Source organism: Leclercia sp. Colony189, from assembly GCF_009740165.1.
Classification (GTDB): domain Bacteria; phylum Pseudomonadota; class Gammaproteobacteria; order Enterobacterales; family Enterobacteriaceae; genus Enterobacter.
The window spans coordinates 2,576,746-2,692,088 of the sequence record NZ_CP046557.1 but is presented as its reverse complement, the minus strand read 5'-3'; the positions used below and the strand labels follow the sequence as shown (position 1 = coordinate 2,692,088).

The window sequence follows — 115,343 nt, the reverse complement described above, 5'->3', positions numbered from 1 at the left end:
GTAAACTGCACCGGCTCCTGTAGCTGGAAGATTTTCGTCAAAAATGGTCTGGTGACTTGGGAAATGCAGCAGACCGACTACCCGCGCACCCGCCCGGATATGCCAAACCACGAACCGCGCGGCTGTCCCCGTGGTGCCAGCTACTCCTGGTATCTCTACAGCGCTAACCGCCTGAAATACCCGCTGATGCGTAAACGCCTGATGAAAATGTGGCGTGAAGCGAAAGCGCAGCACAGCGATCCGGTTCTGGCCTGGGCCTCTATTATCGAAGATGCCGACAAAGCGAAGAGCTTCAAACAGGCTCGCGGTCGCGGCGGCTTTGTACGCTCCTCCTGGCAGGAAGTGAATGAGCTGATTGCCGCTTCCAACGTCTATACCGTGAAAACCTACGGCCCGGACCGCGTGGCAGGCTTCTCGCCAATCCCGGCGATGTCGATGGTCTCCTACGCCTCTGGCGCGCGTTATCTGTCGCTGATCGGCGGCACCTGCCTGAGCTTCTACGACTGGTACTGCGACCTGCCGCCTGCCTCTCCGCAGACCTGGGGTGAGCAGACCGACGTTCCGGAATCCGCCGACTGGTACAACTCCAGCTACATCATCGCCTGGGGCTCTAACGTTCCGCAGACCCGTACCCCGGATGCCCACTTCTTTACCGAAGTGCGTTACAAAGGCACCAAAACCGTAGCCGTGACGCCGGACTACGCCGAAATCGCCAAGCTGTGCGACCTGTGGCTGGCACCGAAGCAGGGTACCGATGCGGCCATGGCGCTGGCGATGGGCCACGTCATGCTGCGTGAGTTCCACGTCGACAAGCCAAGCCAGTACTTTACCGACTACGTGCGTCGTTACACCGACATGCCAATGCTGGTCATGCTCGAAGAGCGTGACGGCTACTATGCCGCAGGCCGCATGCTGCGTGCCGCCGATCTGGTGGATGCGCTGGGCCAGGAAAACAATCCGGAGTGGAAAACCGTTGCCTGTAACAGCAATGGCGAGCTGGTTGCACCGAACGGCTCTATCGGTTTCCGCTGGGGCGAGAAAGGTAAATGGAACCTTGAGCAGCGTAACGGCACGACGGGTGAAGAGACCGAACTGCGCCTCAGCATGCTGGGCAGCCAGGACGAGATCGCCGATGTTGGCTTCCCGTATTTCGGCGGCGAAGGCTCCGAGCACTTCAACAAGGTGGAGCTGCAGAACGTCCTGATGCACAAACTGCCGGTGAAACGCCTGCAGCTCGCCGACGGCTCTAGCGCCCTGGTGACCACCGTGTATGACCTGACCCTGGCCAACTACGGCCTGGAGCGCGGTCTCGGTGATGAAAACTGCGCCACCAGCTATGACGACGTAAAAGCGTACACCCCGGCCTGGGCGGAGCAGATCACCGGCGTTCCACGGGCGCAGATTATCCGTACCGCACGTGAGTTTGCCGATAACGCCGATAAGACCCACGGTCGTTCAATGATCATCGTCGGTGCCGGTCTGAACCACTGGTATCACCTCGATATGAACTATCGCGGTTTGATCAACATGCTGATCTTCTGCGGCTGCGTGGGTCAGAGCGGCGGCGGCTGGGCACACTACGTGGGCCAGGAAAAACTGCGTCCGCAGACCGGCTGGCAGCCGCTGGCGTTTGCCCTTGACTGGCAGCGTCCGGCGCGTCACATGAACAGCACCTCTTATTTCTATAACCACTCCAGCCAGTGGCGCTACGAGACGGTTACCGCGCAGGAGCTGCTGTCGCCGATGGCGGATAAATCCCGCTACAGCGGTCACCTGATCGACTTCAACGTCCGCGCTGAACGCATGGGCTGGCTGCCCTCCGCGCCTCAGTTGGGTACTAACCCGCTGCGCATTGCGGAAGCGGCGAAGAAAGCGGGCATGACCCCGGTGGATTACACCGTCAAATCCCTGAAAGAGGGTTCCATCCGTTTCGCGGCAGAACAGCCGGAAAACGGTAAAAACCATCCGCGTAATCTGTTCATCTGGCGCTCCAACCTGTTGGGCTCGTCCGGTAAAGGTCACGAGTACATGCTGAAATACCTGCTCGGTACCGAAAACGGCATCCAGGGCAAAGATCTCGGCAAGCAGGGCGGCGTGAAGCCGGAAGAGGTGGAGTGGAAAGACAACGGTCTCGACGGCAAGCTGGATCTGGTGGTGACCCTCGACTTCCGTCTCTCCAGTACCTGCCTGTACTCCGATATCGTGCTGCCTACCGCTACCTGGTACGAAAAAGACGACATGAATACCTCGGATATGCATCCGTTTATTCATCCGCTCTCTGCGGCCGTTGACCCGGCGTGGGAATCGAAAAGCGACTGGGATATCTACAAAGAGATCGCGAAGAAATTCTCTGAAGTCTGCGTAGGGCACCTTGGCAAAGAGACCGACGTGGTGACGCTGCCCATCCAGCACGACTCCGCCGCCGAACTGGCGCAGCCGCTGGACGTGAAGGACTGGAAAAAAGGCGAATGCGACCTGATCCCGGGCGTAACTGCACCGCACATTATTCCGGTTGAACGTGACTACCCGGCCACTTACGAACGCTTTACCTCTATCGGCCCGCTGATGGAGAAAATCGGTAACGGCGGGAAGGGGATCGCCTGGAATACCCAGAGCGAGATGGATCTGCTGCGTAAGCTCAATTACACCAAGGCAGACGGCCCGGCGAAAGGCCAGCCGATGCTGAATACGGCGATTGATGCGGCAGAGATGATCCTCACCCTGGCACCGGAAACCAACGGTCAGGTGTCGGTGAAAGCCTGGGCGGCGCTGAGCGAGTTTACCGGTCGCGACCATACCCATCTGGCGCTGAACAAAGAAGACGAGAAGATCCGCTTCCGTGATATTCAGGCCCAGCCGCGCAAAATTATCTCCAGCCCGACCTGGTCTGGCCTGGAAGATGAGCATGTCTCTTACAACGCGGGTTACACCAACGTTCACGAGCTGATCCCATGGCGTACCCTCTCCGGGCGTCAGTCCCTGTATCAGGATCACCAGTGGATGCGTGACTTCGGTGAAAGCCTGCTGGTGTACCGTCCGCCAATCGACACCCGCTCGGTGAAAGCGGTGATGGGCGCGAAATCGAACGGCAACCCGGAGAAGGCACTGAACTTCCTGACGCCGCACCAGAAGTGGGGTATCCACTCCACCTACAGCGACAACCTGCTGATGCTGACCCTGTCCCGTGGTGGTCCGATTGTCTGGATGAGTGAAGCGGACGCCAAAGATCTGGGGATCGAAGATAACGACTGGATCGAAGTCTTCAACAGTAACGGCGCCCTGACGGCGCGTGCGGTGGTAAGCCAGCGCGTACCGGCCGGGATGACCATGATGTACCACGCGCAGGAACGCATCGTGAACCTGCCGGGGTCTGAGATCACCGAGCAGCGCGGCGGGATCCACAACTCTGTGACCCGTATTACGCCGAAACCAACCCATATGATCGGCGGTTATGCCCAGCTGGCCTACGGCTTTAACTACTACGGCACCGTAGGATCGAACCGCGATGAGTTCGTGGTGGTACGTAAGATGAAGAACATTAACTGGTTAGACGGCGAAGGGTGTGACCAGGTACAGGAGAGCGTAAAATGAAAATTCGTTCACAAGTCGGCATGGTGCTGAATCTGGATAAATGCATCGGCTGTCACACCTGCTCAGTCACCTGTAAAAATGTCTGGACCAGCCGGGAAGGGATGGAGTACGCCTGGTTCAACAACGTGGAAAGCAAGCCGGGCACCGGCTTCCCGACCGACTGGGAAAACCAGGAGAAGTGGAAGGGCGGCTGGATCCGTAAAATCAACGGCAAGCTGCAGCCGCGCATGGGTAACCGCGCGCTGCTGCTGGGTAAAATCTTTGCTAACCCGCATCTGCCGGGCATCGATGATTACTACGAGCCGTTTGATTTTGACTACCAGAACCTGCACAACGCGCCGGAGAGCAAACACCAGCCGATCGCCCGTCCACGCTCGCTGATCACCGGTCAGCGCATGGACAAGATCACCAGCGGGCCAAACTGGGAAGAGATTCTGGGCGGCGAGTTCGAAAAACGCGCCAAAGACCAGAACTTCGAGAACATGCAGAAGGCGATGTACGGCCAGTTCGAAAACACCTTCATGATGTACCTGCCGCGCCTGTGCGAACACTGCCTCAACCCGGCGTGTGTCGCCACCTGTCCGAGCGGCGCCATCTACAAGCGTGAAGAAGATGGCATCGTGCTGATCGACCAGGACAAGTGCCGCGGCTGGCGTATGTGCATCACCGGCTGCCCGTACAAAAAGATCTACTTTAACTGGAAGAGCGGTAAGTCTGAGAAGTGCATCTTCTGCTACCCGCGTATCGAAGCCGGGATGCCAACCGTCTGCTCCGAGAGCTGTGTAGGCCGTATTCGCTACCTCGGCGTACTGCTCTATGACGCTGACGCGATTGAGAACGCGGCGAGCACCGAGAACGAGAAAGATCTCTATCAGCGTCAGCTGGATGTGTTCCTCGATCCGAACGATCCGAAGGTGATCGCCCAGGCGCTGAAGGACGGTATTCCGCAGAGCGTGATCGACGCCGCGCAGCAGTCGCCGGTCTACAAAATGGCGATGGACTGGAAGCTGGCCCTGCCGCTGCATCCGGAATACCGCACATTGCCGATGGTCTGGTACGTGCCGCCTCTGTCGCCAATCCAGTCTGCGGCGGATGCCGGTGAGCTCGGCAGCAACGGAATCCTGCCGGACGTCGAAAGCCTGCGTATCCCGGTTCAGTACCTGGCGAACCTGCTCACCGCAGGGGATACCCAGCCGGTGCTGCTGGCCCTGAAACGTATGCTGGCGATGCGCCACTTCAAACGCGCGGAAACCGTTGACGGCGTCATCGATACCCGCGCCCTGGAAGAGGTGGGCTTAAGCGAAGCCCAGGCCCAGGAGATGTACCGCTACCTGGCGATTGCCAACTACGAAGACCGTTTCGTGGTGCCGAGCAGCCACCGTGAGCTGGCGCGTGAAGCCTTCCCGGAGAAAAGCGGGTGTGGCTTTACCTTCGGCGACGGTTGCCACGGTTCAGACAACAAATTCAACCTGTTCAACAGCCGCCGCATCGACGCGATGGATGTGACCAGCAAAACGGAGCCGCACCAATGATTGAACTCGTCATTGTTTCGCGTCTGCTCGAGTACCCGGATGCTGCGCTGGCGCAGCATCAACAGGAACTCTTCGATGCACTCGCGTCATCGGAAAACCTGGATAAAGAGGATGCCCAGAAACTGGGCGTTTTCCTCCGCGATCTGTTAGCGCGCGATCTGCTGGATGCGCAGTCTGACTACAGCCAGCTGTTCGACCGGGGCCGCGCCACCTCGCTGCTCCTGTTTGAACATGTTCACGGCGAGTCCCGCGATCGCGGTCAGGCGATGGTGGATTTAATGGCCCAGTATGAGCAGCACGGCCTGCATCTCGACAGCCGCGAGCTGCCGGATCATCTGCCGCTCTACCTGGAGTATCTGGCACAGCTGCCAAAAGAAGAGGCGCTGGGCGGCCTGCAGGATATCGCCCCGATCCTGGCGTTACTGAGCGCGCGTCTGCAACAGCGTGAAAGCCGCTATGCGGTGCTGTTCGAACTGCTGGTGAAGCTGGCTAACGCCTCGGTCGACAGTGAAAAAGTGGCGGAGAAAATCGCCGATGAAGCGCGCGACGACACCCCACAGGCGCTGGATGCGGTCTGGGAAGAGGAGCAGGTGAAGTTCTTTGCTGACCAGAGCTGCGGTGAATCGGAAATCTCTGCTCACCAGCGTCGTTTTGCCGGTGCCGTTGCCCCGCAATATTTGAATATCTCTAACGGAGGACAGCAATAATGCACTTCCTGAATATGTTCTTCTTCGATATCTATCCGTACATTGCGGGTTCGGTATTTCTGATTGGTAGCTGGCTGCGTTACGACTACGGCCAGTACACCTGGCGCGCCGCCTCCAGCCAGATGCTGGATCGCAAAGGGATGAACATGGCATCCAACCTGTTCCACTTCGGGATTCTGGGGATTTTTGCCGGTCACTTCCTCGGAATGCTCACCCCGCACTGGATGTATGAATCCTTCCTGCCGATGGACGTGAAGCAGAAGATGGCGATGATTGCCGGCGGCGCCTGCGGCCTGATGACCCTGGTGGGCGGCCTGATGCTGCTGAAGCGTCGTCTGTTCAGCCCGCGCGTTCGCGCCACCACCACCGGGGCGGATATCCTGATCCTCACCTTGCTGATGGTGCAGTGCGCGCTGGGTCTGCTGACCATTCCGTTCTCGGCTCAGCACATGGACGGCAGCGAAATGCTGAAGCTGGTGGGTTGGGCACAGTCGGTGGTGACCTTCCATGGCGGTGCGTCTGAGCATCTGGACGGCGTGGCGTTTATCTTCCGCGTGCACCTGGTGCTGGGCATGACGCTGTTCCTGCTGTTCCCGTTCTCCCGTCTGGTGCATATCTGGAGCGCGCCGGTGGAGTACATGACGCGCAAATACCAGATTGTGCGCGCCCGTCGCTAATCCGCCGTTTTCATCTCAACCCCGCTCTGGCGGGGTTTTTTTTCGCCCCAGCCGAGGTTGTTACCCGCAGCGGCAAACAGGATCAGCGCTCCGCCAGCCAGTTGGGTAAGGCTGAGCGCATGCCCAAACAGCAGGTTATCGACAACGAGCGCGACGACCGGATAGATAAATGACAGCGAGCCGATGATGGGAGTAGGGAGCTTCTGAATGGCGCTGTATAACAGTTGATACATCACCCCCGTGTGCACGATGCCCAGCGTCAGCAGAATCGCCCACGGGAAATCGCGGGAGAAGGTCGGCATATGCGCCAGCGGCAGCAGCATCACCACACCGGTTAACACCTGGATAAAGGCGATGTGCTGCGGTGTAATGGTCTGTAATTTGCGCGTGATAATGGCAGTGAGGGCGTAAAAGAAAGCGGCACCCAGCGCGAGGCCGATCCCCGAAAGCCATTGTGCGCTGTGTCCGCCGGTCAGCTCGCTGGAGAGCAAAATCACCACCCCGCCAAAGGCGAGGAACAGCCAGCCCCATTTCACCAGACTCACCCGCTCGCCCATCAGCATACCCATTAACACCAGCATAAAGGGCTGGGTGTTATAGACCACCGTCGAAAGTCCGATGGAGATACGTTCGAACGCGGCAAACAGCAGCAGCCAGTTAACGACCAGCGCAATGCCGCCAAGAATGGCCAGACCCAGGGTTACTTTGGTTAACGGGCTAAAAGGGCGTTTACTGAAACGAATAAAAAGAAACAGCGCCATGGCGCCGATCAGACAGCGCCAGAACACTACGTCAGTGACCGGCAAGCCGGAAAGCAGCACAAAAGCCCCGATAGAGCCGGATATCAGCATCGCCAGGCTCATCTGCCAGACGCCTTGTTGAATGTCGCGCATCGTACACCTCCTGATTATTGCCTCTATTGTTAAAAAACGGTGTCCGATTTAACAGCGCTGAATTAAGGTAAAAGGAGAGGTTTGCTTTTATAAATTAGGTGAATGTTATGGATTACCTTATCGATGAGATCGACCGCCATATTCTGCGTTGTCTGGTAGAGGATGCGCGTATGTCGCTGAAAGTCTTAAGCGCCCGGGTTGGGCTCACATCACCCAGTACGGCAGAACGCTTAAAAAGGCTGGAAGAGCGGGGCATCATTCAGGGGTATGGTGCGCGGGTAAACCTGGCCGCGCTGGGTTACACGCTGCAGGCGCTGGTGCGCGTGCGACCGTTACCGGGGTTATTGCATAAAGTGGATAAATACATCCAGCAGATGCCCGAGTGTATTGAAAGCGACAAAGTGACCGGCGAGGACTGTTTCGTTATCCGCCTGGTGGTGCGCTCCATTGAACAACTGGATACGTTGCTGGATGGACTGGCAGAACATGCGCAGTGCAACACCTCGATTGTGAAGAGTTCACCGGTGACCCGTCGGTTGCCCCCGTTGTAAGGGATTTCGCCGGGTGGCGGCTGCGCCTTACCCGGCCTACGAGTATGGTACGGTTTTGTAGCCCCGGTAAGCGCAGCGCCACCGGGGAAAAGGTGCGCGGAACAGCAAGACTATTTATTTTTTAACTGAGAAGTTTAAAGCGATTTAGAAGTGATGGTGGTGGGGGAAGGATTCGAACCTTCGAAGTCTGTGACGGCAGATTTACAGTCTGCTCCCTTTGGCCGCTCGGGAACCCCACCAGGGGTAATTCAGATTTTGAGGTGAAACTTGAAGATGGTGGTGGGGGAAGGATTATTCGTCGCTTCGCTCCTCACCCTCCGGGCCGTTGCCTCTGGCAACGTTGTCTCGCTTGCGCTCGACTCGAACCTTAATCGAAGGTTCTCACCCTTCCCGACAAGTGCAAACATCGCTATATCTCATCGGTATTACCACATCGCTGTGGTGAATAATGGTGGTGGGGGAAGGATTCGAACCTTCGAAGTCGATGACGGCAGATTTACAGTCTGCTCCCTTTGGCCGCTCGGGAACCCCACCACGGGGTAATGCTTTTACTGGCCTGCTTCCTTGTGGGAAGCGGGGCGCATCATATCAAATGACGCGCCCCTGTAAAGACTTCCTTTGCATAAATGAATCGTTTGCCTGATTTTTACGCATAAAGACGCAAAGCAATCAATTCATTTTATAAAGGATTAAAGAATAATCGTTCGGTTACCGTAGACAAAGACGCGTTGCGCCAGCACCTGATAGAGCGCGCGGCTTAAGACATTTTTTTCAACGTCGCGGCCGGCACGCATCATATCTTCCGCCGTGTAGGTGTGATCGACATGAATCACGTCCTGCATGATGATTGGACCTTCATCCAGATTGTCATTCACGTAGTGTGCCGTTGCGCCGATGATTTTCACGCCGCGTTCGTACGCCTGGTGATAAGGACGCGCGCCGATAAAAGCCGGCAGGAACGAGTGGTGAATGTTGATAATCTTATTCGGGAAGCGGGCAACGAATGACGGCGTCAGGACGCGCATATATTTCGCCAGCACCACGTAATCCGGGTTATGCGCTTCGATGGCCTGCGCCATTAAATTGTCATGCTCTTCGCGGGTATGGCCTTCATGGCTGACCAGCTCAAACGGAATATCAAAACGCTCAACCAGCGTACGCAGCGTCTCGTGGTTACCAATGACCGCGGCGATCTCAACATCCAACCCGCCATAGTTGGCTTTCATCAGCAGGTCGCCAAGGCAGTGTGCCTCTTTGGTAACCAGGATCACCACCCGGCGGCGACCGGCGGGGTTCAGTTCACGCACGGAACCTTCCGGCAGCGCGCCGTCCAGATCGGCCAGCAACGTCGCGTCATTGAAGATCCCTTCCAGCTCGGTACGCATAAAGAAGCGGCCGGTACGGTGATCAACAAACTCGTTGTTCTGCACGATATTCAGTTCATGTTTGTAGCAAATATTGGTGATACGGGCGATCAGCCCTTTCTGGTCGGGACAAATGGTGCGCAGCACTTTACGTTGTGTTGATTGCATTGCCGGAAAATCCTTACGTGTTTGCTTGAATCGTGTTGTCAGGCCTTATTGCCCGCAACACTTTTTAAATTTTTTGCCTGAACCACAAGGGCAGGGGTCATTACGACCAAACTGTGGACGCGTGCCGTCAATATAGTACCACTCTCCGCCCTCCTTTAAGAAACGCGAGCGTTCGATGATCGCGCCCGCTCTTCCTTGCTCGGTAAAGCGCGCAACAAAACTGACGAACCCCTCGTTTTCATCCCGGCCTGCTGCCGTTTCGTACTGAGTGAGGCCGAGCCACTGCGTATTTGCAAATCCGGCCTCGATCTCCTGACGAAAATCAGTAGCATGGCAGGATGGATGCCAGGTCTTAATCAGGTAGTCTGCGTCCCGCGTCACAAAAGCGGCATATCGGGAGCGCATAAGTGATGCCGGGTCCGGTGCAACCTGCTCACCGGTAAGATATCGTTGGCAACATAGGCTATACTCGAGAGCGCTACCGCAGGGACAGAGTTGAGACACGATTCTCTTCCTGAAATTAAAAAATGAATGACGTATAACGCCAGGGTGGCACTATGTTAACTGAGCGGTTGCAATGACGCTATGCAGGAATCCAGGGGACGCTAAACAGGGCTAATGAGAAAAGTAAAAATTGGACTGGCATTGGGCTCAGGTGCAGCCCGGGGCTGGTCGCATATTGGTGTGATCAACGCCTTACAACGTTTGGGTATCGAAATTGATATTGTTGCAGGCTGTTCAATAGGTTCACTGGTGGGGGCCGCCTATTCGTGTGGCAAGCTTCCCGAGCTGGAAACCTGGGTACGATCGTTTAGCTACTGGGACGTCCTGCGCCTGATGGATCTCTCCTGGCAACGTGGCGGGTTATTACGCGGAGAGCGCGTCTTTAACCGTTTTCGCCAGGTGATGCCCCTGACCGAATTCTCCAGCTGTCAGATGCCTTTCGGTGCGGTTGCGACCAACCTCAGCACCGGCAGGGAGATCTGGTTTACCGAAGGCGATATTCATCTTGCCGTCCGCGCCTCCTGCAGTATGCCGGGCCTGATGGCGCCGGTTCCGCACAATGGTTACTGGCTGGTTGACGGTGGCGTTGTTAATCCTGTCCCTATTTCACTGACCCGTGCGATGGGGGCTGATATCGTAATTGCCGTCGATCTCCAGCACGATGCTCACCTGATGCAACAGGATCTGATGCCGGTTAACACCCAGTCGGATGAGTCCGCTCTGGACGATCTCGCATGGCATAAACGCCTGCGAGGACGCTTCACGCGAACCACCCGTAAACTGGTTGCTGCGCCAACCGCCATGGAAATCATGACGACGTCGATTCAGGTGCTGGAAAATCGCCTGAAGCGCAACCGAATGGCGGGTGATCCGCCGGATATATTGATTCAACCTTTTTGTCCACAAATTTCAACGCTCGATTTCCATCGTGCTGAAGCGGCCATTACCGCAGGCGCGCAGGCAGTCGAAAAGAAAATGGACGAATTATTACCTTTAGTGCGGGCAACAGCCTGAGCACCCTTTTTTTGATTACTTCAGCAAAATCTGACAGGCGATAGTGCCGATAGCATGCCACTATTTATCTATTGTCAGCGCCGGGAGAGACCATGACACAGCCATTAGCCGGGAAACAAATTCTGATAGTTGAAGACGAGCCTGTTTTCCGCTCCTTACTGGATTCATGGCTATCATCGCTGGGGGCGACGACTGCACTTGCAGGTGATGGGATCGACGCCCTGGAAAAAATGGTGGGCATTAAGCCCGATTTGATGATTTGCGACATCGCCATGCCGCGGATGAATGGCCTGAAGCTGGTGGAGCATTTACGTAATGCCGGCGACCAGATCCCCATTCTGGTCATCTCTGCGACCGAAAATATGGCCGATATCGCAAAAGCGTTACGCCTGGGTGTCCAGGACGTATTGCTTAAGCCAGTTAAAGATCTGAATCGTTTGCGTGAAACCGTTCTCGCCTGCCTCTATCCCAATATGTTTAATTCGCGTGTTGAAGAGGAAGAGCGGCTTTTTCAGGACTGGGATGCGCTGGTGAATAACCCCTCTGCGGCGGCAAAACTGTTACAGGAGCTTCAGCCGCCGGTTCAGCAGACATTTTCCGGGTGCAAAGTTAATTACCGCCAGCTGATGGCTGCCGATCAACCGGGTCTGGTGCTGGATATCGCACCATTATCTGAAAACGATCTGGCGTTTTATTGTCTGGATGTTACCCGGGCGGGCGATAATGGTGTGCTGGCGGCATTATTATTGCGGGCATTATTTAATGGATTGCTTCAGGAACAACTTTCTCATCAGGGTCAGCGTCTGCCTGAGTTAGGCAGCCTGTTGAAACAGGTCAACCAGCTGTTGCGCCAGGCCAGTTTACCAGGACAATTCCCATTACTGGTCGGTTATTACCATAGCGGCCTGAAAAATTTGATTTTGGTCTCTGCCGGACTTAATGCCACGCTAAATACCGGGGAGCATCATATTCAGGTCAGTAACGGCGTCCCGTTAGGAACCTTAGGAAATACTTACCTGAATCAAATAAGCCACCGCTGTACCTCATGGCAATGCCAAATTTGGGGGACGGGGGGGCGGTTGCGCTTAATGTTGTCCACAGAATAGTCAGTTGGAATTTAAACGGTAGATAGCTTTACCGTCGTTTTACGGGCAATGCTACTATCGGTGCCTGTTTTTATTCGTATTTATCCTAATTAAGCGGTAGCGCGTCCTTTTCAGACCCGGACACCATCCACAGGCTGATATACTGAACGCGTTATTAATGCAGACTAAAGTTCAAAACATGAACAGTTCAGGAGAGTTTCAATGGCTGCCGTAAATTCGAAAGTGAGAAAGGCCGTTATCCCGGTTGCCGGGTTGGGAACCAGGATGCTGCCAGCAACGAAGGCAATTCCAAAAGAGATGCTGCCACTCGTTGATAAGCCATTAATCCAGTATGTGGTCAACGAATGTATTGCTGCAGGCATCACTGAAATTGTGCTGGTAACACATTCATCCAAAAACTCTATCGAAAACCATTTCGATACCAGTTTTGAACTTGAAGCCATGCTGGAAAAACGCGTGAAGCGTCAGCTTCTTCAGGAAGTGCAGTCTATTTGCCCGCCGCATGTCACTATTATGCAGGTCCGTCAGGGGCTGGCAAAAGGTCTGGGTCACGCCGTGTTGTGTGCCCACCCGGTAGTCGGTAACGAGCCGGTAGCGGTTATTTTACCCGACGTTATTCTGGACGAGTTTGAATCCGATCTTTCCCAGGATAACCTGGCTGAAATGATTAAACGCTTCGACGAAACGGGCAGCAGCCAGATCATGGTTGAGCCAGTTGAAGACGTTACCGCTTATGGCGTTGTGGACTGCAAAGGCGTCGATATGAAGCCAGGCGACAGCGTGCCAATGGTTGGCGTGGTTGAGAAGCCAAAAGCCGACGTAGCGCCATCTAACCTCGCTGTAGTAGGGCGTTATGTACTGAGCGCAGAGATTTGGCCGCTGCTGGCGAAAACGCCTCCAGGCGCCGGCGATGAGATCCAGCTGACCGATGCCATCGACATGCTGATCGAAAAAGAGACCGTCGAGGCTTACCATATGAAAGGTAAGAGCCATGACTGCGGTAATAAACTCGGTTACATGCAGGCCTTCGTTGAATATGGTGTTCGTCACCAGTCCTTGGGCGAAGAATTTAAGGGCTGGCTGAAAGAGACGCTGGACATTAAAAACTAATACGGCGTTAACGCCCTAAGCAAAACCGGTGATAGCTATGCTACGCCGGTTTTTTTATAACCTTTTTAGGGTGTCGCTCATGTAGGGCAGGGTAATAGTGTGATGTAATCGTTATATGTGCACGTGTAACAGAATGTCACACGAGATAAAATAAAGGCATAAAAAATCCCGCATTAAGCGGGATTTTTCGGATATTTACTGGCTTATTCCTGGATCAGGAAGTCGTCCAGTTGTTTACCTTGCTCATCCATTGCTTTTTTGATAACAGCTGGAGTACGGCCCTGGCCGGTCCAGGTTTTAGATTCGCCGTTCTCATCGATGTAGCTATATTTAGCCGGACGCGCAGCACGTTTAGCTTTAGTACCGGTTTTAGCGGCAGCCATGCTGTTCAGCAATTCGTTAGGATCAATACCATCAGCGATCAGCATTTCACGATATTGCTGCAGTTTACGTGTACGTTCTTCGATTTCAGCAGCAGCGGCGTTTTCTTCTTCACGACGCTCATTAACAACGACTTCTAATTTCTCCAGCATTTCTTCAAGCGTTTCCAGAGTACATTCTCTCGCCTGGGCACGGAGAGTGCGGATGTTGTTCAGAATTTTAAGTGCTTCGCTCATTGTAGTAATCTCAAACTTATAATGTGGGGGTTTGTTGAGGTAATAATAGAGGCATAAATTGATATGTGCAATAGGCCAGAATGTAAGGAATTCAAAAATACCTAATATTCGGCACTATTATTAATTACCGGAACTTAAATTTGGCGGGGAGAAAGGGGGCGGCGTTATCAAAAGATGCGTTGTAAACCTGACGGTGAACTCTTTTTTTACAGGCAATTTTCATGGGGATTATTGTTTCTCCGGATAAATATCAACCTTTCGTATTAGTACTGAAAACACGGTTACCCGATGAAACCGTTAATTACGCCTGAATCATTTTCAGCCTGGTGGCGACATTAAAATAACAGGTTTTTCCGGAACTTAGCGTTTATAAAACCATGGGTTTTTATGTTCTTTTCGTATGCTCCTTCATGATGTGTCCTATATCCCGGTGGTGGATAAAATCTCTCGTAACGCGGGTCTTCCGCGCTGCAGCACGGAAGACCCGACAAAATATGGTACAATCGCCTATCGGTAATAATACACATTGATTAGGGTTTAACGGCCAATGGCACAACTGTATTTCTACTATTCAGCAATGAACGCAGGTAAGTCGACCGCGTTACTGCAATCCTCCTACAATTACCAGGAGCGTGGGATGCGTACGGTGGTTTACACCGCCGAAATCGATGACCGTTTTGGTGCCGGAAAAGTGAGTTCGCGAATTGGCCTCTCTTCTCCAGCCAGGTTATTTAACCCACAAACTAATCTGCTGGACGAAATTCGTGCACAGGCGGCTGACCAGGCAGTCCATTGCGTGCTGGTGGATGAGAGCCAGTTTTTAACGCGTCAGCAGGTTCATGAGCTTTCTGAAGTCGTTGATGAACTGGATATTCCAGTACTTTGCTATGGGCTGCGAACGGATTTTCGCGGCGAACTGTTTGTCGGCAGCCAGTATTTGCTGGCATGGTCAGATAAGCTGGTGGAATTAAAAACCATCTGCTTCTGCGGGCGTAAAGCGAGTATGGTGCTGCGTCTTGATCAGGCAGGAAAACCCTATGCGGAAGGCGAACAGGTGGTGATTGGCGGTAATGAGCGCTATGTATCCGTATGTCGTAAGCATTATAAAGAGGCGCTGGTAACAGGCTCTCTGACGGCGATTCAGGAAGCCAGTCGTCGTTAACGGTCCAGTTCGTCTGTCGCTATTTGCGCTGGAAAAGAGACATAAAAAAACCCGCCGGAGCGGGTTTTTTATTGAGCGATTAATTAAGCGCTTTTCTTCGCTTTCTTATCCGCTTTTACCAGCGTTTCTACAGCTGCCGGTGCAGCAACCACACCTTCAGTGTATTCGCGGCCATAGAAGGTATCCAGCAGGATCTGTTTCAGCTCTGCGATCAGTGGGTAGCGCGGGTTCGCACCGGTACACTGGTCATCAAAGGCATCTTCAGACAGCTTGTCTACGTGTGCCAGGAAGTCAGCTTCCTGAACGCCAGCTTCACGGATAGACTTAGGAATACCCAGTTCCGCTTTCAGGCTTTCCAGCCATGCCAGCAGTTTCTCGATCTTCGCAGCAGTACGATCGCCAGGAGCGCTCAGGCCCAGGTGGTCAGCAATTTCTGCGTAGCGACGACGAGCCTGCGGACGGTCGTACTGGCTGAATGCCGTCTGCTTGGTCGGGTTATCGTTAGCGTTGTAACGGATAACGTTAGAAATCAGCAGGGCGTTCGCCAGACCGTGAGGAATGTGGAACTGAGAGCCCAGCTTGTGCGCCATGGAGTGACACACACCCAGGAAGGCGTTAGCAAACGCGATACCGGCGATGGTGGCAGCACTGTGCACACGCTCACGGGCAACCGGGTTTTTAGAGCCTTCGTTATAAGAGGCTGGCAGGTTCTCTTTTAGCAGTTTCAGTGCCTGCAGAGCCTGACCGTCAGAGAACTCAGACGCCAGTACAGAAACATAAGCTTCCAGGGCGTGAGTTACCGCATCCAGACCACCGAATGCACAGAGTGATTTCGGCATGTCCATGACCAGGTTGGCGTCAACAATCGCCATGTCCGGGGTCAGAGCGTAGTCTGCCAGTGGGTATTTCTGACCTGTTGCATCGTCGGTAACAACAGCAAATGGCGTCACTTCAGAACCGGTACCGGAAGTGGTGGTGACGGCGATCATTTTCGCTTTCACGCCCATTTTCGGGAACTTGTAGATACGTTTACGGATATCCATAAAGCGCAGCGCCAGCTCTTCGAAGTGCGTTTCTGGGTGCTCGTACATTACCCACATAATTTTGGCTGCGTCCATTGGGGAGCCGCCACCCAGCGCGATGATCACGTCTGGTTTGAAGGAGTTTGCCAGCTCTGCGCCTTTGCGAACAACGGACAGGGTTGGGTCAGCTTCAACTTCGAAGAAGACTTCAGTTTCCACGCCAGCCGCTTTCAGAACAGAGGTGATCTGGTCTGCGTAGCCGTTGTTGAACAGGAAACGGTCAGTCACGATGAGCGCACGTTTGTGGCCATCAGTAATCACTTCATCCAGCGCGATTGGCAGGGAGCCACGGCGGAAGTAGATAGATTTCGGAAGTTTATGCCACAACATGTTTTCAGCTCGCTTAGCAACGGTTTTCTTGTTGATCAAGTGCTTAGGACCAACGTTCTCAGAGATGGAGTTACCACCCCATGAACCACAACCCAGAGTCAGGGAAGGCGCGAGTTTGAAGTTATACAGGTCACCGATACCACCCTGAGAAGCAGGGGTGTTAATCAGAATACGTGCTGTTTTCATCATCTGACCGAAGTGAGCAACACGATCTGGCTGGTTGTCCTGGTCGGTATACAGGCAGGAGGTATGACCGATACCGCCCATAGCTACCAGTTTCTCCGCTTTAACAACCGCTTCTTCAAAATCTTTCGCGCGGTACATTGCCAGCGTCGGAGAGAGTTTTTCGTGCGCAAACGGCTCGCTTTCGTCAACGATATTCACTTCGCCAATCAGGATCTTCGTGCTGGCTGGAACGGTGAAACCTGCCAGTTCAGCAATTTTATACGCTGGCTGACCTACGATGGCGGCGTTCAGTGCACCATTTTTCAGGATGATGTCCTGAACCGCTTTCAGCTCTTTACCCTGCAGCAGGTAGCCGCCGTGGCTGGCGAAACGTTCGCGAACGGCATCGTATACGGAGTCAACAACCACAACGGACTGCTCGGAAGCACAGATTACGCCGTTATCGAAGGTTTTAGACATCAGTACAGAGGCAACAGCACGTTTGATATCGGCGGTTTCGTCGATAACAACAGGGGTATTACCCGCACCTACGCCGATAGCCGGTTTACCGGAGCTATAGGCCGCTTTAACCATGCCTGGGCCACCAGTTGCCAGAATCAGGTTAATGTCTGGGTGGTGCATCAGAGCGTTAGACAGCTCCACGGAAGGCTGATCGATCCAGCCGATCAGGTCTTTTGGTGCACCCGCAGCGATCGCCGCTTGCAGAACGATATCTGCAGCTTTGTTGGTGGCATCTTTAGCACGTGGGTGTGGAGAGAAAATGATCGCGTTACGCGTCTTCAGGCTGATGAGCGATTTGAAGATAGCAGTAGACGTTGGGTTGGTGGTTGGAACGATACCGCAGATGATGCCGATTGGCTCAGCAATGGTGATGGTACCGAACGTGTCATCTTCAGACAGAACGCCACAAGTCTTCTCGTCTTTATAGGCGTTGTAGATATACTCGGAAGCAAAGTGGTTTTTGATCACTTTATCTTCGACGATACCCATACCAGATTCGGCAACGGCCATTTTAGCGAGAGGGATTCGAGCATCTGCAGCAGCCAGAGCGGCGGCGCGGAAGATTTTATCAACCTGTTCTTGGGTGAAATTGGCATATTCACGCTGGGCTTTTTTTACGCGCTCTACAAGTGCGTTAAGTTCAGCGACATTAGTAACAGCCATAATGCTCTCCTGATAATGTTAAACTCTTTTAGTAAATCAGCTGCTCGACACGAAAACAGTATAGTCAGCGTCATTGCCACTTGCTTAACTTACGTAAAAACAAGGTGTTAATGTTTTTATCGTTCCCCTGATTTACTAAAAGAGCCTCCCATCAGTAGCCTACGTTCAGACTCTGAGTCTCCCTGGTGGCGTAATCAAGATTACTCACTTCTGAGTACCGAAAACATGATCTGTATCAATTTATCCATAAGCTGATACCTTTCAGCAGGGGTATTTTAGGGCATTTCGTCAGTTGTTAAATAATTGCAAAACTAATTGAACCATAACAACGTATAAAGTACACAAATATTTTACAGCGTTACATCACCATATTTAGCATTATTGTGGTGAACTGGCGGCATAAAAGGCGTATCGTCTGCGCGGTTACTGTGGATGCCACATTTTATATTGAGACTTGCTAATCAGCGGAGCTAACAGTGAGCCTATCGCTCTTTGATTTCCCAACCTATTTTAAGTTTTTTATCGGTCTGTTCGCGCTGGTGAACCCGGTGGGTATTATTCCCGTCTTCATCAGTATGACCAGCTATCAAACCGCCCTTGCCAGGAATAAAACCAACCTGACGGCAAATTTGTCTGTGGCCATCATCCTGCTGACGTCGCTCTATCTTGGGGACTCAATATTGCAGATTTTTGGCATCTCAATCGATTCGTTCAGAATTGCCGGTGGGATCCTCGTCGTCACCATTGCCATGTCAATGATCAGCGGCAAGCTGGGTGAGGACAAACAGAACAAGCAGGAGAAATCAGAAACCGCCATCCGCGAGAGCATTGGCGTGGTGCCGCTGGCGTTGCCCTTGATGGCAGGGCCAGGGGCTATCAGTTCTACCATCGTATGGGGAACGCGTTACCATAACCTGATGCATCTGATTGGCTTTTCGATCGCCATTGCTCTGTTTGCCTTCTGTTGCTGGGGGGTATTCCGTATTGCGCCATGGCTGGTACGCCTGTTGGGACAGACGGGTATTAACGTTATCACCCGTATAATGGGTCTGCTGCTGATGGCGCTAGGGATTGAATTTATTGTAACCGGTCTGAAATCAATCTTTCCGGGGTTATTAGGTTAATCCTTCAAATGAAAAAGCGGAGCCCTGGGCTCCGCTTTTTTTGTCATTATCAGCAAATCATATAATGAAAGTTGAAAATCGCTTTAACTATAATTAATTTTATTAATAATTTTGTTTTGTTGATTTTCAATCACTTGCCTGTTCCCATGCCGCTCACCTGCTCATAAACCGCGCAATACGTCTGTTATTTTACTCACACAATACTCTGGGGCTTGCTGCAAGATTACTGAGATGATATTAGTAATTTGCTGAATGATTTAGATGAATGTGCTAAATAATAGACAGTTGTTAATTTTTTGTACAAAAAAGAGAACGCTTCTGGCATCGCGGTGCGCTCATCCATAACATTTTCTTCATCTCATTGAATATTGGTCACTTTTTTCTTTTTCGGTGCGGGACATAGCAGGCCACGGCATGACGGTCCCTTCCGTAAAAGAGAATTGGTTAACAAATTTGCAAAATGTATTGGCACCTAAGTAACTCATTTGGTACTTTCCGGCCATTCCATTTCAGCGTAATTCTTCTAGTTGAGAATCTTTTTCATTAACGATTTTGACCTATAAGAATTAATACATGCCTCGGCAGGGGAGGCATGTCACAAATCGACGCAAGGCGGCCAGACGAGCCGCCAGTAATAGTAAAGTCGGTGATAGCGAGAAGTAAAAAACGCCTGACGGCAGCATAAACTCCTACGTTGTCAGGGAACCCCTAAAAAGGGGAATTAAACAGGCTGGTAAAAACCAGTAATTATAAAGAGTGGAGTATCAACACAATGTCCATCATCACAAAAAAAAGTCTGGTAGCTGCGGGGATTTTAACTGCGCTAATCGCAGGCAACGTTGCAATGGCTGCTGACGTCCCTGCTGGAGTTCAACTGGCGGAGAAGCAAACGCTGGTGCGTAACAACGGTGCTGAGGTTCAGTCTCTGGATCCGCACAAGATTGAAGGTGTACCGGAGTCTAACGTTAACCGCGATCTGTTCGAAGGTCTGCTGGTCACTGACGTAAACGGCCACCCGGTTGCGGGTGTAGCTGAAAAATGGGAAAACAAAGACTTTAAAGTCTGGACCTTCCACCTGCGTAAAGACGCGAAATGGTCCGATGGTTCCCCGGTTACCGCCCACGATTTCGTTTATAGCTGGCAGCGTCTGGCAGATCCTAATACTGCCTCACCGTATGCGAGCTATCTGCAGTATGGCCACATCGCCAATATCGATGACATCATCACCGGTAAAAAACCGATTACCGATCTCGGCGTAAAAGCGATCGATGACAATACGTTCGAAGTTACCCTGAGCGAGCCGGTCCCTTATTTCTATAAGCTGCTGGTTCACCCGTCCGTCTCCCCGGTTCCAAAAGCCGCGGTTGAAAAATTTGGCGATAAGTGGACTCAGCCCGCCAATATCGTGACTAACGGCGCCTACAAGCTGAAAGCCTGGGTCGTTAACGAACGTATCGACCTGGAGCGTAATACCAACTACTGGGATAACGCGAAAACTGTCATTAATCAGGTCACCTATCTGCCAATCTCTTCTGAAGTGACTGACGTTAACCGCTACCGCAGCGGCGAAATCGACATGACCTATAACAACATGCCGATTGAACTGTTCCAGAAGCTGAAGAAAGAGATCCCTGCTGAAGTACACGTTGACCCGTACCTCTGCACCTATTATTACGAAATCAACAACCAGAAAGCGCCATTCACTGACGTTCGCGTTCGTACCGCCCTGAAGCTGGCGCTGGATCGCGATATCATCGTCAACAAAGTGAAAAACCAGGGCGACCTGCCAGCGTACAGCTACACGCCACCGTACACCGATGGTGCGAAGCTGACCGAGCCAGAATGGTTCAAAATGACCCAGGAACAGCGTAATGCAGAAGCGAAGAAACTGCTGGCCGAAGCGGGTTATACCGCAGACAAGCCGCTGACCTTCAGCCTGCTGTATAACACCTCCGATCTGCATAAGAAACTGGCTATCGCAGTCTCTTCCATCTGGAAGAAAAACCTGGGTGTGAACGTGAAGCTGGAAAACCAGGAGTGGAAAACCTTCCTGGATAGCCGCCATCAGGGCACCTTTGATGTGGCGCGTGCCGGCTGGTGTGCGGACTACAACGAGCCGACCTCTTTCCTGAACACCATGCTGAGCGACAGCTCGAACAACACCGCGCACTATAAGAGCGCAGAGTTCGATAAGCTGATCGGCGATACCCTGAAAGTGACTGACGAAGCGCAGCGCGCCGAGCTCTACGCGAAAGCGGAACAGCAGCTCGACAAAGATTCTGCGATCGTACCGGTTTACTACTACGTGAACGCCCGTCTGGTGAAACCGTGGGTAGGTGGATATACCGGGAAAGACCCGATGGATAATATCTACGTTAAAAACTTGTATATTATCAAGCATTAATGGCAATGAGTGGGGCGGGCGCTGTCTGCCCCACGGTGTCTACTCATCGTAATATTATATAGGCACACGCCAGAAGGTACGGGCAATGTTGAAATTTATCCTACGTCGCTGTCTTGAAGCGATCCCAACGCTATTCATTCTTATCACGATCTCCTTCTTTATGATGCGTCTCGCGCCGGGAAGTCCATTCACCGGTGAACGTACGCTGCCGCCAGAAGTTATGGCGAATATCGAAGCGAAATATCATTTAAACGATCCTATCTCCACCCAGTATTTCAACTATCTGAAACAGCTGGCCCACGGTGATTTTGGTCCGTCGTTTAAATATAAAGATTATTCCGTAAACGATCTGGTGGCGTCCAGCTTCCCCGTTTCGGCGAAATTAGGCGCCGCGGCGTTTTTACTGGCCGTTATTCTTGGCGTCACGGCGGGCGTTATTGCCGCGCTTAACCAGAACACGAAATGGGATTACACCGTTATGGGGGTGGCAATGACCGGTGTCGTCATACCGAGTTTTGTCGTGGCCCCTTTGCTGGTCATGATATTTGCCATCACCCTGAAATGGCTGCCCGGCGGCGGCTGGAATGGCGGGGCGCTGAAATTTATGATCCTGCCGATGGTCGCGTTGTCTCTCGCCTATATCGCCAGTATTTCGCGTATCACCCGTGGTTCAATGATTGAAGTGCTGCACTCGAACTTCATCCGTACTGCCCGGGCCAAAGGGCTGCCGATGCGCCGCATCATCTTCCGTCATGCGTTAAAACCTGCGCTGCTGCCGGTGCTCTCTTATCTGGGCCCTGCGTTCGTCGGGATTATCACCGGGTCAATGGTTATCGAAACCATCTATGGTCTGCCGGGTATTGGTCAGCTGTTCGTTAACGGCGCCCTTAACCGCGACTATTCACTGGTACTGAGTCTGACCATTCTCGTTGGCGCGCTCACCATCTTCTTTAACGCGATCGTCGACGTGCTCTATGCCGTTATCGATCCGAAAATCCGCTACTGACACTGGAGCTCGCCATGATGTTAAGTAAGAAAAACAGCGAGGCGCTGGAAAACTTCAGTGAAAAACTGGAAGTGGAGGGGCGTAGCCTCTGGCAGGATGCACGCCGTCGCTTCATGCATAACCGTGCTGCGGTTGCCAGCCTGATTGTCCTGGTCCTTATCGCCCTGTTTGTGACGCTCGCGCCGATGCTGTCGCAGTTCACCTACTTCGATACCGACTGGGGCATGATGTCCAGCGCGCCGGATACCGAATCGGGCCACTACTTTGGTACCGACTCGTCCGGACGTGACCTGCTGGTCCGTGTGGCCATCGGTGGACGCATTTCGTTGATGGTAGGGATCGCAGCAGCTTTTGTTGCGGTGATTCTGGGTACGTTATACGGATCGCTCTCCGGCTATCTCGGCGGCAAGGTCGATTCGGTGATGATGCGTATTCTGGAGATCCTCAACTCCTTCCCGTTTATGTTCTTCGTCATTCTGCTGGTGACCTTCTTTGGCCAGAACATTTTGCTGATCTTTGTGGCTATCGGCATGGTCTCCTGGCTCGATATGGCGCGTATCGTGCGCGGCCAGACCCTCAGCCTGAAGCGCAAAGAGTTTATCGAAGCGGCGCAGGTGGGCGGGGTTTCGACCGGTAATATCGTGGTCCGTCATATCGTGCCAAACGTGCTGGGTGTGGTGGTGGTGTATGCCTCCCTGCTGGTACCTAGCATGATCCTGTTTGAATCTTTCCTGAGCTTCCTCGGCCTGGGTACCCAGGAGCCGCTGAGCAGCTGGGGTGCGCTGCTGAGCGATGGCGCCAACTCTATGGAAGTTTCACCGTGGCTGCTGCTGTTCCCGGCGGGTTTCCTGGTGGTAACACTGTTTTGTTTCAACTTTATCGGCGATGGCCTGCGTGATGCCCTCGATCCGAAAGACCGTTAAGGAGTGCCGCCATGACTATTATTGAAACGGCATCTGCCCCACAAGCGCATCAGCAGGGTAATCTCTTGCTGGATGTGAAAGATCTGCGCGTCACCTTTAAAACGCCTGATGGCGATGTGACTGCGGTAAACGATCTTAACTTCAGCCTGCGTGCTGGCGAAACGCTGGGTATCGTAGGTGAATCCGGTTCCGGTAAATCCCAGACGGCGTTCGCACTGATGGGGCTGCTGGCACAAAATGGCGTTATCGGCGGCTCTGCCACCTTTAACGGTAAGCAGATCCTTAACCTGCCGGAGAACGAGCTTAACAAGCTGCGTGCCGAGCAGATATCCATGATTTTCCAGGATCCGATGACCTCCCTGAACCCGTACATGCGTGTGGGCGAGCAGCTGATGGAAGTGCTGATGCTGCACAAGGGGATGGGCAAAGCCGAAGCGTTTGAAGAGTCGGTTAAGATGCTGGATGCGGTAAAAATGCCGGAAGCGCGTAAGCGTATGCGTATGTTCCCGCACGAGTTCTCCGGCGGGATGCGCCAGCGCGTGATGATCGCGATGGCGCTGCTGTGCCGGCCAAAACTGCTCATTGCCGATGAACCGACCACCGCCCTGGACGTGACCGTTCAGGCGCAGATCATGACCCTGCTGAACGAGCTGAAGCGCGAGTTTAATACTGCGATCATCATGATTACCCACGATCTGGGCGTCGTGGCCGGGATCTGCGATAAAGTGCTGGTGATGTATGCCGGGCGTACCATGGAGTACGGTAAAGCGCGTGATGTCTTCTACCATCCGGCGCACCCGTACTCCATTGGCCTGCTGAATGCGGTACCGCGTCTTGATGCGGAAGGGGAGTCGCTGCTGACCATTCCTGGCAACCCGCCCAACCTGCTGCGTCTGCCGAAAGGCTGCCCGTTCCAGCCGCGCTGTCCGCACGCGATGGAAATCTGCAACAGCGCGCCGCCGCTGGAAGAGTTTGCACCAGGCCGTCTGCGTGCCTGCTTTAAGCCGTACGAGGAGCTGGTATGACAGCCATTGACGAAAAAAGAAATGTTTTGCTTGAAATCGCCGATCTGAAAGTGCACTTCGACATCAAAGACGGCAAGCAGTGGTTCTGGCAGCCGGCGAAAACCCTGAAAGCGGTTGACGGCGTCACCCTGCGTCTCTACGAGGGGGAGACCCTCGGCGTGGTGGGGGAGTCGGGCTGCGGCAAATCCACCTTTGCCCGCGCGATCATCGGCCTGGTCAAAGCCACTGGCGGCAAGGTCGCCTGGCTGGGTAAAGATCTGCTGGGGATGAAGCCGGAAGAGTGGCGCGAGGTCCGAAGCGACATTCAGATGATTTTCCAGGACCCGCTGGCGTCACTGAACCCGCGTATGACCATTGGCGAGATCATCGCTGAGCCGCTGCGCACCTACCATCCGAAGATGCCGCGTACCGAAGTGCGCGACCGCGTCAAGGCGATGATGATGAAGGTCGGTCTGCTGCCGAACCTTATCAACCGCTATCCGCACGAGTTCTCGGGCGGCCAGTGCCAGCGTATCGGCATTGCCCGCGCGCTGATCCTTGAGCCGAAGCTGATTATCTGTGACGAACCGGTCTCCGCGCTGGACGTGTCGATTCAGGCGCAGGTAGTTAACCTGCTGCAAAAACTGCAGCGTGAGATGGGGCTGTCACTGATCTTTATCGCCCACGACCTGGCGGTGGTGAAGCACATCTCCGATCGCGTACTGGTGATGTATCTGGGCCATGCGGTGGAGCTGGGCACCTATGATGAGGTGTATCATAATCCGTTACACCCTTACACCAGAGCGCTGATGTCTGCCGTGCCGGTGCCGGATCCTGACCTGGAGCAGAATAAGACCATTCAGCTGCTGGAAGGGGAACTGCCGTCGCCCATCAACCCGCCGTCTGGCTGCGTGTTCCGTACCCGCTGCCCGATTGCCGGGCCGGAGTGCGCGAAAACGCGTCCGGTACTGGAGGGCAGCTTCCGCCATGCGGTCTCCTGCCTGAAGGTTGACCCGCTCTGACCGGGTAAAAGGCAATAAAAAAGGCTGCAATCGCAGCCTTTTTTTATTCGCGCCAGAGTATGTGGCAGAGCTTGTGGTCTTTCTCACGACACAGCAGAACGCGGGCAAAAATATCATTGATCTCGCCCCCGTCGGTCTCCGCCAGGCCAATTACCACCTCGGCGAAGAAGTCCGGGTTCAGGTCGTAATCGACATGTTCAGCCCAGTCTTCAGACGGATCGAACAGCTCGGCGCCGCCACGCTCTTCGAACTGTAAATTAAAGAGAATCACGTCAGCCGGGTCGAGATTATCGACGGCCAGTTCCAGAAAGATATCGTAGGCCTGCTCGAGCGTTTCGTCTTCGGTCAGGCGATTGTTCAGATCCATTTCCATGATGACTACCTGTTTAACATCGTTGGGCACGTTTTACAGCAACGGACTAAAGAAGTAAAACAGTCGTTCGGCAATTCGCTGCCATAGCGGCCTTTTCATCCACAGACGGGCATCCAGCACGCGGGAGCGCGAGATATAATCATCCTGCACGGCCGCCAGATCGCCCCCAAAACCGGTATCGTCGATCACCAGCGTGATCTCAAAATTGAGCCACAGACTACGCATATCGAGGTTCACTGTTCCCACCAGGCTGAGCTCACCGTCCACCAGCACGCTCTTGGTATGCAACAGCCCACCTTCAAACTGGTAAATCTTCACCCCGGCTGCCAGCAGTTCGCTGAAAAAGGCCCGGCTGGCCCAGCCCACCAGCACCGAATCGTTCTTGCGCGGCAGGATGATACTGACGTCGACCCCGCGCTGGGCGGCGGTGCAGATAGCGTGGAGCAGATCGTCACTCGGCACGAAATAGGGGGTGGTCATGATCAGGTATTCGCGGGCGGAATAGGCGGCGGTCAATAACGCCTGATGGATCAGATCTTCCGGGAAGCCCGGTCCGGAGGCGATAGTGTGAATAGTGTGCCCGCTGGCCTGTTCAAACGGCATGATATTGGCATCCGGCGGCGGGGGCAGAATGCGTTTGCCAGTTTCAATCTCCCAGTCACAGGAGTAGACGATCCCCATCGCGGTGGCGACCGGGCCCTCCATGCGCGCCATCAGATCGATCCACTGACCCACACCGGCATCCTGTTTAAAGAAGCGCGGGTCGACCATGTTCATGCTGCCGGTATAGGCGATGTAGTTGTCGATGAGCACCATTTTGCGGTGCTGGCGCAGATCCATCCTGCGCAGAAACACACGCATCAGGTTAACCTTTAACGCTTCGACCACTTCCACACCGGCATTGCGCATCATGGATGCCCAGTTGCTGCGGAAAAAATTCACGCTACCGGCGGAGTCGAGCATCAGACGGCAGTGGATCCCCCGGCGTGCCGCGGCCATCAGGGATTCAGCTACCTGATCGGCCATGCCACCGGGCTGCCAGATATAAAACACCATCTCGATATTATGCCGCGCCAGCTGAATATCGCGGATCAGGGCATTCATCACGTCATCAGAGGTGGTCATCAATTGCAGCTGATTGCCTTTCACCCCGGCAATCCCCTGGCGGCGTTCACAGAGCTTAAATAAAGACGCGGCGACGTCACTGTTCTCTTCGGCAAAAATATGTTTGCAGGATTTCAGATCGTTCAGCCATTTCGCCGTGGAGGGCCACATCGCCCGGGCACGCTCGGCCCGGCGTTTACCGAGGTGAAGTTCGCCAAAGGATAAATACGCAATGATGCCGACCAGCGGCAGGATATAAATAATCAACAGCCATGCCATGGCAGAGGGAACGGCTCGGCGCTTCATCAGGATGCGTAATGTCACCCCTGCGATTAACAGCCAGTATCCCAGAATGAGCAGCCAACTCACCACGGTGTAGAAGGTTGTCATAATAAAAAATCCTTTTGAAAGCGTATTGTTAAGAGTTTACGCGTCAGGATTTTTCTGGCAAATAAAAACGCCAGATAAAAGCGCTGGTCTGCCGCAGGCAAGGGACTATAATGAACGCTCTGTTTTGTGAAGAGTTGGTAACATGAAGCGCAGTAGAACAGAAGTAGGGCGCTGGCGCATGTTGCGACAGACAAGTCGTCGCAAAGCGCGTTGGCTGGAAGCACAATCCCGCCGTAATATGCGTATCCACGCCATCAGAAAATGCAGTATGAACCGTCATCGCAATGCGTTGCTGTTCGCCGTTCAGGATTACTGAATGACACAAGGGCACCCACAGAGGTGCCCGATGTTTTTTATTCGCTACGTCAAAAAGGAGGATGAGGTGTTTGCGGATTTGGGTGTACTGAATTTCTGGACCTATGTTGTCGGGGCTATTTTTATTGTTCTGGTTCCTGGGCCTAATACCTTATTCGTTTTAAAGACCGGTATTGGTCACGGTGTGAAAAAGGGCTATCTTGCCGCCAGTGGCGTATTTATTGGCGATGCGGTACTGATGTTTCTGGCATGGGCGGGGGTCGCGGCGCTGATCCAGACCACGCCAATGCTGTTTAATATTGTGCGCTATCTCGGGGCGTTCTATCTGTTATGGCTGGGCGGCAAAATGCTCTGGTCGGTAATAAGGCATACACAGCAGGGCGATGCTGGCGGTCTCGAACCGGCTAAAACCATAATGAAACGCTCGCTGGTGCTGAGTATGACCAACCCGAAGGCGATTTTGTTTTATGTCTCATTCTTTGTGCAGTTTATTGACGTTCACGCGAAGCACACCGGCGTCGCTTTTATGATCCTCGCGGTCACGCTGGAAATCATCAGTTTTATCTATATGAGCTTCCTGATCTTCTCCGGCGCGTTTGTTACGCGCTACCTGAAAACCAAAAAGAAACTGGCGAAGCTGGGAAATGGTTTAATTGGATTACTGTTTGTTGGCTTTGCGGCGCGGCTGGCATCGCTGAACTAATAAGAAAAGGCTCCTGGTACGGAGCCTTTTTTTATCCTAGAAAACTTTTTTAAACGGCTTCACTACGACGTTATCATACACGCCTGCCGCCACATACGGGTCGTCCTGCGCCCAGGCCTGTGCCGCTTCGAGCGATTCAAATTCGGCAATCACCGTCGAGCCGGTAAAGCCAGCCGCGCCCGGATCGTTGCTGTCGACGGCAGGCATCGGGCCTGCGGTCAATAATCTGCCTTCGTCATGCAGCAGCTGTAAGCGCGCAAGGTGGGCAGGGCGTACGGAGAGACGTTTTTCCAGAGAATCAGCGACATCTGCAGCAAAAATCACGTAAAGCACAGCGGAGCTCCTTAACCGATAAAAGTGGGAATTACGTTATGTGAAAGTGCAGGTGACTGCAATGTAAAGATGGCAACATTGTAAAAACCTTGCGCCTGATGTGCCTTTTTTCGCCAGCTGGACGGTAAAATCGGGCGAAGTTTAACTGGCTTATTGAATATGATTGCTATTTGCATTTAAAATCAGGGCCTGGCTTTTTAACTGAAACGATTATGACTTCAATGACCCTCGATTTACCTCGCCGCTTTCCCTGGCCGACGCTGTTGTCCGTCGGAATTCACGGAGCCGTGGTGGCGGGTCTGCTTTACACATCGGTACATCAGGTTATTGAAATGCCAGCGCCCGCGCAGCCGATTTCGGTGACCATGGTAACGCCTGCGGAGCTGGAGCCCGTACAGGTCGCGCCTCCACCGGAGCCTGTTGCAGAGCCCGAACCCGAGCCGGAACCAGAACCTGAAGTTGTTCCTGAGCCGCCAAAAGAAGCGCCTGTGGTGATCCACAAACCGGAGCCCAAGCCAAAACCGAAGCCGAAACCGAAGCCGGTGAAAAAGGTGGAAGAGCGTCCGAAGCGTCAAGAGCGCCCGGTTGAGCCACGTACCACGCAGCCCGTTGAGCGCGCAGCCCCGGCTCGCCCGGTCATGAACTCCGCGCCAGTTACCGCTAAGCCGGTTCCGGCGGCGCCGCCGGGTCCACGTGCGTTGAGCCGTAACCAGCCGCAATATCCGTCGCGCGCGCAGGCTCTGCGTATTGAAGGGCGTGTGCGGGTGAAATTTGACGTCACCGCCGACGGACGTGTGGATAATGTCCAGATCCTCTCCGCGCAGCCGTCAAACATGTTCGAGCGTGATGTGAAAAACGCGATGCGTAAATGGCGCTACGAAGCCGGTAAGCCAGGCAGTGGACTCATCGTCAATATTGTTTTCCGCCTCAACGGCGGGGCTCAGATGGAATAATGAAAAAAGCCTCCCAATCGGGAGGCTTTTTTTATGCCTGCGGTAATGCACGCGGTTTACCTTCGCTATCCACCGCCACGTAAATAAAGAGCGCTTCGGTGGCCTTATAGCGCTGGCCGATCGGTTCCGAAGAGACCTTCTTCACCCATACTTCAATATTGATCGACACCGAGGTATTTCCCCGCTTCACGCAACGGGCGTAACAGCAGACCACATCACCCACCGCGACAGGCCGCAGAAAGGTCATACCATCAACCCGGACCGTCACCACGCGGCCATGGGCAATCTCTTTAGCGAGGATCGCCCCGCCCATATCCATCTGCGACATTAACCAGCCGCCAAAAATATCGCCGTTCGCATTGGTGTCGGCGGGCATTGCAAGTGTGCGTAAAACCAGTTCGCCCTGCGGGGCGTTCGTTGTTGTCATTATGAACTCTACTTATTACGGAGGACTTCAGGCGGGATGCTACTATGATTTGCTGCCGGAGAGAACAGAAGAAAAACGCCAGGCTTATCAAGCCTGGCGGAAGGATTACTGCTTGTCATCCTGTGGCATGTGGCGATAGATGTAGATGCCGCTCAGGAGGGTGAAAATCAGCGTTAGGGCGGTCAGACCAAAGACTTTAAAGTTGACCCAGATATTCTGCGGCAGCCAGAAAGCGATATAGATATTCGCCAGACCACAGAGAATAAAGAATACCGCCCAGGCGATATTCAGGCGCGACCAGACCGCCTGCGGCAGCGCCAGCTCTTTACCCAGCATGCGCTGGATAAGCGGCTTTTTCATCACCCACTGGCTGAACAGCAGGGCGCCGGCAAACAGCACATAAATGACGGTCACTTTCCACTTGATGAACTCATCGTTGTGGAAAAAGACGGTCAGCCCGCCAAAGACGGCCACCAGCACAAAGGTGATCAGGGCCATTTTTTCAACCTTGCGGTAGCGCACCCAGCTGTAAATCAGCACGACTGCGGTGGCGACAATCAGGGCAGTGGTCGCGGCGTAAATGTCATACAGCTTATAGAAAGCAAAAAAGACAACCAGGGGTAAAAAATCAAGAAACTGCTTCATTCTTCGATTCCATCTATCAGCGACGGCCTGTACGTTCTGAACAGGCCATCAGAAAAATTACTGGCGAATTAACGTGTACAGGCGGAACAAATAAACGAGCAAGACAGCGGAGATGAGGTTGCTCAGGGTATTCGCCACAACAGCACCAACGTTAGGCGTCAGAACGGCAAGATTGGGTGCAAACAGCAGCAGCAGGGTTTTCGCCAGCAGCCAGCTCATTACCGCTGGCGCGACCAGACGCATATTAGACCATGCCAGCCGGATACTGCTACGCATGGCGACAAAAATGCCCATGCGGTCCTGTACCAGCATCACGGGGGCGAAGGCGAGCACAATCGCCAACAGCACGCCCGGCACCACAACCAGCATAATCCCTAATTGCACCAGCATGGTGGTTAAAAAGATCAGAATGAACAGCCTGGGCAGCAGCGGCGCGCTGGCACCTATCGCCCGCAGCGCGCTGACGCGCTGCCCGGCAGAGACCAGCTGGATCATCAGCAGCACGCCGCCTGCCAGAATGGCATTGCCGATAAGACCGGAAAAGGTCGAGGCCGCAGAAGCCCGCAACAGGATCTGCTGCTGTTCCGGAGTCATGTTCTGCACCATCTCAAACAGACCAACGCTGCTGGCGATTTGATCGCCTTCGCTCAGGCTGGCAATTTGCTCCTCACTCGGCGAAAAAGCATGACCAAGTACCACCGTGATAAATGCGCACAACAAGGCGATCAGTAAAAAGGTAACGAACTGATTGCGGAAAAAATTCCCCGTGTCACGGTAGACAGACTTCGCCGTGATAGACATGCACTCTCCTTGAGTATTGCAGGTGTTAATTAGCGGGCAATTGTACCCTGGATAAGTGTACGGTGGCAGTATCAAGCCTTGTATGGAAAAGCATATCTTTGTAAAGCGCCCGTAATGCGTCGCTGCCATTTTGCGCGGTTGTGGGCAAGCGCGGCGTTTTGTGTCCGAAATGGCAAAATTGATCCAGACCCTGCCTACCAATTTTTGCCAGTTGTGAAAAAAATTAATTTAGATCAATGAATGTTAAATCACTGAATTTAGTGTGATCAATGCAAGATCACTTATTAATCATTTGTGGGTATATTCCGTTCCTGAATAAAACCATAACGAGGGAATGGATATGAAAAAAGCAGCGGTGGCAGCACTGATTCTGAGTACGCTTTCCGGCGGCGCAATGGCCCACGAAGCAGGTGAGTTCTTTTTCCGTCTCGGGACGGCGACGGTACGTCCAACGGAAGGCTCGGACAATGTTCTGGGTCTGGGCGGTTTTAACGTCAGTAACAATACCCAGGCGGGGATGACCTTTACCTGGATGGCGACCGACAACGTCGGCGTTGAACTGCTGGCGGCCACGCCGTTTCGCCATAAAGTCGGTACGGGCCCAACCGGGGATATCGCCACGGTTCACCATCTGCCGCCGACCCTGATGGCCCAGTGGTATTTCGGTGATGCAGGCAGCAAGGTTCGCCCCTACGTTGGCGCCGGGGTTAACTACACCACCTTCTTTGATGAGAAGTTTAACGACACCGGTAAAGCGGCTGGCCTTTCCGATCTGAGCCTGAAAGATTCATGGGGTATGGCGGGGCAGGTGGGGCTGGATTACCTCATCAACCGCGACTGGCTGATTAATATGTCGGTCTGGTACATGGATATCGACACCGAGGTGCGCTTTAAGGCGGGGGATCAGCAGCAAAATATCAATACCCGTCTGGATCCGTGGGTGTTTATGTTCTCGGCGGGATACCGCTTCTGAAAATAAGAAGGCCCCGAGGGGCCTTTTTTTATTTACGCCCTAACAGCAGGCCAAGAACAATACCCACCGCACCCGCGGCGATCAGGCCGGTAAGAGGGTTATTTTTTACTGCGTCGGTAACATCAGTAACAACGTCGCTTGCCTGTGCAGCATATTTGCGCCCGGCACCCTTCAGCTGATGTTTTGGCGAATCAACGGCCTCGCCAAACTGCTGCTGCGCAGCGCCGGCGAATTCATCCAGTTTGTTCTTCGCTTTTTCACCTGCATATTGTGCATCATTATCAAGATTTTGGTCTGACATAACGTTCTCCTTTTGTAGTCAATGTTAAGCATAGACTCAACAGGGATATCCTGGAGAAAATGGGATTAATACTTAAGAAAGGGTGGCCTGGCGCCACCCTCTTATTATTTCTGGATGAGATAGCGGATGGTCGGCCCATCCTGTTGAATATCCAGTACCGTATAGCCGTGGTTTCTGGCGTCCAGGGGAATATTGTTGATGGATTGAGGGCAGTCGCTCACCACCTCCAGGATCTCGCCCTTTTTCAGTTGCGGCATCGCCTCAAGCGTGGCAACCGCCGGGTACGGGCAAGGTTCACCCAGCATATCGAGGCGGTAGTCGGGAACGATCGCTTTCATGCGGCTTCCTCACGAATGTCAGTTTTCATGGCAGCGCGGCGGAAGAATCGTTTCTCCTGCGCCAGCACCAGCAAAAAGGCGACCAGCAGCAAAATGTAGGTCACCAGTAATCCACCCAGCGGGCCAAAGGTGTTGAGAAGATTAACCTTGTCCCAGTTGGTCGCCAGCGCGGGGGATAAATCATCCCACCAGTAAGCCAGCAGGGTCGAGCCAATCACATTACCCAGACCAACCCACCAGTAGTGCACCTGGCCTTCCACCGCGCGGTACATCCACCCGGTCTCGCAGCCGCCCGCCAGCACAATCCCAAAGCCAAACAGTAGCCCGCCGATCACGGCGTTTGGCCCGGCCCACATGATTTTAGGCGCGACACCCAGCTGGACGTAGCTGAAGATCCCGATGGCGCTCACCGCCATCCCGGCGATAATCGCCTTCGCCATCATGGTGCGTCCGGTGATCCACATATCGCGAAACGCGGAGGTAAAGCAGATCTGCGCCCGTTCAATCAGCAGACCAAATCCGACACCGAACAGCATCGCCAGCCCGAGCTTCGGCTGGTTCAGCGCGGTACAGAGCGCCCAGGCCAGCATGCCGAAGAAGACCAGCATACCGAGACGAAAGCGACGACGGGCCTGATCCGGCTTCTGCGTTAACGGCGAGGCGGCGCTCACTTTTTGCATTTTGACCGGAATACGGAACAGGGGCAGCAGGGTAAAGCGCGCGCCAAAGTACGAGCCGACGGCGGTGGCGAGAGCAAAAAACCAGGCGTGGAGGGAGAACTGCGGGATCCCGGTGAAGAAAGCCGCAAGGTTACAGCCCATCGCCAGGCGCGCACCAAACCCGGCGATGATACCGCCAACCACCGCCTGGGCGATGCGGATCCGGCTGTGCGGCATGCGCAGCTTGACGTTGTTTGCCCAGAGTGCGGCAGCAAAACAGCCGCCGAACATACCGATGATCATCATGCCGTCGATGTGTGTGAGTGGGGAGCCATCAAGGTGAATGAGTTTGAAGTAACCCCACGCTTCGGTGTGAACGCCCGCCAGTTGCAGCAACTGCCCGCCCCAACGGGTAAATTCACCCGTAACCGCCCAGAAGGTGCCGGTGATACCAAAATAGTAGGTGGAGAGGATCCCGGCAGCGATAACGGCAGGAACAGGTGACCAGAACTTAATTAAATAAGTCTGCTTAAAGTATTGCCATGACATAGTTAAGCCTCTGAACTCAGAAGGTTTAAGGAGGAAGTGTTATAAAACGTGAGGATGATACGCCGGGAATCGCGTTTGAAAAGGATTAACTGCGTTAAAGATCGAAGGGATCAATTTATGCGTAAAGCCGCCTGGTAAAAAACCAGACGGCGACTCTTTTACTGCGGACGGGTTGCGGCTTTCATGGCGCTGACAAAGGCCTTCAGTTCGCTCAACATCTGTTCAGGCTTATCGACATTGTTCTCGATAATTTTGACGATCGCCGAGCCGGAAATCGCCCCGGCCGCCCCGGCGCCCAGCGCCGCGGTCACCTGCTCAGGCGCTGAAATACCAAAGCCCTGCAGCGGCGGTGCGGCATTGTACTCCGTCAGTTTTTCCACCAGATGGTGCAGCGGCAGGGCGGCTTTGTTCTCCGCACCGGTAACGCCGGCGCGGGACAGCAGGTAGGTATAGCCGCGACCGTGGGAGGCGATCTGGCGCAGCAGGCTATCATCGGCATTCGGTGGGCAGATAAAGATCGGCGCAACGTTGTGACGCATCGCCGCCTGGCGGAACGGGGCAGACTCCTCGACCGGGACATCGGCGACCAGCACCGAATCCACGCCCACGCGCGCGCACTCGGCGTAGAACTCGTCAATGCCGCGGTTAAAGACCAGGTTAGCGTACATCAGCAGGCCGATGGGCATCGCCGGGTATTTCTGACGGATGGTTGCCAGCATCTCGAAGCACTGGGTCGGGGTCACGCCTGCGGCAAAGGCGCGCAGGGTGGCACTCTGAATGGTCGGGCCATCGGCCAACGGATCGGAGAAGGGGATGCCCAGCTCCAGCGCGTCGGCGCCCGCTTCAACCAGGGCGTCGATGATTTTCAGCGACTGCTCCGGAGAGGGATCGCCCAGCGTGACGAAGGGAACAAACGCGCCTTCCTTGCGGGCCTTAAGTTCAGCAAACACGTTATCGTAACGTTCCATCAGATTTCCCCTCGTGCTTTCAGAATATCGTGAACGGTGAAGATATCTTTATCACCGCGACCGGACAGGTTCACCACCAGCAGCTGCTCTTTTTCCGGGTTCTCCTTGATCATTTTCAGGGCATGGGCCAGGGCGTGGGAAGATTCCAGCGCCGGGATAATCCCCTCCTTACGGCACAGGGTCTTGAACGCTTCCAGCGCTTCGTCATCGGTAATTGAGACGTACTCGGCGCGACCGATGCTGTTCAGGTGCGCGTGCTGCGGCCCCACGGACGGGAAGTCCAGCCCGGCAGAGATGGAGTACGACTCTTCAATCTGGCCTTCGTCGGTCTGCATCATCGGCGCTTTCATGCCGAAGTAGATGCCCACGCGGCCATGCTTCAGTGGCGCACCGTGCTCGCCGGTTTCAATTCCGTGACCAGCAGGTTCAACGCCGATCAGCCCCACACGGGTATCGTCGATGAAGTCAGCAAACATGCCGATGGCGTTAGAACCGCCGCCCACGCAGGCGATCACCGCATCCGGCAGGCGCCCCTCTTTTTCGAGGATCTGCGCTTTGGTCTCTTCGCCGATCATGCGCTGGAATTCACGCACGATGGTCGGGAACGGGTGCGGGCCCGCGGCGGTACCGAGCATATAGTGGGCGTTTTCATAGTTACCGGACCAGTCGCGCAGCGCCTCGTTACAGGCATCTTTCAGGGTGGCCGAGCCACTGTGCACCGGGATCACTTCCGCGCCCATCAGACGCATACGGAAGACGTTCGGCGACTGACGCTCAACGTCTTTTGCCCCCATGTAGATACGGCATTTCAGGCCGAGCAGGGCGCTGGCCAGCGCCGAAGCCACGCCGTGCTGACCGGCCCCGGTTTCGGCAATGATTTCGGTTTTACCCATCCGTTTTGCCAGCAGCGCCTGCCCCAGCACCTGGTTGGTTTTATGTGCGCCGCCGTGGAGCAGATCTTCACGCTTCAGATACAGGGTGGTGTTCGTCCCCTCCGTCAGGTTGCGGCATTTGGTCAGGGCCGTCGGACGTCCGGCATAGTTTTTCAACAGATCGGTGAACTCAGCCTGGAAGAGCGGATCTTTTTGCGCACTCACGAACGCCTCTTCAAGCTGGCGCAGGGCGGGCATCAGGATTTGCGGCACATACATGCCGCCAAACTCACCAAAATAGGGATTTAATAATGTGGTCATCTTCTCTTCCTTAATATGCACGCAGCGTTTTGAACACCGAAGCCAGTTTGCTGGCATCTTTTATGCCCGGCTGCGACTCAACGCCTGAATTAAAATCGAGACCTGCGCAGCCCGCTTTGGCGGCCTCAACGCAGTTATCGGGGCTTAAGCCCCCGGCGAGCAGGACGTTATCCAGCTTCTCGCCCTGGAGCAGCGACCAGTCAAAACGCTGCCCGGTTCCGCCCTGGCCATTATCCAGCACATACTTATCAACATGCTGCAGCGTGCGCGGCGGCAGGGTGTCGGCCACGCTCAGCGCTTTCCAGATTTGCACCTGCGGTTTTAGCCTTTCACGCAGGGCATCGATATACGCCTGATCTTCGCTGCCGTGCAGCTGGACGGCGGTCAGGGAAAGCGACTCTGCCGTGGCAGCCACCTGTTCGATGGCACCATTACGGAAGACGCCCACATACTGTAACGGGGCGGCGGCGATCACCTCGTGCGCCTGCGCCTCGGTCACGTTGCGCGGGGAGGCATCAACGAAGATCAGCCCGCCGTAAATGGCGCCCGCTTCATAAGCCGCGGCGGCATCCTGTGGACGCGTCAGGCCGCAGACCTTGTTCTCCCCTAGCAGCACGCGACGTACCGCGGCGCTGAGATCGTCCTGCTCCATCATCGCCGACCCAATCAGGAAGCCGTTGGCGAAGTGGCTCAGCTCGCGAACCTGGGCATAACTGTTGATCCCGGACTCGCTAATCACCGTTACGCCTGCGCCCAGACGCGGCGCCAGCTGGCGGGTGCGGTTCAGGTCGATGGAGAGATCGCGCAGGTCGCGGTTATTGATCCCGACCACTTTGGCCTCGAGGGCGATAGCGCGCTCCAGCTCCTCTTCGTTGCTCACTTCTGTCAGCACACCCATGTTCAGGCTGTGCGCGACCGCAGCAAGCTGGCGGTACTGTTCATCGTCCAGGACCGAGAGCATCAGCAGGCAGGCGTCGGCCTGATAAAAACGCGCCAGCCAGATTTGATACGGGTCGATGATAAAGTCTTTGCACAAAATCGGCTGCGGCGCGATGCCGCTGACGATGGGCAGAAAATCAAAACTTCCCTGAAAATATTTCTCATCGGTCAGCACCGAAATAGCCGAAGCGTGGTGCTTATAGATGGCGGCGATCTTCGCCGGGTCGAAATCGTCGCGGATCACCCCTTTCGACGGGGAGGCCTTTTTGCACTCCAGGATAAATGCGGTGCGCGCGCCCCGCAGGGCATCATAAAAACGACGGCTGCTCGGTACCACGTCATTCTGGAAACTGGCGAGCGGCTGCTGCTGTTTCCGCGCTTCAACCCAGATGGCCTTATCGGCAACGATTTTCGCTAATACGGTCTGCATTGTTTACCCTCTTGCCGCAAGTGCGGTCACTCGGTCGTAGGCTGCGCCGGAGCGCAGCACATCAATCACTTTTTGCGCGTTGACCTGTAAATCCTCTTCGCCGTGCAGACGCATCAGCATGGCGACGTTAGCGGCGACAGCGGCCTCATGCGCTGGTTCACCTTTACCTTGTAACAGGCGGGTCAGAATGTCACGGTTTTCTTCCGGGGTGCCGCCCGCAAGTTGTTCCTGGTGATACGGGGTTAAACCAAAGTCTGCTGCGTCAAGCTGATAGTTTTTGATTTCACCGTTGTGCAGTTCGGCCACCAGCGTCGGCGCATGGAGCGAGACTTCGTCCATTCCGCCGCTGTGAACCACCGCCGCTCGCTGATAACCGAGCACCCGCAGGGTTTCGGCGATCGGCAGCACCAGTTCAGGGCTGTAGACACCAATCAGCGCCAGCGGCGGGTGCGCCGGGTTGATCAGCGGCCCAAGCACATTAAACAGGGTGCGGGTCTTCAGCTGCTGACGCACCGGCATGGCATGGCGGAAGCCAGTGTGATACTTCGGCGCGAACAGGAAGCAGACGCCCAGTTCGTCCAGCGCATCGCGGGATTTCTCCGCATTCATGTCCAGATTAATCCCGAAGGCGGCCAGCAGATCCGACGAACCGGAACGGCTGGAGACGCTGCGGTTGCCGTGCTTCGCCACCTTCAGCCCACAGGCGGCAGCGACAAAGGCGCTGGCGGTGGAGATGTTGATGCTGTTACTGCCGTCACCGCCGGTACCGACGATATCCGCGAAGAGGTAGTCCGGGCGCGGGAACGGGGCGGCGTTTTCCAGCAATGCGGTGGCGGCACCGGCAATCTCCTGCGGCTGTTCACCGCGCACTTTCATGCTCACCAGCGCGGCAGCCAGCTGCTCAGGCTTCAGCTCACCGCGTACCACGGCGGAGAAGAGCTGGTGGCTCTCCTTCTGGCTCAGGGTCTGCGCCTGGTAGAGTTTTTCCAGAATCGGCTGCAGAGTGTTGGTCTGCTCCAGTTTCTGCAGCGCCCAGTTCAGGGTCTGCTCCAGCAGGCGCGCGCCCTGGGAGGTCAGAATGGATTCCGGGTGGAACTGCATCCCGCAAACCCGGTCCGCGTCGTGACGTACCGCCATTACCATCCCGTTGTAATGGGCGTTGATCGTCAGGCCCGCCGGGATGTTGCTGCCCACCAGCGAGTGGTAACGCGCCACCGGCAGGGGATTCATCAGCCCGGCAAACATCGCCTGGCCGTCGTGTTCAATGCTGGAGGCTTTCCCGTGCAGGATCTCACCGGCCTGGCCGACGTAGCCGCCGTAAGCCTCAACAATCGCCTGATGGCCCAGGCAGATGCCGATGATTGGCAGCTTGCCGCGCAGGCGGGTCAGCAGCTCCGGCATACAGCCTGCTTCGCTCGGCGCGCCAGGCCCCGGGGAGAGCATCAGCACCGGGTTTTGCATGGTGGCCAGACGGTCGATTAAGGTCTGAGCCGGGACATGGTTACGGTAAATCACCACGTTGTGACCGTTAGCACGCAGCTGATCCGCCAGGTTATAGGTAAAGGAGTCGATATTATCGAGCAGCAGAATGTCAGCCATCAGAAAATCTCCTGTGCGTGATGGGCAGTCGCAATGGCGCGCAGTACCGCGCGGGCCTTGTTACGGGTTTCGTCAGCTTCAGACTGCGGAACGGAGTCGAGAACGATGCCGGCACCCGCCTGGACGGTGGCAATGCTTTCTTCAACGTAGGCGGAGCGGATCACGATGCAGGTATCCAGATCGCCGTGGGCGGTGAAGTAACCCACCGCGCCGCCGTAGCTGCCGCGACGACGGCCTTCGGCCTGGGCAATCAGCTGCATGGCACGGACTTTTGGCGCGCCGCTCAGGGTGCCCATGTTCATGCAGGCGCGGTAGGCGTGTAGCACGTCCAGATCCTGACGCAGCTCGCCCACCACGCGGGAGACCAGATGCATCACGAAGGAGTAACGGTCCACTTTGGTTAAGTCGGCGACGTAACGGCTGCCCGGGGTGCAGATGCGCGCCAGGTCGTTACGGGCCAGGTCCACCAGCATCAGGTGTTCGGACATCTCTTTCTGGTCTGTGCGCATCTCCAGCTCAATGCGGCTGTCCAGATCGCGGTCCAGTGAGCCGTCGGCGCGACGACCGCGCGGGCGGGTTCCGGCAATGGGATAGATTTCAATCTGGCGGCTGGTGGCGTCGTACTTCAGGGAGCTCTCCGGCGAGGCGCCGAACAGCGTAAAATCGTTATCCTGCATAAAGAACATGTAGGGGCTGGGGTTGCTTTTCTTCAGCACGTCGTAGGCCGCCAGAGGAGACGGGCAGGGCAGGGAGAAACGACGGGACGGCACCACCTGGAAGATCTCGCCTGCGCGAATGGCTTTCTGCATCTGGCGCACCACCACGCCATATTCGTCGTCCGTCTGGCTGACGTCGCAACGCATCTGCTCCACGCGCTGCACCGGCAGTGCCGGCGGGGCTTCGTCCATTTGCGCCTGCAGTTGGGCAATGCGTTGCTCCAGGCGCTGCTTCTCCGCCAGTAACGGAGTAAACAGGCTGGCCTGAATGCGGGTGTACTTTTTCTGATGGTCGATCACCAGTAAGGTTTCCGCCAGATAGAAGCAGTAGTCCGGACAGCGGTTTCCCTGCTCTAGCTCGGGGAGATCTTCAAAACCGGCCACCAGATCGTAGGCAAACAGTCCGCCAAAGAACATCGCTTCGCGCTCGCTTTCCGGGACGTTTACCAGATTTTGCAGCAGGCGGAAGGCATCAAACACCGACAGAGAACAGAGGCGGGCATCTTCATCCAGCAGCTGGCTCACCGGCGGGAAGTGCAGGATCCGCTGGTCCGGGCGATGTTCGTTCTCAATGCCCGCGGGCAGGACATCGTCCAGCAGCGACAGCAGGGCCGCACCGTTTTCAGAAAGCGCCTTCAGGGTGACGGTGTTGCCCAGGGCGGTGATGCGCAGGGCGCTGTCGACCAGCAGCAGGCTTTTCAGATCGTCTTTACTGTCGATATCCGCCGACTCCAGCAGCAGCGTGGCAGGACGGGCGCCACACACCTGATGGAACAGGGCTGTGGGATTGTGGCGATAGGCCGCCTCACGGGTCAGCAGTTCAAGGTTCGGTTTGGCTGTTTGCATTATGTTGTTCTCTTTATTCTGTTCATAAAAAAGCCCGCTCAGTGGCGGGCCAGGTATCTGTATGCATGACGCAGACGTACGACACTGCCCGACAATTCAGGAGGTGCGCCACCAGCTATGCAGAGAAAAATGTGCGGTCATTTCCAGATACCTCGTTGAGTGAACTTGCGTACTAGTTAACTAGTTCGATAGCCTAATGTCAACCCCCCGATTTCAGAATTTCACCACATGCCGTTATGATGGCGGCGCAGATATTGACGAGCAGTGACGGGAGCCGCTTTGAGCGACACGAATTACGCAGTGATTTATGATTTACACAGCCATACCCAGGCCTCCGATGGCCTGCTTACGCCTGAAGAGCTTGTCCATCGTGCCCATGAGATGCGCGTGGGTACGCTGGCCATTACCGATCACGACACCACCGAGGCCATTGCGGCCGCGCGGGCGGAAATTGCCCGCAGCGGATTGCCCCTGACCTTAATCACCGGCGTGGAGATTTCCACCGTCTGGGAAAACCACGAGATCCATATCGTCGGGTTAAACATCGATATTGAGAACCCGACCCTCTGTGCGTTCCTGGATGAACAAAAGATGCGGCGTGTACAGCGGGCAGAGATGATCGCCGAACGTCTGGAGAAAGCGCATATTCCCGGCGCGTGGGAAGGGGCCCTGCGTCTGGCGAATGGCGGGGCGGTGACCCGCGCCCACTTTGCCCGTTTTCTGATTGAAGCCGGGAAAGCAAATAACATTGCGGATGTGTTTAAAAAATATCTCGCCCGCGGGAAAACCGGATACGTTCCTCCCCAGTGGTGTACAATAGAACAAGCTATTGATGTCATTCATCATTCTGGTGGTAAGGCGGTACTGGCCCATCCGGGGCGGTATAACCTTTCCGCCAAATGGCTGAAACGTCTGCTGGCATACTTTGCCGAACACGGCGGAGAGGCGATGGAAGTCGCTCAGTGTCAGCAGGCACCCAACGAGCGCAGTCAGCTGGCTGAATATGCCCGCCAGTATGGACTCTTTGCCTCCCAGGGCTCTGATTTTCATCAGCCTTGTCCCTGGATAGAGCTGGGACGCAAGCTCTGGTTACCCGCCGGTGTCGAGCCGGTGTGGCACCTCTGGGAGCAGCCAACGCCAATTGAAGAGAGGGGAGTATGAGCCAATTTTTTTATATCCATCCTGACAATCCGCAGCCGCGTTTGATTAATCAGGCCGTGGAGATCGTGCGTAAGGGTGGCGTTATTGTCTATCCAACTGACTCAGGCTATGCGCTGGGCTGTAAGATCGAAGACAAAAACGCGATGGAGCGTATCTGCCGGATCCGCAACCTGCCTAACGGGCATAACTTTACCCTGATGTGCCGCGATCTCTCTGAGTTATCGACCTACTCCTACGTGGATAACGTGGCGTTTCGGTTGATCAAAAATAACACGCCGGGTAATTACACCTTTATCCTCAAGGGGACGAAAGAGGTGCCGCGCCGCCTGCTGCAGGAAAAACGCAAAACCATCGGGATGCGCGTGCCGTCAAACCCGATTGCTCAGGCGCTTCTCGAGACGCTGGGCGAGCCGATGCTCTCCACCTCGCTGATGTTACCGGGCAGCGACTTTACGGAATCCGATCCCGATGAGATCAAAGACCGTCTGGAGAAACAGGTTGAGCTGGTGATTCACGGCGGCTATCTCGGCCAACAGCCGACCACGGTGATCGATTTAACGGAAGATGCCCCGGTTGTGCTGCGTGAAGGGGTGGGGGACGTGAAGCCTTTCCTGTAATTTCATAGGGTACAGGGTCATCTGTTTAGCATGATATTCTCGCTATAATGACCCTGATATTATCACTCCGCCTGTCTTCTTATTCCTTCCTGTAGTAAATATCTTGTGATTTTCTGAAAATAGTTCGTTGCTGGAATAATCTCGCCCCTGCCTGAATATGTTGATGTACGATAAGCGAACATATGCTTATTGAAAAAAGGCTATCTATGGCGTTGCAAGGGAAGTTAATCCTCAACGGGGCAGACTATGCGCCTTTTAATCTTACGGCGTGGGTGTATTTATGGCGCATTCGGGGTTAGGGGCATACCGGAACAATATTAACTGTGCTGCTGTTGCAAAATTAGGGCCTATCCCACCCGGAAAATATTGGATTGTAGATCGCAAAGAAGGCAACTACTTTTCTCAGAAGCTAACGGAAATACACGATGAGGCTAATAGATTTTTTGGCCGACGTGCCTTTGGCAAGTCGGACTGGTTTGCGTTATGGCGCGATGACTGGAATATCGACGATGATACCTGGATAGAAAATGTCAAGCGCGGCAACTTCCGGTTGCATCCCGGTACAGTTTCCAAAGGTTGTATAACTATCGCCAATAATTCAGATTTTTCGATGATCCGCAATGCGCTTATGAATACCTCACTTATACAGGTTCCCTGTATGCGGTCGTTAATGGCGCGGGGATGGGTGGAGGTGGTTGATGGCGGCAATACTAAAAAAAATTGCGCATAAAATCATTAAATTTATTTATTTTATTTTATTGTTATATTGTGTTGGTCACACTTTCCCATATGCCGAATTATATATTGATGAGGATTTTGCAACAAAATGGGCGTTGTTTTTCTATGGGGGTGAAGACGCAGAATCCATGTATGACGCTTATACCGATATAGATCTATCTATAATGATATCAATAGCAATGCCAATATATTTTATAACAATGAAGTTAATCAAAAAATTAAGGAGCAAATAAAATGCCAATTCCTCCGTATTTGTGGCTCAATGACGATGGTGGCGCCGATATTAAAGGTTCTGTAGACGTGCAGGACCGTGAAGGCAGCGTCGAAATTATCGGGCTGAGTCATGGCATCAACCTGCCTGTTGACAGTGCCAACGGTAAAATTACCGGTACACGCCAACACTCATCCATGATGATTGAAAAGGAAGTCGATAGCTCCACGCCCTACCTCTATAAAGCAGCCGCGACAGGCCAGACGTTGAAAAGTGCCGAGATCAGGTTTTATCACATTAACGACGCAGGACAGGAAGTCTGCTATTACACGGTGTTGATGGAAAACGTGAAGATCACTGGCGTTAACTGCGCTGTACCTAACGTAAAATTATCGGGCAACGATAAAATGAATCATGTAGAAAGCGTCAGTATTCAGTATGAAAAAATCACCTGGCGTATCGTGGATGGCAACATTTAGTTCACCGATGCCTGGAATGAGCGGCCTACGGCCTGAGAAATCTGCCTGCCCAAATCGTTGGGTTTGCTTCAGGTTACCAGCACCCGCTCGCCGCGGCGCAAAACTTGTTGAATCATTTAGTCTAAAATTCATGTAGTATGTGCGGCCATGAATCACTGGGCGAGACGTATTGTCTGCCATTATGTGTGCTGTGAAAAAGTTACAGATCATTGAGTTAAGGTTGAATCGCGCTTAACTCCTTGTTTTCGAATGTATACCAGACGCCTGTGAAGGCGACACCTGAAGGAAGCTCAATGAGCGAGAAATTACAGAAAGTGCTGGCCCGCGCCGGCCACGGTTCACGCCGTGAAATCGAAACCATTATCGAAGCAGGTCGTGTCAGTGTGGACGGTAAAATCGCCACGCTGGGCGACCGTGTGGAAATCGTACCAGGCCTGAAAATCCGTATCGATGGCCACCTGATCTCGGTGAAAGAGTCCGCCGAGCAAATCTGCCGCGTACTGGCTTACTATAAGCCGGAAGGCGAGCTCTGCACCCGCAACGATCCGGAAGGTCGCCCAACCGTATTCGACCGCCTGCCAAAACTGCGCGGCGCGCGCTGGATCGCTGTAGGTCGTCTGGATGTTAACACCTGTGGCCTGCTGCTCTTCACTACCGATGGTGAACTGGCAAACCGTCTGATGCACCCAAGCCGTGAAGTGGAGCGTGAATATGCGGTCCGCGTGTTCGGTGAAGTTGACGACAATAAGATCCGTGAGCTCTCCCGCGGCGTGCAGCTTGAAGATGGCCCGGCTGCGTTTAAAACCATCAAGTTTACCGGTGGTGAAGGTATTAACCAGTGGTACAACGTCACCCTGACCGAAGGCCGTAACCGCGAGGTGCGTCGCCTGTGGGAAGCCGTTGGCGTGCAGGTTAGCCGCCTGATCCGCGTTCGCTACGGTGACATTCTTCTGCCGAAGGGGCTGCCACGTGGCGGCTATACCGAGCTGGATTTAACCCAGACCAACTATCTGCGTGAGCTGGTGCAGCTGGCGCCGGAAACCTCCTCGAAAGTGGCGGTAGAAAAAGATCGTCGCCGCATGAAGGCGAACCAGATCCGTCGTGCGGTTAAACGCCATAGCCAGGTCAGCGGCAATCGCCGCTCTGGCAGCCGTAACAACAACGGCTAAAAAATAAAAAACCCGGCCTGGCCGGGTTTTTTGTTAATAGTCGATGCCGATTTGCGCTTTAACGCCTGCATCAAAGGCGTGTTTCACCGGGCGTAACTCGCTGACCGTATCCGCCATCTCCATAAGATCCCGATGACAGCCGCGCCCGGTAATAATCACCGTCTGGTGCGCCGGTCGGTTGTTCAGCGCATCAACCACTTCCTGTAACGGTAAATAGTCGTAGGCCACCATATAGGTGATCTCATCGAGCAGAACCATATTCAACGTGGTATCCGCCAGCATGCGCTTTGCATGCTCCCAGACCGCCAGGCAGGCCGCGGTGTCAGTGTCGCGGTTTTGCGTGTCCCAGGTAAAGCCGGTCGCCATAACCTGAAACTCTACACCCTGCGGCTCCAGCAGATTACGCTCGCCGTTAGGCCACTCGCCTTTGATGAACTGGATCACACCCACCTTTTGTCCATGACCGACGGCGCGCGTGGCGGTCCCAAAAGCGGCAGTGGTTTTGCCTTTGCCGTTGCCGGTGAAGACGATAATAATTCCGCGCTCATCCTGAGCTGCGGCAACGCGGGCATCGACCTGCTCTTTCAGGCGCTGCTGGCGCTGCTGATGACGTTCATCACTCATTGCGATATTCCTGGTTTACGGCCGGGTTGGGCATCAAAGGTCATGCCGGTTTTCCGGCGGCTGTCATCGCCCATCAGCCACAGATAAAGCGGCATGATATCGGCAGGGGTTTTCAGTTTAAGCGGATCTTCGCTCGGGAACGCGCTGGCGCGCATGCTGGTGCGGGTCCCGCCGGGGTTGATGCAGTTTACGCGCAGATGGCGGTTCTGATACTCCTCGGCCAGGACCTGCATCATCCCTTCGGTGGCAAATTTCGAGGCGGCATAGGCGCCCCAGTTAGCCCGACCCTGACGCCCAACGCTGGATGAGGTAAACACCAGCGAGCCGGAATCAGACTTCAGTAATAAAGGAAGCAATGCCTGGGTAAGGAAGAAGGTACCGTTAACGTTGACCTGCATCACCTGCTGCCAGATCTCCGGCGTTTGCTCTTCCATGGGCCGCACTTCGCCAAGGAAGCCCGCATTATGTAGTACTCCGTCCAGACGGGGATACTCAGCGGCAATACGATCAGCAAGTTCCCTGCAGCTCTGGGGGGTACAGGTTAACAGGTCGAGAACATATTCGCGGGTCTGCGCGCCACCTTCACTGGCGATCGCCTGAGCGACGTCACGCAATTTATCTTCATTACGTCCCAGCAGAATCAGGCGCGCACCGTGGCGGGCGTAAGTCAGCGCCGCTTCGCGACCAATACCGTCGCTGGCGCCCGTGACCAAAATAATACGTTTTTGCAGTAGATCTTTTTTCGGTTGATAGTGCAAGGTCACTCCTCTGGCGCGCGTTGGCGCGGCCCATGCTGTGCGGTCTCTTTTCGGCTTTATGCCCGAAAGCGCGGTTGATTACAATCAGTCTACCGGAGAGTTCGCTGTAAAATTAACAATTTGCAAATATTTCATTCATAAATAAACATTTCTGAAGAGGGCTCGCAAGGGTATCGTCAGGTAAGAGACGCCTGGTGAAGGCTGTTGTACACTGGGTGGGAAAACAAGTGGTTAAACCAAGGTGGACGCGTGGAATTACTTTCTGAGTACGGTTTATTTCTGGCCAAAATTGCGACGGTGGTGATTGCCATTGCGGTGATCGCCGTTCTGATTGTTAACCTGACGCAGCGCAAACGTCAGCGCGGCGAGTTGCGCATTACCCGCTTAAGCGAGCAGTACACTGAGATGAAGGAAGAGATGTCAGTGGCGCTGCTCGATGCGCATCAGCAAAAACAGTGGCACAAAGCGCAGAAGAAAAAGCACAAACTTGAAGCGAAAGCGGCAAAGCAGAAAGCAAAGCAGGAACTCCATCCGGAGGTGGCAAAGCCACGGGTCTATGTGCTGGACTTTAAAGGCAGCATGGACGCCCATGAAGTCTCCTCCCTGCGCGAGGAGATCACTGCTGTGCTGGCGGTGGCAAGAGCTGAAGATCAGGTGGTGCTGCGTCTCGAAAGCCCGGGTGGGGTGGTACATGGTTACGGGCTGGCCTCTTCACAGCTACAACGTCTGCGTGACAAACATATCCCGCTGACGGTGGCGGTGGATAAAGTCGCTGCCAGCGGCGGTTATATGATGGCTTGCGTGGCCGATAAAATTGTCGCGGCGCCTTTCTCTATTATTGGTTCGATTGGCGTGGTGGCGCAGATCCCTAACTTCAATCGTTTCCTGAAAAATAAAGACATCGATGTTGAGCTTCACACGGCGGGCCAGTACAAGCGCACGCTGACCCTGTTGGGTGAAAACACCGAAGAGGGGCGACAGAAATTCCGCGAAGATCTCAATGACACCCATCAGCTGTTTAAAGGATTTGTGAAGCAGATGCGACCCACGCTCGATATCGACGAGGTTGCCACCGGCGAGCACTGGTACGGTACCCAGGCGCTGGAAAAAGGGCTAGTGGACCAGGTGGGAACCAGCGACGATCTGCTGCTCTCGCTGATGGAGGGCCGCGAGCTGGTGGGCGTGCGCTATACGCGCCGTAAAAAGCTGATGGACCGCTTTACCAACAGCGCCGCAGAGAGCGCGGATCGTCTGCTGCTGCGCTGGCTACAGCGAGGTCAGAAACCGCTACTGTGAATAAAAACGCGAGGCCAGTGCCTCGCGTTTTTGCATCAATCAACCAGGTGGTACTTTTCAGATAAGACATGGGCGAGGTATTTAAACATATTAAATACCGCCGTGCTGCGAGGGGTTGGTAGCCCCTGCTCATCGAGAAAGTACTCACCGCTGAACACCAGCACACCATTGCGCTGTTCCACGCCCGTGGCTTCGATCCCGGCCATGGTGTCGTCATGTTCACGAATGAGTTTATTTGCTTCAACAAGCAACGTTTCACGGTCAATGGGTTGGGTATTTTGCTGCATTATCCACTCCTTAAACAGTGATATTAGTCTACGCCGCCGCGGTGCCGGGAGCAAATTTTCCCCGTTTTACCCCCTCCAGGGCAAGAGGTACAGCGCTGGCGTGATTTGCTTTTGCATGCTAATAAAGTTGCGTAACGGATTTTATCAGGTAGAGTGTGCGCTTTCGTCATTCTGGCAACAGATTTGCTTGACATTCGACCTAAATCTCGTCGTGTGGTTATACTGGAGCGAGAAAAATCGCGTCAACTCAACTGCTTATGTGATGTCGATTTTATGACTGAACGGCAAACGGGGTTGATATCCACTCGTGGCGTCGTTATATAAATGTCTCGTCGCCAGGGGAAGGTGAACTCACGCGACGTATTCCTGGAAGAAACAAATTAGGTAAAGGTGAATATGGGTAAAGCTCTCGTTATCGTTGAGTCCCCGGCAAAAGCCAAAACGATCAATAAGTATTTGGGTAGTGACTACGTGGTTAAGTCCAGCGTCGGTCATATCCGCGATCTGCCGACCAGTGGCTCAGCCAAGAAGAGCGCCGACTCTACCTCCACCAAAGGGGCCAAAAAGCCTAAAAAGGATGAACGTAGCGCGCTCGTAAATCGCATGGGAGTTAACCCATGGGATAACTGGCAGGCACAGTACGAAGTACTGCCGGGTAAAGAGAAAGTCGTCTCCGAGCTGAAACAGCTGGCGGAAAAAGCCGACCACATCTATCTCGCAACCGACCTTGACCGCGAAGGGGAGGCCATTGCATGGCACCTGCGGGAAGTGATCGGGGGCGATGACACACGCTACAGCCGCGTAGTGTTTAACGAAATTACTAAAAACGCGATCCGCCAGGCCTTTGAAAAGCCGGGTGAGCTGAATATCGACCGCGTCAACGCTCAGCAGGCGCGCCGCTTTATGGACCGCGTCGTGGGTTACATGGTTTCTCCACTGCTGTGGAAAAAGATTGCGCGTGGACTCTCCGCAGGCCGCGTACAGTCTGTTGCCGTGCGTCTGGTGGTTGAACGGGAACGCGAAATTAAAGCGTTCGTGCCAGAAGAGTTCTGGGAAGTTGACGCCAGCGTGACCACGCCGGGCGGCGACACCCTGCCGCTGGAAGTGTCGCACCAGAACGATAAGCCGTTCCGTCCTGAAAATCGCGAACAGACCATGGCCGCGGTAGCGCTGCTGGAAAAAGCGCGCTATCAGGTGCTGGATCGTGAAGACAAACCGACCAGCAGCAAGCCTGGCGCACCGTTTATCACCTCCACATTGCAGCAGGCGGCCAGCACCCGTCTGGGCTATGGCGTGAAAAAAACCATGATGATGGCGCAGCGTCTGTATGAAGCGGGTCACATCACCTATATGCGTACTGACTCTACCAACCTGAGCCAGGACGCCGTCAACATGGTGCGTGATTACATTGGCGACAATTTCGGTAAGAAATACCTGCCGGAAAGCGCCAATCAGTACAACAGCAAAGAGAACTCCCAGGAAGCGCACGAAGCGATTCGTCCTTCTGACGTCTCTGTGCTGGCGGAATCCCTCAAGGATATGGAAGCCGATGCGCAAAAACTGTATCAGCTGATCTGGCGCCAGTTTGTTGCCTGTCAGATGACCCCGGCGCAGTATGACTCCACCACGCTGACCGTCGGTGCGGGCGATTTCCGCCTCAAGGCGCGTGGCCGTATCCTGCGTTTCGATGGCTGGACCAAAGTGATGCCTGCGCTGCGTAAGGGCGATGAAGACAAAACCCTGCCAGCGGTCAACGCCGGGGATGAACTTTCCCTGGTTGAGCTGACGCCTGCTCAGCACTTCACCAAGCCGCCGGCACGCTTCAGCGAAGCCTCGCTGGTGAAAGAGCTGGAAAAACGTGGTATCGGTCGTCCGTCGACCTATGCGTCGATCATCTCGACCATTCAGGATCGCGGCTATGTGCGCACGGAAAACCGCCGTTTCTATGCGGAGAAAATGGGTGAAATCGTCACCGATCGCCTGGAAGATAACTTCCGCGAGCTGATGAACTACGATTTTACCGCGCAGATGGAAAATAGCCTGGACCAGGTGGCTAACCATGAAGCCGAGTGGAAGAAGGTGCTGGATAGCTTCTTCAGCGACTTCACCAAGCAGCTGGATAAAGCGGAAAAAGATCCGGAAGAGGGGGGCATGCAGCCGAACCAGATGGTGCTGACCAGCATCGACTGTCCGACCTGCGGCCGTAAGATGGGTATTCGTACCGCCACGACCGGTGTCTTCCTTGGCTGCTCAGGCTATGCGTTGTCGCCGAAAGAGCGCTGCAAAACCACCATCAACCTGGTGCCGGAAAACGAAGTGCTGAACGTGCTGGAAGGCGACGATGCGGAAACCAACGCATTACGCGCCAAACGCCGCTGCAATAAGTGCGGCACAGCGATGGACAGCTACCTCATCGACCCGAAACGTAAGCTGCATGTCTGCGGTAACAACCCGACCTGCGACGGTTACGAGATTGAAGAGGGTGAGTTCCGCATCAAGGGTTATGACGGTCCGATTGTGGAATGCGAGAAGTGTGGTTCTGAAATGCACCTGAAAATGGGGCGTTTTGGTAAGTACATGGCCTGCACCAATGACGACTGCAAAAACACGCGTAAGATCCTGCGTAACGGTGAAGTGGCACCGCCGAAGGAAGATCCGGTTCCGTTGCCGGAGCTGCCGTGTGAAAAATCCGATGCGTACTTTGTACTGCGTGACGGTGCTGCGGGCGTCTTCCTGGCGGCGAATACCTTCCCGAAATCGCGTGAAACGCGTGCGCCGCTGGTTGAGGAGCTATACCGCTTCCGCGATCGCCTGCCAGAAAAACTGCGTTATCTGGCTGATGCACCGCAGCAGGATGCAGAAGGTAATAAGACCGTGGTGCGTTTTAGCCGTAAAACCAAGCAGCAATATGTCGCTGCTGAGAAAGAGGGTAAAGCCACCGGCTGGTCAGCATTTTATGTTGACGGCAAATGGGTTGAAGGCAAGAAATAGCCTTAATTTACGCTAAGTTACCTCGCAAGGGCCGGTATTCCGGCCCTTTTTTATTACCGGGTTATTATTTTTTGTTACGGGCTATACAGCAAAGATATAAGTGATATAGTGGTTATAGTTAACCCTTTCTTTATTATCAAATCGTCTTAAGCGATTGCCCGTGTGCGCTAAATCGGATGGTCTGGCATGAAACTACAGCAGCTCCGCTATATCGTTGAGGTGGTCAACCATAACCTTAACGTCTCCTCCACCGCAGAAGGTCTTTACACTTCGCAACCCGGCATCAGTAAGCAGGTACGCATGCTTGAAGATGAGCTGGGGATCCAGATTTTCGCCCGCAGTGGTAAGCATCTTACCCAGGTAACGCCAGCAGGACAGGAGATTATCCGCATCGCCCGCGAAGTGCTGTCGAAGGTTGATGCCATTAAATCCGTTGCCGGAGAGCACACCTGGCCAGATAAAGGCTCGTTGTATATTGCCACCACCCACACTCAGGCGCGCTACGCGTTGCCAGGGGTGATCAAAGGCTTTATCGAGCGCTACCCTCGCGTGTCGTTGCATATGCATCAGGGCTCGCCAACACAGATTGCCGAAGCGGTCTCCAAGGGCAATGCGGACTTTGCCATCGCCACCGAAGCGCTGCACCTGTATGACGATCTGGTGATGCTGCCTTGCTATCACTGGAACCGTTCGATTGTGGTGACGCCGGAACATCCGCTGGCGGCAAAAACGTCGGTGTCCATCGAAGAGCTGGCGCAATATCCGCTGGTGACATACACCTTCGGCTTTACGGGCCGCTCGGAACTCGATACCGCCTTTAATCGCGCGGGGCTTACGCCGAGGATCGTCTTTACCGCCACCGATGCCGATGTGATCAAAACCTATGTGCGGCTGGGTCTTGGCGTCGGGGTTATCGCCAGCATGGCGGTGGATCCTGTTGCCGATCCGGATTTAGTGCGTCTGGATACCCAGGGCGTATTCGGCCACAGCACGACCAAAATTGGTTTCCGCCGTAGCACCTTCCTGCGTAGCTATATGTATGATTTTATTCAACGATTTGCGCCACATCTGACCCGTGACGTGGTAGATACGGCGGTGGCGCTGCGCTCTAACGACGATATCGAAGCGATGTTTAAAGATATTAAGCTGCCTGAAAAATAATACCCTCCGGTATCTTTCCTTCGGGAGAGATACCGTTATTTCTCTTAAGACCCGAATTAAATCCCCCCGATCTGCGTTCATTTCTCACAATAACCATAACGTTATGGCGTTTTTTTCATGAGTCAGTTGTAAAAACGTGACAAAAATAGAAAATATTTTGCAGCTATGCAAATCCCACGTTTCATTTATATATTTCCGCTCAAAAGATTAACTATTTCATGCCAGACGATTCGTAAATTCGCTGGATCTTCGACTAAAGTTTCTTTAGGATTTATCTCAACTACGATTACTTATACCAATTGTTTGGTATTCAAATGATAAGCGAAATCGATTGTATGGGGTTAGCAATGCCGTCAGGACGTCAAGAGCCGCAAAGGGACCCAGGACTTAAGCGCAAAGCCTGGCTGGCGGTGTTTCTCGGCTCCACCCTGTTTTGGGTAGTGGTGGCTTTACTTATCTGGAAATTCTGGGGTTAAGCATGGCGGTTCAGGGGCGTAGTGAAGCAGTGAAGCCTGTATGTCAGCAGCGTGACACGCGTCGCAAAGTCCGTAATGGATCTACAGGTAACGTCCCGGCATCCTGGAAGCTATCGCCTGTACAACAAGCTTTCATTGATCTCTTCGCAGAAGACGAAGACAAAAAACAATAATTCTTATTATCAGCCCCGGGCGATAATAATCCGATGCGCTTTTGTACTCTTTAATAAATACACATCAGCAATACCGAACTGAGACAAACTCAGCGAGCAATAAATTAATAAAGCGTGGTGCCGCAATGATGAATAATATATCCGGAGCTAAATACTGGTCGTGGATGGCCGCCTTTTCCCTCTCGATCCTCTTCTGGTGTCAGCTACTCTGGCTCACCCTACAGTGAATGATGAAAGCCTCGCGCCCGCGGGGCTTTTTTATGCCTTCTTTTCGCACTGAATTTGTCCATTTGAGTTGTTATCAAATCGTTACGGTGACGATGTGTTATCTTTAATTACGGCCCTGATAAAAGTCAGGGCATCGCAATCCCGGTAATTAAGGAGGAGCTTATGTCGTTAACCCTACGCGAAGCCAGTAAGGACACATTGCAGGCTGAGAACAAAACCTATCACTACTACAGCCTGCCACTGGCCGCAAAGGAACTTGGGGATATTGCGCGCTTACCCAAGTCACTTAAAGTGTTACTGGAAAACCTCCTGCGCTGGCAGGATGACCTCTCCGTTACGGCTGAGGATATTCACGCCCTGGCCGGATGGTTGCAGAACGCCCACGCCGACCGGGAGATCGCCTATCGTCCGGCCAGGGTGCTGATGCAGGATTTCACCGGCGTCCCGGCGGTGGTTGATCTGGCGGCAATGCGTGAAGCGGTAAAACGCCTGGGGGGCGATACCGCAAAAGTGAACCCGCTCTCCCCGGTTGACCTGGTTATTGACCACTCGGTGACCGTGGACCATTTTGGCGATGATGAGGCGTTTGAAGAGAACGTGCGTCTGGAGATGGAGCGTAACCACGAACGTTATGTGTTTCTGAAGTGGGGCCAGCAGGCGTTCAGTCGCTTCAGCGTCGTCCCACCTGGCACCGGTATCTGCCACCAGGTCAATCTGGAGTATCTCGGCAAAGCGGTGTGGAGTGAACTGCAGGATAAGGAGTGGGTGGCCTACCCCGATACGCTGGTCGGCACGGACTCCCACACCACCATGATCAACGGACTTGGCGTGCTGGGCTGGGGAGTAGGGGGTATCGAAGCCGAGGCCGCCATGCTCGGCCAGCCGGTCTCAATGCTAATCCCGGATGTGGTCGGCTTTAAGCTAACCGGCAAGCTGCGCGAGGGCATTACCGCCACCGACCTGGTGCTCACCGTCACCCAGATGCTGCGTAAGCACGGCGTGGTGGGTAAGTTTGTAGAATTCTATGGTGACGGCCTCGACTCTCTGCCGCTGGCAGACCGGGCCACTATCGCCAATATGGCGCCTGAATATGGCGCTACCTGCGGTTTCTTCCCCATTGACGGCGTGACGCTGGAGTATATGCGCCTTAGCGGTCGCAGCAGCGAGCAGGTCGCGCTGGTGGAAGCCTACGCCAAAGCACAGGGGATGTGGCGTAATCCGGGCGATGAGCCGGTGTTCACCAGCACCCTGGCGCTGGATATGGGCGATGTAGAGGCCAGCGTCGCCGGGCCGAAACGTCCCCAGGACCGGGTGGCTTTGCCGGATGTACCTAAGGCGTTTGCCGCCAGCACTGAACTGGAGGTCAACACCGCACAGAAGGATCGCCGCCCCATTGATTACGTCATGAACGGCCAGCAGTACCAGCTCCCGGACGGCGCGGTTGCGATCGCGGCCATCACCTCCTGCACCAACACCTCGAACCCCAGCGTCCTGATGGCGGCGGGGCTGCTGGCGAAAAAAGCGGTTACTCTCGGCCTGAAACGCCAGCCATGGGTTAAAGCCTCGCTGGCCCCGGGCTCGAAAGTGGTCTCCGATTATCTGGCGCAGGCCCGCCTGACGCCGTATCTTGATGAGCTGGGCTTTAACCTGGTGGGCTACGGGTGTACCACCTGTATCGGCAACTCTGGGCCGCTGCCGGAACCTATCGAGACAGCAATCAAGCAGGGCGATCTGACGGTAGGGGCGGTGCTCTCGGGCAACCGTAACTTTGAAGGACGTATCCATCCGCTGATTAAAACCAACTGGCTGGCCTCTCCGCCGCTGGTGGTGGCCTATGCGCTGGCGGGCAACATGAATATCAATCTGGCAACCGATCCGCTGGGATACGATCGCAAAGGGGATCCGGTTTATCTGAAAGATATCTGGCCATCGGCACAGGAAATTGCCCTTGCGGTTGAAAAAGTGTCTACCGACATGTTCCGCAAAGAGTACGCCGAAGTGTTTGAAGGCACGCCGGAGTGGAAAACCATTGAAGTGGCGCGCTCAGATACCTATAGCTGGCAGGAGGATTCCACTTATATCCGTCTCTCCCCGTTCTTTGACGAGATGCTGGCAGAACCCAAACCGCTGGAAGATATCCACGGCGCGCGCGTGCTGGCCATCCTCGGTGACTCGGTGACCACCGACCATATCTCCCCGGCAGGCAGTATCAAAGCGGATAGCCCGGCAGGACGTTATCTCCAGAGTCGTGGCGTAGAGCGACGGGACTTCAACTCCTACGGTTCGCGTCGCGGCAACCATGAAGTGATGATGCGTGGCACCTTCGCTAATATTCGTATCCGCAACGAGATGGTGCCTGGGGTGGAAGGCGGAATGACTCGCTATCTGCCCGGAACCGAAGTGATCTCAATCTATGATGCCGCCATGAAATATCAGCAGGATGGCATCCCGCTGGCGGTCATTGCCGGGAAAGAGTACGGCTCCGGATCAAGCCGCGACTGGGCAGCAAAAGGACCCAGGTTGCTCGGTGTACGCGTCGTTATCGCCGAATCGTTTGAGCGTATTCACCGTTCAAACCTGATCGGGATGGGGATTTTACCTCTGGAGTTCCCGGAGGGGGTATCGCGTAAAACCCTGGGGCTGACGGGTGAGGAGCGCATTGACATTGCGGATCTGCAGAACCTGACGCCTGGTGCCACCGTGCCGGTCAAACTGACGCGAGCTGATGGGCAAACCGAGGTGGTGAACTGCCGCTGTCGTATCGATACCGCGACGGAGCTCACCTACTACCAGAACGACGGCATTTTGCACTATGTCATTCGTAATATGCTGAACTAAAGGAAAATCAGCCCGGCATAAATTGCCGGGCTGTTGTTTTTACTTATTAAGCAGATGACCTAGCTTGGCCGCTTTGGTATCCAGATAGTGTTCGTTTTTCGGGTTACGCCCTACAATCAGCGGCACACGTTCTACGATGTTGATCCCGGCTTCGGTCAGGATCTCCACCTTCCGCGGGTTGTTGGTCAGCAGACGCACTTCATCGACGCCCAGCAGCTTGAACATATCCGCGCACAGGGTGAAATCACGTTCATCGGCAGCAAAGCCCAACTGGTGATTAGCTTCAACCGTATCGTAGCCTTGATCCTGCAACGCATAGGCGCGGATCTTATTCAGCAGACCGATGTTGCGGCCCTCCTGACGGTGATACAGCAGAATGCCCCGGCCCTCTTCGGCGATGCGCGACAGGGCAGCTTCAAGTTGAAAACCACAATCGCAGCGCAGGCTAAACAGGGCATCACCCGTAAGACACTCAGAATGAACGCGAGCCAGAACCGGCGTCTGCCCGGACGTATCGCCGAAGACTAACGCGACATGATCCTGCCCGGTTGCCAGTTCTTCAAAGCCCACCATCAGGAAATCGCCCCAGGGGGTTGGCAGATTGGCTTCTGCCACACGTTTAAGCTGCATGTGATTCTCCAGAAAATGCTGACACGCCTTGTGTCTGTCGCCTGTTTGGCTGTCGGTATGTTCTTATTTTGCCACAAGCTGCACGGGTTCACCTAATCACTGCCGGCTTAACGAACGTTAAACGCACAATCCGACATTTTTACGCAGTTCTGATTTTTCGGTTATGATTGTGAGGCTTATCGGAAAAAGGAGACGACATGCTTTCAATTGCCCGCCGCACGGCGGTTGGCGCGGGGATATTGCTCATTATGCCTGCGGCCTTATGGATATCGGGCTGGCAGTGGCAGCCAGGCACGAATAGCGGATGGTTGAAGGTGCTGTTCTGGATAACGGAGACCGTCACCCAGCCCTGGGGAATTATTACGCATACGCTACTCTGCGGCTGGTTTTTGTGGTGCCTGCGTTTCCGCCTGCGGGCAGCCATCATGCTCTTTGCCATCCTTGCGGGGGTCATTCTGGTGGGTCAGGGCGTTAAATCTCTGGTAAAAGATCGGGTGCAGGAGCCGCGTCCTTTCGTGGTCTGGCTGGAAAAAACTCACCATGTCCCGGTCAACGACTTCTACAATTTAAAGCGTAAAGCGCGCGGTGAGCTGGTAGAAGAACAGCTTGCTGAACAACAGACTATTCCCACTTTTTTACGTAAACACTGGCAGAAAGAGACCGGTTTTGCTTTCCCGTCCGGGCATACCATGTTCGCGGCAAGCTGGGCGTTACTGGGGATAGGGTTGCTGTGGCCGCGTCGGCGCACGGTGACTATTGTGGTACTGCTGGTCTGGGCGACGGGCGTGATGGGAAGCCGCTTGCTGCTTGGCATGCACTGGCCGCGGGATCTGGTGGTCGCCACATTGATTTCCTGGCTGTTGATCACCTGTGCGACCTGGCTTGCTCAGCGATTCTGTGGCCCGCTCACGCCTCCGGCTGAAGAGAAGCGGGAAATTGCCGACAGAGAGCAAGAAAGCTGACTAAGGTTGAAATTATTATATTAAGCCGCAGATCTGGACGTGGCGCGACGCTTTTTCCGTTTCGCGCCCGTCCTGAAAATGGTAGTTTATAAGGCTGGTTACGCTATGGTGAACACTCTTTATTCGCTTAAACCACATAACGGGAAGTAATGTGAAATATTTACTCATTTTCTTACTGGTGTTGGCGATTTTTGTCATTTCCGTCACATTGGGTGCGCAAAACGATCAACAGGTAACGTTTAATTATCTGCTGGCGCAAGGCGAATATCGGATATCCAGCCTCCTGGCGGTTCTGTTTGCTGCCGGGTTTGTTATCGGCTGGCTGATTTGCGGTCTGTTCTGGCTTAAAGTTCGGGTAACACTCGCCCGGGCTGAACGAAAGATTAAACGTCTTGAAAACCAAATTGCGCCTCCGGCCGACGTTCCGGTAAGTTCAGGTGTGCCGGTAGCGAAGGAATAATCTAAGATGCTGGAGTTGTTGTTTCTGCTTTTGCCTGTAGCCGCAGCCTATGGCTGGTATATGGGCCGCAGAAGTGCGCAACAAACAAAGCAGGATGAGGCGAACCGTCTTTCTCGCGACTATGTCGCCGGGGTTAACTTCCTTCTGAGCAACCAACAGGATAAAGCGGTCGATCTGTTCCTTGAGATGTTGAAAGAGGATACCGGTACCGTTGAAGCCCACCTTACGCTCGGTAATCTGTTCCGCTCCCGCGGTGAAGTCGACCGCGCCATCCGCATCCACCAGACCTTAATGGAGAGCGCCTCATTAACCTATGAGCAGCGTTTGCTGGCGGTACAACAGCTGGGCCGTGACTACATGGCGGCCGGCCTCTACGATCGCGCCGAAGAGATGTTCAAGCAGCTGGTGGATGAAACTGATTTTCGCATCAGCGCCCTGCAGCAGTTGCTGCAGATTTACCAGGCCACCAGCGAATGGCAGAAAGCGATCGACGTTGCTGAACGTCTGGTGAAGCTCGGTAAAGATAAACAGCGCGTTGAAATTGGCCACTTTTACTGTGAACTCGCCCTGCAACAGATGGGCAGCGAAGATATGGACAAAGCCATGGCGCTTCTTCGCAAGGGTGCCGCCGCGGATCGCAGCAGCGCGCGTGTCTCCATCATGATGGGGCGCGTCTATATGGCGAAAGGGGATTACCAGAAGGCGGTGGAGAGTCTGCTCCGGGTTATCGATCAGGATAAAGAGCTGGTCAGCGAAACCCTGGAGATGTTGCAAACCTGCTATCAGCAGCTGGGCATGACCTCAGAGTGGGTGGCTTTCCTGCGCCGTTGCGTGGAAGAGAACACCGGGGCGACAGCGGAGCTGATGCTGGCGGATGTGGTTCAGGAACACGAGGGCAGTGATACGGCGCAGGTCTACATTACCCGCCAGCTGCAGCGCCATCCCACCATGCGCGTCTTCCATAAGTTGATGGATTATCACCTGAACGAGGCAGAAGAGGGGCGCGCCAAAGAGAGCCTGATGGTGCTGCGCGACATGGTAGGCGAGCAGGTGCGCAGCAAGCCGCGCTATCGCTGCCAGAAGTGTGGTTTTACGGCCTATACCCTCTACTGGCACTGTCCGTCATGCCGCGCCTGGTCCACCATTAAGCCAATTCGCGGCCTCGATGGGCAGTAATTTTTAAAAAGGCTTAATTTAGTTACAACATACTAATTAAGGTGAAACACTGGGTCCGTGCGCGCTGTAGTCTGGCAGGAAAGAAAATGTAACCTGTTAATTTTTGTGGTGCGCAGGTAGAATGCTCGCCGTTTAACATTCCCGCGCCGATGCGGCGCCCATCGACGAGAAGGTCCGGTCATGACGTCTGTAGCTTCATCTTCCTCCCGCGTAGTTACTGAATCTCCTGTTGTTGTCGCTCTGGATTACAACAATCGCGACAATGCCCTGGCGTTCGTTGATCGAATTGATCCGCAAGACTGCCGCCTGAAAATCGGTAAAGAGATGTTCACGCTTTTTGGTCCGCAAATTGTTCGGGATATGCAGCAGCGCGGATTTGATGTCTTTCTGGATCTGAAATTCCACGATATTCCTAACACCACGGCCCATGCGGTTGCGGCTGCGGCTGAGCTTGGAGTCTGGATGGTGAACGTTCACGCCTCCGGCGGGGCGCGTATGATGACCGCCGCTCGCGAAGCGCTGTTACCCTTCGGTAAAGAGGCCCCATTGCTGATTGCCGTTACCGTGCTGACCAGCATGGAAGCCAGCGATCTGCTGGACCTTGGCGTGACGTTGTCACCGGCAGAGCATGCCGAACGTCTGGCCCGCCTGACGCACTCCTGTGGCCTTGATGGCGTCGTCTGCTCTGCTCAGGAAGCCGTTCGCTTCAAAAGTGCCATCGGACAGGATTTCAAGCTTGTCACGCCGGGTATCCGTCCCCAGGGGAGCGATGCAGGCGATCAGCGCCGCATCATGACCCCAGAACAGGCGCTGGCGGCGGGCGTGGACTATATGGTTATTGGTCGACCGGTCACCCAGTCAGCCGATCCGGCACAAACCCTTAAAGCTATCAACGCATCACTTCAGAAGGGGGCGTAATGCGCGACACTAACAGCCGCCTGGTCTATTCGACAGAAACCGGGCGCATTGATGAGCCAAAAGAGGTCGCGGAGCGACCAAAAGGTGATGGCATTGTACGTATTCAACGCCAGACCAGCGGACGTAAAGGGAAGGGCGTATCGCTGATCACCGGAATTGACGCCGACGATGCCACCCTTACGCAGATTGCCGCAGAATTGAAGAAAAAATGCGGATGCGGCGGCTCAGTTAAAGATGGCGTTATTGAGATCCAGGGCGATAAGCGGGATCTCATTAAATCCTTCCTGGAAGCAAAAGGGATGAAAGTGAAATTAGCGGGCGGTTAACGTACCGCCAAAACAAATAAGCCACGGTCAGACCGTGGCTTATTGTTTTTATTTTGAGATAGCGCCAGAACAGCAGGGCGTTATCAAATGACTGCGGTGGCAATCGGTAGGTTATTTAACCTGGTGACCGATGATCCCACCCACTGCAGCACCACCCAGGGTACCCAGCGTGCTACCGTCAGTTAAGACGGAACCACCGATTGCGCCAGCACCCGCACCAATCGCGGTATTACGGTCTTGTCTGCTCATGCCGGAGCACGCGCTCAGGGATAATGCCAGCGTAACGGCCAGCATAGCAGCGGATAATTTTTTGCTGTTAAAAGTCATAATTCATTCTCCTGAAGTATTGATCCACGGAAATCATTTCGCTTAAATGGTTATCAATCCCCCTCAAGCGCGTTATTCCATTAAACTTGATTGCGCAGGCGTTACAAGATCACGCAGGTGATAGTTACTTCCTGTTATATCGCTAACAATAATTTTACGTCTTTATTACTGATCCGACAGGTAAATAGTCTTAAACGGGGGTTCAGAAAAGTCTCAGAGCGAAGGGGCAGAAAAATGACGCCCGATATTCGGGCGTTAGAGTAGGGTCAGGCAGGTTTTTTGACGATATCGACGGTTAAGCCGTCTTGCTGCAGATTAGCGATGTGCGCCTGTTTAATGCCCTCGTCGGTAATAACCCGGCTGAAGCGAGAGACCGGGCCCATTGTATAAGGGTGAACCGCGCCGAATTTTGAGCTGTCGGTGAGCACAATGGTCTCGCCGCCTTTCTCCAGCACCGCATTTACCACATCCGAGCGCATCATGTCCCGTCCGGTAAAGCCGGTATCAGGCAACCAGCCATCAATGCCGATAAATGCCTTGTTGAAATGGACCTGCTGCACATACTGACGGGTAAGCGGGCCAACCATGCTTTCGCTTTTTTTCTGGTAAATGCCGCCGAGCAAAATCACTTCGCTGCGCGTCTCCTTCAGAAGATGCGCTATATAGCTGCTCACCGTCACGATGGTAACCTCTTCTTTCTGGTCGGCCAGCGTGCGCGCGAGAAGGGCATTGCAGCTGCCGTTCTCGATAAACACCGTTTCGCCATTATTCACCAGAGACGCGGCAAACTCCGCCAGCTCGCGTTTCAGCGCATAGTTGTTCATCATCCGCGTTTCAACATCTTCGCTGTCCAGCGGGACGGCGTAACCATGCGCGCGACGGAGATAGCTCATTTTTTCCAGAAGATTGAGATCCTGGCGGATGGTGACTTCTGACACGCCGGTCGCTTTTGCCAGATCAACGACACTCACACGCCCTGTATCGATCACCATCTGTAATATTACTTGTTGTCGGGAGTTCATAGCATCCATATTAAAACGGCATCGCCGTTAGTTGAAAACTGACATAAACACGAGAGATGGATCGAGCCTTAAACTTCCCAGGGGGATTTAGGCGATACTGCCTCGGGGTTTTTCTGCTCGCCCGCCTGGGTCAGTAATTCTGATTTTAATATCTCGAGATTACGAAGAGCAGAGTTCACATCGCCTGCGACCAGAATATCCAGCACAGTATCAATACGTTGCGCCACTTTCAGTGCATCGATATCAGACATAATCTCATCCCTAAATGAAAAGTGAATAAATTCAATGATGCAGAAATTGAAGGCAAAAGAGAAGGGAAAAAGTGAGCTAACGAAAGCCCATTAATGGTGGTGATATTTTGATGCTTCTTTATACGTAGGAATTATGTAGTGGATTAGTCTAACTCTGCGCGCAAGGCGCTTTTTTCTATGAGGAATTAGACTATGACAATTATCAATCAGGCAACCTGTAAACTGTTCACTGATTCTGCACGATTCACTCAGCTCGCCGGCTATTACGAGGAGGAGAGACGTACCGTGTGGATGATGTTACGGGCCCAGCCGCGTCCCTGCTTCAATCATGCGCTTATAGAGGAGATTATGAACCTGTCCTGGCTGGTGCGTCAGTCCGGGTTTGAGGTTGATTTCTGGGTGACCGGTTCGCTGGTGCCCGATATGTATAATACTGGCGGCGATTTACGCTTCTTTGTCGAGTGCATTGAGAACGGTCGTCGGGAAGCGCTTCGGGCCTATGCCCGCGCCTGTGTGGACTGTGTCCACGCCGCATCGCGGGGATTTGATACCGGGGCGATCACCCTGTCGATGGTAGAGGGCAGTGCCCTTGGCGGTGGCTTTGAAGCGGCGCTGGCGCACCACTTTTTACTGGCGCAACGGGATGCCCGCTTAGGGTTTCCTGAAATCGCCTTTAACCTGTTCCCCGGGATGGGAGGCTACTCGCTGGTTGCCCGCCGCTCTGGTATGAAACTGGCAGAAGAGCTGATCTATAAAGGGGAGTCGCACACTGCGGAATGGTATGAGCAGCAGGGGCTGGTGGACGTGCTGTTCGAACCCGGCCAGGGCTACGTGGCGACGCGGACCTTCATCGACACGTTACAACCCAAAATGAATGGCGTCAGAGCGATGCTGCGCGCCCGCCAGCGGGTATTGCAGCTGTCGCGCAGTGAGCTGATGGACATCACGGAAGATTGGGTAGACGCCGCATTCTGCCTGCAACCTAAGGACGTGGCCTATATGCAGCGGCTGGTGCTGTTGCAGGACCGCCACACGGCATCGGGGCTGCGTAAAGCCAGCTAGCGCGCATTGCGTGACTGATAGCGTTTAAACCATCGCTCGAAAGCGACAGCGGGCATGGGTTTAGCAAACAGAAATCCCTGTCGTTCATTGACGCCGTTCTTCGTCAGAAAGGCGTCTTCTTTCGCACTCTCGACCCCTTCGGCAATCACCTGCAAATTCAGCGCCTGAGCGACTGCAACGATCGCGCGCACCAGCGATTGCGACACCGACTGCTTATGGATATCCCGGACAAATGCCTGGTCGAGCTTAATGGCATCGATGGGAAAACGCGCCAGTTGCGACAGCGACGAATAACCGGTTCCGAAATCATCAAGGTGGATCTGCGCCCCCAGCTGGCTGAACTGCTGGATCACCGACAGCGCCAGCTCTTCGTTTTCAATCAGGCAGCTTTCGGTCAATTCAACGTCAATGGGGCAATATTCAAAATTGAGATCCTTCAGCGCCTGTTTCAGATCGCTGAAAATCGTCTGATCTGCCAGCTGGCGGGCCGAAACGTTGACCGCCACGCGTAAATTGATGCCTTTATCGCGCCATTTGGCAACCTGACGAACCACATCCAGCATCACCCAACGCCCCAATGGAACGATCAGTCCGGACTCTTCGGCGTAGGAGATAAACTCCAGCGGCGGGATCAGTCCGCGCTCCGGAGACTGCCAACGCACCAGCGCTTCGAGGGTTCTCACCTCGCCACGCCAGGTAATTTTGGGCTGGTAGTGGATCACCAGTTGATCATTCTCCAGCGCCTTGCGCAGATTGGTGTCCAGCCACAGATATTCAAATACGCGCTGATTCATTTCCGGGGAGAAAACGCAGAACTTGCCGCGTCCGTTCTCTTTCGCGGTATACATGGCCGTATCGGCGTTGCGTATCACGCTTTCCCGATCGGTGCCGTGCTGCGGCGCGAGGGAGATCCCCAGCGAACAGCCGGTGTAGACTTCAATTAAACCAATCCGGAAAGGCTGACGCAGGCGGGTGAGGATCCGCGAAGCCATGGCCTCGAGCGCACCCTGTGACGTACCGGTTGCCAGCACGATAAACTCGTCGCCACCCAGACGCGCAAGAACCTGCCCGTCCTCCAGGCAACTGAGGATAGCCAGCGCCACCGCCTGCAGCAGCTGATCGCCAAACATATGCCCGTAGGCATCATTCACTTTTTTGAAATTATCGAGGTCAAGATAGACCACGCCCACCTGGCCATCGCCACGGGTTTCAATCGCTTCGCTGATCAGATCGTGGATAGCGTTGCGGTTTGGCAGGCCGGTAATGGTGTCGGTATTGGCAAGTACACGAAGACGTTCCTGGGCACGGCGTTCTTCAGTGATATCCGTACCGGAACAGATAAGGAATATTTCATTTTTTCCGCTGCCGCTGTGCACGAATTTATTACGGAATAAAAACAAACGCTGCCCTTTGCGGGTTTTAATCCAGCGTTCCACTTCATAGGAGCTGCCGTCCCGAAAAAAACCGCTGATATTACGCCGGGAAGCCGCTGCCTCGCTGCGGCTCATAAACAGTTTAAAGACGTTCTGACCGATAACCTCGTGCTCTTTCATCCCGGTATATTCTTCGCTCAGGCGGTTGAAGCGTTGAATATTGCCGTGCCGGTCGAGAATAACGATGACCGAGTTGGCCTCTGAAACCACCTGCTCGGCAAAGGATAACCCCTGCGCCAGATCGCGGGCGACGGAAGGGGTGTCGTTCCAGGCGGAGGCGGTACCGGTCCACTCTTTTTTATTGATCTTACGTCCCACCAGGTGCACTGGCACCTCGGTTCCGTAGAGGGAGAGCGTCATGGTAATACTGGAGGTAATAACCGTCATCTGGCGAATGCTGTTGGCCTGCTCGTCATTCAGCGCCACAACCTGCGTGGTATCGGCGCTTTCGCTGGCCGCAAGATGGAGCGCGTTACTGTCCGCCGTCAGTCGCCACCAGGGACTGTGGGTGCCCATGTAACGAAACAGCAAATTTTGCTCCAGATCGTCAATCATGCTCTCTCCCAGGCGCACTTAATTGCACACACTGTGCATTTTCAGTCGGTTTTACCGTGCTTAAATAACGGTAAACCCGAACTAAACTTATTGTTTTTTCCCAGTATTCTTATATTAGAACGAGATCGGCAAAAAAGGATACAGGCGAATGAATATTCTGGTGACACGTTAAAGCATTCACCAGACTGTCATGAATAAGTGTGATCGCTTTTCGCAATTTAGGGGAGTAAAAGATAAGTAAAAATGATGAATTTGACGTTAACGCAAAAAAAAGTCGGTTCCCTCAAATGAGGTGAACCGACTTTTAAGCACTCAATAATCAGACGGCAGGGCGGGCAATAATGCTGCGTGTTTCCATGCGCACTTCAGCAATAGTGACGTCGATAACTTCGGTCACTTTATAGGCCACTTCGCCCTTGATTTGCACGGTGCCGTTTTCCTGGCTGCAGACAAGCTCGTCACGTACGGCGTGCAGGAACGGCGCAGGAATAAAGGCTACGGCGCCATTATCCACCAGACGCACACGCATGCCGCCACGGCTGACATCGATGATCTCCGCCGCGAAACGGGTCTCCGTTCCGGCTTTGTCTTTCAGGAACCGGGCGTAGAGCCAGTCACCGACGTCGCGTTCAGCCATGCGGTTAAGGCGACGGCGCTCGGCCATCTGCACCGTGGCTTCGTCCTGTGGACGGGCAATGGTTTCGCCTTTAACGATCGCTTTCAGCAGGCGGTGGTTAATCATATCGCCATACTTACGAATCGGTGAGGTCCAGGTGGCGTAGGCTTCCAGCCCCAGACCAAAGTGCGGGCCAGGTTCGGTGCTGATCTCAGCGAAAGACTGGAAGCGACGAATGCGGCTGTCCAGGAAACCAGATGGCTGGGCATCCAGTTCACGGCGCAGCTTGCAGAAGCCATTCAGGGTCAGAACTTCCTGCGGATCCACATGCACGTCATGGGTTTTCAGCAGGGCCGCCAGGGCTTCGCTGTTAGCCGGATCAAACCCGGTATGCACGTTATAGATACCGAAACCGAGTTTGTCGCGCAGTACGCGGGCCGCGCAGATGTTCGCCGCAATCATCGACTCTTCAACGATGCGGTTAGCAATGCGACGCGGCTCCGCCACGATATCCAGCACTTCGCCTTTCTCACCGAGAATGAAACGGTAGTCAGGGCGATCCTTAAAGACCAGCGCATGGGTCTTACGCCATTCGCTACGGCTCAGACAGACACGGTGCAGCAGGCGGATCTGGTCGGCAATGGCCTCATTCTCAGGCTGCCAGCTACCGCTGTTTTCCAGCCAGTCAGAGACCTCGTCGTACACCAGCTTGGCTTTAGACTCGATCAGCGCAGCAAAGAACTCAATGTTCTCTTCGATAGTGCCATCGGCAGCGATGGACATGCGGCAGGCCAGTACCGGGCGCACTTCGTTAGCGCGCAGCGAGCAGAGATTATCCGACAGCTCGCGCGGCAGCATCGGGATGTTGAAGCCTGGCAGATAGTTGGTAAAGGCACGGATTTTCGCCGCGTCATCCAGCGGGGTACCTTCCGCGATCCAGGCTGTAGGATCGGCAATCGCTACGGTTAGCAGCAGTTTACCGTCAGCCTGCTCTTCAACATACAGCGCATCGTCCATATCTTCGGTGCTGGCGCTGTCGATGGTGACAAAATTCAGTGCAGTCAGATCGCGACGCTCAAGACCTTCGTCCAGCATGTCAGTCGCTGCGCCTTCTGGCGCCTCTTTTTCCAGATTATGGCGGGCAAGGGTGACCCACCACGGTACGAAATGGTCTTCACCGAAGGTGATAAACTGGGTGAGTTCGGCATAAAAACCGCGATCGCCCTTCAGAGGGTGACGGCGCATTTCTGCTACGGCCCAGTCACCTTCTTTAAAATCATGCGTCACGCCACGCTCAGCGCGGCAGGGGATGGCGTCTTTCAGCAGAGGATGGTCCGGAATGATGGACAGACGGTCATCTTTTCTCAGCACCTTACCCACAAAACGGGTCAGGAACGGTTCAATTAATTCTTCAGGCTCGGCTGATTCACGATCCTTTTCGCTATGGATCACGGCCGTAATGCGATCGCCGTGCATCACTTTCTTCATCTGCGGAGGCGGAATGAAGTAACTTTTCTGCGCATCGACTTCTAGGAAGCCAAAGCCTTTTTCCGTGGCTTTTACGACCCCTTCAGCACGTGGCGTCTGGGAATGCAGTTGCTGTTTAAGCTGCGCTAGCAGCGGGTTGTCCTGGAGCATAGTGATCTATTTTCGTAGCCATTGAGCGGCTGACAGTTTTACGCGAATCTCACTGCTACAGCAAGCGCTCTTTCGGTCGTTAGTGTGGTTATTCGCTTCTGCCAATGGCGATTTTCAGACGGTTCAGCCAGCCGCAAAAAGCGCTCCAGGTGAGGAGATTGATGGCCTGTACGGGCGACTGGCCATCATCTGTCAGCGGGGTAAACTGCGCGGCGCTGAACTGATCCGGCGATCGCGCCAGCTGTTCTACCGCACGCCTTACCGCCTCATCGTCTTTATACGCCGTGTGAATGCCACTGATGAGAATTTCACCGGTTTGATCGAGGATCAACGGTTCATGACAGAGCACCGACGTAAGGGGATGCAATAACGGCTCGTCCTGCCAGCGTTCAAGCGAGGCCAGCTGCTGTGGGCTGGCCTGACAACGCTCAACCTCGGGTATGGCAGGCTGCCACGTGTTCAGGTCGTTATCGTCCGGCAGGGCGTGAGGCGGGATATGGTGCCCCGGCAGCCAGCGCACCGGGTGGCCGAGCAGGGCCTGAAACACCGCCACCACGCGCGCCTGAAAGCCCACAAAGCCGATAATCTGATTGATGGTCACGATGTCATACACCGTCAGGCCCACCTCATCGAGCCCCTGCTGCGCTTTGCTGTCAATCACATCCGGCGAGCTGGCAAGCTGGCGGGCATACTGGGTGATCTGGGCGAGACGGCGATTGCTTTCACGGGAGGAGTCGGGACCGGGGAGCGGGGCGAGAAGGGCGGCGTAGTGATTACACAGACGCTGCACGCCGCACACCTGGGCGACAGTCAGAGCAGTGCTGAAACGATCGTAGGCGCTCAGCGTGCGCAGCCGGGTAACGGTGACGGTGCGCGGGAAAAAAAGGTCGCATAGCGCCCGGGCCGGGGTTAACCAGCGTTCACAGGCTGCCAGCAGCGTTGCCGGTAGCGCGATGTTCAGCAAAAAGCGATCGGCGACATGCGCGGCTTCGGGAACCAAAGGCAGGACTTCCGTCGGGCTGCTACTGGACTGGGTCTCATGATACCAGTGGCCTTTGCCAGAAATACGGCGTTGTTCCATGTGCGTTCCTTGATCTCAAAATGGCGATCAATATCCTGGCGGAAGGCGGATAAGCGGAAAAATATTGTTAAGTGATAACAAATAGCGGAACGGAATAACGCGGGGAAAGCGGGCGAAACGGTGGGGATACCTCCCCGCCGGAGCGGGAAGGTAATGAACTTATTTGAGTTCCAGCTCGTTCATTGCAGCGATGCTGAAACCGCCGTCAACGTGAACCACTTCGCCGGAGATGCCAGCAGAGAGGTCAGAGCAGAGGAAGGCTGCGGAGTTACCCACATCTTCGATGGTCACGGTGCGACGGATTGGGGTAACCGCTTCGCAATGCGCCAGCATTTTACGGAAGTCTTTGATGCCGGAAGCCGCCAGAGTACGGATTGGACCGGCAGAGATGCCGTTTACGCGCACGCCTTCCGGACCCATTGCGTTCGCCATGTAGCGCACGTTGGCTTCCAGAGAGGCTTTTGCCAGACCCATTACGTTGTAGTTCGGGATAGCGCGCTCAGCGCCCAAATAGGACAGGGTCAGCAGAGCTGCGCCCGGGTTAAGCATGGAGCGGCAGGATTTCGCCATCGCCACAAAGCTGTAGGAGCTGATGTCGTGTGCGATTTTGAAGCCTTCACGGGTGACCGCGTTTACATAGTCGCCGTCGAGCTGGTCGCCTGGTGCAAAACCGATGGAGTGAACGAAACCGTCAAATTTCGGCCAGGTTTTTGCCAGCTCGGCGAACATGCCATCGATGCTTTCATCTTTAGCAACGTCGCATTCCAGAACAATGCTGGAACCCAGCTGCGCGGCGAACTCCTCTACGCGGCCTTTCAGCTTGTCGTTCTGGTAGGTGAATGCCAGCTCAGCACCTTCGCGATGCATCGCCTGTGCGATACCGTATGCGATGGACAGTTTGCTGGCAAGGCCAGTGACCAGAATGCGCTTACCGGAAAGAAAACCCATAGCTCTTAATCCTTATATTCATTGTTGTGGCGGCTGTCATTTTTGGACAACCGTCGTTAAAACGCGGCGATAATAGCATGTGTCGCGTACAGTGTTAATCCGACCACTCCATACGGGGCAGGTCAGCGATCTTTTCGCCAGGCATCGGCGGTTAAGGCTTCGCCAAAATGCCCGGCAATTAAACGTTTGGTCAGATCGTGAAGTGGGGCGGCCAGCACCGACGCGGTGCTGCCGCGCTCCACCACTGAGCCTTCGTGCATCACCAGCACCTGATCGCTGATGTGCTTCATCATCCCCAGATGCTGGGTGACGTAGATATACGAGATACCCTGTTTCTCCTGCAACTCCAGCATCAGGTTGATAAGTTGTGAACGCATCGACATATCCAGCGAGGCCAGCGCTTCGTCAGCGATGATCACTTTCGGGCGCAGGATCAGCGCGCGGGCAAGACCCAGACGCTGCTTCTGCCCCGGCGCCAGCATGTGCGGATAATAGCTGACGTGATCCGGCAGCAGTCCGACCATGCGCAGGGTATCGATGATCTGCTTACGTCGCGCTTCAGGTTCCAGATCGGTATTGAGCCGTAGCGGAAAATCGAGGATCTGTGAGATACGCTGGCGCGGGTTCAGCGAGGTGGAGGGATCCTGAAAAATCATCCTGATCCGCTGGCTGCGGAACGAGTAATCGCCAAATTTCAGCAGATGGTCGTCAATCAGGACCTCACCGTCCGAGGGTTCAATCATCCCGGCCAGCATCTTCGCCAGCGTCGATTTCCCTGAACCGTTTTCACCGATGATCGCCAGGGTCTGCTTTTCACGCAGGGTAAAGCTCAGCGGTTTTACCGCTTCAACGGTCTGTCGGCGGAATAAGCCGGTACGGTAGCGAAAGGTCTTACTCAGGTTGCGCACTTCCAGCAGGGTTTCGACCATGTCACTCTTTCTCCATGTTCAGCGGGAAATGGCAGGCAAACAGATGGTTCTTCGGCCCGGCCAGGCGCGGCGTTTCAATGCATTTACGCTGGGCATAGGGACAGCGCGGACCCAGGCGACAGCCAATGGGCAGGTGCTCCAGCAGCGGGATAGCCCCCGGCAGGGTATTCAGGCGACTTTTATGCGGCATGGGGCTGCCAAAATCCGGTATCGCACGGATCAGCGCCTGGGTATACGGATGATGCGGCGTGGTGATCAGATCCTCGCTGCCGGCGGTCTCCACGGTCTGGCCGCAGTACATCACATCAATCTTATCTGCCCATTTACTCAGCATTTGCAGGTCATGGCTGATCAGCAAAATAGTGGTGTTGTTGTTCTGATTAAGCCGGGTCAGCAGGCGGAAGATTTGCGCCTGGGTGGTCGGCTCCATCGCGTTGGTCGGTTCGTCCGCGATCAGCAGGCGCGGCTGGTTAGCCAGCGCGATGGCAATCATCACTTTCTGACACTCACCGTCCGTCAGCTCATAGGGGAAGCTGCGCATGGCGTCTTTGTGATCTTTGATCCCCACCCGGTGCAGTAGCTCAATGGCCCGGCGTTTACGCCAGCCAAAACGTTGCCACCAGCGGCCTTTATAGGTCCAGGCGGGAATGTTCTGCATCAGCTGTTTGCCCACCCGCTCCGACGGATCGAGACAGGATTGCGGCTCCTGAAAGATCATCGACACGTTGTGGCCCACCAGCTTGCGTCGTTCGCGGACGGAGAGGCGCAGCAGGTCGATATCATCAAAGCGCATACGGTCAGCGGTGACGCGCCAGTTATCCTTCGCCACGCCGCAAATCGCTTTAGCAATCAGGCTTTTGCCTGAGCCCGATTCCCCCACCAGCCCGCGAATTTCGCCTTCGCTCAGGGTAATACTGACGCGATCGACCGCTTTGACCCAGCCTTCGCCGGTTTTAATCTCAATCGTCAGATTGCGAATATCCAGTAACGGCATTATTCCACCCCCGCCACAATGGCGCGACGGATCCCGTCGCCAAGCAGGTTCACCAGTAATACGCTAACCGTAATTGCAGCACCCGGCAGCATCACCGTCCAGGGGGCCACATAGATCAGTTCCAGCGCGTCGCCCAGCATCGCCCCCCATTCCGGGGAGGGCAGTTGCGCGCCCAGATCGAGAAAACCGAGCGCGGCGATATCCAGGATCGCCATCGACAGGGCACGGGTAATTTCCGTAACCATGCCCGAGGCGATATTGGGCAGCACCGCAAACCACAGAATATTCATGGTGGTGGCGCCATCGAGACGGGCGGCCACCACATACTCTTTTTCCAGCTCATCATGCACCAGGCTGTAGACCGAACGTACCATGCGCGGCAGTAGCGCCAGCCAGACAGCAAACATGGCGTGCGTCAGATGCGGACCGGCGAAGGCCACCACGATGATCGCCAGCAGCAGCGACGGGATCGACAGCAGCGTATCGAGAATATGGTTCATCACCGCCGAGCGCAGGCCGTGAGTAGCCCCGGCGACAATACCCAGTACCAGACCGCACAGCGTGGCGGCCAGGGTGACCACAAAGGCGCCGCCCACCGTCGGCGCGGCGCCGCTCAACAGACGGCTTAACACATCGCGCCCGAGGTCGTCGGTGCCCAGGAAGAAGGAGACTTCACCGTAGCGGGACCAGGATGGCGGTAACAGCTGATAGCCGAGGAACTGCTGATCGATGCCATACGGCGCAAACCACGAGCCCAGAATGCACAGCAGCACCAGGCCGCCGCAGCCGTACAGGCCGATCATCGCCATGGCGTCGCCGTAGAAATTTCGCCACACGGTGCGTAACGCACCGGGCGTGCGCTTTTCACTGTATACGCTATCGTAAGGCATACCATTCCTTATGTTTCAGTGGGTTAGCCATAGCGCCCAAAATATCAGATAACACGTTCACAATAATCACCAGCGCGCCAATCACCATCACGCCGGCAGAGATAGCGGCATAATCCTGCTGGCGAATGGCGTTAATCAGCCAGCGACCGAGGCCTGGCCAGCTAAAGACCATTTCGGTGATCATGGCCAGCGTCAGCATGGTTGAGAACTGCAGCCCGAGACGGGGGATCACCGGCGGCAGCGCATTATGCAGCACATGGCGACGTAAAATCGTCAGCCGTGACAATCCGCGTGTGGCGGCCGCTTTAACATAGTTCTGGTCAAACACCTCGCTGGTGCTGATGCGCATCAGGCGAACCACCTCCGTGGTTGGCGCCACGGCCAGGGCCAGCACCGGCAACACCATGTGGCGCACGGCGCTGATGATCATCTCATGCCGCCAGACCGAATCTGAGAGCCAGGCGTCAATAATGGCGAATCCGGTGACGGTTTTTACCGCATAAAGCAGGTCAAAACGTCCGGAAACCGGCAGCCAGCCGAGCGTCAGCGAGAAAAAGAGCGTCAGCAGCAGCGCCAGCCAGAAGACGGGAACCGAAAACCCGAGCAGGGCGATCGCGCTGATCAGCTTGTCCTGCCATTTATTGCGGGTGATCCCGGCGAGCATCCCGACCGGGATCCCGACAATCAGCGCAAAACCGAACGCCAGGATGCAGAGCTCCATGGTGGCGGGGAAGACCTCTTTCAGTTGCTCGGAGATGGGCTGGCCGTTAATGCTGGAGACGCCAAAGTCCCAGTGCAGCACGCCTTCAAACCAGAACCACCACGCATTCCACAGCGAAGCACCCTGTAACGGCGCGTGCGGGGTAAAATAGCTCAGGCTAAAACCCACTAAGGTGAGAAAGAAGAGGGTGATGAGCAGCAACAGCAACCGACGTAAGGTAAAAATAATCACGGTTTTTTCACCTCTTCTTGTTTCTCGCGGGAGACGCCCGCAAATGACGCATTTCCAAACGGACTGAGCACCAGGCCTTTGATATCGTAACGGTACGCCTGCAGACGCAGGGATGAGGCCAGCGGCAGCACCGGCAACTCTTTGGCCAGAATAATCTGCGCTTCATCATAGGCATCGATACGTGCCGCCAGCTGCTGGGTCGACAGCGCCTTGCGCAGAATGCTGTCAAACTCGCGGTTGCACCAGTGGGCATAGTTGGTCTGCGAATCAATGGCCGCGCAGCTCAGGAGCGGACGGAAGAAACTGTCCGGGTCGTTACTGTCTGTCGCCCAGCCTGACAGGGTGAGATCGTGGTTCATGTCCATCAGGCGCGCCTCCTGAAAACGGCCTTCTACCGGAACGATCACCACATTAACCCCCACCTGGGCCAGGTCAGCCTGGAGCAGCTCCGCGGTTTTTAGCGGGCTGGGGTTCCAGGCCTGGGAGCTGGTAGGCACCCACAATTGCAGGGTGAGGTTTTCTGCCCCCAGCGCTTTGAGCTGTTCGCGTGATTTTTCCGGGTTGTATTCGGTAATTTTAGCCTCGCTATCGTAGGCCCACGAGGCGCGGGGCAAGATTGAGGCGGCAGTTTCTGCGGTACCGTAATAAATGGACTGCATCAGACGCTGGTTATTGATCGCCAGCGCCAGGGCATGGCGTACCGCCGGGTTGTCCAGCGGCGGTTTGTTGGTGTTAAAGGCCAGATAAGCGATATTCATGCCCGGGCGCAGGGTCAGGCGCAGACGCGGGTCGTCGCGCAGGATAGTCAGCTGGCTGGCAGCGGGCCAGGCCAGGACATCGCATTCGCCGGTCAGCAGTTTCGACAGCCGCCCGGTACCGCCGGAGCCTAAATCGACCACAACCTGCGGCATAAGCGGCGTGCCGCGCCAGAATTTCTCATGGCGTTGCAGGCGCACGTACTGCCCCGCCCGATACTCTTCAACCTGGAACGGTCCGGTTCCTACGGGCTGGCGATCCATCAACTCCATTTTGTCCTTCAGGGTGAGTTGAGTGGCATATTCCGCGGACATCACCGAAGCATAGTGCGTCGCCAGATGCCACAGGAAGGAGGCATCTGGCCGCGCCAGGGTGAACTCCACCGTGCGGTTATCCAGCTTGCGAACGGACTTCACCGTATCGGCAAACTGTAAACTGTCGAAGTAGGGGAAATTACCGCCGTTGATGTAGTGCCACGGATGGTTGCGGTTAAAAATGCGCTGGAAGGTAAAGACCACGTCATCCGCATTGAGTTTACGGGTAGGCTTAAACCACGGCGTGGTCTGGAAGCTGACGTCGTCGCGCAGGCGAAAACGGTATGTGGCCCCGTTGTCCAGCACTTGCCAGCTCTCGGCCAGTTCAGGCACCAGGCGATAGGTATAGGGATCCACATCCAGCAGGCGGTCATAGATCTGGGCGGCGAGGGTATCGACGATCAGGCCGCTGCTCGCCTTTTGCGGGTTGAAGGTGTTGACCTGCCCACTTACGCAGTAGACAAAGCCGCTGTCGCGAATATCCGCGCGATCCGCCAGCTCAGGCGCGGCAAACGCCTGGCTGCTTAACAGACCGAGCGCAATCAGGGACGAGAAAACCAGTCGCATAATTTTTAAGGTTTTTAGAGACGATCTGCAAAGTGTATCGCACTTACACCTGCTTCGTAAAAATGTCTGCGGGTAAGTGCTGATTATGTCATCGCATCTGATGCTTTTTGAGCAATGCCCTTAACTGATGGTAGGTCAGCCCCAGCAGTTCAGCCGCGCGTTTCTGATTAAATTGTGCCTCGCGCAGGCTCTGCTCCAGCAACCGCTTCTCCTGCTCCAGCTGGAACAGACGCAAATCGAGGGGCAGGGTAGGTGTACCCGTGTTAAGCGGTTTGCTGACAGAGGGCTGTGCGGGGCGCTGAAAGGGATCGATCACAATCTCATCCAGCTCGGTCTCGCTGCTACCGTGGCGGTAGACGGAGCGCTCCACCACATTCTTCAGTTCGCGGATATTGCCCGGCCAGCGGTAGTCCAGCAGCGTTTCACGGGCGTGCTGACTAAAACCGGGAAACAGCGGCAGCCCAAGCTCGCGACACATCTGAATAGCAAACTGCTCCGCCAGCAGCATGATATCGCTGCGCCGCTCGCGCAGCGGCGGCAGGTTAACCACATCAAACGCCAGCCGATCCAGCAGGTCGGCGCGAAACTTCTCCTGCTCGACCATCTCCGGCAGATTGGCGTTAGTGGCGCACACCAGCCGCACGTTTACCTGTAAAGGCTGGCTGCCGCCCACGCGCTCCAGCTCGCCATACTCAATGACGCGTAGCAGTTTTTCCTGCACCAGCATCGGCGCGGTCGCCAGCTCATCAAGAAACAACGTGCCGCCATCGGCGCGCTCGAAGCGACCGGGATGGCGACGCTGCGCCCCGGTAAAGGCGCCCGCCTCGTGACCAAACAGTTCCGTATCCAGCAGGTTCTCGTTCAGCGCGGCGCAGTTCAGAGAGATAAACGGTCCATCCCAGCGCCCGGAGAGGTAGTGTAGCCGGTTGGCAATCAGCTCCTTGCCGGTGCCGCGCTCGCCGATAATCAGCACCGGTTTATTCAGCGGTGCCAGCCTTGATACCTGCTCCAGCACTTCGAGAAAACTGTTGGCTTCCCCGAGTAACGTGTCTTTAAATTCAGTCATGATGTAATTGACCACTTATTGGTGTAATTCACTAAATGAGAGTAGGGTGTAGCGGGTGAAAAAGCAATCACATCGTCTAAAATCAATGAGATATAAAACTGGCACGCGAATTGTATTAACTATGCAGCAGGGCTTAGCCCGATAACAGAAAATATGAGGATTCAATTATGGGTATTTTTTCTCGTTTTGCCGACATCGTGAACGCCAACATCAACTCACTGCTGGAGAAAGCAGAGGATCCGCAGAAGCTGGTTCGTCTGATGATTCAGGAGATGGAAGACACGCTGGTGGAAGTGCGCTCTAACTCCGCCCGTGCGCTGGCTGAGAAAAAGCAGCTTTCCCGCCGTATTGAACAGGCGACCGCCCAGCAGGCCGAATGGCAGGAAAAAGCGGAACTGGCGCTGCGCAAAGATAAAGAGGACCTGGCCCGCTCTGCGCTGATTGAAAAGCAGAAGCTGACCGATATTGTCGCCACCCTTGATCAGGAGGTGACGCTGGTGGATGAAACCCTTGCCCGCATGAAAAAAGAGATTGCGGAGCTGGAGAACAAGCTGAGCGAAACCCGCGCCCGCCAGCAGGCCCTGACGCTGCGTCACCAGGCGGCAAGTTCATCCCGTGACGTGCGCCGTCAGCTCGACAGCGGCAAGATTGACGAAGCCATGGCCCGTTTTGAGTCGTTTGAGCGTCGTATCGATCAGATGGAAGCGGAAGCGGAAAGCCACAGCTTTGGCAAACAGAAAACGCTGGATCAGCAGTTTGCCGATCTGAAAGCGGATGATGAAATCAGCGAGCAACTGGCCGCGCTGAAGGCCAAAATGAAACAAGACAATCAATAATAAAAACTGCGGCGCCCGCCGGCGCCGCCACTCATCACACAAGGAGTAGACATGAGCGCGCTTTTTCTTGCCATTCCGCTGACCATTTTCGTGCTATTTGTTCTGCCGATCTGGTTGTGGCTGCACTACAGTAACCGTTCTTCAAGGGGAGAGCTGTCGCAAAGCGAACAGCAGCGCCTGGCGCAATTAACTCAGGACGCAAATAAAATGCGCGAACGTATTCAGGCGCTGGAGGCGATCCTGGACGCAGAACATCCGAACTGGAGGGATCGCTAATGGCACTGAACCTGAATAAAAAATTGTGGCGTATCCCCCAGAAGGGGATGGTGCGCGGCGTCTGCGCCGGACTGGCGCACTACCTCGACGTGCCGGTGAAGCTGGTGCGTGTGGTAACGGTACTCTCCATTTTCTTTGGTCTGGCGTTTATTACCCTGGTGGCCTATATCATTTTGTCCTTCGTGCTGGACCCGATGCCGGACGGCGCGATGGGCGATGAAAATAGCCCCACCAGCAGTGAATTACTGGACGCGGTGGATGCTGAGCTGTCGGCAGGCGAAAAACGCTTGCGCGAAATGGAGCGGTATGTCACCTCGGATACCTTCACGCTGCGAAGCCGTTTTCGTCAGCTTTAACTGAGAGAACTGATATGAATCAACGCTGGCAACAGGCCGGACATCGCGTCAAGCCGGGCCTGAAAATCGCAGGGAAGCTGGTATTACTCACTGCACTGCGTTACGGCCCGGCAGGCGTGGCGGGCTGGGCGATCAAATCGGTTGCCCGCAAGCCGGTACGAATGTTGCTAGCCGTCGCGCTGGAGCCGATGCTGAAAAAGCTCGCGAACCGGTTATCCAGTAAACTGAAATAATTCGCAACGGCACAAAGTTCAATGTGCCGTTGCGCTGCTTTTATTCCTTTCTCCTTGCCCCCGTGTCATATTTCTCAGAACAATAATTCCTTCAGGCAGAACAGGATGGCGATGAAGCGACTTAAAAATGAATTTAATTCTCTGGTAAATCGTGGGGTTGACCGACATTTGCGCCTGGCGGTTACCGGACTGAGCCGCAGCGGCAAAACCGCCTTTATCACGGCGATGGTCAATCAGCTCCTTAACCTGCATGCCGGGGCGCGCTTGCCGCTGTTGAGCGCGGTACGCGAAGAGCGCCTGCTGGGCGTGAAGCGCGTCCCTCAGCGCGATTTTGGCATTCCCCGTTTCACCTACGATGAAGGGCTGGCCCAGCTTTACGGCACGCCGCCAACCTGGCCCACGCCCACCCGCGGGGTGAGTGAAATCCGCCTGGCGCTGCGGTACCGTTCCAATGATTCTTTGCTTCGTCACTTTAAAGAGACCTCCACTCTCTATCTGGAGATTGTCGATTATCCCGGCGAATGGCTGCTCGACCTGCCGATGCTGACCCAGGACTATCTCAGCTGGTCGCGGCAGATGACCGGCCTGTTACAGGGGCCCCGCGCGGCCTGGTCCGCCCGCTGGCGTTCCCTGTGTGAGGGGCTGGATCCGCTGGCACCCGCCGATGAAAACCGGCTGGCGGCCATTTCGGAAGCCTGGACCGATTACCTGCATCAATGTAAGAAAGAGGGTCTGCACTTTATCCAGCCGGGTCGCTTTGTGCTGCCTGGGGATATGGCGGGCGCCCCGGCCCTGCAATTTTTCCCCTGGCCGGACGTGGAGGCTTTTGGTGAATCGAAGCTTGCCCAGGCGGACAAACATACCAACGCCGGTATGCTGCGCGAACGCTTTAACTACTACTGTGAGAAAGTGGTTAAGGGGTTCTACACTAACCACTTTTTGCGCTTCGACCGCCAGATTGTGCTGGTGGACTGCCTTCAGCCGCTCAACAGCGGGCCACAGGCGTTCAACGACATGCGCCTCGCGCTAACCCAACTGATGCAGAGCTTCCACTACGGGCAGCGCACGCTGTTCCGGCGTCTCTTCTCTCCGGTGATCGACAAACTGCTGTTTGCCGCCACCAAGGCGGATCACGTGACGGTGGATCAGCACGCCAATATGGTATCGCTCCTCCAGCAGCTGGTGCAGGATGCCTGGCAAAACGCCGCCTTTGAGGGTATCAGCATGGACTGCCTGGGGCTGGCCTCGGTGCAGGCCACCCAGAGTGGCCTGATTGACGTTAATGGCGATAAGATCCCGGCGCTGCGCGGCCACCGTCTGAGTGACGGCGCCCCGCTGACGGTCTACCCTGGCGAAGTACCCGCCCGATTGCCGGGCCAGGCATTCTGGCAGAAGCAGGGGTTTCAGTTTGAAGCCTTCCGCCCGCAGACGATGAATGTAGACCAGCCGCTTCCGCACATTCGCCTGGATGCCGCGCTGGAGTTTTTGATTGGAGATAAATTGCGATGACCGAACCCCTAAAACCGCGAATGGATTTTACCGGCACCCTGGAAGAAGCGGATCGCGAAGCCTTCAAAGCGGCACAAACGTTTGATGACACCCAGGCCGGAAACTTCGCCCCGGTAGTGACCGACATGCTCCCTGCGGAAGAAGGACAAGCCGAAGCCGTCGTCGAAGCCGCTTTGCGCCCTAAACGTAGCCTGTGGCGCAAAATGGTCAGCGCGGGCCTGATGCTGGCGGGCGTTGCGGTGGTAGGGCAAGGCGTGCAGTGGGCAATCAATGCCTGGCAAACCCAGGACTGGGTGGCGCTGGGAGGATGCGCGGCAGGTGCGCTTATCGTCGGCGCGGGCGTCGGCTCTGTTGCCACCGAATGGCGCCGTTTATGGCGACTGCGCCAGCGCGCCCACGAGCGTGATGAAGCCCGGGATCTGCTGCACAGCCACGGCACCGGTAACGGACGGGCATTTTGTGAAAAACTGGCGAAACAGGCCGGGCTCGATCAGTCTCATCCGGCCTTGCAGCGCTGGTACGCCGCCATTCACGAAACGCAAAACGATCGCGAAGTGGTATCGCTGTATGCCCACCTCGTGCAGCCGGTGTTGGACAGCCAGGCGCGGCGGGAGATCAGCCGCTCGGCAGCCGAATCAACGCTGATGATTGCCGTCAGCCCGCTGGCGCTGGTGGATATGGCTTTTATTGCCTGGCGCAACCTGCGCCTGATCAACCGTATTGCCACGCTGTACGGTATCGAACTGGGCTATTACAGCCGCTTGCGCCTGTTCCGCCTTGTACTACTCAATATGGCCTTTGCCGGGGCCAGCGAGCTGGTGCGCGAGGTGGGGATGGACTGGATGTCACAGGATCTGGCCGCTCGCCTTTCGGCCCGTGCGGCGCAGGGGATTGGTGCGGGATTACTCACCGCGCGGCTGGGGATCAAAGCGATGGAATTGTGCCGTCCACTGCCGTGGACAGAGGATGATAAACCCCGGCTGGGGGATTTCCGTCGGGAATTAATCGGCCGGCTGAAAGATACCCTCAATAAAAAACCGCAGTAAGCTCGCTTCCTCGCACATAATTCCGACACCCTGCTCACAGGCTGTCAATATTTGTTGACAGCCGTCTTCCCGATTGCAGATATCTGGCTTATCATTTCAGGGTTAATGGCTTATAGAGTGATTTTCCCATGCGTCTGGAAGTGTTTTGTAAGGACCGTCTCGGCCTGACTCGCGAGCTGCTCGATCTCCTTGTTTTGCGGAGTATTGACCTGCGTGGAATTGAGATTGACCCAATCGGGAAGATTTACCTGAATTTTGCTGAAATTGCTTTCGAAACATTCAGCAGCTTAATGGCTGAAATCCGCCGTATCGCTGGCGTTACGGATGTGCGCACCGTGCCGTGGATGCCCTCCGAGCGCGAGCACCTGGCCCTCAGCGCGCTGCTGGAAGCGATGCCCGAACCCTTTTTATCCCTGGATCTGAAAGGCAAAATCGATCGGGCTAATCAGGCGAGCTGCCAGCTGTTTGCCCTGGAGCCGGAGAAACTGAGCAACCACAACGCCGCCCAGCTGATCCCCGGCTTCAATTTCCAGCGCTGGCTGGAGAGCAACCCGCGCTCGACTCACAGCGAGCATGTGGTTATTAACGGACAAAATTTCCTGATGGAGCTCACCCCGGTCTATCTGCAGGGCGACAACGACGACAGAACCCTGACCGGTTCAGTGATCATGCTGCGCTCAACGGTCCGTATGGGACGTCAACTGCAAAACCTGTCGAGCCAGGATACGGGCGCCTTCAGCCAGATTATTGCCGTCAGCCCGAAAATGCGCCACGTGGTGGAGCAGGCGCGCAAGCTGGCAAACCTTGCCGCACCGCTGCTGATCACCGGCGACACCGGTACCGGCAAAGATCTGCTGGCCCATGCGGTGCATCAGGCGGGGCCGCGGGCGAGCAAACCTTATCTTGCCCTGAACTGCGCTTCTATTCCGGAAGATGCCGTTGAAAGCGAGCTGTTTGGCCACGCGCCGGAAGGCAAAAAAGGCTTCTTTGAGCAGGCCAACGGCGGCTCGGTGCTGCTGGATGAAATTGGCGAGATGTCGCCGCGGATGCAGGCCAAACTGCTGCGTTTCCTCAATGACGGCACCTTCCGCCGGGTGGGAGAAGATCATGAGGTGCATGTGGATGTGCGCGTCATCTGCGCCACCCAGAAGAACCTGGTGGAACTGGTGCAGAAGGGGATGTTCCGGGAAGATCTCTATTATCGCCTGAACGTTCTGACCCTCAATATTCCGCCGCTGCGCGATTGCCCCCAGGACATCATGCCGTTGACCGAGCTGTTTGTGGCGCGCTTTGCCGATGAGCAGGGTATCCCAAGACCGAAGTTTTCAGCCGATCTGAATACGGTTCTTACCCGTTACGGCTGGCCGGGGAATATTCGTCAGCTTAAAAATGCGATCTATCGTGCCCTGACCCAGCTTGAAGGCTATGAGCTGCGGCCGCAGGATATCTTATTGCCGGATTACGATGCCGGAACGGTGGCGGTAGGCGAAGAGGCTATGGAAGGATCGCTGGATGACATTACCAGCCGCTTTGAACGCTCGGTGCTGACGCAGCTGTATCGTAACTATCCCAGCACCCGTAAGCTGGCAAAACGCCTGGGCGTGTCTCACACCGCCATCGCCAACAAGCTGCGCGAGTATGGTCTGAGCCAGAAGAAAGGTGACGAGTAAAAATAAAAAAGCCTCCGCAGGGAGGCTTTATTGTTACGCTTGCCGTTACGCCTTCAGTGATTCCAGCGCGGCAGCGTAATCTGGCTCGGTGGTGATTTCATTCACCAGGTGGCTGAACACGACGGTGTCGTTTTCGTCGATCACCACAACGGCACGCGCCGCCAGACCTTTCAGTGCGCCTTCAGAGATGCCCACGCCGTACTGCTCCAGAAACTCCGGGTTGCGCAGGGTAGAGAGGGTGATAACGTTGCTCAGACCTTCCGCACCGCAGAAACGGGACTGAGCGAACGGCAGGTCGGCAGAGATGCACAGCACAACGGTGTTGTCCACTTCGGTCGCCAGCTGGTTGAATTTACGCACAGACGCGGCGCACACGCCGGTATCAATGCTTGGGAAAATGTTCAGCACTTTACGCTTGCCGGCAAACTGGCTCAGCACGACGTCAGACAGATCTTTTGCCACGAGCGTAAACGCCTGCGCTTTGCTGCCTTTCTGAGGAATGGATCCTGCAACAGAAACCGGGTTGCCCTGGAAATGAACGAGTTGTGACATAGTTATCTTCCTGTTTACATATAGTTAACGTCGCCGTTAGTGTATGTCATCAGCCGATAGCACAGCAAACCCTATTTGCGCGAAGCCGCTATACAGGAGTGAGTGATGAGAACCCTCAAGGTTTACGAAGAAGCCTGGCCACTGCATACGCCGTTTGTGATCTCCCGGGGAACCCGGAGCGAAGCCCGTGTGGTGGTGGTAGAAATAGAAGAAGAGGGCGTCAAAGGGGTGGGAGAATGTACGCCTTATCCCCGGTATGGCGAAAGCATCGCCTCGGTAATGGCGCAGATCATGGCGCTGGCGCCTGAGCTGGAGGGCGGCCTTACCCGGGAAGCGCTCCAGCGGTTACTGCCTGCCGGTGCCGCACGTAACGCGGTGGACAGCGCGCTGTGGGATTTAGCCGCGCGTCAACAAGGGATCTCCCTGGCGACGCTGGCGGGCGCGACGCTGCCGCAAACGGTGGTCACCGCGCAAACAGTGGTGATCGGTGAGCCTGCTCAGATGGCCGCCAGCGCCAAAGCGCTCTATGACGCCGGGGCGCGCCTGTTGAAAGTGAAGCTGGACGATCGTCTGATCAGCGAGCGGATGGTCGCCATTCGCGGGGCCGTGCCGCAGGCGACGCTTATCGTCGACGCCAACGAATCCTGGCACAGCGAAGGACTGGCTGCCCGCTGCCAGCTGCTGGCGGATCTGAATGTCGCCATGCTCGAACAGCCTTTGCCCGCAGGGGAAGATGCCGCGCTGGCGAACTTTATTCATCCACTGCCCATCTGCGCCGATGAGAGTTGCCATACCCGGGAAAGTCTCACGGCCCTGCAGGGACGCTACGATATGGTGAATATTAAGCTGGATAAAACCGGCGGTATCACCGAAGCGCTGGCGCTGGCCGCCGAGGCACGTCGGCGCGGTTTTGCCCTGATGCTCGGCTGTATGCTCTGCACCTCGCGAGCGATTGGTGCCGCACTGCCGCTGGCGAATGAGGTGAAATTTGCCGATCTCGACGGCCCTACCTGGCTTGCCGTGGATGTCTCTCCGGCGCTGCACTACAGCACCGGCGTTGTTCATCTCTGAGGTTCCCAGCGCAACAGATCGGTCATCGCTTTCAGGTACTTCTCGCTGGCCTCGTCGGAGGAGATCGGCGGGAATTCAGCGGTGATGCAGTGCAGGCTTAAATCGGCACACCAGCTGCCGAATGAGCCTGGCGTCTCATAGCCGACGCTGGTGACCAGCGGCAGTGAAAAGGCATCTGCCAGCCAGCGCCCAAGAGCCGTGTGGGCGGGATCTTCAATGCAGGCCAGCGGATCGTGAAACGAGACAACCCAGGCCGGATGCAGTTTGTGGATCAGATGACACAGCGCCTGGGTTTCTGGCTCTGAACCGGGCTTGTCGCCCGTCAGCAACACCACATCGCGATCTTCGGCGGAGCTGTTCCAACGGTAGACTGTCTCGCCTTCCCGCCAGTTGGCCGCCGGGAAGTTACGGTTTAAATCCACACCACGGGCATTGGCGCGTAAACCCAACTGACAGCCGTCCGGGTTAACGGTTAATACCACATGGTGGCGGCGCAGCGGAGGGGAAAGGGTACGCAGGGCGCAGGAGAGGGTCACAATCGAAGAATTTTCATCTCCGTGGGTTCCGGCAATGATCAGGCCGCTGTTGCGATCGGCCTGCGGGGCAGGGAACCAGATTAAGGGGGCGCCGAGGTATGAGCGGCCATAATGTTCGGTCCCGGGCGGGAAAGCGCCACGTTCCGTTCTTGGGCGGGTAAGTGACATAGAGGTTCCTGAATCAGATTGTATTACTGGCAGTGTTGTGCAAAAAACACGGTTAATCAAATAGTTTCAGCCAGAAGGTAAAACCGGCAGAAATCAACTTTCCGGCGGAAGTTGTTTGCATTTCACTGTTCCGAAACAAATAATTACCCATCTGCTCGTTACCCATCATTTCAAAGGGGATCTCATGAAGCATCCGGTTTCGTTGATCTGTTCTGCCTTATTGTTGTGTGGCCTCTCTTCTTACGCCTTCGCGGCGGATGTTCCCCCCGGGACAACGCTGGCATCCAAACAGGAGCTGGTGCGTCATATCAAAGATGAACCTGCCTCGCTTGATCCCGCTAAAGCGGTGGGTCTGCCTGAAATTCAGGTGATCCGCGATCTGTTCGAGGGGCTCGTGAATCAGAATGAAAAGGGCGAACTGGTGCCAGGCGTGGCGACCCGCTGGCAGAGTAATGATAACCGCGTCTGGACTTTCACCCTGCGCGAGAACGCGCAATGGTCTGACGGCACCCCCGTCACTGCCCAGGATTTTGTCTACAGCTGGCAGCGTCTGGTTGATCCCAAAACGACCTCGCCTTTCGCCTGGTTTGCGGCCCTGGCCGGGATCGTGAACGCGCAGGCGATCATCGACGGTAAGGCAACGCCGGATAAACTGGGCGTAACGGCAGTGGATAACCGAACCCTGCGCGTGCAGCTCGATAAACCCCTGCCGTGGTTTGCCAATCTGACGGCGAGCTTCGCCTTCTATCCGGTACAAAAAGCGAATGTGGAGAGCAGCCCGGAGTGGACTCGTCCTGGGACGCTGGTAGGTAACGGTGCGTATATCCTCAAAGACCGGGTGGTCAACGAGAAGCTGGTGGTTGAGCGTAACAGCCATTACTGGGATAACGACAAAACCGTTCTGCAGAAAGTGACCTTTATCCCGATCAACCAGGAGTCCTCAGCCACCAAGCGCTATCTGGCAGATGATATCGACATCACCGAATCGTTCCCGAAAAACCTCTACCAGAAGTTAATGAAAGAGATCCCGGGCCAGGTCTATACCCCGCCGCAGCTGGGCACCTACTATTATGCCTTTAATACCCAAAAAGGCCCGACTGCGGATGCGAGAGTGCGTCTGGCGCTCAGCATGACTATCGACCGGCGCATCATGGCTGAAAAAGTACTGGGTACCGGCGAAAAACCTGCCTGGCACTTCACCCCGGACGTGACCGCAGGATTTACGCCGGAGAAATCGCCTTTTGAGCAGATGAGCCAGGAAGAGATGAACGCGCAGGCCAAAACGCTGTTGCAGGCGGCTGGCTACAATGCGCAGAAACCGCTGAAGCTGACGCTGCTGTATAACACCTCAGAGAACCACCAGAAGATTGCTATCGCGGTGGCGTCAATGTGGAAAAAGAACCTGGGTGTCGATGTGAAGTTGCAGAACCAGGAGTGGAAAACCTATATCGACAGCCGTAATACCGGCAACTTTGACGTGATCCGCGCCTCCTGGGTAGGTGACTACAATGAGCCCTCGACCTTCCTCTCCCTGCTGACCTCAACGCATACTGGCAACATCTCGCGTTTCAACGATCCGGCGTATGACAAGGTGATTAACCAGGCATCCCTGGAGACCACCGAGCAGGCCCGCAATGCGGATTACAATACCGCAGAAAAAATCATTGCGGAAAAAGCCCCGATTGCGCCGATCTACCAGTACACCAACGGGCGGTTAATCAAGCCGTGGGTGAAAGGCTATCCGATTAACAACCCGGAAGATGTGGCGTATAGCCGCACGATGTATATCGTGAAGCACTGACGCGTACTGACATCCTGCTGACGGCAGGATACCATCGCTAAACCCAGAGCTGGCGCGACTTGCAGCGCCAGTTTCTCCCCCTTTACGAAGAAATGCGTGATAGCCTCGTCCAAAAGAACGGGCATTAAGCGAACGAAAGATCGGTGTGTTCTTCACCGCACTGGCGCGTACCGGGGATACTCAGACGGTCAGGGGGAAAGGTACCTTTGACGATATCGTGTTTGTGGCCACCGCGATTTTACCTGCGACTGAGCAGGATAATGAGCCTGAACCGCGCATTACCCATCTGGTTGATCTGTTTCTGAATGGCATCGGCGTTCATTGAAGTCATTTTTTATCTGTAGCGTTGGCTGTTTTTGTCACCAGGATAGCATCTGCAATCACGCTGAAAATCCGTTCGGCGCGGGGAGCGTGCGAGGGATGTCCACGCAGCCAGGCCAGCGCAGCAATCAGATCAAACAATTCCGCACCATCAAGATTGGCCCGCGCCTTACCATCGGCCTGAGCGCGGGCAAGGAGCGCTGCCCCGGCAGCGCGAAGGGCGACGCACGATGTGTGGAGCGCGGAATCGGGATCTTCGATGGCGCTCATCATCGGCTCAATAACGCCACGATGTTCATAGGTGAAGGCGATAATCTCTTGCAACCACAACGTCAGGGCTTCGGCTGAATCGGCCCTGGTCTGAAGGGCTTCGGCTCTGGTCGCCAGTGCATCAAAGCTTGAACGCAGCAGGACTTCAAGCAACGCTTCGCGGCTCGGGAAGTGGCGGTAGAGTGTACCCAGGCCGACTTCGGCTCTGCGGGCAATGTCGCGCAATGACGCATCGGCACCTTGCTCAATAAAGACGTCGCGCGCGACGGCAATCAGGTGGTCGTAGTTTTTTCTCGCATCGGCTCGCATGGTGTCTCCTTGACAAGCGGAACAGTGCTCCATATATTCGGAGCAGTGCTCCATTAAATATACCGCATTTACGTCCGAGGAGAAAGCCATGTCGATTAAAGTGATGAAGGCAGTGCAGCAGTACGCGTTCGGTGGGCCGGAGGTACTTCGCTATGAAGAGGTTCCTGTGCCAGATCTTCAGCCCAACGAAGTGCTTGTCCGCGTGTATGCGGTCGGCCTCAATCCTCCTGACTGGTATCTTCGCGATGGCTACCGAATGTTGCCGCCGGAATGGCAACCCAAAGTCACTTTCCCCGTGATCCTGGGAACGGATATTTCGGGGGTGATCGTTGCGGTGGGCGACAACGTCACGGCGTTCTCTGTCGGGGATGAAGTCTATTCGATGGTGCGCTTCCCCGACGGGGCGGCTGGCGGTAGCCGGGCCTATGCTGAATATGTCAGCGTAGCGGCAACGGAGGTGGCGCGTAAACCTCGTCGTCTTGACCATATCCACGCCGCTGCCGCACCCATGTCGCTGCTGACCGCATGGCAATTTATGATTGATCAAGGGCATGATGTGCCAAATCCGCTACAGGCAACCCCGCATAAGCCGGTGCCGCTGGCGGGACAAACCGTTCTGGTTAACGGCGCGGCAGGCGGTGTCGGCCATTTCGCCTTACAGCTGGCGAAATGGCAGGGCGCGCATGTTATCGCGGTGGCCTCCGGTGAACATGAAATGTTTCTGCTTAACCTGGGCGCTGATGAATTTATTGATTACACGAAACAGGCTGCCGAAGATGTAGTACGCAATGCAGATCTCGTCATCGATGCGGTTGGCGGCCCTTCAGCAAGCCGCTTCTTGCGCGCTCTCAGGCGCGGCGGCGCGCTGTTTCCGATTTATCCTCTGGGATTTTCAGGCGCTGACGAGGCCCGGCAGTTGGGCGTTATCGTCTCGGCTACCCAGGTGCGATCCAACGGCGCACAGCTCGCCCAGCTTGCCGAATTGATGGATAAGGGGGTGATTCAGGTAGCTGTCGACAGTACGTTCCCGCTTGCGCACGCGCAACAAGCGCATGAGCGGGCGGCTCGAGGACATATTCAGGGGAAAATCGTGCTTTCGGTCATTGAACAGGACTGATGTGACGGGAGTGATACGGCCAGAGTCTGTGTAATTAATCACCACGCCTGTTCGCTTTGGGTCCTGAACACCGAAAGAAGGCCTTAACGCCGAAGGGCGTATGGTACGGCAAAATTGCCCGAAGATTACCGGATGGGCGGTGTATGCTCTGTATGTGGCGTTTTCGTGCGATGAATATTGCCCACCTTGTAAATGGCGCTGATTGAGGCGCCATTTTTTCGCTCTCACGCGTAATTATCATTAATTCATGGTTTGAGTTAATTTATATAAATCATTTAAAATAAATATAATATGCATATTTGTTATGTATTCGCTTCTGTTTATTTACGTGAGATTCCTTCTTTTAATATTTGCAGGTCAGATATCAGTACTTGCTAATCGAATTGAGGACAAGAGTATGTGTAAAGTCTCGCTTTGGATTAATAGTTAGTTGATCCAGTGTAATTCTTTGTTCTACTATCTGTCTGTTAATAAACGTGGTTTTACTCGACAACTATTCCTTAAGGAAAAGGGACCGCTATGGCTGATTCGTTTCAGAATGAAGTGCCTAAGGCACGAATAAATTTAAAATTGGCTTTACACACAGGAGGCGCACAGAAGAAAGTTGAATTACCCCTTAAAATTCTTACTGTTGGCGATTTCAGTAACGGTAAGGAGACCCGCATGTTATCGGAGCGGGAAAAAATAAACATCAATAAAAACAACTTCGATAGCGTACTTGCAGAGTTTAACCCCGAGATTAATCTGGCCGTACAGAATACGCTTTCTGGCGACGGTGAAGAAAACATCCGCCTGCAGTTTTCCTCCATGAAGGATTTCGAACCAGAACAGGTTGCCCGTCAAATTCCTCAACTTCGCGCGATGCTGGCCATGCGTAATTTATTACGCGACCTCAAATCTAACCTGCTGGATAACGCCACTTTCAGAAAAGAGCTCGAGAAAATTCTTAAGGATCCGGCGCTAACTCAGGAGTTACGTGACGAAATGAGTGCGCTTGCCCCGAAATAATGTGTGGAAGTCTCTTTTAATGGATTAACCGGGAATATGCTGATGTCTTTAAATACTGAAAATGGCTCTGCTCAGGGGCAAACTACTGTACTGGAAAAAGAGGGTGTTTACGCCTCTCTGTTTGAAAAAATCAATCTGACCCCAGCCTCCAGCCTGGGCGATATTAATACGTTTCTGGATGACGCCGCGCTGGCTGATGCGTCAGCAGGTGAACGTCTGACTGCGGCGATGCAGGTGTTTATGGACTGCATCCGCCGTTCCGGACAACAGGTGGAAAAGCTCGACAAAACGTTGATTGACCACCATATCGCAGAACTTGATTTTCAGATCAGCCGCCAGCTCGATGCGGTGATGCACCATACCGAATTCCAGAAAGTGGAATCCCTGTGGCGTGGCCTGAAGCAGCTGGTGGATAACACAGACTATCGCCAGAATGTGAAAACCGAAATTCTGGATGTTTCAAAAGACGCTCTGCGCCAGGACTTTGAAGACGCGCCGGAGCTCATTCAGAGCGGGCTTTACTGGCACACCTATACAGCTGAATACGACACCCCGGGCGGTGAACCGATTGGCTCGGTGATATCGGCTTATGAGTTTGACGCCAGCCCGCAGGACGTGGCGCTACTACGCAACATCTCCAAAGTATCTGCCGCAGCGCATATGCCGTTTATCGGCTCCGTCGGTCCGAAGTTCTTCCTGAAAGAGTCGATGGAAGAGGTGGCTGCGATCAAAGATATCGGCAACTACTTCGACCGCGCCGAGTACATCAAGTGGAAATCGTTCCGCGACACCGACGACGCCCGCTATATCGGCCTGGTAATGCCGCGGGTGCTGGGGCGTCTGCCGTATGGTCCGGACACCGTACCGGTGCGCAGCTTCAACTACGTTGAGCAGGTGAAAGGCCCGGATCACGAAAAATACCTGTGGACCAGCGCGTCATTCTCCTTCGCCTCCAACATGGTGAAGAGCTTTATCAACAACGGCTGGTGCGTGCAGATCCGTGGTCCGCAGGCGGGCGGGGCGGTGAAAGATCTGCCGATCCACCTGTACGATCTCGGCACCGGCAACCAGGTGAAGATCCCGTCTGAGGTGATGATCCCGGAGACCCGCGAATTTGAGTTTGCGAATCTCGGTTTCATCCCGTTGTCGTACTACAAAAACCGCGACTACGCCTGCTTCTTCTCGGCGAACTCAGCCCAGAAACCGGCCCTGTACGATACTGCCGATGCGACGGCCAACAGCCGCATCAACGCGCGCCTGCCGTACATCTTCCTGTTGTCACGCATTGCCCACTATCTGAAGCTGATTCAGCGCGAAAACATCGGGACCACGAAAGATCGCCGTCTGCTGGAGCTTGAGCTCAACACCTGGGTGAAAGGTCTGGTCACTGAAATGACCGATCCGGGCGATGAACTGCAGGCTTCTCACCCGCTGCGCGACGCAAAAGTGGTGGTGGAAGACATTGAGGACAACCCGGGCTTCTTCCGCGTGCGACTGTACGCCGTGCCACACTTCCAGGTGGAAGGTATGGACGTGAATCTGTCGCTGGTGAGCCAGATGCCGAAAGCGAAAGCATAAGGCGGGAGCAGGGATGAAAATTTATCGTCCGCTGTGGAGCGACGGGGCTTTCCTGGCCCCCCAACAGTTTCAGCAGCAGGCCCGCTGGGATGCACACGTTGCAGATACTGTTGCACGAATGGCGCTGGCGCACCCCTGGGGTGTGCTGTGCGCTGAGTTTGACGACAGCGCACTGGCGCTTTCCCGGCTCAATGCCACCCGTCTGATCGTACGCTTTGCTGACGGGACGCTGGTCGACACGGATCTCGCGGATAACCTGCCACCGGTCTGTGATATATCCGCGGTGGTGCAGGAGAGTATGGAGGTGCTGCTGTGCCTGCCATTGCTCAGCGCGAACGGCGGTAATCTGGATGACGGGCGCGACAGTGCCCGTCCGCGCCGCTGGCAGGCAGAACGGGTGACGGTACAGGAGCTTGCCGGACATGAGCGCAGCGATCTGGCTGTACTGCGTCATTCGATGACGCTGCGGCTGTCCACCCAGGAAAACAGCGCTTATCTGACCTGCCCGGTGGCGAGGCTGATCCGCAACGCCCAGGGACAGTGGGTGCGCGATCCCAGCTTTATCCCGCCGTTGCTGTCGCTGGATGCCAGTCCCGTGCTAAACGGTGATCTCAGGGATCTTCTGCACCGCCTGTCGGCCCGACGTAAGCGACTGATGGCAATGCGACGCGAAAGTAATGAGCGGATGGCGGACTTTGCCGTGGCGGATGTGTCGCTGTTCTGGCTACTTCATGCCCTGAACAGTACCGAACCCGTACTGACAGAGTTGCACCAGTCACCGTCTCGTCATCCTGAACTGTTGTACCGGGAGCTGGCGAGGCTGGCGGGCAGTCTGCTGACCTTTTCACTTGAGCATAACGCTGACGATATTCCGCTTTACCGGCATGATGCGCCAGAACAAGTCTTTCCGCCGCTGTTTACCCTACTGGACAATCTTCTGGAGGCCAGTTTGCCGTCGCGGGTTGTTGCTATCGCGCTGGAGCAGGGCGATGACAGGGAGATCTGGCGTGGCAAGCTGCTCGATGCGCGATTGCGTGAAGGAGCGGATTTTTATCTCTCCGTGCGCTCTTCCATGCCAAACCACGAACTGCAGACCCGCTTCCCGCAGCTTTGTAAAGCTGGTAGCCACGATGATGTTTCCGAGGTGGTGAATATCGCCCTGAGCGGAATGGTGATTAAACCGCTGAGTCACGTCCCTGCGGCGATACCGCTGCGTCTTGAGAACCAGTATTTTGCGCTGGATCTGTCCACAGATGCGGCCCGCGCCATGCTGGAGGCAGGCAACTGCACCTTCTATACACCCGAATCGCTGGGTGAGATAAAACTTGAACTGTTTGCGGTGCTGCGCTCATGAATACCTCTGATACCGAATTGATAAATAGAACTTTTTATCCTGGCTGGCTGATGGTCAGTCAATTACGTAGTGGTCAGGAAATCAAGGACGGCGAAGCGCTCTACCGCCGCGCTTGCCGGTGGGTGAACGATGCCCGTGAGTCTCTGGCGCAGGCCGGGTACAGTGAAACGAGCAGTGAGCGGATGCTGTATGCCTACTGCGCTCTGCTTGATGAAAGCGTGCTCAACCGCGATAAACAGGATGATGGTTATCGTAAATGGCGGAAGGACCCGCTGCAGGCCCGTTTTTTCAGCACCCTGAATGCGGGTGAAGAACTGTGGGAACGTATTCGGACCATCCTGCGCGAGCCCGCGCCGGACGTGGCGGTGCTGACCTGCCTGTACCGCACTCTGCAACTGGGCTTTGTCGGTCAGTACCGGGCGCAGGACGATGAAAGGCGTGAGGATGTGGTGCGCGCGCTCAGCGAGCGGGTTCCGCCGTTTACTCTTACGCAGGACGCGCCTGTTATTGTCAGGGCATCCGGCCTGCGTAGCGGACGCTGGATTTACTGGCTCGGTTGGGCGACAGGCATTGTGGTGCTGGCGGCGTTGTGGCTGACGTTCTCCTCTGTGCTGGCGCAGATGGTGTCGCAAATAGCCGGGCGGGGATAAGGGATGCGTGAATTTCCCCGTGTGTTGCTGACCATGTTTGCAACAGTTCTGGCGCTGTGGCTGGTGATGGGTTACTGGCCACTTTCCCGTGGAAGCCGGTTTGCATTTTGCCTCGGTATTTCATTGATTTGCGTTGCGATGCTGTGGAGTCAATGGCGACGGTTTCAGCACGATAATGAAGTCAGCCCACATCCTGAAGAGAACCTCCTGCCGCCGGAAGAGTTTAAGGGTGCGGTGATAGTGGTCTGTGGTGATACCGCTTCCCTGTTTCCTGCGGAAACGGTATATCGTGAAACGCGTCAGGGCTGGTATCTGCGGGCAGAGAGTATAGAACAACTGCCGTTGCTGGCGCAGCGCCTGTCTACCATGCGCCCGGCACTGGTGCCACAGGTCTCCATACTGCTGGCGGTGACACCGGAACAGCACAATGCGGAAGAGACACTGGCGCAGTCCCTGACGGGCTGGCGACGGAGCATTGCGCAGTGCCGGGGCTGGCTGAACGGACTGCCACCCGTATGGAGTGTGGTTTGGATATCACCGCCGGACGGTGGGTCTCCTGAAAACGGGAGCTGGTTTACCGTGACACCGGACTTACCGGGTATCCGGGTACGGCAGAATAACCATGTCCCGCTCCCGGTTGATGACTGGCAGCGGGAGGCGTCAGACAACACCTCGCGCTTCTGTCAGGCGCTCTGGCTGGACAGCGTGCTGGCCCTGACTGAGCGTCATGTGATCCGTCCGCTCGGGAGCCGACAGGGAGAGCTGCCGGCTTTGAAATTCTGTGCCGCCGGTATCTGCCTGGCGCCAGTCACCGCCGTTGCGAACAATCTCTGGCAGCAACAGATAACGGAAACCACCACGCTCTCTCCGGCTTGCGTTCCTAAGCCTGTGCCGGAGGTTCTCTCCCTCCCGGATGTTCTTCTACCGTATTTGCCGCACCGTCAGGGCATCAGCCGCCGAATGCAGGATATAGGTCTGGCAGCTGGTATCTGTTTTGTGTTCATCGTACTGGCGATGCTGGCGTCTTTTATTAACAACCAGCGCCTTGTGCGTAGCGTTGGCGACCATCTTGCCGTTTATCACCGCCTCAGCGGCACGCCAGTCGCGCCAAAACAGCAGGCGCAACACCGTCTTCGCGCCGACAGCCACCAGCTGGATGACTGGCAGCGTCGCGGTGAACCGCCGCGCTACGGGTTGGGGCTGTACCAGGGCATGCATCTGATACCACTTGTGGAAGCGGCCATTAATGACTGGGCGCCGCCGCCACCGCCACGTCCGGTGATAAAGAAAATAGTGCAGGGGCCGCAGACCATCCGCCTCGACAGTATGTCTCTCTTTGACACCGGCAAATGGGCGCTGAAACCCGGATCTACCAGGCTACTGGTGAACTCCCTGGTCGGGATTAAGGCGAAGCCCGGCTGGCTTATCGTGGTGGCGGGCCATACCGACAGCGTGGGTGATGAAAAATCCAACCAGTCGCTTTCCTTGAAACGCGCCGAATCCGTTCGCGACTGGATGCGCGACACCGGCGACGTGCCGGAGAGCTGTTTTGCGGTGCAGGGCTACGGCGAAAGCCGACCCGTCGCCACCAACGACACGACAGAAGGCCGCGCGCTTAATCGCCGTGTCGAAATCAGTCTGGTACCGCAGGCAAATGCCTGTCAGTTACCGGGCAACACCCCTGCGTCATCTCAGGATGATGACGTATCAAAAAATGAAATGGAGTAATTAACATGGCAATTCCAGTTTATCTGTGGCTGAAGGATGACGGCGGCGCGGACATTAAAGGTTCCGTAGACGTGAAGGACCGTGAAGGCAGCATCGAGGTGGTCGCTCAGGAGCACAATCTGTACATCCCGACCGACAATAACACCGGCAAGCTGACCGGCACGCGTATCCACACCCCGTTCCTGTTCACCAAGGAAATCGACTCCTCCAGCCCGTACCTCTACAAGGCTGTGACCACCGGTCAGACCTTGAAGTCTGCGGAATTCAAGTGGTACAAAATCAACGATGCGGGTCAGGAAGTGGAGTACTTCAACACGAAACTTGAGAACGTGAAGGTGGTGAAGGTCAACCCGCTGATGCACGACATCAAGGATCCCTCCAAAGAGAAACACAACCATCTGGAACAGATTGAGCTGCGCTACGAAAAAATCACCTGGACCTATAAAGACGGCAACATCATTCATTCCGATTCCTGGAATGAACGCGCTACTGCCTGATTTCCTGAGCAGACGGTTCTCCGTCTGCTTTTTTTGCTGAGTACCTGGTCCTCCGGGTATTCAGCAAAGAAAAACACAATCTGCCAGCCTGACCGAATGCGCTTTGGGTTCCTTAAATGAGGAAAAGCGACGGGCGGTAGCGTGTCCGGAACTGATAAAGAGAGAATCTCATGGAAAATCCAGCCATCCTGTTACGTCGTCTTAATCCTTACTGTGCCCGTGCGATGGAGGGCGCTGCCTCCCTGTGCCAGACCCGGTCCCATGCGGAAATCTTGCCTGAGCACTGGCTGCTGAAACTGCTGGAGCAGGGCGAGGGCGATCTGACGGTACTGGCGCGGCGCTATGAATGGGATATGGACGCCATCTGGCAGGATTTGCTGGTGTTCATGGATTCACTGCCGCGCTCAGTGCGCAGCCGTCCGCAGCTTTCGGACGCGGTGCAGTTGTTAATGCAAGATGCCTGGCTGCGCGCCTCGCTGGCAGGGGAGGAGCACATTCGCAGCATTCACCTGCTGATGGCGCTGGTGGAAAAACAGAATCTGGCCCGCTGCGATGGTCTGTGGCCGCTGTTAACGCTGGCCCAGAGTCAGCTGGAGCGTTTACGTCCATTGCTGGATGCGCAGTCGGACGAGCGACCGGAGGTGCAGCAGGAGGCTGAGATGACGCAGGGCGGTGAGGTGGAATTTATCGGCCGGCCGGTTGATGCCGGTGTAAAAGAAGGGGAACTGAATCCGGCCCTGCAGAACGCGTTGGATAAGTTCACCCTCGACGTCACCGCCCGCGCTCGCGAGGGTAAAATCGACCCGGTGTTTGGCCGGGATAATGAAATCCGCCAGATGGTGGACATTCTCTCAAGACGCCGCAAGAACAACCCGATTCTGGTAGGCGAGCCGGGTGTCGGCAAGACCGCGCTGGTGGAGGGGCTGGCGCTGCGCATTGCGGAAGGCAATGTGCCGGATGCGCTTAAACCTGTTTCGGTGCGCACCCTTGACCTTGGCCTGCTACAGGCGGGTGCAGGTGTGAAGGGTGAGTTCGAACAGCGGCTGAAAAACATCATAGACGCGGTGCAGCAATCGCCACTGCCGGTTCTCCTTTTCATTGACGAGGCCCACACCATTATCGGCGCAGGCAATCAGGCGGGCGGGGCGGATGCAGCCAACCTGCTGAAACCGGCCCTGGCCCGCGGTGAACTGCGCACCATCGCCGCCACCACCTGGAGCGAGTACAAGCAGTACTTCGAACGCGATGCTGCCCTGGAGCGCCGCTTCCAGATGGTTAAGGTTGACGAGCCGGACGACGACGCCGCCTGCCTGATGCTCCGGGGGCTAAAATCCCGCTATGCACAGCACCACGGGGTGCACATTACGGATGAGGCGGTCAAGGCTGCCGTCACTCTCTCCAGGCGCTATCTGACAGGCCGCCAGCTGCCGGACAAGGCGGTGGACCTGCTGGACACCGCCTCGGCGCGTATCCGCATGAGCCTTGACACCGTGCCGGAGCCGCTAACCCGGATGAAGGCACAGCTCACGGCCCTGGCGATGGAAAAGCAGGCGCTGCTGGAGGATATGGCGATGGGTAGCGCCACCCATGGAGAGCGCCTGGCCGCCATCGAACAGGACGAAATCAACATTATCCTGCAGCTCGACGCGCTGGAAACGCAGTACGGCCAGGAGCTGAAACTCACAGAAGAACTGCTCGCCTGCCGCGCGGACATCTCCCGTCAGGCGGAGATTGCAGACCTGCAACAGCAACTGAGAGAAGTTCAGCAGGGTAACCCGTTGCTTGGGCTGGACGTGGACACGCGTACTGTCGCCACCGTCATTGCCGACTGGACCGGCGTGCCGCTCTCTTCATTAATGAAGGATGAGCAGACGGAACTGCTGAGTCTGGAAGCCAGTTTGAGCAAACGTGTGGTGGGCCAGGATGTGGCGCTGAACGCTATTGCGCAGCGCCTGCGCGCCTCAAAAACCGGGCTTGCGCCGGAGAACGGCCCGCAGGGTGTTTTCCTGCTGACCGGCCCAAGCGGCACCGGCAAAACCGAAACCGCTTTAGCGCTTGCCGATGAACTGTTTGGCGGCGAGAAATCCCTTATCACCATCAACCTTTCCGAGTACCAGGAGCCGCACACCGTCTCCCAGCTCAAGGGATCGCCTCCGGGCTACGTCGGCTACGGCCAGGGCGGCATCCTCACCGAAGCGGTACGCAAGCGTCCATACAGCGTGGTGCTGCTGGACGAAGTGGAAAAGGCGCACCGGGACGTGATGAACCTGTTCTATCAGGTCTTTGACCGCGGTTTTATGCGTGACGGCGAGGGGCGGGAAATCGACTTCCGTAACACGGTGATTTTGATGACTTCCAACCTCGGCAGCGACCCTATCATGCAGATGCTGGACGAACAGCCGGAGGTCACTGAAGGTGACCTGCATGAACTGCTGCGCCCGTTGCTGCGCGACCACTTCCAGCCCGCATTGCTGGCGCGTTTCCAGACCGTGATTTACCGTCCGCTGGCACAAGCCGCAATGCGCAGCATCGTCGGTATGAAGCTGGCACAGGTGAGCACACGTCTGCAACGACACTACGGAATGACGACTGAGATCGGCGAAAGCCTGTATGACGCGCTGACCGCCGCCTGCCTGCTGCCGGACACCGGGGCGCGCAATATCGACAGCCTGCTTAACCAGCAGATACTGCCGGTGCTGAGCCGGCAATTGCTAACGCATATGGCGGCGGGGCAAAAGCCACGGCACCTGATCCTTGGCTGGGATGAAGAGGAGGGGATTGTGATTGAGCTACGACAGGAAGGTGAGCAATGACCATCCATGATAAAAAAAAGAATGCTAATCAAAAAGAAGAGAAAGAAGGAACGCTGCGGTTACTGACTTCAGGTGAGATTGCGCTGGCGAAGTCGGTATTCAGATCGACGATCCCATACCATAAGGTTTGGATCCATCATGACAGCTATCTTCCCTTTGGGCTACAGAACAAAAATACGGCTATGGCACCAAATGGAGAAATTTATTTCCGTGAGCATTACCGGGAAGATTATTCGCTCAGTGTTCCTTTCTATAAACATATGTTTATTCATGAAATGGTTCATGTCTGGCAGCGGGAAAAGGGAATGAATGTCATCGGTCGGGGACTGGTGAGCTGGGCGGTGAGTTATCGTTATGTTTTGGATGGACGACTCTTAAGTGAATATCCTATGGAACAGCAGGCACAGATTATCTCTGACCATTTTATTCTGCTTTCGGAGGGATACACAAAATGGTGTGGGCTCCGGGATCATCATGTCATTACACTTGATGGAAATATCAGTGAGCCGGTGCTTGAGAAGCAGTATGAAAATACGTTGCGGGGGTTTCCATGGTAAGCATGATCCGGCAACATTATTTTTCAGCCTTTTTTTTATTATTCTGTCTCCCTGTGCTTACTGGTTGTCCTGGAGACCGATGGCGATTCGACGAAGAAACAACAGTCAGTACAAGAGGAGGAGATATCTGTTTTGCTATACCGGATGCAGAGGATTATCAACCGGTAAATATTGCTATTAATCCGCGCGGGATGCTACCACGTGAAAAGAAAATTATCTTTCTCCCACCCCTCAGGGTAGAAAAGGGTCAGTTATGCCTTCCTCCCTCTTTCTATCATTTTCCGGAAAAAGGGCAGTTCATCATTTCCTATGTACTGCAATCAAAACGCCATAAAGACACGCCACGAAGAATGGTCTCTGGAGTGGAAATTAGCCGTGGGTGCATTTTCAATATTCCTCTTACGGATATGGAGATAATACGGCCCTATAGCGAAATGAAAAATACTGATATTACGCCTGTTCAGGGCAACCATGCTGGATCCTGTGAATACCCCTATACCTCAGATCCTCTTAATTAAATTCATGGAATGAAAATAATGACTTTAAAAGACTCTCTGCAAAACGCTCTTGCGACGCCGGGAACCCTGAACCGTTATCGCCTTGATATTCCCTCCTGTACCTGGCCGCTGGATGTTGAAGAGTTCAGTGGTATGGAAGGGATGAGCCGGATATACGCCTATGACATCATATTTACCAGCACTAACAGGCAGCTTGACGCCAGCGAGTTTTTACGCAAACCCGCAACCCTGACGATTGGGGCCGGGTTACTGGAGGTGTTGCCTGAGCAAAAAAAGGTCCACGGCGTCATCACGGATTTCAGACGTATCTCCGGCTCTGCCGACCAGACGCTGTACCGGATCACCCTGAAACCTTTTATATCCTTGCTGGACAGGCAGTTCCGCTCCCACCGTTTCTTTGTCAATAAATCAGTGCCGGACGTGGTGGAGCTGATACTGCAGGAGCACGGTCTGCACGGCTGGGAATATGAATTTAATCTTAAACAAAACTACCCGAAGCGTGAGCAGATAAACCAGTACCAGGAGAGCGATCTGGCTTTCATCCAGCGTCTGCTGGCTGAGGTGGGGATTTTTTATTTCTTCACCTTGCAGGAAGACGCACAGAGCGAGGTAGTGCATTTTGCCGATGCGCAGCGGTCGCTGATGTTTGGCAAAACCCTGCCAGTCAACAGCCCGTCCGGGATGAGCGACAACGGTGCTGAATCGGTGTGGGGACTGAATGTTACCCATAATGTGGTGGAAGCCAGTGTCACAGCCCGGGATTACAACCACCGCGATGCACAGAGCATATTGCAGTCTGCGCCTGCGGATATGACCCGTGGGGACGGCGAAGGGGTGACTTATGGCGATGCCTATCACTACCGTCTACGTCATCTTGCGCGTGGCGACAAAATCGACCCGCAGGCGGAGACTGCCAACTTTTATGCCCGCCTCGATCATGAACGTTTTCTGGCAGACCAGTCGCAAATTACAGGCCACAGCACTGCGGCGTGGCTGGCTCCCGCTCAGGTTCTGACCATTACCGACAATTTGCCTCCAACCCTGCCAGCTCTATTACAGGAACCGGTGCTGCTCATCAGCACGCATTTTACCGCCAGCCGCAAGAGCGCTCTTCAGGTAGATATTTTTGGCGTGCCATACAGCGAAACGGTGTGCTGGCGTCCGCCGCTGCTGCCGCGTCCCAAGGTGACGGGCACCATGACGGCGCGCGTCACCAGCGCTAAAGCCAATGATATCTATGCCTGGCAGGATGCCTCCGGCCTGTACCGGGTGAAATTCGATGCTGACCGGGACGGTAAGGCGCAGGGGCAGGAGAGCATGCCGGTGCGTCTCGCCAAACCTTACGGTGGCGACGTGTACGGCTTCCACTTTCCACTGATCCAGGGAACGGAGGTGGCGATCGCGTTCCATGAGGGCGACCCTGACAGGCCGTATATCGCCCATGCGCTGCATGATTCACGCCATGTTGACCACGTAACCGAGAAGAACAGCACGCGCAATGTGATCCGCACGCCGACGAATAACAAGTTGCGGATGGAGGACAAGCGCGGCGAGGAGCATATCAAGCTCAGCACAGATTACGGCGGCAAGACTCAGCTGAACCTGGGGCATAATGTGGATGCGTCGAGGAGATTACGAGGAGAAGGCGCTGAGCTGCGCACCGATGACTGGGTCACAATAAGAGGGGGGAAAGGGATCTTTCTCAGTGCCGATGCTCAGCCGAAAGCACAGGGACAGATGTTGGATATGAACGCGGCGATCGCTCAGTTACAAGGTGCGTTGCAACTGGTGACAGCGCTAGCGCAGAGTGCGAGTGTATCAGGTACGCTGGCAGCCGATACAGCTTCTCAACAGCAGCTTGGTAGTATGCTTGCACAGTTAAAAGATGCGGGGCTACTGGCTTCCGCTCCGGCGGGTATTGGTCTGGTTACACCGAAAAATATTCAGCTTTCCGCAGGCCATACTCTGACCGCGACAGCGGGTGGGAATGCGGATATAAGTATAATTAAGAAGTTTACTGTTGCGGCAGGTGAAGCTATCAGTCTGTTTGCCCAGAAAATGGGAATGAAGTTATTTGCCGCCAAAGGTACCGTGGATATTCAGGCACAGACCGGTGCTCTGCGTCTTCAATCTAATAAGACAATGAACATTAATAGTGTCAGTAGTGAAATTGTACTGAACGCTGCTCAGGGTATTACGCTGACCAGTAAAGGTGGGGCGTATATCAAAATCAAAGATGGCTCGGTGGAAATTGGTGCACCAGGTAAAATAAATCTAAAAAGTGCAAATATTTTATGGGGAGGCAGTGCTTCATTAGAACAGGCACTTTCTCCAGTATCGGTTAGCGATCCTGAATTTCATAATCCGATGAATGGGGGGGTCAGGATTCTGGATACATCCACTAAACAGCCTAAGCCTTATGTGCCTTACCGTATCGAAACTGCGGACGGAAAACTTATCCGGGGAGTGACGGATGAAAATGGCATAACACAATCTCATTATGGCCTCGATCCAGACTCAATTAATTTGTTTTTTGAGTAAAGGGACTGACAAAAATGAACGGAAAAAGTGAACCTGTAGCACAAAATACACTAAGCAAGAAAAATGGTAATGCTGTGGATGTGTACCACGCTTCTGCCACTGTTTATTTTAGACCGGATACTGAAGAACTGATAATCCTTGCTGAAGAGGCCTGCGATGATTTTGATCGTCACTGGGGTGAGTTACTGTCAGCAGTGAATGATGTACATGAGGCTGGTAAGGCCTACTCTTCAGCTGTTGAAAATTATGGCAATGCATTCAGTACCCCTTCCGAAAACGCTGCGGAATTTGAGCTTGAGGACAGTGCTACAACGCAGCAAAAAATTCTGGATGAGAAAAAAGCTGCGTTGCGGGACAAACTGGGAGACTTCACTCCGGCAGGCTATGAGACCGTTGTCGAACTGATACCGGTTATTACAAAGAAGAAGCACGGGCGGCGCTCCGGCCCCGGTAGTAAATATGTGTACGTAAAAAAGGGATACTACGACCAGTTGGGAGCCGGAAAGAAACATACCGTTTCACTCAAGGCAAAAGACAAAGCCTCTGCTGCCGAAAGCATTTTTATTTATGATAAAAACGGTAACCGGAAAGGTATTGATACCCAAAAGCTAAAAGGACAGCTCACGAAAGCAGAATTTCCGAAACCTGATACCAGTATTGAGTTATTCAGCCTGGATAAAGAAGATATCGGAGAAATCGATAAAACGCTGACAGACTGGGCGGATTGCTGGAATAATAGCCTGATTGTTGACGGGAAAGAAATTGGTAATCATGTTGATGTGTCTGCCGGTGCACAATTCATGCGCTTTACTGCCAACGCTGGTGCCAGCGGAGAATGGGATGCCAAAGATGGAAAGTTATCTATAAAAGGAGAAGCTTCCGCTGTTCTTGCTATTGCACAAGGCTCTGCCAGTGCAACCTATTACCTTCCTGACCGCGTGGGCTGGCCGCTGGCGTACACACCTGAAAACGCTGATATTCTGAATATGGGCATGCTTCGCCTGTATTTAGAAACCGAACTGATTGGATTTGTTGGTGCCTCTGCCCAGATAGAAAGCCAGTTACAGGTCACCACAATTGGTGCAAAACAGATTCTGATGGGAAAACGCGATCCCGAAAATACCCTTCCTCGTTTTAATGAGCGTCGTATTTCCGGCAAGACATTCCACAAGAAGATGAAGGAAGGCGATGAAGGTGTAACCAGCAGCGCCGAGCTATTTGGCGGGGCGAAAGTAGAAGCTGGTCTGAAGGGCGGTGTTCAGTGGTTAAAGCCTGTTGCCGCGACAGCATACCAGGGAAAAATGGGAGAGGGGGCAAAAGCTGCCGCTGAATACGTTGATTTTTGTACCATAGGCTCCAGCATTACCGGTATGGCTGGCCTGGGGGGAGGGGCAACCTTTTATTGTACATTCTTGAACGGTAAGTTTTGCTTTAAAATCGCAGCCAGCCTGTGTTGTGGTCTTGGAGCCAAAGGGGCTTTTTTATGCGAGGTGGGTTACGAAAAGCTGGCAGATTTCGGTGCCTGGCTGGCCTATCAGCTATATGGGCTGGATTATCATTTCTTAGAATTGATTGTTGATACAGCGTTTGAAACATATAGTCAACTATGTGTCATGCTTCTCTCGGATATGAAAGAAAAGGTTATTCAGATGCTTGATACAGCTGAAACGGCGGCCAGCACTATTAGTGATATCTTTGATACATTTCAGAAAGGTATGACTGATGGACTCAATGCATCTTCAAAGCGAAACCAATTTGCAAAAGAATTAAACACCAGACCTGAAAAGTTATTGAATTTCACTCCCGAAGCAAAGGGGAACTTATTGTATTTGCTTACCCGCCACGGTTTCTGGGATCATATTGATATTAACAATCGAGGTGATGGCTTCATTCCTGATATTTATCATGACCGCAAGAAAGCCATTATCAATATTCTGTCCAGTATCCAGACCAGACGTGAATGGACAAAAGTGATGACCCACTGTTCGAAGGATGGAACGGATCTGGCGTTGTCGCATCCGATGAGTGAGGACGCACTGGTAGCCTGGCAGGAATCTGAGCTTCGGACCTTTTTACAGGAAGGCCTGAACCGTGATGATGAGCTGGACATCATTAAGTCCCGCATTCGTGCTCAGGTCGCGTGGGGCTACGCTCTGGCAATGAACAATACCTACGATTATAAACTGGCGCAGGGTACTAACCCGTTATATCCCCGGATGGGGGAATTTGGCCCGCTCTCTGATCATCAGGCACTGGCCTGAGGAATGATATCTGTGAAAAAATTACTTGTCATAATAACGTCTGTGTTGTTGTTAACTGGCTGTGATAAACCTGAGTCACCGAAAAATGATAAGAAGGTGAGCCAGGCAGAATTAAATGATTTTATTAAAGATATAAAAGCAAACCTCGTTTTTGTCGACGGTGGTGATTTTGAAATGGGTGACTTTGGCGAGAAGCTATATGGCGGTCAGATTGATCCTTATCCGGACAGCAAACCCCTGCACAGGGTGGAACTGACCAGTTACTCAATGAGCAAGTTCAAAATCAGCAACCGGGATTATCACCTGTTTCTGGATTACCATCACCGGCCGATAAGAATCGTTTCTGATGCATTAAAGGATAAATGGGCAGAATATAACAGTACGCCCGGAACACCCGCCAGAATTGACTGGTATGAGGCGGCAGATTACTGCGCCTGGCTGGGAAAAATGACGGGCCTGCCTTTCTCCCTGCCAACCGAAGCGCAGTGGGAGTACGCCGCCCGAAGCCGCGGACAATTTGTGGTTTTACCGACCAATACGGGCAAAGCAGACATTGAATTTCACAGCGGCGGGAAAAACAGGGGCATCAATCTTGGTACTGAATTTGACAGGGAACAATATGCTTTAAAAAGTGGGACCCACCTAAGGTTCTACTCCAGTTTACCGGGTGATGCTTTTCCGCCCAACCCTCTTGGTATCTACGACATGGCCGGAAACGGCTTCGAGTGGGTCACCGACTGGTATGATCCTGATTATTATAAAAACTCACCCACAAAGGATCCTCAGGGACCTGAAAAACCTGAGTTCAAATACAAAGGAAAGGGATATCAGAAAGTGGCGAGGTCTTCAGACACCTATAATGGAATAGTTGGTTCAACAGTTGGGCGTACTTTTCGTTCACCGCATGTTCCTGAAGACAGTATAGTTTTACCTAACCAAACTGCACGTTGTGTGGTCAACTCTCCCGTTTCCGTCAATAACTAGTTTTTACAGAAAAGCCTGAACCGTGATGATGAACCGGACATCATTAAGTCCCGCATTCGTGCTCAGGCCGCGTGGGCTACACACTGGCAATGAACAATACCTACGATTATAAACTCGCGCAGGGCACTAACCCGTTATATCCCCGGATGGGGGAATCTGGCCCGCTCTCTGATCATCAGGCACTGGCCTGAGGAATGATATCTGTGAAAAAATTACTTGTCATAATAACATCTGTGTTGTTGTTAACTGCTTGTGATAAACCGGAATCACCGAAAAATGATAAAAAGGTGAGCCAGGCAGAACTAAATGATTTTATTAAAAATATAAAAACAAACCTGGTTTTTGTCGACGGTGGTGATTTTGAAATGGGGGACTTTGGCGAGAAGCTATATGGCGGTCAGATTGACCCTTATCCGGACAGCAAACCCCTGCACAGGGTGGAACTGACCAGTTATTCAATGAGCAAGTTCAAAATAAGTAATAGTGATTTTGATTTTTATATTCTTTATAATTATTTAACGAAGAGAGCAGTCACCAAAGCTTATAAAAAAATGTGGTCTGATTTTAATTCGACGCCTCAAACACCAGCTCAAATTGACTGGTATGAGGCGGCAGATTACTGCGCCTGGCTGGGGAAAATGACGGGCCTGCCTTTCTCCCTGCCAACCGAAGCGCAGTGGGAGTACGCCGCCCGAAGCCGCGGACAATTTGTGGTTTTACCCACCAATACGGGCAAAGCAGACATTGAATTTCACAGCGGCGGAAAAAACAGGGGCATCAATCTTGGTACTGAATTTGACAGGCAACAATATGCCTTAAAAAGTGGAACCCATCTGAGGTCTTACTCCAGCTTACCGGGTGATGCTTTTCCACCCAACCCTCTTGGTATCTACGACATGGCCGGAAACGGCTTCGAATGGGTCAGCGACTGGTATGATCCTGATTATTATAAAAACTCACCCACAAAGGATCCACAGGGGCCTGAAAAACCTGAGTTCAAATACAAAGGAAAGGGATATCAGAAAGTGGCGAGGTCTTCAGACACCTATAATGGAATAGTTGGTTCAACAGTTGGGCGTACTTTTCGTTCACCTAAAGTGACAGATGGAGACTTTCCCGGAAATATGACCGCGCGATGTGTAATTAATTCGCCTGTTCCCGTTAATCAATAATATTTCAATAAGAGGCGCTGGATCATGATAATGGCTCATGCCACGTGGGGCTACGCTCTGGCAATGAACAATACCTACGATTATAAACTGGCGCAGGGTACTAACCCGTTATATCCCCGGATGGGGGAATTTGGCCCACTCTCTGATAATCAGGCACTGGCCTGAGGAGTGATATCTGTGAATAAATTACTTAGCATAATAATATCTGTGTTGTTGTTAACTGCTTGTGATAAACCGGAATCCTCGAAAAATGATAAAAAGGTGAGCCAGGCAGAACTAAATAACTTTATTAAAAATATAAAAACAAACCTGGTTTTTGTCGAAGGCGGTGATTTTGAAATGGGGGACTTTGGCGAGAAGCTATATGGCGGTCAGATTGACCCTTATCCGGACAGCAAACCCCTGCACAGGGTGGAACTGACCAGCTACTCAATGAGCAAATTCAAAATCAGCAACCGGGATTATCACCTGTTTCTGGATTACCATCACCGGCCTGTAAGAGACGTTCGTGATGCATTAAAAGATAAATGGGCAGAATATAACAGTACGCCCGAAACACCCGCCAGAATTGACTGGTATGAGGCGGCAGATTACTGCGCCTGGCTGGGGAAAATGACGGGCCTGCCTTTCTCCCTGCCAACTGAAGCGCAGTGGGAGTACGCCGCCCGAAGCCGCGGACAATTTATGGTTTTACCCACCAATACGGGCAAAGCAGACATTGAATTTCACCGCGGAGGAAAAGATCGTGGAATAAACATAAGTACCAGTTACGATCGAAAATTATTCGCAAGAAAGAATAATACGCATCTTGAAGAATTATCAAATGTACCGGGTGATGCTTTTCCGCCCAACCCCCTTGGTATCTACGATATGACCGGAAACGGCTTCGAATGGGTCAGCGACTGGTATGATCCTGATTATTATAAAAACTCACCCACAAAGGATCCTCAGGGACCTGAAAAACCTAAATTCGAATATGACGGAAAGGGATATCAGAAAGTCATGAGATCTTCTAACAGCTATAACGGAATAACAGGTTCTACAGTGGGACGAACCTTTCGTTCTCCTCGTGTTCCGGAAGACAGTATTCCACCCAGTCAAACAGCACGTTGTGTGGTCAACTCTCCCGTTTCCGTCAATAACTAGTTTTTTACAGAAAGGCCTGAACCGTGATGATGAGCTGGACATCATTAAGTCCCGCATTCGTGATCAGGTTGCGTGGGGCTACGCTCTGGCAATGAACAATACCTATGATTATAAACTGGCGCAGGGCACTAACCCGTTATATCCCCGGATGGGGGAATTTGGCCCACTCTCTGATAATCAGGCTCTGGTCTGAGGAATGATATCTGTGAATAAATTACTTGTCATAATAACGTCAGTGTTGTTGTTAACTGCTTGTGATAAACCGGAATCATCGAAAGATGATAAAGGCGTTAGCCAGGCGGAATTAAATGATTTTATTAAAGATATAAAAGCAAACCTCGTTTTTGTCGAAGGTGGTGATTTTGAAATGGGTGACTTTGGCGGGCTGATTTTTGGTCAGCAAATAGATCCTGACTCTGATAGCAAGCCTTTGCACAAAATTGAATTGAATGGATTTTCAATAAGTAAGCTTAAAATCACAAATAAAGAGTATGATTTTTATTTAGCCAGTAAGGGGTTAAAGCGAAGGGAGGTCAAAAAAAGCTTGCAAAAATGGTATGATGACTTAAATGCAACACCAAATACGCCTGCACATATAGATTGGTATGAAGCGGAAAGTTATTGTAATTGGTTAGGTGAAATTACCAAAAAACCATTTTCCTTACCTACCGAAGCTCAATGGGAATATGCTGCAAGAAGCCGTGGGAAATTTCTTAGTGTAGCGACAAATACAGGAAAGGCGGAAGTTGAACATCGTATTGGAGGAAAGGATAAAGGTATAAATATAGCTACTAGCTTTGACAGGGAATCGTACTCAAAGAAAGTAAAAAATATTCTTGGTTCCGCTTCAAGTTTGCCAGGTGATCATTTTCCTCCGAACCCGCTAGGAGTATATGATATGTCTGCGAATGGTTATGAATGGGTTAAAGACTGGTACGATCCAGATTATTACAAAAATTCCCCATCAAAGGATCCTCAAGGGCCGACTCATCCGACCTATAAATATAAAAACGATGGCTACCAGAAAGTTGTTCGCTCCTCTGATCGCTATAACGGAATTGTTGGTTCTGTTGTGGACAGATCCTTCAGACATCCAAGAATTACAGAAAATGATTATTTTCTGGGGGATATGACTGCAAGATGTGTTGTTAACACTCCTATTATCGTCAATGACTAAGGTTTTTACAGAAAGGCCTGAACCGTGATGATGAGCTGGACATCATTAAGTCCCGCATTCGTGATCAAGTCGCGTGGGGCTATGCTCTGGCAATGAATAATACCTACGATTATAAACTGGCGCAGGGCACTAACCCGTTATATCCCCGGATGGGTGAATTTGGCCCACTCTCTGATCATCAGGCACTGGCCTCAGGAATGATATCTGTGAAAAAATTACTTAGCATAATAATATCTGTGTTGTCGTTAACTGGTTGTGATAAACCTGAATCACCGGAAAATGATAAAAAGGTGAGCCAGGCAGAACTAAATAACTTTATTGAAGATATAAAAACAAACCTCGTTTTTGTCGAAGGCGGTGATTTTGAAATGGGGGATTTTGGCGAGAAGCTATATGGCGGTCAGATTGACCCTTATCCGGACAGCAAACCCCTGCACAGGGTGGAACTGACCAGTTACTCAATGAGCAAATTCAAAATCAGCAACCGGGATTATCACCTGTTTCTGGATTACGATCACCGGCCTGTAAGAGACGTTCGTGATGCATTAAAGGATGATTGGGCAGAATATAACAGTACGCCCGGAACACCCGCCAGAATTGACTGGTATGAGGCGACAGATTACTGCGCCTGGCTGGGGAAAATGACGGGCCTGCCTTTCTCTTTGCCAACTGAAGCGCAGTGGGAGTACGCCGCCCGAAGCCGCGGACAATTTATGGTTTTACCCACCAATACGGGCAAAGCAGACATTGAATTTCACAGCGGCGGAAAAAACAGGGGCATCAATCTTGGTACTGAATTTGACAGGGAACAATATGCCTTAAAAAGTGGGACCCACCTGAGGTCTTACTCCAGCTTACCGGGTGATGCTTTTCCGCCCAACCCCCTTGGTATCTACGATATGACCGGAAACGGCTTCGAATGGGTCAGCGACTGGTATAATCCTGATTATTATAAAAACTCACCCACAAAGGATCCTCAGGGACCTGAAAAACCTGAGTTCGAATACAAAGGAAAGGGATATCAGAAAGTCATGAGATCTTCAAACAGCTATAACGGAATAACAGGTTCTACAGTGGGACGAACCTTTCGTTCTCCTCGTGTTCCGGAAGACAGTATTCCACCCAGTCAAACAGCACGTTGTGTGGTCAACCTTTCTGAACCAGTCGAGCATTAATTTTGCAGGTAGATTTTTATGCATTCGTATTAATGACAAAACTCCCCTGGCGGAACCGTTCTTGAGCGAGTTCGGGTGTCAGGGACAGATCATTAAAAATTGTTTTATTGAACAGTGGTTTTTCTGGTTTATTAATCAGTTGCGCGAGCTGTGATCTGAGTCAATACCCGACAATCAAAGCGGGGATAAGTACAGGCCGAGTTGGTTTCAAGAAACAAGCGCAATGGGGAAGGCGCAAGGAGTTTAGTTTCGGAAAATCATGGGGAATAAAAACGGATGGTACGATTGGAGAACAACACTCTGATGAATTTAGTAACGCAGATAGAAAAACCCTGTTTCTGAGGTGATTAATAAATCCGGTTGGTGGATCGAAAAAAGCTTTGTTGGTAAGTATTGTTTCAATTTGGCTTGGTCGATTCTTATATTGATAGTCTTATTCGGGACGATGTATTTTCTGACATAAGGAGGGATTATGCATGGTGTTATTCGTATTTATGATAAAACTACCTATGGTGGCACCGTACTTGAAGGTAGTTCCGGTGTGAAATTTATGGGGCTGGAAGTAGCCTGCCTAATGGATAAAGTATTCTGTCCCGTACATGGCGAGACTTATATTATAGAGGGTGATGAAGGCTCAAAGATTAATGGAAAGCCAGTTGCTCTGCATGGTCATCGTTGTGGCTGTGGTTGTACGTTGATTTCTTCATTACCCAATGCCGGAAAGCGCTAATTTATGCCAGTTGATCTTAAACAAAACCCGAAGATGAAGCAGCTACCTCTTCCTCCGGATAAGTCGCGCTGGTTAATCGTAATTGCATTATGTGTGGTTGCGGGGGCAACACTGGCGCTTTATCTCTGGCCCAGGGGGCTATCCACGCATTCTGCCTGGTTCTGGTACTGTACGCTGGTGACCCCTTTTGCTTTTGGGCTGGCAGGTTACATTATCCGGTTGCGGCACTATGAGAACAAACGCGATGGCATACTTTGGTGGAATCATTTACATCAGAAACAGTATGACGAGCAAATTATTCTGGGTCAACGAGCAGTTGGCGTACTGGGAATGAGCTATGTTACACCGATTGCCAGTAACAAACTTGTTGTAGCGCTTTTACGAGGTGGGATAGCCCTTCAGACACAGTATTCTCTGACCCACCAGTCTGTGCTGACTACGGCCTCACTTTCTCCTCCATTAACAATATTCCGTGAAACAGGATATCAGTCACGGCTTGAGTCGTTACTTAAACATGTTGTCAGCCAACTGAATGCTGAGTTGCTTCAGTTTACCGGTAATCTGTCTGTCCGCCTTCTTCATGATGGCACGCTGGACAATGAACATATTCTCGATATCTGGCAAAAGATATTTCCGGCATCAGTTGCTGTACATAGAGTCAATATTGTTAAGCATAACGATGGAGTGATGTGGATAGATGAATGGCTTGACAGGAAAGATGCATCGCTTGTTCTTTCCATTGAGATCAATTTGTTTCTCCAGCCCCGCAATCAACAAGCGGAATCAGTATCTGCCCTATTGCTGGCATCTCCCTCATGGCTGGAGCGGCAGCACACAAAGCCGCAAATTTGGATACATCGTCCGGTTGTTGTTGATAGAAATGACGAATCTGTTACTGATGTGGCTTGCTGGGGAAAGATGACCCCCGATTCACCCTGGTATTTATGGCGCTCGCAGGTAAATGGCGATGTGCTGGTTAACCTTCAATCAATGGATAAGCAGGGCTATTTGAAAGGAAAGAAAGGAGAAATGATTTTGGATGATGTTTTTGGCAAACCGGGGACGGCTGTAGGCAACATCATGTTAATTTGCGCTTGTGAGCACGCTACTGTTTCAGGGTTGGCTCAATGGCTGATAGCTGACGCTAAAACCATACAAATGGTGATTGTCCGTCCCGCTTAATCTTACGCAAAGGAAAGCGATGTGAAAAAGAAAAAGCGCCTCAGTTCATGGTTAATTATCCTGCTGATTGTGGTCGTCGGTGGCTTTCTTATCTGGATTGAAAACCCTCTCGTTCATCTTATTACTACAGAGGAAAAACTGGCTTTATCGCTGGCTGTAGCTGGTGCTTGTTTATTTATTCTGTTCTTTGACGATGTATTTGCCCGGCTGGGGCAGTGGTTCATCTCACAGAGCTTTATCCAGCAACTCCGGGAATTGTCAGGCAAAAGACCTCATCGGGACGATTTATTATCTGCTCAAGTGGGCAAATACAATGAGGAGCTCAAGAGTATTCGTCTGTATCTTCGCCATATTTACGGTCGCACATGGTCACGCAAAACCCGTATTTTGCTCGTTACCGGAAGCGTGGCTGATATTGAGCGGCTCACCCCAAAACTCACGCAGGAACTCTGGCAGGAAGATCAGGGAACACTGTTGCTGTGGGGGGGTGATCCGGCGACCCATCTGGATTCCGACTGGCTGATTGCTCTACGTAAACTGCGCCGTCGCCCCGCGGACGGTATGGTTTGGGTGACGTCAGGTCTGGACAGACTGCCAGATATAGAGGGCAGCGCGAGTCCCGCACTCTCACTGGACACCATGGATTTACTATCCCATGCCCTGAGCCGCCGCTATGTAGTCTTGGGCTGGAAACTTCCCCTGTATGTCTGGTCGCTGCATTCCTGTTCCGGTGACCAGCCGGGACGCATCACTCAGCCAGTGGGCTGCCTGTTGCCCGCAAAATGCTCTCCGCAGACGCTCGCCGCACAACTGGCCGGATTGATACCGCACCTGACCGGGCAGGGGATACAGCAGGCATGCACTGACCCACAATATCATTTCCTGCTCAGCCTGGCCGACCAGCTTACCCGTAAACCGGAAACGGTAGCGGAGCCGTTATCAGTGCTGGTTAATCCGTACCGTCCGCTGCCGCTGGCCGGCGTGGTCTTCAGCCCGGCGACTGTCGGCGGTGAACGCAGCGTGAAACATCACTGGGGACGTGATAACCGCTGGGATATCATTCAGGATTCTGTTCTCTCTTTACCCGCTGGACTACAGGCGCAGAAAACGGGGTTTTCCTGGACGAAGGCATATGCCCTCACCGCTGCTGCTCTGCTCCTCCTTTGGGGCGCGTCGATGGCTGTCTCATTTATTGCCAACCGCAGTCTGGTGGCAACTGCGCATGAGCAACTGCAGAAGGCGTCGGCAGAAAAGCAGCCGCCGGTAGCACGTTTGCAGGCCCTGACTGAACTACAGAAGACCCTTGCCCGGCTGGAATACCGCTCACAGCACGGCGTACCCTGGTACACCCGTGGCGGCCTGAGCCAGAACAATGCTCTGCTGTCGGCACTCTATCCGCGCTACGGGGAACTGGCACAGCCGCTATTGCGCGATGCGGCTGCAAAGCATCTTCACCAGGAGCTGTATGCATTCGTGCAACTCCCTCCAGAAAGCCCGCTGCGAGAAAGGCTGGCAAAATCCGCTTACGATCAGTTAAAGCTGTACCTGATGCTCGCACGTCCGGAAAAAATGGACGCCGCGTGGTTCTCCGCCACGCTGATGCGTAACTGGCCGCAGCCTTCAGGCTCAACCAGCAGTATCTGGCAGGGCAGTGGGCCATCGTTGCTGGAATTTTACGGTGCCAGCCTTGCGTCACATCCTCAGTGGCGTCTGCATGCCGACGATATGCTGGTGAGCCAGGCTCGCACTCTGTTAATAGGCCAGATGGGGAGGCGCAACAGCGAGTCCACGCTCTACCAGAAGATGCTCGCGCAGGTGGCGAACCAGTATGCCAATATGCGTCTGGCGGACATGGCCGGTGACACAGACGCCGAGCGCCTGTTCACCACCGATGGGGTCGTACCGGGGATGTTTACCCTACAGGCCTGGGACGAAGCGGTACTGCCCGCCATCGATAAGATAGTAAAGGAACGTCGCGAAGAAATGGACTGGGTGCTGAGTGACAGCCAGCAACGCATGACGCATCAGGTCTCGCCGGAGGCGCTGAAACAACGCCTGACGGCACGCTATTTCGCGGATTACAGCGGCGCCTGGCTGGATTTTCTCAACAGCCTGCGGCTTCGAAAAACTGCCACCCTGTCAGATGCCATTGACCAACTCACCCTGATGGCGGATGTCCGTCAGTCTCCACTGGTGGCGCTGATGAATACTCTTAACGTTCAGGGACGCGCCGGAGAGACCGGTGAAGCGATAGCGGATTCACTGGTGAAATCCGCTAAACACCTTCTGGGCAGTGATAAACAGCCAGTCATTGACCAGAGCGGGGGTACGCACGGTCCACTGGATGCGACTTTCGGCCCCGTACTGGCATTGATGGTTAGCCGGGATGGTGGAACGCAAACCAGTAACCTGAATCTACAGACTTTTCTCACACGCGTTACCCAGGTTCGCCTGCGCCTTCAGCAGGTGACCAATGCTGCTGACCCGCAGGCGATGACCCAGGCACTGGCGCAGACCGTGTTTCAGGGTAAGGCGGTGGATTTAACCGAAACCCGCGATTACGGCAGTCTGGTGGCGGCGGGGCTCGGCCAGGAGTGGAGTGGTTTCGGGCAGACGGTATTTGTGCGTCCGATGGAGCAGGCCTGGCAACAGGTACTGACGCCTGCAGCAGAAAGCCTTAACTCGCAGTGGCAAAGTGCAGTGGTAAATGACTGGAATACGGCTTTTGGTGGACGATATCCGTTTAAAGATGCGAGCGGCGAGGTGTCGCTTCCTTTGTTGGCGAAATACCTTAATGCCGATTCCGGGCGTATCACCCGCTTTTTGCAGACCCGACTTAATGGCGTGCTCCATAAAGAGGGGAGTCACTGGGTACCGGACAGCATCAACGCTCAGGGCCTGACCTTTAATCCGGAATTCTTACAGGCAGTGGATACCCTGAGCCACATTTCTGATGTGGTGTTTACTCGAGGGGAGGCCGGGCTGTCGTTTGAGCTTCGCCCCGGTACGGCCGATGGCATTATGCAAACCACGCTGGTGATCGACAGCCAGAAGCTCACCTATATGAATCAGATGCCCACCTGGAAAAGGATTAACTGGCCTGCTGATACAGAGGGTCCAGGTGCGGCCCTCAGCTGGGTAAGCACCCAGGCCGGAACACGGCAGTATGCTGACATGTCCGGCGTCTGGGGTTGGATTCGCCTGCTTGATCAGGCCACCGTAAGTCGTTATGCCGGATCGGGAAGCAGCTGGAGTCTGAGCTGGCGAGCGCAGGACGGCAGGCCGTTGAACTATACCCTGCGAACCGAGGCTGGCGAAGGGCCGTTGGCGCTGCTGAAGTTACGTAACTTCACTCTTCCGAAAGCCATATTCAGCGTCAGGGCATCAGTAACTGGTTTACAGACAGAATGGTAAACTGCCGCGGCAGGATATTTCCAGCCAGGTCACCGGCCCGATTCTGGAGCATCTTCACCATAATTTTGCCACGGCGTGGCGTAAAGAAACCGGTCAGGATCTGCTGACTATCCGTAATGCTGCTGTTGTGGCTAAAAATCTTAAACCAAGACCTGATTACGGCACTCCATTACTGGCACAGTTATTACGAACTCAGGTGCAGGCAGGGAAACAGGATATTGAGACGCTCTATCTGAAGGCGGTGAATAATGCGACACAATTTATCTATATCGAAAATCAGTATTTCCGCTGGCCGCCGCTGGCGGAACTGATTAATCAGATTGCGGAAAGACAGAGTAAAGCGGGACGCGAATTATATCTTTTTGTTGTGACTAACGTAACAGATGAAGGTATTGGCGCCGGAACCGTTAATACCCAGCGCATGCTGGAGACGCTCGGCCAGGCTAATACTATTCCTGAAGTGACCAGACTGCGTAAGGTCGGCCAACTTAGTAAAGAAAGGTTCAGTAGTGCGCCTGGGTATATCGACCCGGGCGAAATACATAAATATAACCGCGAGGTAAGTGAGAAAATTGCTGATTTTAAAAAGAGGGCGGATGAAATTCAAAACAGTGAGATACTGCCTGAAGAACGCCCCGGCTTGAAGGTTCATATCTGTTCATTAGTCGCACCAGACTCGCCGGCGGATGAATGGATGCCTGTTTATATTCATTCCAAATTAATGATTGTGAATGATGTGTTTACCACACATGGCTCAGCCAATATCAATACGCGCAGTATGCAGGTGGACAGTGAAATGAATATTGCTCATGAGTGGGCTAGCGTGACGCGGGATTTACGGCGGCGGTTATGGAATCTGCATACTAATGGGAAAGGGGGGCAGGATGATCCGGCGAAGGCATTTAAGGAAT

107 protein-coding genes, 2 tRNA genes, 1 other RNA gene, 2 pseudogenes and 1 other annotated feature (2 of these 113 only partly in view) are annotated in these 115,343 nt (G+C 54.2%); of the genes and pseudogenes, 69 read left to right on the top strand and 43 right to left on the bottom strand.

Annotated elements, in window-relative coordinates:
- The 4 genes in view from GNG29_RS12755 to narI are tightly spaced (each overlapping or abutting the next) and all read left to right on the top strand, a layout consistent with a single transcriptional unit that may run on beyond the window.
- On the top strand, nt 1-3,591 hold the 3' portion of the coding sequence (locus GNG29_RS12755; RefSeq protein ID WP_156654664.1) for a nitrate reductase subunit alpha. 153 nt of this gene lie to the left of the window's left edge; 3,591 of the gene's 3,744 nt are visible here — the last part of the coding sequence; the start codon falls outside the window, past its left edge; its stop codon occupies nt 3,589-3,591.
- On the top strand, nt 3,588-5,123 hold the full coding sequence (narH, locus tag GNG29_RS12750; RefSeq protein WP_103179930.1) for a nitrate reductase subunit beta: 1,536 nt from the start codon (nt 3,588-3,590) through the stop codon (nt 5,121-5,123). Before GNG29_RS12755 ends, narH begins: the two co-directional genes overlap by 4 nt.
- A complete protein-coding gene (gene narJ / locus GNG29_RS12745) occupies nt 5,120-5,830 on the top strand; it encodes a nitrate reductase molybdenum cofactor assembly chaperone (RefSeq protein ID WP_103179929.1) in 711 nt (236 codons plus the stop codon). Before narH ends, narJ begins: the two co-directional genes overlap by 4 nt.
- Nucleotides 5,830-6,507 carry a respiratory nitrate reductase subunit gamma gene (narI, locus tag GNG29_RS12740; protein ID WP_103179928.1) on the top strand — a complete coding sequence of 226 codons (678 nt, stop codon included), beginning with the start codon at nt 5,830-5,832 and terminating at the stop codon, nt 6,505-6,507. The genes narJ and narI overlap by 1 nt, the downstream gene beginning before the upstream one ends.
- Here narI and GNG29_RS12735 read toward each other — a convergent pair.
- Complete coding sequence (locus GNG29_RS12735) at nt 6,504-7,400, bottom strand: DMT family transporter (RefSeq protein ID WP_103179927.1); 897 nt, start codon at nt 7,398-7,400, stop codon at nt 6,504-6,506. The genes narI and GNG29_RS12735 overlap by 4 nt on opposite strands.
- Before the next feature lie 107 nt (nt 7,401-7,507).
- Between GNG29_RS12735 and GNG29_RS12730 the strand changes: the two genes are divergently transcribed.
- On the top strand, nt 7,508-7,951 hold the full coding sequence (locus GNG29_RS12730) for an Lrp/AsnC family transcriptional regulator (RefSeq protein WP_103179926.1): 444 nt from the start codon (nt 7,508-7,510) through the stop codon (nt 7,949-7,951).
- A gap of 154 nt (nt 7,952-8,105) precedes the next feature.
- Here GNG29_RS12730 and GNG29_RS12725 read toward each other — a convergent pair.
- The 5 genes from GNG29_RS12725 to GNG29_RS12705 form a co-directional block, all read right to left on the bottom strand.
- Nucleotides 8,106-8,190, bottom strand: a tRNA-Tyr gene (locus GNG29_RS12725).
- Nucleotides 8,191-8,225: 35 nt separating this feature from the next.
- A non-coding RNA gene (locus tag GNG29_RS12720) (RtT sRNA) lies at nt 8,226-8,357 on the bottom strand.
- Between the two features lie 43 nt (nt 8,358-8,400).
- Nucleotides 8,401-8,485 (bottom strand) — tRNA-Tyr (locus GNG29_RS12715).
- 155 nt (nt 8,486-8,640) lie between these two features.
- Nucleotides 8,641-9,483, bottom strand: coding sequence for a formyltetrahydrofolate deformylase (purU, locus tag GNG29_RS12710; RefSeq protein WP_103179925.1), 843 nt, complete (start codon nt 9,481-9,483; stop codon nt 8,641-8,643).
- Nucleotides 9,484-9,528: 45 nt separating this feature from the next.
- Nucleotides 9,529-9,987, bottom strand: a complete 459-nt coding sequence (locus tag GNG29_RS12705; protein ID WP_156654663.1) for a YchJ family protein — start codon at nt 9,985-9,987, stop codon at nt 9,529-9,531.
- Nucleotides 9,988-10,101: 114 nt separating this feature from the next.
- Here GNG29_RS12705 and rssA point away from each other — a divergent pair, with 114 nt between their 5' ends.
- The 3 genes from rssA to galU all read left to right on the top strand — a co-directional run bounded on the left by rssA (nt 10,102) and on the right by galU (nt 13,217).
- The gene (gene rssA / locus GNG29_RS12700; protein ID WP_103179923.1) at nt 10,102-11,001 is read left to right on the top strand and encodes a patatin-like phospholipase RssA; all 900 of its coding nucleotides are present in this window, start codon (nt 10,102-10,104) and stop codon (nt 10,999-11,001) included.
- Nucleotides 11,002-11,093: 92 nt separating this feature from the next.
- Complete coding sequence (gene rssB, locus GNG29_RS12695) at nt 11,094-12,107, top strand: two-component system response regulator RssB (protein WP_156654662.1); 1,014 nt, start codon at nt 11,094-11,096, stop codon at nt 12,105-12,107.
- Nucleotides 12,108-12,308: 201 nt separating this feature from the next.
- Complete coding sequence (gene galU, locus GNG29_RS12690; RefSeq protein ID WP_103179921.1) at nt 12,309-13,217, top strand: UTP--glucose-1-phosphate uridylyltransferase GalU; 909 nt, start codon at nt 12,309-12,311, stop codon at nt 13,215-13,217.
- A gap of 203 nt (nt 13,218-13,420) precedes the next feature.
- On the opposite strand, the gene hns is transcribed toward galU, so the two are convergent.
- Nucleotides 13,421-13,834: a histone-like nucleoid-structuring protein H-NS gene (hns, locus tag GNG29_RS12685; protein WP_039030686.1), complete on the bottom strand. Its 414-nt coding sequence runs from the start codon at nt 13,832-13,834 to the stop codon at nt 13,421-13,423.
- A 547-nt stretch (nt 13,835-14,381) separates the two neighbouring features.
- Between hns and tdk the strand changes: the two genes are divergently transcribed.
- Nucleotides 14,382-14,996 (top strand): thymidine kinase, encoded by a 615-nt coding sequence (gene tdk, locus GNG29_RS12680; RefSeq protein ID WP_103179920.1) that lies wholly within the window; start codon nt 14,382-14,384, stop codon nt 14,994-14,996.
- Between the two features lie 83 nt (nt 14,997-15,079).
- On the opposite strand, the gene adhE is transcribed toward tdk, so the two are convergent.
- Nucleotides 15,080-17,758, bottom strand: a complete 2,679-nt coding sequence (gene adhE / locus GNG29_RS12675) for a bifunctional acetaldehyde-CoA/alcohol dehydrogenase (RefSeq protein ID WP_103179919.1) — start codon at nt 17,756-17,758, stop codon at nt 15,080-15,082.
- A 476-nt stretch (nt 17,759-18,234) separates the two neighbouring features.
- Here adhE and GNG29_RS12670 point away from each other — a divergent pair, with 476 nt between their 5' ends.
- The 6 genes from GNG29_RS12670 (at nt 18,235) to oppF (ending at nt 25,241) form a co-directional block, all read left to right on the top strand.
- The gene (locus tag GNG29_RS12670) at nt 18,235-18,882 is read left to right on the top strand and encodes a YchE family NAAT transporter (protein WP_103179918.1); all 648 of its coding nucleotides are present in this window, start codon (nt 18,235-18,237) and stop codon (nt 18,880-18,882) included.
- Nucleotides 18,883-19,654: 772 nt separating this feature from the next.
- On the top strand, nt 19,655-21,286 hold the full coding sequence (oppA, locus tag GNG29_RS12665; RefSeq protein ID WP_103179917.1) for an oligopeptide ABC transporter substrate-binding protein OppA: 1,632 nt from the start codon (nt 19,655-19,657) through the stop codon (nt 21,284-21,286).
- A gap of 85 nt (nt 21,287-21,371) precedes the next feature.
- Complete coding sequence (gene oppB, locus GNG29_RS12660) at nt 21,372-22,292, top strand: oligopeptide ABC transporter permease OppB (RefSeq protein ID WP_103179916.1); 921 nt, start codon at nt 21,372-21,374, stop codon at nt 22,290-22,292.
- Between the two features lie 14 nt (nt 22,293-22,306).
- A complete protein-coding gene (gene oppC, locus GNG29_RS12655) occupies nt 22,307-23,215 on the top strand; it encodes an oligopeptide ABC transporter permease OppC (protein ID WP_103179915.1) in 909 nt (302 codons plus the stop codon).
- A gap of 11 nt (nt 23,216-23,226) precedes the next feature.
- Complete coding sequence (locus tag GNG29_RS12650; RefSeq protein WP_103179914.1) at nt 23,227-24,240, top strand: ABC transporter ATP-binding protein; 1,014 nt, start codon at nt 23,227-23,229, stop codon at nt 24,238-24,240.
- Complete coding sequence (gene oppF / locus GNG29_RS12645; protein WP_103179913.1) at nt 24,237-25,241, top strand: murein tripeptide/oligopeptide ABC transporter ATP-binding protein OppF; 1,005 nt, start codon at nt 24,237-24,239, stop codon at nt 25,239-25,241. The genes GNG29_RS12650 and oppF overlap by 4 nt, the downstream gene beginning before the upstream one ends.
- 43 nt (nt 25,242-25,284) lie before the next feature.
- Here the strand turns inward: oppF and GNG29_RS12640 are convergent, their stop codons facing one another.
- Nucleotides 25,285-25,614 (bottom strand): HI1450 family dsDNA-mimic protein, encoded by a 330-nt coding sequence (locus tag GNG29_RS12640; protein WP_103179912.1) that lies wholly within the window; start codon nt 25,612-25,614, stop codon nt 25,285-25,287.
- A 33-nt stretch (nt 25,615-25,647) separates the two neighbouring features.
- The gene (cls, locus tag GNG29_RS12635) at nt 25,648-27,108 is read right to left on the bottom strand and encodes a cardiolipin synthase (protein ID WP_156654661.1); all 1,461 of its coding nucleotides are present in this window, start codon (nt 27,106-27,108) and stop codon (nt 25,648-25,650) included.
- A 142-nt stretch (nt 27,109-27,250) separates the two neighbouring features.
- Between cls and GNG29_RS12630 the strand changes: the two genes are divergently transcribed.
- Nucleotides 27,251-27,424 (top strand): YciY family protein, encoded by a 174-nt coding sequence (locus tag GNG29_RS12630; RefSeq protein WP_139156347.1) that lies wholly within the window; start codon nt 27,251-27,253, stop codon nt 27,422-27,424.
- A gap of 66 nt (nt 27,425-27,490) precedes the next feature.
- The gene (leuE, locus tag GNG29_RS12625; protein ID WP_103822506.1) at nt 27,491-28,126 is read left to right on the top strand and encodes a leucine efflux protein LeuE; all 636 of its coding nucleotides are present in this window, start codon (nt 27,491-27,493) and stop codon (nt 28,124-28,126) included.
- A 36-nt stretch (nt 28,127-28,162) separates the two neighbouring features.
- On the opposite strand, the gene GNG29_RS12620 is transcribed toward leuE, so the two are convergent.
- Nucleotides 28,163-28,459 (bottom strand): YciI family protein, encoded by a 297-nt coding sequence (locus GNG29_RS12620; RefSeq protein ID WP_032611245.1) that lies wholly within the window; start codon nt 28,457-28,459, stop codon nt 28,163-28,165.
- 221 nt (nt 28,460-28,680) lie between these two features.
- On the opposite strand from GNG29_RS12620, the gene tonB reads away from it, so the two are divergent.
- Complete coding sequence (tonB, locus tag GNG29_RS12615) at nt 28,681-29,412, top strand: TonB system transport protein TonB (protein WP_103181096.1); 732 nt, start codon at nt 28,681-28,683, stop codon at nt 29,410-29,412.
- Between the two features lie 31 nt (nt 29,413-29,443).
- Here the strand turns inward: tonB and yciA are convergent, their stop codons facing one another.
- From yciA to GNG29_RS12595, 4 genes and pseudogenes are all read right to left on the bottom strand, one after another.
- Complete coding sequence (gene yciA, locus GNG29_RS12610; protein ID WP_103179910.1) at nt 29,444-29,839, bottom strand: acyl-CoA thioester hydrolase YciA; 396 nt, start codon at nt 29,837-29,839, stop codon at nt 29,444-29,446.
- A 105-nt stretch (nt 29,840-29,944) separates the two neighbouring features.
- Complete coding sequence (locus GNG29_RS12605; RefSeq protein ID WP_103179909.1) at nt 29,945-30,484, bottom strand: septation protein A; 540 nt, start codon at nt 30,482-30,484, stop codon at nt 29,945-29,947.
- A 57-nt stretch (nt 30,485-30,541) separates the two neighbouring features.
- Nucleotides 30,542-31,285, bottom strand: a complete 744-nt coding sequence (locus GNG29_RS12600; protein ID WP_103179908.1) for a YciC family protein — start codon at nt 31,283-31,285, stop codon at nt 30,542-30,544.
- 25 nt (nt 31,286-31,310) lie between these two features.
- Nucleotides 31,311-31,400: pseudogene (locus GNG29_RS12595) on the bottom strand (YkgJ family cysteine cluster protein); the annotation flags it as partial.
- A 225-nt stretch (nt 31,401-31,625) separates the two neighbouring features.
- Here GNG29_RS12595 and ompW point away from each other — a divergent pair.
- Nucleotides 31,626-32,258: an outer membrane protein OmpW gene (ompW, locus tag GNG29_RS12590; RefSeq protein ID WP_103179907.1), complete on the top strand. Its 633-nt coding sequence runs from the start codon at nt 31,626-31,628 to the stop codon at nt 32,256-32,258.
- A gap of 28 nt (nt 32,259-32,286) precedes the next feature.
- Here ompW and GNG29_RS12585 read toward each other — a convergent pair whose 3' ends face one another.
- The 8 genes from GNG29_RS12585 to GNG29_RS12550 all read right to left on the bottom strand — a co-directional run bounded on the left by GNG29_RS12585 (nt 32,287) and on the right by GNG29_RS12550 (nt 40,796).
- Complete coding sequence (locus GNG29_RS12585; protein ID WP_103179906.1) at nt 32,287-32,559, bottom strand: YqjD family protein; 273 nt, start codon at nt 32,557-32,559, stop codon at nt 32,287-32,289.
- A gap of 104 nt (nt 32,560-32,663) precedes the next feature.
- Nucleotides 32,664-32,897 (bottom strand): sulfurtransferase-like selenium metabolism protein YedF, encoded by a 234-nt coding sequence (gene yedF, locus GNG29_RS12580; protein ID WP_103179905.1) that lies wholly within the window; start codon nt 32,895-32,897, stop codon nt 32,664-32,666.
- Nucleotides 32,894-34,105, bottom strand: coding sequence for a selenium metabolism membrane protein YedE/FdhT (gene yedE, locus GNG29_RS12575; RefSeq protein ID WP_156654660.1), 1,212 nt, complete (start codon nt 34,103-34,105; stop codon nt 32,894-32,896). Before yedE ends, yedF begins: the two co-directional genes overlap by 4 nt.
- 158 nt (nt 34,106-34,263) lie before the next feature.
- On the bottom strand, nt 34,264-35,073 hold the full coding sequence (gene trpA, locus GNG29_RS12570; RefSeq protein WP_156654659.1) for a tryptophan synthase subunit alpha: 810 nt from the start codon (nt 35,071-35,073) through the stop codon (nt 34,264-34,266).
- On the bottom strand, nt 35,073-36,266 hold the full coding sequence (gene trpB / locus GNG29_RS12565) for a tryptophan synthase subunit beta (protein ID WP_103179902.1): 1,194 nt from the start codon (nt 36,264-36,266) through the stop codon (nt 35,073-35,075). Before trpB ends, trpA begins: the two co-directional genes overlap by 1 nt.
- A 10-nt stretch (nt 36,267-36,276) precedes the next feature.
- Nucleotides 36,277-37,635: a bifunctional indole-3-glycerol-phosphate synthase TrpC/phosphoribosylanthranilate isomerase TrpF gene (gene trpCF, locus GNG29_RS12560; protein WP_103179901.1), complete on the bottom strand. Its 1,359-nt coding sequence runs from the start codon at nt 37,633-37,635 to the stop codon at nt 36,277-36,279.
- Between the two features lie 3 nt (nt 37,636-37,638).
- A complete protein-coding gene (trpD, locus tag GNG29_RS12555; RefSeq protein WP_156654658.1) occupies nt 37,639-39,234 on the bottom strand; it encodes a bifunctional anthranilate synthase glutamate amidotransferase component TrpG/anthranilate phosphoribosyltransferase TrpD in 1,596 nt (531 codons plus the stop codon).
- Entirely contained in the window at nt 39,234-40,796 is a 1,563-nt protein-coding gene (locus GNG29_RS12550; protein ID WP_156654657.1) for an anthranilate synthase component 1, read from the bottom strand. The genes trpD and GNG29_RS12550 overlap by 1 nt, the downstream gene beginning before the upstream one ends.
- Nucleotides 40,797-40,820: 24 nt before the next feature.
- Nucleotides 40,821-40,916, bottom strand: a sequence feature (Trp leader region).
- A gap of 159 nt (nt 40,917-41,075) precedes the next feature.
- Between GNG29_RS12550 and rnm the strand changes: the two genes are divergently transcribed.
- The 6 genes and pseudogenes from rnm (at nt 41,076) to rluB (ending at nt 45,171) form a co-directional block, all read left to right on the top strand.
- Nucleotides 41,076-41,957, top strand: coding sequence for an RNase RNM (gene rnm, locus GNG29_RS12545; protein ID WP_156654656.1), 882 nt, complete (start codon nt 41,076-41,078; stop codon nt 41,955-41,957).
- The gene (locus tag GNG29_RS12540) at nt 41,954-42,574 is read left to right on the top strand and encodes an L-threonylcarbamoyladenylate synthase (RefSeq protein ID WP_103179897.1); all 621 of its coding nucleotides are present in this window, start codon (nt 41,954-41,956) and stop codon (nt 42,572-42,574) included. The genes rnm and GNG29_RS12540 overlap by 4 nt, the downstream gene beginning before the upstream one ends.
- 206 nt (nt 42,575-42,780) lie before the next feature.
- A pseudogene (locus tag GNG29_RS12535) lies at nt 42,781-43,304 on the top strand (DUF2778 domain-containing protein).
- Entirely contained in the window at nt 43,273-43,545 is a 273-nt protein-coding gene (locus GNG29_RS12530; protein WP_103179895.1) for a hypothetical protein, read from the top strand. The pseudogene GNG29_RS12535 and the gene GNG29_RS12530 overlap by 32 nt, the downstream one beginning before the upstream one ends.
- A 1-nt stretch (nt 43,546) precedes the next feature.
- The gene (locus GNG29_RS12525; protein ID WP_156654655.1) at nt 43,547-44,002 is read left to right on the top strand and encodes a type VI secretion system tube protein TssD; all 456 of its coding nucleotides are present in this window, start codon (nt 43,547-43,549) and stop codon (nt 44,000-44,002) included.
- A gap of 293 nt (nt 44,003-44,295) precedes the next feature.
- Nucleotides 44,296-45,171: a 23S rRNA pseudouridine(2605) synthase RluB gene (rluB, locus tag GNG29_RS12520; RefSeq protein WP_103179893.1), complete on the top strand. Its 876-nt coding sequence runs from the start codon at nt 44,296-44,298 to the stop codon at nt 45,169-45,171.
- Nucleotides 45,172-45,204: 33 nt separating this feature from the next.
- On the opposite strand, the gene cobO is transcribed toward rluB, so the two are convergent.
- Both cobO and GNG29_RS12510 read right to left on the bottom strand, forming a co-directional pair.
- Complete coding sequence (gene cobO, locus GNG29_RS12515) at nt 45,205-45,795, bottom strand: cob(I)yrinic acid a,c-diamide adenosyltransferase (RefSeq protein ID WP_103179892.1); 591 nt, start codon at nt 45,793-45,795, stop codon at nt 45,205-45,207.
- Complete coding sequence (locus tag GNG29_RS12510; protein WP_103179891.1) at nt 45,792-46,553, bottom strand: YciK family oxidoreductase; 762 nt, start codon at nt 46,551-46,553, stop codon at nt 45,792-45,794. The genes cobO and GNG29_RS12510 overlap by 4 nt, the downstream gene beginning before the upstream one ends.
- A 249-nt stretch (nt 46,554-46,802) precedes the next feature.
- Between GNG29_RS12510 and sohB the strand changes: the two genes are divergently transcribed.
- Nucleotides 46,803-47,849 carry a protease SohB gene (gene sohB, locus GNG29_RS12505; RefSeq protein ID WP_103179890.1) on the top strand — a complete coding sequence of 349 codons (1,047 nt, stop codon included), beginning with the start codon at nt 46,803-46,805 and terminating at the stop codon, nt 47,847-47,849.
- Nucleotides 47,850-47,884: 35 nt separating this feature from the next.
- Here sohB and GNG29_RS12500 read toward each other — a convergent pair whose 3' ends face one another.
- Nucleotides 47,885-48,136, bottom strand: a complete 252-nt coding sequence (locus tag GNG29_RS12500; RefSeq protein WP_156654654.1) for a YciN family protein — start codon at nt 48,134-48,136, stop codon at nt 47,885-47,887.
- Nucleotides 48,137-48,532: 396 nt separating this feature from the next.
- Between GNG29_RS12500 and topA the strand changes: the two genes are divergently transcribed.
- The 5 genes from topA (at nt 48,533) to acnA (ending at nt 56,003) form a co-directional block, all read left to right on the top strand.
- Nucleotides 48,533-51,127: a type I DNA topoisomerase gene (gene topA / locus GNG29_RS12495; RefSeq protein ID WP_156654653.1), complete on the top strand. Its 2,595-nt coding sequence runs from the start codon at nt 48,533-48,535 to the stop codon at nt 51,125-51,127.
- Nucleotides 51,128-51,313: 186 nt separating this feature from the next.
- Nucleotides 51,314-52,288, top strand: a complete 975-nt coding sequence (cysB, locus tag GNG29_RS12490) for an HTH-type transcriptional regulator CysB (RefSeq protein ID WP_103179887.1) — start codon at nt 51,314-51,316, stop codon at nt 52,286-52,288.
- 335 nt (nt 52,289-52,623) lie between these two features.
- Nucleotides 52,624-52,764, top strand: a complete 141-nt coding sequence (locus tag GNG29_RS12485; RefSeq protein ID WP_214422604.1) for a YmiA family putative membrane protein — start codon at nt 52,624-52,626, stop codon at nt 52,762-52,764.
- A 298-nt stretch (nt 52,765-53,062) separates the two neighbouring features.
- Complete coding sequence (ymiC, locus tag GNG29_RS23345; RefSeq protein WP_231736514.1) at nt 53,063-53,164, top strand: small membrane protein YmiC; 102 nt, start codon at nt 53,063-53,065, stop codon at nt 53,162-53,164.
- A gap of 163 nt (nt 53,165-53,327) precedes the next feature.
- Nucleotides 53,328-56,003: an aconitate hydratase AcnA gene (gene acnA, locus GNG29_RS12480; RefSeq protein ID WP_156654652.1), complete on the top strand. Its 2,676-nt coding sequence runs from the start codon at nt 53,328-53,330 to the stop codon at nt 56,001-56,003.
- A gap of 39 nt (nt 56,004-56,042) precedes the next feature.
- Here the strand turns inward: acnA and ribA are convergent, their stop codons facing one another.
- Entirely contained in the window at nt 56,043-56,633 is a 591-nt protein-coding gene (gene ribA, locus GNG29_RS12475) for a GTP cyclohydrolase II (RefSeq protein WP_168192025.1), read from the bottom strand.
- Nucleotides 56,634-56,830: 197 nt separating this feature from the next.
- On the opposite strand from ribA, the gene pgpB reads away from it, so the two are divergent.
- From pgpB to yciH, 5 genes are all read left to right on the top strand, one after another.
- Nucleotides 56,831-57,595 carry a phosphatidylglycerophosphatase B gene (gene pgpB, locus GNG29_RS12470; protein WP_156654651.1) on the top strand — a complete coding sequence of 255 codons (765 nt, stop codon included), beginning with the start codon at nt 56,831-56,833 and terminating at the stop codon, nt 57,593-57,595.
- A 151-nt stretch (nt 57,596-57,746) separates the two neighbouring features.
- Nucleotides 57,747-58,055, top strand: coding sequence for a LapA family protein (locus tag GNG29_RS12465; RefSeq protein ID WP_103179883.1), 309 nt, complete (start codon nt 57,747-57,749; stop codon nt 58,053-58,055).
- 6 nt (nt 58,056-58,061) lie between these two features.
- A complete protein-coding gene (gene lapB, locus GNG29_RS12460) occupies nt 58,062-59,231 on the top strand; it encodes a lipopolysaccharide assembly protein LapB (RefSeq protein WP_103179882.1) in 1,170 nt (389 codons plus the stop codon).
- A 180-nt stretch (nt 59,232-59,411) separates the two neighbouring features.
- The gene (gene pyrF / locus GNG29_RS12455) at nt 59,412-60,149 is read left to right on the top strand and encodes an orotidine-5'-phosphate decarboxylase (protein WP_103179881.1); all 738 of its coding nucleotides are present in this window, start codon (nt 59,412-59,414) and stop codon (nt 60,147-60,149) included.
- Nucleotides 60,149-60,475 (top strand): stress response translation initiation inhibitor YciH, encoded by a 327-nt coding sequence (yciH, locus tag GNG29_RS12450; RefSeq protein WP_156654650.1) that lies wholly within the window; start codon nt 60,149-60,151, stop codon nt 60,473-60,475. The genes pyrF and yciH overlap by 1 nt, the downstream gene beginning before the upstream one ends.
- Before the next feature lie 111 nt (nt 60,476-60,586).
- On the opposite strand, the gene osmB is transcribed toward yciH, so the two are convergent.
- From osmB to GNG29_RS12435, 3 genes are all read right to left on the bottom strand, one after another.
- Nucleotides 60,587-60,802, bottom strand: a complete 216-nt coding sequence (gene osmB / locus GNG29_RS12445) for an osmotically-inducible lipoprotein OsmB (RefSeq protein ID WP_103179879.1) — start codon at nt 60,800-60,802, stop codon at nt 60,587-60,589.
- A gap of 266 nt (nt 60,803-61,068) precedes the next feature.
- Nucleotides 61,069-61,824 (bottom strand): DNA-binding transcriptional regulator YciT, encoded by a 756-nt coding sequence (locus GNG29_RS12440; protein ID WP_103179878.1) that lies wholly within the window; start codon nt 61,822-61,824, stop codon nt 61,069-61,071.
- A 68-nt stretch (nt 61,825-61,892) separates the two neighbouring features.
- Nucleotides 61,893-62,075 carry a hypothetical protein gene (locus GNG29_RS12435; protein WP_103179877.1) on the bottom strand — a complete coding sequence of 61 codons (183 nt, stop codon included), beginning with the start codon at nt 62,073-62,075 and terminating at the stop codon, nt 61,893-61,895.
- Nucleotides 62,076-62,267: 192 nt separating this feature from the next.
- Here GNG29_RS12435 and GNG29_RS12430 point away from each other — a divergent pair, with 192 nt between their 5' ends.
- The gene (locus GNG29_RS12430; RefSeq protein ID WP_156654649.1) at nt 62,268-63,137 is read left to right on the top strand and encodes a crotonase/enoyl-CoA hydratase family protein; all 870 of its coding nucleotides are present in this window, start codon (nt 62,268-62,270) and stop codon (nt 63,135-63,137) included.
- On the opposite strand, the gene pdeR is transcribed toward GNG29_RS12430, so the two are convergent.
- The 10 genes from pdeR to pspF form a co-directional block, all read right to left on the bottom strand.
- A complete protein-coding gene (gene pdeR, locus GNG29_RS12425; RefSeq protein ID WP_156654648.1) occupies nt 63,134-65,125 on the bottom strand; it encodes a cyclic di-GMP phosphodiesterase in 1,992 nt (663 codons plus the stop codon). The genes GNG29_RS12430 and pdeR overlap by 4 nt on opposite strands.
- A gap of 319 nt (nt 65,126-65,444) precedes the next feature.
- On the bottom strand, nt 65,445-67,379 hold the full coding sequence (locus GNG29_RS12420; RefSeq protein WP_156654647.1) for an exoribonuclease II: 1,935 nt from the start codon (nt 67,377-67,379) through the stop codon (nt 65,445-65,447).
- 88 nt (nt 67,380-67,467) lie between these two features.
- On the bottom strand, nt 67,468-68,460 hold the full coding sequence (locus tag GNG29_RS12415; protein WP_156654646.1) for a CMD domain-containing protein: 993 nt from the start codon (nt 68,458-68,460) through the stop codon (nt 67,468-67,470).
- 159 nt (nt 68,461-68,619) lie between these two features.
- Complete coding sequence (gene fabI, locus GNG29_RS12410) at nt 68,620-69,408, bottom strand: enoyl-ACP reductase FabI (protein WP_103179873.1); 789 nt, start codon at nt 69,406-69,408, stop codon at nt 68,620-68,622.
- A gap of 122 nt (nt 69,409-69,530) precedes the next feature.
- Entirely contained in the window at nt 69,531-70,337 is an 807-nt protein-coding gene (sapF, locus tag GNG29_RS12405) for a putrescine export ABC transporter ATP-binding protein SapF (protein WP_103179872.1), read from the bottom strand.
- A gap of 1 nt (nt 70,338) precedes the next feature.
- Nucleotides 70,339-71,331 carry a putrescine export ABC transporter ATP-binding protein SapD gene (sapD, locus tag GNG29_RS12400; RefSeq protein WP_103179871.1) on the bottom strand — a complete coding sequence of 331 codons (993 nt, stop codon included), beginning with the start codon at nt 71,329-71,331 and terminating at the stop codon, nt 70,339-70,341.
- Nucleotides 71,331-72,221 (bottom strand): putrescine export ABC transporter permease SapC, encoded by an 891-nt coding sequence (sapC, locus tag GNG29_RS12395; RefSeq protein WP_103179870.1) that lies wholly within the window; start codon nt 72,219-72,221, stop codon nt 71,331-71,333. The genes sapD and sapC overlap by 1 nt, the downstream gene beginning before the upstream one ends.
- Nucleotides 72,208-73,173, bottom strand: a complete 966-nt coding sequence (sapB, locus tag GNG29_RS12390; RefSeq protein ID WP_156654645.1) for a putrescine export ABC transporter permease SapB — start codon at nt 73,171-73,173, stop codon at nt 72,208-72,210. The genes sapC and sapB overlap by 14 nt, the downstream gene beginning before the upstream one ends.
- On the bottom strand, nt 73,170-74,810 hold the full coding sequence (sapA, locus tag GNG29_RS12385; protein ID WP_103179868.1) for an ABC transporter substrate-binding protein SapA: 1,641 nt from the start codon (nt 74,808-74,810) through the stop codon (nt 73,170-73,172). Before sapA ends, sapB begins: the two co-directional genes overlap by 4 nt.
- Before the next feature lie 88 nt (nt 74,811-74,898).
- Nucleotides 74,899-75,876 (bottom strand): phage shock protein operon transcriptional activator, encoded by a 978-nt coding sequence (gene pspF, locus GNG29_RS12380; protein ID WP_156654644.1) that lies wholly within the window; start codon nt 75,874-75,876, stop codon nt 74,899-74,901.
- Nucleotides 75,877-76,043: 167 nt separating this feature from the next.
- Between pspF and pspA the strand changes: the two genes are divergently transcribed.
- From pspA to tyrR, 7 genes are all read left to right on the top strand, one after another.
- Nucleotides 76,044-76,712 carry a phage shock protein PspA gene (gene pspA / locus GNG29_RS12375; protein WP_156654643.1) on the top strand — a complete coding sequence of 223 codons (669 nt, stop codon included), beginning with the start codon at nt 76,044-76,046 and terminating at the stop codon, nt 76,710-76,712.
- Nucleotides 76,713-76,763: 51 nt separating this feature from the next.
- Nucleotides 76,764-76,988, top strand: coding sequence for an envelope stress response membrane protein PspB (gene pspB / locus GNG29_RS12370; protein WP_103179865.1), 225 nt, complete (start codon nt 76,764-76,766; stop codon nt 76,986-76,988).
- Nucleotides 76,988-77,344 carry an envelope stress response membrane protein PspC gene (gene pspC / locus GNG29_RS12365; protein WP_103179864.1) on the top strand — a complete coding sequence of 119 codons (357 nt, stop codon included), beginning with the start codon at nt 76,988-76,990 and terminating at the stop codon, nt 77,342-77,344. The genes pspB and pspC overlap by 1 nt, the downstream gene beginning before the upstream one ends.
- A 14-nt stretch (nt 77,345-77,358) precedes the next feature.
- Nucleotides 77,359-77,577, top strand: coding sequence for a phage shock protein PspD (gene pspD / locus GNG29_RS12360; protein ID WP_103179863.1), 219 nt, complete (start codon nt 77,359-77,361; stop codon nt 77,575-77,577).
- A gap of 111 nt (nt 77,578-77,688) precedes the next feature.
- Nucleotides 77,689-79,086: a YcjX family protein gene (locus GNG29_RS12355; RefSeq protein WP_103181094.1), complete on the top strand. Its 1,398-nt coding sequence runs from the start codon at nt 77,689-77,691 to the stop codon at nt 79,084-79,086.
- Nucleotides 79,083-80,132, top strand: a complete 1,050-nt coding sequence (locus tag GNG29_RS12350; RefSeq protein WP_156654642.1) for a YcjF family protein — start codon at nt 79,083-79,085, stop codon at nt 80,130-80,132. Before GNG29_RS12355 ends, GNG29_RS12350 begins: the two co-directional genes overlap by 4 nt.
- Before the next feature lie 128 nt (nt 80,133-80,260).
- Entirely contained in the window at nt 80,261-81,802 is a 1,542-nt protein-coding gene (gene tyrR / locus GNG29_RS12345) for a transcriptional regulator TyrR (protein ID WP_103179861.1), read from the top strand.
- A 45-nt stretch (nt 81,803-81,847) separates the two neighbouring features.
- Here the strand turns inward: tyrR and tpx are convergent, their stop codons facing one another.
- Entirely contained in the window at nt 81,848-82,354 is a 507-nt protein-coding gene (tpx, locus tag GNG29_RS12340; protein ID WP_103179860.1) for a thiol peroxidase, read from the bottom strand.
- A gap of 105 nt (nt 82,355-82,459) precedes the next feature.
- Here tpx and ycjG point away from each other — a divergent pair, with 105 nt between their 5' ends.
- Nucleotides 82,460-83,425: an L-Ala-D/L-Glu epimerase gene (gene ycjG / locus GNG29_RS12335; RefSeq protein ID WP_156654641.1), complete on the top strand. Its 966-nt coding sequence runs from the start codon at nt 82,460-82,462 to the stop codon at nt 83,423-83,425.
- Here the strand turns inward: ycjG and mpaA are convergent.
- Nucleotides 83,416-84,129 carry a murein tripeptide amidase MpaA gene (gene mpaA / locus GNG29_RS12330; RefSeq protein WP_103179858.1) on the bottom strand — a complete coding sequence of 238 codons (714 nt, stop codon included), beginning with the start codon at nt 84,127-84,129 and terminating at the stop codon, nt 83,416-83,418. The genes ycjG and mpaA overlap by 10 nt on opposite strands.
- Nucleotides 84,130-84,313: 184 nt before the next feature.
- Here mpaA and GNG29_RS12325 point away from each other — a divergent pair, with 184 nt between their 5' ends.
- Together GNG29_RS12325 and GNG29_RS12320 are read left to right on the top strand one after the other, a co-directional pair.
- Nucleotides 84,314-85,930: an ABC transporter substrate-binding protein gene (locus GNG29_RS12325; protein ID WP_156654640.1), complete on the top strand. Its 1,617-nt coding sequence runs from the start codon at nt 84,314-84,316 to the stop codon at nt 85,928-85,930.
- Between the two features lie 145 nt (nt 85,931-86,075).
- Nucleotides 86,076-86,255, top strand: a complete 180-nt coding sequence (locus tag GNG29_RS12320; RefSeq protein ID WP_156654639.1) for a hypothetical protein — start codon at nt 86,076-86,078, stop codon at nt 86,253-86,255.
- Between the two features lie 2 nt (nt 86,256-86,257).
- On the opposite strand, the gene GNG29_RS12315 is transcribed toward GNG29_RS12320, so the two are convergent.
- On the bottom strand, nt 86,258-86,830 hold the full coding sequence (locus GNG29_RS12315) for a TetR/AcrR family transcriptional regulator (protein ID WP_103179855.1): 573 nt from the start codon (nt 86,828-86,830) through the stop codon (nt 86,258-86,260).
- 88 nt (nt 86,831-86,918) lie between these two features.
- Between GNG29_RS12315 and GNG29_RS12310 the strand changes: the two genes are divergently transcribed.
- The 22 genes from GNG29_RS12310 to GNG29_RS12210 form a co-directional block, all read left to right on the top strand.
- Entirely contained in the window at nt 86,919-87,947 is a 1,029-nt protein-coding gene (locus GNG29_RS12310; RefSeq protein WP_156654638.1) for an NADP-dependent oxidoreductase, read from the top strand.
- Between the two features lie 519 nt (nt 87,948-88,466).
- Entirely contained in the window at nt 88,467-88,955 is a 489-nt protein-coding gene (gene tssB / locus GNG29_RS12305; protein ID WP_103179853.1) for a type VI secretion system contractile sheath small subunit, read from the top strand.
- A 42-nt stretch (nt 88,956-88,997) separates the two neighbouring features.
- Nucleotides 88,998-90,533 (top strand): type VI secretion system contractile sheath large subunit, encoded by a 1,536-nt coding sequence (gene tssC / locus GNG29_RS12300; protein ID WP_156654637.1) that lies wholly within the window; start codon nt 88,998-89,000, stop codon nt 90,531-90,533.
- A 13-nt stretch (nt 90,534-90,546) separates the two neighbouring features.
- Entirely contained in the window at nt 90,547-91,887 is a 1,341-nt protein-coding gene (gene tssK, locus GNG29_RS12295; RefSeq protein WP_156654636.1) for a type VI secretion system baseplate subunit TssK, read from the top strand.
- The gene (gene tssL, locus GNG29_RS12290) at nt 91,884-92,537 is read left to right on the top strand and encodes a type VI secretion system protein TssL, short form (RefSeq protein ID WP_156654635.1); all 654 of its coding nucleotides are present in this window, start codon (nt 91,884-91,886) and stop codon (nt 92,535-92,537) included. The genes tssK and tssL overlap by 4 nt, the downstream gene beginning before the upstream one ends.
- A gap of 3 nt (nt 92,538-92,540) precedes the next feature.
- Nucleotides 92,541-94,265: an OmpA family protein gene (locus GNG29_RS12285; protein WP_156654634.1), complete on the top strand. Its 1,725-nt coding sequence runs from the start codon at nt 92,541-92,543 to the stop codon at nt 94,263-94,265.
- A gap of 5 nt (nt 94,266-94,270) precedes the next feature.
- Nucleotides 94,271-94,762, top strand: a complete 492-nt coding sequence (gene hcp, locus GNG29_RS12280) for a type VI secretion system effector Hcp (protein WP_103179849.1) — start codon at nt 94,271-94,273, stop codon at nt 94,760-94,762.
- Between the two features lie 170 nt (nt 94,763-94,932).
- On the top strand, nt 94,933-97,575 hold the full coding sequence (tssH, locus tag GNG29_RS12275; RefSeq protein ID WP_156654633.1) for a type VI secretion system ATPase TssH: 2,643 nt from the start codon (nt 94,933-94,935) through the stop codon (nt 97,573-97,575).
- Complete coding sequence (locus GNG29_RS12270; RefSeq protein ID WP_156654632.1) at nt 97,572-98,132, top strand: type IV secretion protein Rhs; 561 nt, start codon at nt 97,572-97,574, stop codon at nt 98,130-98,132. The genes tssH and GNG29_RS12270 overlap by 4 nt, the downstream gene beginning before the upstream one ends.
- Nucleotides 98,126-98,650 carry a putative T6SS immunity periplasmic lipoprotein gene (locus GNG29_RS12265; RefSeq protein WP_197431804.1) on the top strand — a complete coding sequence of 175 codons (525 nt, stop codon included), beginning with the start codon at nt 98,126-98,128 and terminating at the stop codon, nt 98,648-98,650. The genes GNG29_RS12270 and GNG29_RS12265 overlap by 7 nt, the downstream gene beginning before the upstream one ends.
- A gap of 18 nt (nt 98,651-98,668) precedes the next feature.
- The gene (locus tag GNG29_RS12260) at nt 98,669-101,191 is read left to right on the top strand and encodes a type VI secretion system Vgr family protein (RefSeq protein WP_156654631.1); all 2,523 of its coding nucleotides are present in this window, start codon (nt 98,669-98,671) and stop codon (nt 101,189-101,191) included.
- Nucleotides 101,192-101,205: 14 nt separating this feature from the next.
- Complete coding sequence (locus GNG29_RS12255) at nt 101,206-103,452, top strand: ATPase (RefSeq protein WP_156654630.1); 2,247 nt, start codon at nt 101,206-101,208, stop codon at nt 103,450-103,452.
- A 3-nt stretch (nt 103,453-103,455) separates the two neighbouring features.
- Nucleotides 103,456-104,436 (top strand): SUMF1/EgtB/PvdO family nonheme iron enzyme, encoded by a 981-nt coding sequence (locus tag GNG29_RS12250; protein ID WP_156654629.1) that lies wholly within the window; start codon nt 103,456-103,458, stop codon nt 104,434-104,436.
- A gap of 194 nt (nt 104,437-104,630) precedes the next feature.
- Nucleotides 104,631-105,608 carry an SUMF1/EgtB/PvdO family nonheme iron enzyme gene (locus GNG29_RS12245; RefSeq protein ID WP_103179843.1) on the top strand — a complete coding sequence of 326 codons (978 nt, stop codon included), beginning with the start codon at nt 104,631-104,633 and terminating at the stop codon, nt 105,606-105,608.
- Nucleotides 105,609-105,638: 30 nt separating this feature from the next.
- Nucleotides 105,639-105,773: a hypothetical protein gene (locus tag GNG29_RS23450; RefSeq protein WP_256443757.1), complete on the top strand. Its 135-nt coding sequence runs from the start codon at nt 105,639-105,641 to the stop codon at nt 105,771-105,773.
- Between the two features lie 12 nt (nt 105,774-105,785).
- Nucleotides 105,786-106,754, top strand: a complete 969-nt coding sequence (locus GNG29_RS12240; RefSeq protein ID WP_231736511.1) for an SUMF1/EgtB/PvdO family nonheme iron enzyme — start codon at nt 105,786-105,788, stop codon at nt 106,752-106,754.
- A gap of 196 nt (nt 106,755-106,950) precedes the next feature.
- Complete coding sequence (locus GNG29_RS12235) at nt 106,951-107,931, top strand: SUMF1/EgtB/PvdO family nonheme iron enzyme (RefSeq protein ID WP_103179841.1); 981 nt, start codon at nt 106,951-106,953, stop codon at nt 107,929-107,931.
- A 92-nt stretch (nt 107,932-108,023) separates the two neighbouring features.
- Entirely contained in the window at nt 108,024-109,106 is a 1,083-nt protein-coding gene (locus GNG29_RS12230; protein ID WP_231736506.1) for an SUMF1/EgtB/PvdO family nonheme iron enzyme, read from the top strand.
- 472 nt (nt 109,107-109,578) lie between these two features.
- Nucleotides 109,579-109,836, top strand: coding sequence for a PAAR domain-containing protein (locus GNG29_RS12225; RefSeq protein WP_156654628.1), 258 nt, complete (start codon nt 109,579-109,581; stop codon nt 109,834-109,836).
- A 3-nt stretch (nt 109,837-109,839) separates the two neighbouring features.
- The gene (locus tag GNG29_RS12220; protein ID WP_156654627.1) at nt 109,840-111,018 is read left to right on the top strand and encodes a hypothetical protein; all 1,179 of its coding nucleotides are present in this window, start codon (nt 109,840-109,842) and stop codon (nt 111,016-111,018) included.
- Between the two features lie 21 nt (nt 111,019-111,039).
- The gene (locus tag GNG29_RS12215) at nt 111,040-114,432 is read left to right on the top strand and encodes an ImcF-related family protein (protein ID WP_156654626.1); all 3,393 of its coding nucleotides are present in this window, start codon (nt 111,040-111,042) and stop codon (nt 114,430-114,432) included.
- A 127-nt stretch (nt 114,433-114,559) separates the two neighbouring features.
- Nucleotides 114,560-115,343 carry the 5' portion of a phospholipase D-like domain-containing protein gene (locus GNG29_RS12210; RefSeq protein ID WP_231736503.1) on the top strand. 113 nt of this gene lie beyond the right edge of the window, so the window shows 784 of its 897 coding nt (coding positions 1-784); the start codon lies at nt 114,560-114,562; the stop codon falls past the right edge of the window.

Coding starts and splice junctions, on each gene's coding strand:
- narH (WP_103179930.1), top strand. CDS start 3,588: ATGAAAATTCGTTCACAAGTCGGCATGGTGCTGAATCTGGATAAATGC.
- narJ (WP_103179929.1), top strand. CDS start 5,120: ATGATTGAACTCGTCATTGTTTCGCGTCTGCTCGAGTACCCGGATGCT.
- narI (WP_103179928.1), top strand. CDS start 5,830: ATGCACTTCCTGAATATGTTCTTCTTCGATATCTATCCGTACATTGCG.
- GNG29_RS12735 (WP_103179927.1), bottom strand. CDS start 7,400: ATGCGCGACATTCAACAAGGCGTCTGGCAGATGAGCCTGGCGATGCTG.
- GNG29_RS12730 (WP_103179926.1), top strand. CDS start 7,508: ATGGATTACCTTATCGATGAGATCGACCGCCATATTCTGCGTTGTCTG.
- purU (WP_103179925.1), bottom strand. CDS start 9,483: ATGCAATCAACACAACGTAAAGTGCTGCGCACCATTTGTCCCGACCAG.
- rssA (WP_103179923.1), top strand. CDS start 10,102: ATGAGAAAAGTAAAAATTGGACTGGCATTGGGCTCAGGTGCAGCCCGG.
- rssB (WP_156654662.1), top strand. CDS start 11,094: ATGACACAGCCATTAGCCGGGAAACAAATTCTGATAGTTGAAGACGAG.
- galU (WP_103179921.1), top strand. CDS start 12,309: ATGGCTGCCGTAAATTCGAAAGTGAGAAAGGCCGTTATCCCGGTTGCC.
- hns (WP_039030686.1), bottom strand. CDS start 13,834: ATGAGCGAAGCACTTAAAATTCTGAACAACATCCGCACTCTCCGTGCC.
- tdk (WP_103179920.1), top strand. CDS start 14,382: ATGGCACAACTGTATTTCTACTATTCAGCAATGAACGCAGGTAAGTCG.
- adhE (WP_103179919.1), bottom strand. CDS start 17,758: ATGGCTGTTACTAATGTCGCTGAACTTAACGCACTTGTAGAGCGCGTA.
- oppA (WP_103179917.1), top strand. CDS start 19,655: ATGTCCATCATCACAAAAAAAAGTCTGGTAGCTGCGGGGATTTTAACT.
- oppB (WP_103179916.1), top strand. CDS start 21,372: ATGTTGAAATTTATCCTACGTCGCTGTCTTGAAGCGATCCCAACGCTA.
- oppC (WP_103179915.1), top strand. CDS start 22,307: ATGATGTTAAGTAAGAAAAACAGCGAGGCGCTGGAAAACTTCAGTGAA.
- GNG29_RS12650 (WP_103179914.1), top strand. CDS start 23,227: ATGACTATTATTGAAACGGCATCTGCCCCACAAGCGCATCAGCAGGGT.
- oppF (WP_103179913.1), top strand. CDS start 24,237: ATGACAGCCATTGACGAAAAAAGAAATGTTTTGCTTGAAATCGCCGAT.
- GNG29_RS12640 (WP_103179912.1), bottom strand. CDS start 25,614: ATGGAAATGGATCTGAACAATCGCCTGACCGAAGACGAAACGCTCGAG.
- cls (WP_156654661.1), bottom strand. CDS start 27,108: ATGACAACCTTCTACACCGTGGTGAGTTGGCTGCTCATTCTGGGATAC.
- GNG29_RS12630 (WP_139156347.1), top strand. CDS start 27,251: ATGAAGCGCAGTAGAACAGAAGTAGGGCGCTGGCGCATGTTGCGACAG.
- tonB (WP_103181096.1), top strand. CDS start 28,681: ATGACCCTCGATTTACCTCGCCGCTTTCCCTGGCCGACGCTGTTGTCC.
- yciA (WP_103179910.1), bottom strand. CDS start 29,839: ATGACAACAACGAACGCCCCGCAGGGCGAACTGGTTTTACGCACACTT.
- GNG29_RS12605 (WP_103179909.1), bottom strand. CDS start 30,484: ATGAAGCAGTTTCTTGATTTTTTACCCCTGGTTGTCTTTTTTGCTTTC.
- GNG29_RS12600 (WP_103179908.1), bottom strand. CDS start 31,285: ATGTCTATCACGGCGAAGTCTGTCTACCGTGACACGGGGAATTTTTTC.
- ompW (WP_103179907.1), top strand. CDS start 31,626: ATGAAAAAAGCAGCGGTGGCAGCACTGATTCTGAGTACGCTTTCCGGC.
- GNG29_RS12585 (WP_103179906.1), bottom strand. CDS start 32,559: ATGTCAGACCAAAATCTTGATAATGATGCACAATATGCAGGTGAAAAA.
- yedF (WP_103179905.1), bottom strand. CDS start 32,897: ATGAAAGCGATCGTTCCCGACTACCGCCTCGATATGCTGGGTGAACCT.
- yedE (WP_156654660.1), bottom strand. CDS start 34,105: ATGTCATGGCAATACTTTAAGCAGACTTATTTAATTAAGTTCTGGTCA.
- trpA (WP_156654659.1), bottom strand. CDS start 35,073: ATGGAACGTTACGATAACGTGTTTGCTGAACTTAAGGCCCGCAAGGAA.
- trpB (WP_103179902.1), bottom strand. CDS start 36,266: ATGACCACATTATTAAATCCCTATTTTGGTGAGTTTGGCGGCATGTAT.
- trpCF (WP_103179901.1), bottom strand. CDS start 37,635: ATGCAGACCGTATTAGCGAAAATCGTTGCCGATAAGGCCATCTGGGTT.
- trpD (WP_156654658.1), bottom strand. CDS start 39,234: ATGGCTGACATTCTGCTGCTCGATAATATCGACTCCTTTACCTATAAC.
- GNG29_RS12550 (WP_156654657.1), bottom strand. CDS start 40,796: ATGCAAACAGCCAAACCGAACCTTGAACTGCTGACCCGTGAGGCGGCC.
- GNG29_RS12540 (WP_103179897.1), top strand. CDS start 41,954: ATGAGCCAATTTTTTTATATCCATCCTGACAATCCGCAGCCGCGTTTG.
- GNG29_RS12530 (WP_103179895.1), top strand. CDS start 43,273: ATGGCGGCAATACTAAAAAAAATTGCGCATAAAATCATTAAATTTATT.
- GNG29_RS12525 (WP_156654655.1), top strand. CDS start 43,547: ATGCCAATTCCTCCGTATTTGTGGCTCAATGACGATGGTGGCGCCGAT.
- rluB (WP_103179893.1), top strand. CDS start 44,296: ATGAGCGAGAAATTACAGAAAGTGCTGGCCCGCGCCGGCCACGGTTCA.
- cobO (WP_103179892.1), bottom strand. CDS start 45,795: ATGAGTGATGAACGTCATCAGCAGCGCCAGCAGCGCCTGAAAGAGCAG.
- GNG29_RS12500 (WP_156654654.1), bottom strand. CDS start 48,136: ATGCAGCAAAATACCCAACCCATTGACCGTGAAACGTTGCTTGTTGAA.
- topA (WP_156654653.1), top strand. CDS start 48,533: ATGGGTAAAGCTCTCGTTATCGTTGAGTCCCCGGCAAAAGCCAAAACG.
- cysB (WP_103179887.1), top strand. CDS start 51,314: ATGAAACTACAGCAGCTCCGCTATATCGTTGAGGTGGTCAACCATAAC.
- GNG29_RS12485 (WP_214422604.1), top strand. CDS start 52,624: ATGGGGTTAGCAATGCCGTCAGGACGTCAAGAGCCGCAAAGGGACCCA.
- ymiC (WP_231736514.1), top strand. CDS start 53,063: ATGATGAATAATATATCCGGAGCTAAATACTGGTCGTGGATGGCCGCC.
- acnA (WP_156654652.1), top strand. CDS start 53,328: ATGTCGTTAACCCTACGCGAAGCCAGTAAGGACACATTGCAGGCTGAG.
- ribA (WP_168192025.1), bottom strand. CDS start 56,633: ATGCAGCTTAAACGTGTGGCAGAAGCCAATCTGCCAACCCCCTGGGGC.
- pgpB (WP_156654651.1), top strand. CDS start 56,831: ATGCTTTCAATTGCCCGCCGCACGGCGGTTGGCGCGGGGATATTGCTC.
- lapB (WP_103179882.1), top strand. CDS start 58,062: ATGCTGGAGTTGTTGTTTCTGCTTTTGCCTGTAGCCGCAGCCTATGGC.
- pyrF (WP_103179881.1), top strand. CDS start 59,412: ATGACGTCTGTAGCTTCATCTTCCTCCCGCGTAGTTACTGAATCTCCT.
- yciH (WP_156654650.1), top strand. CDS start 60,149: ATGCGCGACACTAACAGCCGCCTGGTCTATTCGACAGAAACCGGGCGC.
- osmB (WP_103179879.1), bottom strand. CDS start 60,802: ATGACTTTTAACAGCAAAAAATTATCCGCTGCTATGCTGGCCGTTACG.
- GNG29_RS12440 (WP_103179878.1), bottom strand. CDS start 61,824: ATGAACTCCCGACAACAAGTAATATTACAGATGGTGATCGATACAGGG.
- GNG29_RS12435 (WP_103179877.1), bottom strand. CDS start 62,075: ATGTCTGATATCGATGCACTGAAAGTGGCGCAACGTATTGATACTGTG.
- GNG29_RS12430 (WP_156654649.1), top strand. CDS start 62,268: ATGACAATTATCAATCAGGCAACCTGTAAACTGTTCACTGATTCTGCA.
- pdeR (WP_156654648.1), bottom strand. CDS start 65,125: ATGATTGACGATCTGGAGCAAAATTTGCTGTTTCGTTACATGGGCACC.
- GNG29_RS12420 (WP_156654647.1), bottom strand. CDS start 67,379: ATGCTCCAGGACAACCCGCTGCTAGCGCAGCTTAAACAGCAACTGCAT.
- GNG29_RS12415 (WP_156654646.1), bottom strand. CDS start 68,460: ATGGAACAACGCCGTATTTCTGGCAAAGGCCACTGGTATCATGAGACC.
- fabI (WP_103179873.1), bottom strand. CDS start 69,408: ATGGGTTTTCTTTCCGGTAAGCGCATTCTGGTCACTGGCCTTGCCAGC.
- sapF (WP_103179872.1), bottom strand. CDS start 70,337: ATGGTCGAAACCCTGCTGGAAGTGCGCAACCTGAGTAAGACCTTTCGC.
- sapD (WP_103179871.1), bottom strand. CDS start 71,331: ATGCCGTTACTGGATATTCGCAATCTGACGATTGAGATTAAAACCGGC.
- sapC (WP_103179870.1), bottom strand. CDS start 72,221: ATGCCTTACGATAGCGTATACAGTGAAAAGCGCACGCCCGGTGCGTTA.
- sapA (WP_103179868.1), bottom strand. CDS start 74,810: ATGCGACTGGTTTTCTCGTCCCTGATTGCGCTCGGTCTGTTAAGCAGC.
- pspF (WP_156654644.1), bottom strand. CDS start 75,876: ATGACTGAATTTAAAGACACGTTACTCGGGGAAGCCAACAGTTTTCTC.
- pspA (WP_156654643.1), top strand. CDS start 76,044: ATGGGTATTTTTTCTCGTTTTGCCGACATCGTGAACGCCAACATCAAC.
- pspB (WP_103179865.1), top strand. CDS start 76,764: ATGAGCGCGCTTTTTCTTGCCATTCCGCTGACCATTTTCGTGCTATTT.
- pspC (WP_103179864.1), top strand. CDS start 76,988: ATGGCACTGAACCTGAATAAAAAATTGTGGCGTATCCCCCAGAAGGGG.
- pspD (WP_103179863.1), top strand. CDS start 77,359: ATGAATCAACGCTGGCAACAGGCCGGACATCGCGTCAAGCCGGGCCTG.
- GNG29_RS12355 (WP_103181094.1), top strand. CDS start 77,689: ATGAAGCGACTTAAAAATGAATTTAATTCTCTGGTAAATCGTGGGGTT.
- GNG29_RS12350 (WP_156654642.1), top strand. CDS start 79,083: ATGACCGAACCCCTAAAACCGCGAATGGATTTTACCGGCACCCTGGAA.
- tyrR (WP_103179861.1), top strand. CDS start 80,261: ATGCGTCTGGAAGTGTTTTGTAAGGACCGTCTCGGCCTGACTCGCGAG.
- tpx (WP_103179860.1), bottom strand. CDS start 82,354: ATGTCACAACTCGTTCATTTCCAGGGCAACCCGGTTTCTGTTGCAGGA.
- ycjG (WP_156654641.1), top strand. CDS start 82,460: ATGAGAACCCTCAAGGTTTACGAAGAAGCCTGGCCACTGCATACGCCG.
- mpaA (WP_103179858.1), bottom strand. CDS start 84,129: ATGTCACTTACCCGCCCAAGAACGGAACGTGGCGCTTTCCCGCCCGGG.
- GNG29_RS12325 (WP_156654640.1), top strand. CDS start 84,314: ATGAAGCATCCGGTTTCGTTGATCTGTTCTGCCTTATTGTTGTGTGGC.
- GNG29_RS12315 (WP_103179855.1), bottom strand. CDS start 86,830: ATGCGAGCCGATGCGAGAAAAAACTACGACCACCTGATTGCCGTCGCG.
- GNG29_RS12310 (WP_156654638.1), top strand. CDS start 86,919: ATGTCGATTAAAGTGATGAAGGCAGTGCAGCAGTACGCGTTCGGTGGG.
- tssB (WP_103179853.1), top strand. CDS start 88,467: ATGGCTGATTCGTTTCAGAATGAAGTGCCTAAGGCACGAATAAATTTA.
- tssC (WP_156654637.1), top strand. CDS start 88,998: ATGTCTTTAAATACTGAAAATGGCTCTGCTCAGGGGCAAACTACTGTA.
- tssK (WP_156654636.1), top strand. CDS start 90,547: ATGAAAATTTATCGTCCGCTGTGGAGCGACGGGGCTTTCCTGGCCCCC.
- tssL (WP_156654635.1), top strand. CDS start 91,884: ATGAATACCTCTGATACCGAATTGATAAATAGAACTTTTTATCCTGGC.
- GNG29_RS12285 (WP_156654634.1), top strand. CDS start 92,541: ATGCGTGAATTTCCCCGTGTGTTGCTGACCATGTTTGCAACAGTTCTG.
- hcp (WP_103179849.1), top strand. CDS start 94,271: ATGGCAATTCCAGTTTATCTGTGGCTGAAGGATGACGGCGGCGCGGAC.
- tssH (WP_156654633.1), top strand. CDS start 94,933: ATGGAAAATCCAGCCATCCTGTTACGTCGTCTTAATCCTTACTGTGCC.
- GNG29_RS12270 (WP_156654632.1), top strand. CDS start 97,572: ATGACCATCCATGATAAAAAAAAGAATGCTAATCAAAAAGAAGAGAAA.
- GNG29_RS12265 (WP_197431804.1), top strand. CDS start 98,126: ATGGTAAGCATGATCCGGCAACATTATTTTTCAGCCTTTTTTTTATTA.
- GNG29_RS12260 (WP_156654631.1), top strand. CDS start 98,669: ATGACTTTAAAAGACTCTCTGCAAAACGCTCTTGCGACGCCGGGAACC.
- GNG29_RS12255 (WP_156654630.1), top strand. CDS start 101,206: ATGAACGGAAAAAGTGAACCTGTAGCACAAAATACACTAAGCAAGAAA.
- GNG29_RS12250 (WP_156654629.1), top strand. CDS start 103,456: ATGATATCTGTGAAAAAATTACTTGTCATAATAACGTCTGTGTTGTTG.
- GNG29_RS12245 (WP_103179843.1), top strand. CDS start 104,631: ATGATATCTGTGAAAAAATTACTTGTCATAATAACATCTGTGTTGTTG.
- GNG29_RS23450 (WP_256443757.1), top strand. CDS start 105,639: ATGGCTCATGCCACGTGGGGCTACGCTCTGGCAATGAACAATACCTAC.
- GNG29_RS12235 (WP_103179841.1), top strand. CDS start 106,951: ATGATATCTGTGAATAAATTACTTGTCATAATAACGTCAGTGTTGTTG.
- GNG29_RS12230 (WP_231736506.1), top strand. CDS start 108,024: ATGAATAATACCTACGATTATAAACTGGCGCAGGGCACTAACCCGTTA.
- GNG29_RS12225 (WP_156654628.1), top strand. CDS start 109,579: ATGCATGGTGTTATTCGTATTTATGATAAAACTACCTATGGTGGCACC.
- GNG29_RS12220 (WP_156654627.1), top strand. CDS start 109,840: ATGCCAGTTGATCTTAAACAAAACCCGAAGATGAAGCAGCTACCTCTT.